Origin of the sequence: Pseudomonas rhizozeae (assembly GCF_031583775.1) — a bacterium.
In the GTDB taxonomy this organism is placed as follows: domain Bacteria; phylum Pseudomonadota; class Gammaproteobacteria; order Pseudomonadales; family Pseudomonadaceae; genus Aquipseudomonas.
Window position 1 is genome coordinate 171,484 of the sequence record NZ_JAVLSB010000069.1, and the last position, 103,413, is coordinate 274,896.

Here is a 103,413-nt window from a genome sequence, read left to right on the forward strand (position 1 = left end):
ATCTATTTCGACGGCCGCGATCACATGGACCTCACCGAAGAACAAGTGCCCAAGCGCTTCAAACATCCTTACGCCGCAACCAAATACCTGGCCGAACAAACGGTGTTCGGCGCCCAGGAATTTGGCCTTGAAGTACTCGCCCTGCGGCCGCGCTTTGTGACCGGCGCTGGCGACACCAGCATCTTCCCGCGCTTGCTGAGGATGCAGCGCAAGGGACGGCTGTCGATCATCGGCAATGGTTTGAACAAAGCCGATTTCACCAGCATGCAGAACCTCAACGAAGCGCTGCTCAGCAGTTTGCTCGCCAGCGGTTCGGCCTTGGGCAAGGCCTACAACATCAGCAACGGCACTCCGGTGCCGATATGGGATGTGGTCAATTACGTGATGCGCCAAATGGACGTCCCACAGGTCACGCGCTACCGTTCCTACGGGCTGGCGTACAGCGTCGCGGCGCTCAACGAAGCAGCGTGCAAAATATGGCCGGGGCAACCGGAGCCGACCCTGTCGCGGCTGGGCATGCAGATCATGAACAAAAATTTCACCCTCGATATCAGCCGTGCGCGGCATTATCTGGACTACGAACCGAAGGTCAGCCTGTGGACGGCCCTCGACGAGTTCTGCGGCTGGTGGAAAGCCCAGGACATTCGCTGACAACAATGCCGGAACTGTCCTACTGAACCGAGTCGCGGGTTCAGGGTCAATCGGGGCGGTGTGGGCGTTATACTTGCCGCATCCTGCCATCACCGCGTTTTTACAAAGGTTGCCTCAATGTCCATGCGTAACGATGCCAACGACGATTTTGACGATGTACCGAGCCTGCGCGCCGACCCGCTCGATGATGACGATGATTTCCCGCCCACCGCCCGCACTGCCGTGCATTCGCGCACCGCGCCCGTAGTCAAGGTCAAGAGTGCCAGCACCGGGCCGCTCTGGGCGTTGGTCGGCGCGCTGTTCTTCGCGTTCGCCGGCCTGGCCTGGTGGAGCTTTCAGCAGATTTCGCTGATGGAGCAGCAGTTGGTAGCGACTCAGGAAAGCTTTGCGCGGATCAGCGAGGAAGCGGCGGGGCGCTTGCAGGATATTTCCGGCAAGGTCGTGGCCAGTCAGAGCAACGTCAGCAGCGACAGCGAGGCGTTGAAAGCACAGATCAAACAACTGCAAGCCGCGTTGCAGGATCAGAGCAAAGAACAGCAAGGCGTGGCCGGCCAGGCCAGCGACCTCGACAAGCGCTTGGCGCAAATGTCGGCGCAGACCAGCGATCTGGATAAGCGCCTGACCCTGGCGACCAGCCACGCCACGGAACTGCAAACCGCCAACACGCAACTGCAGGCGCAGGTGAAAAGCCTCAGCAGCGACCTGGCGGCGTTGAAGAGCGCCCCGACCGACACCAGCAAGGTCGATGCCCAATTAAAAAGCATCGGGGCCGACATTGCCGCGCTGAAGAAGCAGGGCAACCCGAGCGCAGCCATCGAACGGCTGGAGCAAGACATGATCGTGCTCAAAAGCGAGCAGGATAATCGTCCGGCCGGCGCGCAAGGCGCTTCGAGCACTGCTGAGTTTGACGCGTTCCGCGGCCAGATCACCCGCAACATCAACACCCTGCAAGCGCAGATCCAGAACCTGCAACAGCAGCTCAACGCGCGCTGATTGGGCCAGACTCATTCCCGGCGCGGTCGGGAATGATTTCCTTACACACTGCCAATCAGCGAATTCCGACGTCCCCTCCATTGCCGTCTACGCTCTTGAAACACCAATAAGATCGAGGGATGCGCAATGGGGTTTCTGCACAAGTCAGCCTGGCTGAGCGTAATGCTGCTATTGAGTCTGGGGCTGGCTCAAGCCGCCACCACGGAGCAGGAAGACGCCCGCGCCGCCAAGGCGCTGCTGGAAAAAGCCTTGGCTTACTACCATGACAACGGCGACAAAGCGTTCGCCGCGTTCAGCCGTCAGGGCGAGTTCGTCGACAAGGATCGCTATGTGTTCGTGGTCAACACCCAAGGCGTAATGCTTGCCAGCGGCGGACCGTCTTCCGTGCTGATTGGTCGCGACGTGTCCAACGCGCTGGAGCCCGATGTTCGCAAAGGTTTCCAGGAAGTCTTGAAAAAGCCGGAAAGCAACGGCATCCAACAGACCGAATACCACTGGCGCAACTGGGCCGATGGCAAAGTCGAGCGCAAGCATGTGTTCTATCAGCGGGTCGGTGAACGGATTCTTGCGGTCGGTTATTACCAGCCCCGCGCTTCTGCTGAACAGGCCAAGGCTCTGCTCGACAAAGCCGCCGCCGACCTGACCAAGGACGAAAAGGGCACGCTGACTGCGATCAACTCCCTTAAGGGCGGTTACCTGCAGGATGACCTCTATGTATTCGTCGTCGACCTCAACACCCGACGCTACCTCGGCCATGGCACGACGTTGCGATTGATCAACACCGACTTTTCGCGAATCAAGGATCCGGAAGGCAAACCGGTGGGTGAGCCGATCCTGCAAATGATGGCGACCCAGGATCAGGGGGAGTACGAATACCGCTGGAAAAACCCGGTCACCGCCAAGGTCGAGGACAAACACGCCTACCTGAAAAAGGCCGGGCATCTGTTGGTGGCAGTGGGGTATTACAGCCCTTGAACGATGTTGGACCTCGACGGCGACTTCCGTGGAGTGGCGTGGCGAGGGAGCAAGCTCCCTCGCCACAAACCGCGGTCACGCCACAAAAAGCTATCTCTCCACGCTAGCTACCTCGCCAGCAAAGCAGCAGCGCCGAGGCTTAGCGATCTGCATGTTCGCGCCCGCGCAGCACCTTGTTCGGCATCACCAGCGCCGCCGCCAGCCCAAGCAGGGACACGGCGGCGCTGACCATCAGCAAGTGGCGGAAGGTCACCAGCAACTCAGCGCGCAGCGCGTTTTGCGCATCGCCCGGCGCGGCGTTCAGGCCGTCGAGCAGCACGTTGCCGGAATGCCCTTCGGCCATCAGCGAAGAACCGGCCAGGTGCGCAAAGCTTGAGTCCTGCAGCAGGGCCAGCAGCAACGCTGACATCAATGCCACGCCCACCGCGCCGCCCAGCGAGCGGAACAGATTGGTGGTGCTGGTGGCCACGCCGATGTCGCGCTGCTCCACTGAGTTTTGTGTCCCCACCAGCGAAGTCGGGAACTGCATGCCGCTGGCGATCCCGCTGAGCAACATGAACAGGCTGCTCAGCAGCAATGCGTCCGGCGCGCTGAAGGCCATGCCCATGATTGAGATCGGCATCAGCACTGCGCCGGTGAGGATCATCGGTTTGTAATGACCGGTCACCGAGGTGCGGCGCCCAGCAAAGTACGCGCCGATCGGCAGGCCCATGGCCAAGGGCAGCAAGTGCAGGGCGGCGCTGTCGGCACCGGCACCGGTCACGCTCTGAAAGCGCAGCGGCATCAGCACAATCAGGGAAATCGCCTGGAAACTGGTGAAGAAAATCGTGCTCCAGCACAGCACTGCACTGCGGTTGGCGAACAGATGCATCGGCAGCAACGGCTCCCGGGTCCGCCGTTCATGCCAGACGAACAGCCCTAGCACCAGCACGGCACAGGCAAACAATCCCAGTACTTCGGCGCTGCCCCAGGCGTACCCTTGGCCGACCTCGGTGATCGCCAGCAGCAATGCAGTCAGGCCGATGATCATCAACACTGTGCCGAGGTAATCGATGATCGGCTTGCGCTGTGGAATCGGCAGCCCGACCAGGTTGCGGTTGGCCACCCACCAGGCGCCGAGGCCCAGGGGCAGGTTGATCAGAAACACCCAGCGCCATGACAGGTATTCGGTCATGTAGCCACCGAGCACCGGACCGGCCACGCTGGCCACCGCGTACATGCTGCTGAAATAACCTTGATAACGACCGCGCTCCCGGGGCGGCACGATGTCACCAATGATCGCCTGGCTGACCGAGATCATGCCGCCAGCGCCGATGCCCTGGAAAATCCTCGCCAGCACCAGTTGTTCCATGCTCTGCGCCAGGCCGCAGAACAGCGAGGCGAGGGTGAAGAGCCCCATGCCAAACAGCATCAACTTGCGTCGACCATACAAATCGCCGAGCTTGCCGTAGATCGGCACGGCCACGGTCATCGCCACCATGTAGCCGGAAATCACCCAAGCCAGCAGGCTCACATCCTTGAATTGTGCGGAGATGGCCGGCATCGACACGGCAACGATGGTCTGGTCCAGGGCACCGAGGAAGATCGCCATCATCAAGGCGACCAACACGCTGCGGATGGCGGGTTTGGGCGATTCGGGCTGATTGAGATTGGTCACGGGGCGGAACCTGCGGGCAGTGTGGGTCCCGCCGGGAACGAGCGAGCGGGGATGCTCGCCAGTGTAAGTCGATAGCAGCCTATTCGATAGCCTCGCATGGTGTTTTCCCCGTAAGCTGCGGATGCCGTTGGGTCATTTTTATGGATTGAGTGCTTGCATTTTTCACTGGCGAGTCCGTCAATTGAAGGTGAACACTCAGTCGCTAGCGGTACATTCTGCCAATCGGCGCCATTGTCGCCCGCCACCTCGAGGCCTGGATTGAAGTGATGAACACGCCTGACCTGCCTTCGATTCCGCTGTTCAAGCTGTACGGTGAAAGCCTGGACTGGCCGACCCCTGACTTGCTGCACTGCGAGACCATCTCCAACCGCAGCCGCGAACATCAGTGGGAAATCAAACCCCACCGCCACGATGATGTGTGCCAGTTGCTGTTCGTCTTCAAAGGTCAGGCCGAGCTTGAAGTCGATGGCAAACACACGCAGTTGTCCGAATCGGCGATTCAGGTCCTGCCGCCGTCATCGGTGCATGGCTTCCGTTTCTCCGAGGACGTCGAAGGCTTCGTGCTGACCTTGGCGGCGCCGTTGATAGCCCATCTGCAAGGGCAATTGGGCAGCTCCGCCGGCGGTTTCGCGCACCCCGACAGCTACCCGACGGGCGCCGACAGCGACTACCTGAACAGTCTGTTTTCCTCATTGCTGGGCGAGTACACCGGCCATCAACCGGCGCGGGACATGCTCATGCACTCGCTGGTCAGCGTGATCATGGTCTGGCTCAGCCGTCAGGCGATGCAGCGCCGCGCCGCGAGCCAGCGTCCGCAACGGGCGCGCGACTACCTCAACGGCTTTATTCAGCTGGTGGAAGAAACCTATCGGCAACACGTCAAGGTCGAGGACCTGGCCCATCGCCTGGGCATTTCCGTGTCGCACCTGAACGGCACTTGTCGCGAACTGGCGGGGCAACCGGCCTTGCAGATCATGCACGAGCGGCAATTGCTCGAAGCCAAACGGCTGCTGACTTTCACCAGCATGACCATCTACGAAATGTCCGAAGTCCTCGGCTTTTCCGACCCGACCAACTTCACCCGGCTATTTCGCCGGCGCGTCGGAATTTCGCCAAAGGCTTTCCGCGACCGCTTGAAGGCCGATCAGGACAACGGCGAAACCTGAGCCCGTCGATCAGCGAAGGGCGTTGAGCGTCGCGTTATGAGGGATGCAGCGTTCGACGCTGCAGCTCGCGTATTCCCGAGGCAACTGGCGCAGCTGCTCGACGCGCCAGGCCGCCGCGCCGTACAGCGCCATGGTCGCGGCGCAGGTGATGAAAATCGCGAAATATCTTCTTGTTTTGATGTTCATGGCGGTGGACCTCTGAACGAAATACCCGTGGGTACTGCATTGAGCATAGGTCAGCCATAGCCGGTTGCCAGCACCGCCAGTCTTGTCATTATCGCGTCATTCAGATCGCTGATGAGTCAGTGGGCAATGCCCTACAGCCCGACATCCCAAGCCGGTTGTTCGGGAAATCGCAGCACCAGGAAATCCAGCAGACTGCGCAGCGCTGGCGGCATGTGCTTGCGCGAGGTGTAAACCGCGTAAATGCTTTGCGAGCGCGGTTCCGCGTGAGGCAGCAGGCGCACCAGGGCGCCGCTGCGAATCAGATCGCCGGCCTGGAAACTCGGGAGCATCGCCACTCCGGCGCCGGCCATCGCGAATTGCATCAAGGTCCCGGCGTCATTGGCCAGCAGGTTGCCGTCTACCGGTACGCAAACCTGCTCGCCCGCCTGCTCGAAATGCCACAGATTGCGCCCGAAGTACGAGTGCGTCAGGCAGTTGTGCTGGCTCAAATCCTCGACCCGGAGCGGTATCGGATGCTCAAGCAGGTAGGCGGGCGACGCACAGATCACTGAGCGGCACGCGGTCAGGCGCCGGGCGATCAGGTTGGGATCGACTTCGTTGGTCAAGCGAATCGCCAAGTCGATGCGCTCCTCGACCAGGTTCACCGTGCGGTCGAGCATCTGCAAATCGATGCTCACCGCCGGGTAACGCTGCACGTATTCCACCATCGCATCGGCCAATTGCGCCTGGCCGAACGAGGTGCTGACGCTGACCCGCAGCAGGCCCCGTGGCGCGTCTTGCGGTGCGCTGCCGATGGCCTGGATGTCACCGGACAGCTCAAGCATTTGCCGGCAGCGGGGCAGCAACTCGGTACCGGCGGCGGTCAGGCTCAGTTTGCGTGTGGTGCGATGCATCAGGCGCGCGCCGATCCAGTCTTCCAGTTCCGCCAGGTAGCGCGAAACCACCGGCCGTGACAGCTCCAGATGATCCGCGGCGGCGGACTGGCTGCCGAGGTCGACCACGCTGACAAACACTTGCATTGCCTGTAGACGGTCCATGATTTGCCCGATTTGTGAAACAAACTATGGCGCAGCATCGCATTTTTTGTACCGGGATCGGCAACTAAGCTCCGTACCCAACGAACCACAACCTGCAGGAGAACGTCATGAGTTCTATCGCAATCATCGGGGCCACCGGTCGTGCCGGAAGCCAACTGCTGGAAGAAGCCCTGCGTCGCGGTCATCGCGTCACCGCCATCGCCCGTAATACGTCAGGTGTCAACCCCCGGTCCGGCGTCGTGGCGAAGGATGTCGACGCTTTGGATAGCCACGCGCTGCAAGCCGCCGTGCAAGGTCACGATGTGGTGATCAGCGCCGCACACTTCGCCACCGTACCGGCCAGTGCCGTGATCGGGCCAGTGAAGCAGGCCGGGGTGCCGCGCTTGCTGGTGGTCGGCGGTGCCGGTTCGCTGTTGTTGCCGGACGGTAAGCGTGTGATCGACAGCGAGGGCTTTCCTGAGGAGTACCGTGCGGAGGCCAGTGCCGGCGCGCAATTCCTTGCGCAGTTACGCGAGGAAACAGCGCTGGACTGGACCTTTCTGTCGCCCTCGGCCGAGTTTGTCGAAGCCGAGCGCAGGGGGGAGTTCCGTCTCGGCAGCGAGCACTTGCTGGTGAGCGCCGCCGGGCGCAGCTGGATCAGTTTCGCCGACTACGCGGTCGCATTACTTGACGAAGTCGAAGCGCCCAAGCACTCGCGGCAGCGCTTTACCGTAGGCTATTGAGATCAGCGCATCCGAGCCTGCTCGACCAGCCACGCCGTCAGCTCGAGCAATCGGGCTGACGGCGGGTTTTTCTGCGGGAACACCACGTAATACGCCAGGCCGGTTTTCACTTTCAGGTCGAATGGCATCACCAGGCGCCCGGCATTGAGGTCTTCGCCGATCAGCGACCAGTCACCGATGGCCACCCCGGTGCCCTGAGCGGCCATCGACATCGCCAGGTCCAGGGTTTCAAAGTGCTGACCCTGGCTGACGTTACTCAAACGCACGTTGGCGCTGCTTAGCCAGGCGTTCCAGTCCCGTTCATCGAGGGTCGGGTGCAGCAGCAAATGCTGTTGCAGATCCGTTGGCGAGCGCAACGGGTTCGGGCCTTCGAGCAAGGGGCGAGAACAGACTGGCGTCAGTTGCTCATCGAACAAATGCTGCGAGCTCAGCATCGCCTCCGGCGCCGCGCCGTAGATCACCGCCGCATCAAATTGCTCGCGCCGAAAATCGATGCCGTGCTTGACCGTGGTGGTCAGTTGCACCGGCACCTCCGGTCGTTCCTTCTGCCATTGCAGCAACCGTGGCAACAGCCAGCGCATCACGCAGGTCGGGGCCTTGAGTTGCAGGGTCTGGCGTTTTTCGCCGATCTGCTCGACCGCCTCGCCAATCAAACCGAACACCTGCTGTACCCGTGGCAGCCATTCGCGGCCCTCGGCGGTCAGGCTCAAGCCTCGGGCCTGGCGGATGAACAACTCATAACCCAACTGCGCTTCCAGCCCGGCGATCTGCCGGCTCACCGCACCCTGGGTGATGTGCAACTGCTCGGCGGCGCGGGTGAAATTGCAGCACTGCGCGGTGATCAGGAAGGTGTGCAGAGCCGGGAGCGGGGGCAGTCGTTTCATGGCAGTCCAAGGTATGACGTGAAGTCATGGCTAGTATGACTTTTTATCCATTGTTGCGGCCAGCGCTCGCCCGTTCCAATGCGGATATACCTGGGGGCTGTTGCGCGGCATAAACACTGCGCAGGCCCGGCGTCTCAAGCGAACAAGAAGGACAAAGACATGGCGACGTGCGGCGAAGTGTTGGTCAAGTTACTCGAAAACTACGGGGTCGAGCAGGTGTTCGGCATTCCCGGCGTGCATACCGTGGAGCTGTATCGCGGGCTGGCCCGTTCGAGCATCCGCCACGTCACCCCGCGCCACGAACAGGGCGCCGGCTTCATGGCCGACGGCTATGCGCGTACCAGCGGCAAACCCGGTGTGTGCTTCATCATCACCGGCCCCGGCATGACCAACATCACCACTGCCTTGGGCCAGGCCTATGGCGATTCGATCCCGATGCTGGTGATCTCCAGCGTGCAGAGCCGTTCGCAACTGGGCGGCGGGCGCGGCAAGCTGCATGAACTGCCGAACCAGGGCGCGCTGGTCGCGGGCGTGGCGGCGTTCTCCCACACCTTGCTCTCGGCAGCGGAATTGCCCGCGGTACTGGCCCGTGCCTTCGCGCTGTTCCAGGCCGGACGCCCGCGCCCGGTGCACATCGAAATTCCTTTGGATGTGCTGGTGGAAGAGGCCGATGAGTTGCTCGCCAGCCTGCCGATCACTGTCGACCGTGCCGGTGCGTCGCCCAGTGCCGTGCAGCGCATGGGCGCGAGGCTGGCCGAGGCCAAGCGGCCGTTGATCCTGGCCGGTGGCGGCGCGATTGACGCCGCTGCCGAACTGACTGAACTGGCCGAGTTGCTCGACGCTCCGGTGGCGCTGACCATCAACGCCAAAGGCCTGTTGCCGTCGCGCCATCCGTTGCTGATCGGCTCGACCCAGAGCCTGGTGGCCACCCGCGCGTTGGTGGCCGAGGCCGATGTGGTGCTGGCGATCGGCACCGAACTGGCCGAGACCGATTACGATGTGACCTTCGCGGGCGGCTTCGAGATTCCTGGCGATTTGCTGCGGATCGACATCGACCCGGACCAGACCGTGCGCAATTACCCGCCGCACCTCGCGCTGGTGGCCGATTCGCGCCACGCGGCCCAAGCGCTGCTCGACGCCTTGGCCGCGCACACCTTAACTGCGCGCCGCGACGACTGGGGCCATGTGCGAGCCGCCGGTTTGCGAGAAGCCTTGTCGAGCACCTGGGATGCGCCGACCCAGGCCCAGACGCTGTTCCTCGACACTGTGCTGCAGACTTTGCCAAACGCGGTGTTCGTCGGCGATTCGACGCAACCGGTGTACACCGGCAACTTGACGTTCAACCCTGAGCGCCCGCGCCGCTGGTTCAACTCATCGACCGGCTACGGCACCTTGGGGTACGCCTTGCCGGCAGCGATTGGCGCCTGGCTCGGTGGCGCGGTCGAGGGCGGCAAGCGCCCGCCGGTGGTGTGCCTGATCGGCGACGGCGGCTTGCAATTCACCCTGCCGGAACTGGCCAGCGCCGTGGAAGCGCGTACCCCGGTGATCGTGCTGTTATGGAATAACCAAGGCTACGAAGAGATCAAGAAGTACATGGTCAACCGTGCCATCGAACCGGTCGGCGTCGACATCTACACCCCGGATTTCATCGCAGTCGCCAAAGGCCTGGGCTGTGCGGCCGAAGCGGTCAGCGGGGTCGAGGCGCTGCGCCAGGCCTTGCGCGCGGCCAGCGATCGCCAAGGGCCGACGCTGATTGAAATCGATCAGGGGCAATGGATGCGGGCGGTGGCGCGATGAATTTTCCGACGACACTGGAAGGCCTGTACATCGACGGTCAGTGGTCGGCCGGCGGCGAACACCTGCGCGTGATCAACCCGGCTACCGAGGCCCTGCTGACTACCGTGATCGGCGGCGATGCCGAGGCCGTGGATCGCGCGGTCAGTGCGGCGAGTCGGGCGTTCGGCGCCTGGTCGACAACCTCGGGCGCCGAGCGAGGGGCAATCCTGCGCCGGATTGCCGCCGGGGTCAGCGCCGGTCGCCAGCAATTGATGCAGCTGCAAGCCACCAACAACGGCAAGCCGCTGTTTGAGGCGGCGATCGACGTCGATGATGTGATCGCTACGTTCGAGTATTACGCCGGATTGGCTGAAGGTCTGGATGCCGCCCAGGACAGCCCCGTGGCGTTGCCCAGCGATGGATTCAGCGCACGCTTGCGCCGCGAACCCTGTGGTGTGGTCGGGCTGATCGTGCCGTGGAATTTCCCCATGGTCACCACCGCCTGGAAACTCGCCCCGGCTCTGGCCGCCGGCTGCTGCGTGGTGCTCAAGCCGTCGGAAGTCACGCCGCTGCCGGAGCTGGAACTGGCGACTATCATCGCCGAATCCGGGTTGCCAAACGGCGTGTTCAATCTGGTCTGCGGCACCGGGATGGCCGTCGGCGCACCACTCACCGCCGACCCAAGGGTGGCGAAGATTTCCTTCACTGGCAGCAACGCGGTTGGCGTGCAGGTCATGCAAAGCGCGGCGGAAACCGTCAAAGGCGTGAGCCTGGAACTGGGGGGCAAATCATCACTGCTGGTGCTCGCCGACGCCGACCTCGACCTGGCGGTGGAACTGGCCTGTGGCGGAGGTTTCTTCAATGCCGGGCAGATGTGCTCGGCCACCAGTCGGGTGCTGGTGGCGCAGGAGTTGGCGGAGGCTTTTCTCGCGCGCCTCAAGTCCCGCGCCGAGGCCATTCGCGTCGCCGATCCGTTCGATCCCGCAGTGGAAATGGGCGCGTTGGTCAATCAGGCGCAGTACCAGCGAGTGCTGGGCCACATTGATCGTGGATTAAGCGCCGGGGCACGGCTGCTGTGTGGCGGCCAGCGTCCGGCGGAGCTGCCGCGCGGCTATTTCTTGCAACCGACGGTGTTCACCGACGTGCCGCTGGACAGCGAGCTGTGGTGCGATGAGATTTTCGGCCCGGTCATTTGCGTGCGCCGTTTTACGTCGGAAGCTGAGGCGATTGCCTTGGCCAACGACACGCCGTTTGGTCTGGTGGCCAGTGTGGTCAGCCGCGACCTGGTGGCGGCGGAGCGGGTGGCCAGTGCACTGCAAGCGGGGCTGGTGTGGATCAATGCGCCGCAGGTGATCTTCCCGCAGACGGCGTGGGGCGGTTTTAAGCAAAGCAGCATCGGCCGCGAGTTGGGGCCGTGGGGGTTGCAGGCGTTTCAGGAGGTCAAGCACGTGATTCGCGGGCTTTGAGCTCCCGCGACCGCTTCGGGTGGGCGCGAGCTTGCCCTGTGGGAGCTGGCTTGCCAGCGATGGCTTTGTTGCAGGCGCTGGATTGTTTAAGGGTGTACATATCCATTCCTTTGGTGATGGCTGATATAGGTTCCGCTCTTACAGCGGGTTACTTGGAAAAGCGCCAAGTAACCAAGCGCTCTAATCCCCTCCATTCGGTGCCTCGTCTAGGCTCGGCATGCCTTCACTCCGGCCTTGCTCCGTGGGCCCGTCGCCATCGGCCATCCCTGGCCGGGGGCGGCTAACCCGGCGTCCTGCCGGGTTGCCCACTGCGCAAGACCTGCGTTCAGCCTCTGGTTAACGGGGCAGAGCAGATCAAAAGCAGGCGGCCTTATAGCCGACCTGGCTTCGGGTTGTACGCGTCCCCCCTGTGGGAGCGAGCCGGCTCCGGGCGGCGTTCCGACGAAGGCGTCGAGCCTGCTGGCGAATTTCTCGAAAACACCATAGACCCTGTGGGAGCTGGCTTGCCAGCGATGGCGTCAGCCCAGTCGACACTTCATTCCTGACCCACCGCCATCGCGGCCAAGCCCCACACAGGGATCTCCAGTGTTCCTGGCATTCGCATCCACCTCAAAACCTGTGGGAGCTGGCCTGCCAGCGATGACGTCAGCCCTGACGCCACAGCCCCCGGCTCAAACACTCATCCGCAATCGCGCCAGGTCTCTGGACGGCGGTGCGCCGAACAGGCGGCTGTATTCGCGGCTGAATTGCGAGGGGCTTTCGTAGCCCACGCGGTAGCCGGCGGCCGAGGCTTCGATGCCTTCGGCGAGCATCAGCCGTCGGGCTTCTTGCAGGCGCAGTTGCTTCTGGTACTGCAGCGGGCTCATGGCGGTCATGGCTTTGAAGCGGTGGTGCAGGGTCGACACGCTGAGATTCACTTCCTTGGCCAGTTCATCGATGCGCAGCGGCTGTTCGTAGTGGCCGTTGAGCCATTTCACCGCTTGGCTGACCCGATGGCTCTGGCTGCTGGCGACGGCGATTTCATACAGCCGATGCCCCTGCTTGCTGCGCAGCAGGCGATAGAGGATCTCCCGGCGAATCAGCGGCGCGAGCATGGCGATGTCTTTCGGGGTGTCGATCAAGCGGGTCAGGCGCAGGACTGCGTCGAGCATCGGCGCGTCCAGACGTTCGACGTACAAGCCTCGGCCGGTGGGCCGGGTGGGTACGCCAAGCGGGCCGGCGTCGGCGATCAACGCGGAGATTTCCGCCGGATCGATGTCCAGGCGCACCGCGAGGATCGGCTCTTCGGACGTAACGTTCACCACCCGACCGGTCAGCGGCATCGACACCGAAACCACCAGGTAATTGAGCGGGTCGTAGTTGAAGCATTCGTCCGCCAGCCGCACTTCCTTGCGCCCCTGAGCCATGATGCACAGCGCCGGTTGCGCCAGCACCGGGGCGAATTGGTGGGTGCGGCTGTGCCTGGACATGAACAGCGCATCCACGGCGGTGGCGTAGGTGCCATCCTCCGAGGTGCTGCGGTCGATGATGGCCGCCAGTTCCGCCCGCTGCTTCTCCAGTTCGGCGTCCAGCGGGGCTTCAAGGTGTTCGAGCGACGACATGAGCGGGCATCCTCGGTCAGGCTGGGGGATGGACAGAGCTTATGTTTGTGCAAGCGTAAGCGGTAGACACATCCTGTCAGATGCTTGCCTGATTCTGCAGCGGTTTGTTTAAAGGTAAAGCGCGCAGGGACTAAACCGCTTCAAACTTGCTTGAAACACTCAGTAACAGGTGCGAGCGTTAAACAGATCGACGCGCCGAGGTTTCGTCCTACAACCGCAGGATTGTGCAACAGCGTGACAGGAATCGACTAACGGCCCCTGCGTGGCGGCCCGTAACCTTTGATCCTGTCGCAGCCCGTCCCCCGGCTGCCACTCGACTCCCTGGGAGGGTTGAAGATGGTTAAGCAAATCCCCGTCAGCCACATGGCTTTTATCCGCGCTCGCGCCGGTCGCTCCGCAGAGCTCGGCCTTCGTCTGAGCACCTTGATCGAGCCGTCGCGCCAGGCGCCGGGTTGCCTGCAGTTTACCTTGCAGCAGTCGCAATGCGACAGCGACCTGTGGCTGGTGTCCGGCTACTGGGCGCATCAGCAGGCAATGACGGCCTATTTCAGCAGCCCGTCGATGGCGGTGTTCGCCGAGTTGGTGCAAGACTTGGTGGTCAACAGCCTGGACTTCCACACTTTTAAGGATGTCTCGGCGGCGCAAGCCCTGAGCGAATGCCCGGCGCTGGTACACAAAATCGCCAGTTGAGGGTTTAATGCGCGCTTATTGAACTGAGCCGAGATCTGCAACATGGCACGTAAAGAATTCGAGCACTTTGAAGCGGTTTCCGCCGTTGTCCCCGTGGAACTGGGCGGCAACAAGGGCTATCACGCGGCGATCGCGGTCAAAGCCCTGGTCGATGGCGGGGCGCCGCGTTTCCACAAACTGCTGAATGAGCACGTCTTCCCCGGTGCGATTGCCGCCGATGCGGCCGCCACCGAAGAACTGGAACGCCTGCAAGGCGTCAGTGACGACGCCGAACTGGTCTGGTAGCTACTTGACCGCACCCGGTCGAAACATCTTGAACAAGGCCTCTGGGCCCAGCTGGAAATAATCCGCCGGTCCGCCGCCGCGCAGAATCGGTTCGGCGGCGGCGGTGTCGTACACCCCGTCCTTCAACAGCCATTTGGCGATGTGCACCGCGACCACTTCGCCGAGCACCAGCCAGCTCGGCACCACATTGCCGTCGGCGCGCTGCAACTGAATGATCTGCGTGACCTTGCACTCGAAGGTCACCGGGCTTTCGGCAACGCGCGGCACTTGAATCACTTTCGACGCCAGCGGGGTCAGCCCCGCCAGTTCGAATTCATTGACCTCCGGTCCGACCATCGCGCAGCTCTGGTTCATCTGTTCGGCCAGCGGCCGCGTGGCCAGGTTCCAGACGAACTCACCGGTCTGCTCGATGTTGTTCAGGCTGTCTTTGCGCCCGACGCTGGAGAACCCGATGATCGGGGGAATGTAGTTGAAGGCGTTGAAGAAACTGTAGGGCGCCAGATTCAGGCGACCGTTGGCGTCCTGCGAGGAGATCCAGCCGATGGGCCGCGGGCCGACGATGGCGTTGAACGGATCATGGGGCAGGCCATGGCCTTGGGACGGTTCGTAGAAGTGGATGTCGTCGGGCATGTCGAAGGGTGTTCCTGAGCGAATGGGAATGGCCGACATAGTGCTAGGGCTACGCGGTTATTTCCAGTCGGGCATTTGTCATCCCCAGACAAGATTAAGCCCGGCATAAGCCGGGCTGTGGTACTGCGCGAAGGGTGTTAGCTGATGGAGGCCGACTTGGTGTTGTCGTAGCCGTCTTCAGCGAAAGTCGCGGAGTTGGTGCGATCGTAACCATCTTCAGCGACAGTGGCCGAGCCCGTGCGGTCATAGCCGTCGGCGGCAACAGCGGAACCGGTGCGGTCATAGCCGTCGGCGGCGAAGGTGTTGGCAGCCAATACACTCAGGGCCATGGCGAGGAACAATTTGCTTTTCATATTGAGGACTCCAGTTCGTGCACGTTTGCAGGAGGATATGAATCTATCCTATACCTACAAATTTGATTAAAAAGCGCAAAATTACGCTGAATTGAATCGATATTATCGATTCGTTAGCCAAGCGTTTAAACGATGCAACGAGGCAAGCCTGCGTTGACGGGGATAACGTTCGGTTGAGTGTGAGAATGGTCTGTGGGAATTAACTCGGCATTAATGCGGAAAATTCCGAGACGACTGGACGAAAAAAAGGGCAGGCCCGCGCCGGGTCTGCCCTTTTTTATCTAGCGCCGCAGGGATCAGTCAGTGGTGATCCGCGAATGTTTGCGGGTGTCTTTCATGGTGATGTACACCAGCAACGACACTGCGATACACGCGGTCACGTACCAGTAATAACCGGTTTCCATGCCGATGCTCTTGAACCACAGCGCGATGTATTCAGCGGTACCGCCGAAGATCGACACAGTCAGTGCGTAAGGCAGGCCAACGCCGAGGGCGCGGATTTCAGTCGGGAACAGTTCGGCCTTCACCACCGCGTTGATCGAGGTGTAGCCGCTGACGATGATCAGCGCCGCCATGATCAGGAAGAACGCGCCCCACCAGCTCTGGATCGTGTGCAGGGTGGTGAGGATCGGTACCGTGAAGATCGTCCCGAGTACGCCGAAGGCGATCAGGATCGGCCGCCGACCGACTTTATCCGACAAGCCGCCAATGATCGGTTGCAGGCACATGAACAGGAACAGCGTCGCCGCCGAAATCGTGGTGGAGTCGGAAATGCTCATGCCGACGGTGTTCACCAGGTATTTCTGCATGTAGGTGGTGTAGGTATAGAACGCCAGCGTACCGCCCATGGTCAGGCCGACCACGGTCAGCAGTTCCTTGGGATGGCGCATCAAGGTGCGCATGGCGCTTTCCTTGGCCTTTTCTTTCTTGGTGAACGACTCGGTTTCTTCCATGCCGCGACGCAAGTACAGCGCGACGACCGCGCACAACGCGCCGATGGCGAACGGAATACGCCAGCCCCACGCGTACAGCTGTTCGGTGGTCAGGACGTTTTGCAGGACGATCAGCACGCCCAGCGCGATGAGCTGGCCGGAGATCAGGGTCACGTATTGGAAGCTGGAGTAGAAGCCGCGACGTTCCTTGGTGGCCATTTCACTGAGGTAGGTGGCGGAGGTGCCGTATTCGCCCCCGACCGACAGGCCTTGCAGCAAACGGGCGAACACCAGCAGGATCGGCGCGCCGATGCCGATGACTTCGTAACCCGGGCTGAGGGCGATCAGCAGCGAGCCGAAGCACATCAGGTACACCGAGGCCATCAGCGCTTTTTTACGCCCGACCTTGTCAGCGTACAGGCCCATCAGCCAGCCGCCGATCGGGCGCATCAGGAAGCCCACGGCGAAGATCGCGGCGGTGTTGAGCAGTTGGGCGGTGGTGTCGCCTTTCGGGAAAAAGGCTTTGGCGAAGTACAGCGAGAAGGCGGCGTAGACGTACCAGTCGTACCACTCGACCATGTTGCCCACCGAGCCGCTGAAGATCGATTTGATCCGGCTCGCAGTGGTTTTTGCTGGGGCCGGCGCGGCCGCCGACCCAAGGGGCAGGGTATTGGAGTTATCCATTGAAGGATCCTTCGTTTAATTGTTTTTGTGGAGCGCGTTTAAACGCAGCCTGCGCTGGCTATAGCAGGAGCTGTGCCAAGGAAGAGAGGGGCTGTTTAGAGGGGTTTAATGTGTTTAATGAGCGGAAATCCGCTCATTACGTGTTCTGGATGCGCGGAAAGTCGCTTATTTTTGAGGGGGGGGGCTGGGCGATCGTCTTCGCGAGCAGGCCCAGGCGACATAGCCCTCAGTCCTGCACAAACATCTCCCGACTCAACCCATGTCGCTGCAGCTTCTCATTGAAGGTGCGGCGCGGCAGTTGCAGTTCCTCAAGCACCGCTTTCACATCGCCCTTGTGCCGGGTCAATGCCGCGCGCAGGCAATGCGCTTCGAAAGCCTCCTGCTGTGCGGCAAGGGACTGCCCGGGTTCGATGCCGACCGGTTCCGGCTCGCCGAGGCCGAGCACCTGGCGTTCGGCAACGTTCGCCAGTTCGCGTACATTGCCCGGCCAGTCGTGGCTCAGCAGATGGCTCAGGCGTGCTCCGCTCAACGGCATCACGCTGCGGCCCAGGCGTTCGGCGGCGCTGTGGGCGAAGTGTTCGTAGAGTAGCGGGATGTCTTCGCGGCGTTCGCGCAGCGGTGGCAGGCGCAGTTCGGCGACGGTCAGGCGATAGGCGAGGTCTTCGCGAAAGCGCCCGGCGCGGGCTTCGTCGAGCAAGTCGGGTTTGGTCGCGGCAATGATCCGCAGGTCGACATGGATGCTCTGGTTGGAGCCCAGCCGTTCGAGCTTCTGCTCCTGCAACACCCGCAACAGTTTCACCTGTTGGGCCAGCGGCATGCTTTCGATTTCATCGAGAAACAGCGTACCGCCGTCGGCATATTCGAGCTTGCCGATGCGCTTGCCTTGCGCGCCGGTGAAGGCGCCGCTTTCGTGGCCGAACAATTCGGCCTCGAACAGTTGCTCGGGGATCGCCGCGCAATTGAGCGCCACGAACGGCTTCTGCGCCCGCGGCCCGAAATCGTGCAGGCAGCGGGCGACCAATTCCTTGCCGCTGCCGGTTTCCCCGCGAATCAGCACGTTCACTGGCAGCGCGGCGAGGTCCAGCACCTGGCGGCGTAGGGTCTGCAAACTGCGCGAGACCCCGAGCAAGGTGCTGTCGATCTTCGCGCGGTTATCGGCCTGTTCATGCAGCGCACGGTTTTCCAGGACCCACCGGCGTTTGTCCAAAGCGCGGCGCAGGCTGCCGAGCAGGGTTTCCGGGCTGAAGGGTTTTTCCAGGAAGTCATAGGCGCCGTCGCGCATCGCTTCCACGGCCATCGGCACGTCGCCATGGCCGGTCAGCAGGATCACCGGCAAGTCCGGGTCGAGGCTTTGCACTTTGGCCAGCAGCTCCAGGCCGGTCATGCCAGGCATGCGCACGTCGCTGAGGATCACCCCGGGAAAATTCCCCGGCAATTGCGCCAGGCATTCCTCGGCACGGCTGAACAGTTGCACTTCAAAGCCCGAGAGACTCAGCCACTGTTCGACGGCATTGCGAATGCTGCTTTCGTCGTCCACCACCATCACGGAGTTGAGCATCAGGCCGGCACCTCGGTATCGATCGGCAAGGTCAGGGTAAACACCGCGCCCTGGTCATGGTTGTCGGCGCTCAGGCGTCCGCCGAGTTCGTGGACGATGGCAAACGACACCGCCAGCCCCAGGCCGAGACCGTCGCCCACCGGTTTGGTGGTGAAGAACGGGTCGAAGACGCTCGCCAGGTGTTCTTCGGCAATCCCTCCGCCATTGTCCGAGACCGCCAGGCGCCATAAAGCGTCTTGCGCTTCGAGGCGGATTTCCAGGCGTTTGCACGGTTTGTCGTGCACCGCATCAAGGGCGTTGCGCAGCAGGTTGATCAGCACCTGTTCCAGGCGAATCGCATCGCCGCGCACCCACGCCGGGCGAGTCAGGTGCAGCACGGTGCTGACATTGTCGTCACGCAAGCGCGCGTCGAGCAAGTGCAGCGATTGATCCACCACCTGCGCCAGATCCAGACGTTCGCGCAGGCCGCTGGGGCTTTTGCGGGCGAAGGTCTTGAGGTGGCCGGTGAGGGCGGCCATGCGCGTGAGCATTTCATCCAGCGGTTGCAGCGCCTGGTAGGCGTCGTCGACCCGGCCGTGATCGAGCAACAGGCGCAGGGTCGCCAGTTGCATGCGCTGGGCGGTCAACGGCTGGTTGATTTCATGCGCCAGCGCCGCGGACATCTGCCCCAGCGCCGCGAGTTTCGCCGATTGCACCAGACCGTCCTGAGCGGTGCGCAGATCACGGGTGCGGGCGTCGACCAATTGCTCGAGTTCTTCACGGCTGCGCTGGCGCATTTTCGCCAGGCGCCAGCGTTGGTTGAGGAACAACAGCAAAAACACCAGGGTCAGCCACAAACCGGCGGCGGCAAGGGCGGCGTTGCGTTGATCCTCGAATGCCACTTGCGGACGCCGCAGCAGGTGCAGGGTCCAGCCTTCGGCGGCCAGCGGCAAGGACTCCCACAGATAATCCGAGGTGCCGTCCGGGCCGTCGACCCGCGCCAGGTCGCTGTTGTCGTCGAAGCGCCGCAGTGAGGTAAATTGCAGCGGCGTCAGTGGTTGCTTGTCATATTGGCGGGTGGCCTTGAGCTCGGCGTGATCGCTATCAGTCAACGGGCGCAAGTGGCGGTAGCGCCAACCGGGCTGATTGGCGATGAATACGATCCCCCGCGCGTCGCTCACCAGCAAAGTGTCGGTGCCTTGGCGCCATTCGCGTTCCAGTTCGGGAAATTCCAGCTTGACCACCATGGCGCCGAGGAACTCGCCCTGATCGCCGGTCACCGCGCTCGACAGGAAGTAACCGGGAATCCCGCTGGTCACCCCCACCGCATAAAACCGCCCGGTGCCTTGGGTGCGGGTCTGCATGAAATAGGGCCGGAAACCATAGTTGTGGCCAACATAGCTGTTGGGCAAACGCCAATTGCTCGCGGCCACGGCCAGACCGGTGCGGTCGAGCAGTTCGAGGGTCGAAGACTGCGCGGCGCCGTTGATCTGTTCCAGTTTGCGGTTCAACGCGTCCTGCTGTTGCGCGGTCACAGGGCCGGCGAGGCCGGCGCGCAGTTCCGGGTCCAGGGCCAGCACCGAAGGCAGGGCGCGGTATCGTTCGATCAAGGTGTGCAGCGACGTAGCGTAGAGCGCCAGTTGCTGATTGGCCCGCGCGGCGTCTTCGACCAGGGCCAGACGCTCGGTATGACGCAATGCCAGCGTGGCGGCGAGCACGGTGCCGGCGAGGATCAGCAGGGTGTAGAGCGTCAGGCGCAAGGAGCGGAGAGTCGCGGGCATGGCCAGGAGAACAGTCGTCAGTACGGGCGCGCACCATAGCATGGAGTTATTTGGCCACGGCAGTCACTGGCCGATCGGCGTCTGCCTTCCTGTTCAGCGCCGCGCCGGCAAACTTAACCCGCGATATTTTGCCGCTCTTGGCGTTCTCAGGATCCACTGGTTGTCGGTGGTGCCTAAATCCCGGTAATACGCCATGCCTCGTTGGGCTCGATCAATCAGATCCAGGGTCACGTGCGTCTGGTGTGCCAGGGCGGCGCGGTGAATCGGATGACGCATGAAGTCCGGGGAATTGGCATTGACGTTCGGGGCTATTTCCGAGGGCGATACGACGTCACGGCCCAAGGCGTCAAATGCGGACTGAGCGCCCGCCCACCGTTCATTCACGGTGGTTTTCCAATCCTGGAGCATGGTATCGATTTTGTGCATCTTGACCGGGTCGAGACGGTTCTGGATATCCTCGGCCTCCTGGGCCCTAGAACCCATATTGAGTACGCCAGTGACGCCCGGTACGACCGTGCCGATCACCCGGTTAAAGGCGAATGAGATGGTGTCGGACACGGTCCAGTTTGCACGCTCCTCGTTATCAGTGATGCCGGCCTGGTAGTCGATCTGGGCAATCGTCATCGAGGAGGTTTGCGGTAAGAGCGGTCGGATCAAGCGAGCCGTCGGCTTGAATCCTTCTGCAATCGGGCCTGCGATGTCGCCCCCAACATTACCGCCGATCAAACCCGCGAGAAAAGGCGGCGTACTCTGGCGAGTCAGGTTGGCGATGTGGTTGTCCACTGGCAAAAACGAGCTCGTAATTTCACTGCCGACAACCCCGCTTTCGTAACCGACGAGGCCGAGCATTGTTTCTCCGATAAGGTTGAGCAGCATGCCCTCCACCACCGCGCCGGTTTTTGGGTCAGGTCCGTCCAGGATGCCATCGACTTGGGCCAGGGTCGTCGCCGCATGATTGCCCAGCACCGAAATGAACCGTGAATAATTGAACACCGCAAACTGATGTCTGTTTTTACCGTTAACGTCCACATAGCGCAGCGGATTATTCCCCACAAACCCATACAGATTCAGCCCATCCACATCACCCGCCGGATCGGCGCTGACCCAGCGCTGCAACCACGGTGCGTAGTAACGCGCGCCATAGTAATAGAGCCCACTGACGTCCATTTCCTTGCCCGAATAGCGAATCGTCTTGTAGTCGGCCTGCACCTGCGACGTGGCGGCCCACCACGCGGTGCCGCCGAACGGGTAGTAGCGCTCATGGCTGATCACCCGGCCCTGGCGGTCGAGTTCCAGGGTACTGGAGCCGAGGTGGTCGTCGAGGCTGAAACGCAGTTGATCCTGCTCGATCGCCGCCGGCCGGCCCTTGCGCCAGTGCAGGCAACGCACGTTGCCGAGCTGGATCACGTGCAGTTCTTCGCGGTCGTCCAGCGTGCGGATTTCCAGACCGGGCAAGTAGCGCACCTGGCGCACATGGCTGACGGTTGGCGCCTGGGTCACCAGCCGTTTACTGACGCGCTGGCCCTGGCTGTAGAGGTAGGTTTCCTCATCATGGGGCCCGCCGTTGCGCTCGACCAGGCGCGCCACCGTCAATTGGTCGCGGCTGTTCCAGGTCAAGGGCTGGCCGGGTTGCAGCGCGAGCTGGTTGCCGTGGCCATCGAACAGGCGCTCGAAGACCGGCTCGGGGTTGCCCGCCGTCCATTCGACGCCACGGTTACTGCGCGGATCGATGCGCATCTGGCGGGTGAAGTTGTGGCCGTCACGCACGTGCCGCAGGGTAGTCAGGTTGCCGCCGTCGTCGTAGGCATAGTGCTGAACGTAGTTGTACAAGCGGCCGTTATCGATTGGCGTGATCAACGGCGGCAAGCCGGGACGTGACTGCGGTACATCACCTTCGAAACCATTGGCGCTGATCAATCGGTACAGCGAGTCGTAGCTGAACTCACGGTTGGCGTCGACGCGTTGATTGGCAAAGAACACCGGTTGAAACAGCGCGTCGTCGATGGCCACGACGTTGCCGACCCGGTCGTAACGGTAGCGCAGGTCTTGCAGCGCCGGCCTGTTGTCCGGCCCTGCCTGCCACTGCGTCAGGCGTCCGTCGGCCGGATCGTAATGCCAGCGGTTAAGCACGCCGTTGGCCATGCGCTGTTCGAGCAATTGCCCGGCGGCGTCGTAGTGGCTGTCGCTGATGATCGGCAGCGGCTCGCTCTGGGGGTCGAGTTGCAGGCGACTGCCTTGAAACTGCCCGGCGCGGTCATACCGCAGTAATTGCCGATGGCCGCCGGCATCGGTCTGCTCCAGCACTTCACCGAGAGGGTTATAGCGGCGCTGGCAGATGTGGCGTTCCGAGGGGCTGAAGGCGCGGGTTTCGCCCATCACCTGGCCGAGCAGGCTGTAGCTGTCGAGCGCCAATGTGCCGGCCGGGTCGCTGTGCTCGAGCAACTGGCCGCGCAGGTTGTGCCCGGCGTCGGCCGTGGCGTCAGCGTAGCGGTAGCGCTCGACCTCAGCCTGGTCCTCGATGACGCTGATCACCCGCAATTGCTCGTCGAACGTCGTCAGCCACTGGGTTCCGCGCTGGTCCCAGCGCTGCCGCACCTCGCCTCCGGGCCCGGCCAGGCTCAGGCGCCAACCGGCGTCGACACTCTGCACCCGAATGGGCTCGCCGGACAGCCGATGCATGCTCAGCAGGTTCGGCGCCGCGTCCGTGCCCCACAGGCGCGGGTCCCACTGTTCGACCTGCTGGCCGACCGTGTTGTGGGTTTGCCGGGTGATCAATGCGCGACGGGTTCCATCGCTGACTTTCCGCAGGTACTCGACCTGGCGAACCGGCAGCCCACGGCTGTCCTGCACGAGCAAAGTGGGTGTGCGCCAATGTACGGCGGCGTTCATTGCCGTGGCTCCTTCGGCGTTTGGCCTGATGGGGCCCAGGTATCGTTGAAGTCTTCGTTGATCTGATACCAGGGATGCCGGGTTTCCCGGGCCAGGTCGCCCTTGGCATTGATCAGTTCGCTGGGACGGCCCAACGCATCGTAAAACTGTCGGTCGTGAGGCCCGACGGCGCGCAACGAGGCATCGCGCACGTAGGCGTGGCGATTGGCGAAATACGGACGAAACACCCGCACCGCCAGACCTTTGTTGTTGTACTCGACCCGTTCGCTGACGCGCCAGCGCGGGTCGGCGAAGGCTTCCACGGGCTGGCCGTTGTCGATCACCAGTTCGTTGTTGGCATCCACTTGATAAGCCGGCCCGGGTTCGACCTGTTGCCGGGTTTGCAGGACCCGGCCGAAGCCGTCCACCGAGACCAGGCTGATGTGGATCTGCGCGGGGGCGCCGCCGGGGAACTGATCGGCGCTCAGCAGCGCGCTGTGCACCGGTTCCCGGGGCGCTGCGTTGATCAGCTTAAGCAACGGCTGCTGGCCGTCTTCAAATCGAGCAAGACGCGCCAGGCGTCGGCGCGTCGAGGCGCGGATATGGCCGCTGGGCAGCACATCACCGGCGGCGATCCACTGCTGCAAGCGCTCGGCATCACGACCGACCAGCGCGGGCAATTCGCCCATCCAACTGAACAGGTCTTTGCGCAGCACGTGGGCAGCGTCTTGCAGCGCCGCCGCCGGATTGTCCAGCGCCGGTCCGGGCCGAGGGTCAGCCGGCCGCACATGCTCGGCCAAGGGTTTGAAGCCCGCCTCGACACCGTTTTCAGTGCCATAAAAACTCAGGGCGATCGGTTGCCCGGACGGCTCGTACAGCGCTTCCTGCACGTTGTCGTTGGCGTCGATCAAGCGCAGCGGTTGCAACGCGTAATAGTCGTACTCCACGCGCGTGGCGCAGCCGTCGGGCAATTCGACGCGGACCTTACGCAGGTTGACGTCGTCATACTCGGCCAGGGTCTGGCCGTGGCTGACGGTGGGGTGAAACGCCGTCACCTGGTAGAAAGCCTCGAGCCCGCCGTACGTGGCGAAGTTGTAGTCCGCCGACCACAGTTCTGCGTCGCCGAGCTCGAGAAAGGTGGGCATGACCCGGTAACCCATCAGCGCCAATTCTTCGCGCAGGTTGAACGGCGGCGGCAGGTCGGCGTAGGCCGCCAACGCAGTTTCATCCAGTTGGGCGATTTCCAGCGGCCCGCTCAAGGCTTCGAAATCGGCACCGCCCGGTGGCAGCAGCGTGCGGTCGGCGGTGCTCAAGTAGCGTTGCTGCGACTGGCTGCTCAGCACTCGCGCGGCGTTCCAGGCGTCGGAGGCTTGATGCAGCGTCAGACCTTCATGGGAAATGTCCTTGGGTTCGAGACCGACCGGCGCTCGACCCTTGGGCAATACCAAGGCATTGCCGCGTTGTCGATACGCCAGCCCCAGGCGATATTCGTCAGGCTGGGTCGACAAGTGGATGAACTCGCTGCGCGATTCGCTCAGGTAATACGATTGCTGCGCCGGGTCGTGGGCGTCGCGCCACCAGGCTTGCTGGTCCGGATCGTTGAACGGCGGGGCGTCCAGTTCGGTCAGGCGCCGGGCGTAACTGATCGCGAAGTGGTGGGTTGCTTGGCCAAAACCGTCGTGAGTGAGGGTGATGTCGTGGCGGCACAGCGGGTCGTCGCTCAGGCGTTCGTACTGGTAGCTGATGGTTTCCAGCGGCAGTGGCAACCAACTGGCGGAGTAGCCGTCATCGACAGCGGCGGCGTGCAGTTGGCGGACTTTATAGCGATGCTCCTCGACGGCGAACGGCACCGCCAGCGTCGGATCATCGGCTGCGGCGTATTGCTCGATGCGCCGCACGGCACCGGCCAGGGCGCGGGCGACTTCCGCCGCCGTGGTCTCATCGTTGACGCTGATGGTTTCGTCAACGGCGTCACCGGCGTGCCAGCGGCACAGCAGCGTGGGGTTGAGGGCTATGGCGCTGGGGTCATGGAAAAAACCGTCGCGGGGCAAATCAACCAGCCGCCCGGTGTGATACCAGGTGCAGGTGCGCGACGGTTCGCTGAAGGTCTCGTCGTCTTGCGCGCCGAAGGCTTCGCTGTCGATCTGCTGGACCTGGCCGAAGCCTCGGAACTCGCGGTTGCGACCATCGTAATAAGCGTCGGCATAGCGAAAATGCTGGCTCAGGCGATTGCCGGTGATTTCATCCAGCTGCTGTTGCTGGCTGACCAGTTGCACGGCAAACGGCAGATGGCACACCGGGTTTTGCGCAGGTTTTTGGTCCAGCCATTCCTGCGCCGAACTGCGGTAAACCACCTCGGTGCTGAGGCCCATGTTGTTGTTGCTGGCGGTCAGCAGATAGGGCCGCGCCGCGACGAAATCGTAGCGCCAGTGCCGGGGCGTCATGTGCGGCACGCTGAGGATCAGGCTTGCGCAGCCCAGGCCTTGCAGGTCGGCGAGGGTCACCTGGCACAGGTTGTCGTAGCGCACGCCGTCCGGCCAGGGCACGACCAGCGGTGTCGCTTGCAGGCCATTGCCGCCGCGATTGAAATACACCTCGAAGCCCGTCGATTGCAGGTAGATCAGCGCGGGTGCGCCGGAGCCGTCGAGATCGGCGATGCGCACCCGCGCCGCGTCGAACGACGCATAGTCGAACGTCGGGCCGTTCAGCACAAAACCTTCGCCAAACCGCCCGTGGCCGAGGTTCGGCCAACACTTGATTTCATCGCAGCGGATGCGGCACAGCTCCGGCATGTCGCTGCCCAGCAAGTGGCTGAGCAGCACCAGTTCGCTGCGGCTGTTGCTCAACAACGGCAGGCGATCGCCAGCGGGGGCGTGATCAACCTGCTCGGCCGGAGCGAACCCGGCGTCGCGGCGACTGGCGTACAAGCGCACGCTGTTCGGCCCGATCAGCGCGCAGCTCTCCAAACCATCGCCGGACAAATCGCCCAACTGCGCCATGGCGTGGAAAAACGCTGGCGGGAAACCGGCAAACGGCAGGAACCCGGACCAACTGCGATCCGCGTTCAACCGATGAAATCCGCTGTTGCCCGGCTGCGCGATGACCCAGTCGAGGCGGCCGTCACCGGTCATGTCCAGCAACACCTGGCGCGCCGCGCGCGAGGCATCGGCGCTCGGCTGCCGCGCCAGCGCGGTCCAGGGGCCATAGGCAATGGCATTCGCGCCGTTGTCGCCGCGCAGCGGCTCGCGGTAATACCAGCTCTGGTCATGGCGACAGAGGAAACCCGGCACGCCTTCGCCGAATAAGTCGACGCACTGATAGCGCTGGCCGTCATCGACACCAGGCATGGATTCGAAGGCAAAAAATGGCTGGGGTTTTGTCTCGGGCTCGAAGGTCGAATAGTCGAATTCGACAGGCGGCATCGCCTCCATTGCGCCGCTGGCGTCGTAAGCCTGGTAATGCGCGGCCTGCAATTGGCTGTAGCCCAGCGACGTGCTTCGGTACTCCAGGAGCAGCCGCCGTACCAGCGCCGGGTTGGCGCCGGTCTTGCCGGGGAAATGGTGGAACATCAGGACCTGGCGACACAGGCGCCGGGTGCCGATCTCAAATCCGAACGCGTAACTGTGAAACGGGTCGCTGCGCAGCGTCCATTCGCCGAACTCACTGCCGGGCGCATCGTAGGGCGGGCCGTACAGCGGTTTACCGTCCAGGGTTGCGTTGCGTTCGCCATAGTCGAACAGCAGATGAAAGTGCCACAGCGGCGCGGTCGGCGGGTTCCAGCCATGCAGTTGATCGCTGGCCACGGCGTTGCCGTACAACACCCGATGCAGGTAACGCTGGGCCTGGTAATCGTGGGGTTTGCCCGGTTGCGGCAGCGTCGGTTCCGCCTTGTACTCGTAGGCAATATGTTCGCCACGAGGGTTGAGGCTTTCCTGCAAATGCCAGATTGCGACCCGCTCCGGTGCCCGCGGATCGACGCTGCGGGTGGCGTCGTTCATGCCGAACGCATGCAGGCTGCCGTCGCCGCTGTGCACCAGCCAGAAACCCCGGGGGTTTTGCGTCGAGCGCCAGAACTGCATGCGTTCAAAGGTGCGCTGGGTGCGCGGGTAATACTCGACGACCCGGTGCTCACCGATATTAAGTCCGCGATAGCGGCTGATCAGCTGGATGTCGGGCTCGCCCTGGGCGTTGCGCCGTGGCCGCCATTCCTCGCCGTCCGGGCCGAGCATCACGTCATCGCCTTGATAACGCGGCACGCCGGTGCGGGTACGACGGCTTATGGCGCTGGCGCCGACTTGCCAGCCGAGGCCAAACGGGCCGTTGCCGCTCTGGCTGTTGTAAGTGAGGCTCAGGCCCGGATCGAAGCCCCGTCCGGCCGACCACGGCAGCGGCAATTCGAACGACGCCGCGCCCGTCACGCCGACGGCATCCCAACTTTTGCCAATCGTGGCAATCGAGGCGCTCTGGGCGATGGACGGCGGCGTGATGCTCAGGTCTTGTTCAGCCATGGCGCTGACCCTGTGACAGGCGAATCCCGTGATGACGGGGCAGGGTTTAACGCTATCAAGTGCGGGGCGCGCGGTAACCTGTCAGATCTGACAGGTCAGGCGGGTTTTTCAGACCGAGTCATGCTGTGCAGAGGTTTTTTTATCGCGAAAAAAAACCGGCCCGTCACAGGAACGGGCCGGTTGTTTTGTTCGCTGAAGCCTTACTGCACTTCGACGGCCAGGCTTTCGCTGATCTTTTTCTGCCAGATGGCCGGGCCGGTGATGTGCACCGACTCGCCCTTGCTGTCCACCGCGACGGTGACCGGCATGTCCTTGACCTCGAACTCGTAGATCGCTTCCATGCCCAGTTCGGCGAAGGCCAGCACTTTCGACTTCTTGATCGCCTGGGCGACCAGGTAAGCGGCGCCGCCGACGGCCATCAGGTACACGGCTTTGTTGTCCTTGATCGCGTCGATCGCGGTCGGGCCGCGCTCGGATTTGCCGATCATGCCCAACAGGCCGGTTTGCTCGAGGATCTGCCGGGTGAACTTGTCCATCCGCGTAGCGGTGGTCGGGCCGGCCGGGCCGACCACTTCGTCACCGACCGGATCGACCGGGCCGACGTAATAGATGAAGCGACCTTTCAGGTCCACCGGCAGGGTTTCACCCTTGTTCAGCATCTCGACCATGCGTTTGTGCGCGGCGTCGCGACCGGTGAGCATCTTACCGTTGAGCAACACGGTTTCGCCCGGTTTCCAGCTCTGCACGTCTTCCGGGGTCAGGGTGTCGAGGTTGACGCGACGGGCCGACGGGCCGGCTTCCCAGACGATTTCCGGGTAGGCGTCCAGCGGTGGCGCTTCCAGCGAGGCCGGGCCGGAGCCGTCGAGCACGAAGTGCGCGTGACGGGTGGCGGCGCAGTTGGGGATCATGCACACCGGAAGCGAGGCGGCGTGGGTCGGGTAATCCATGATCTTGACGTCGAGCACAGTGGTCAGGCCACCCAGGCCCTGGGCGCCGATGCCCAGTTGGTTGACCTTCTCGAACAGCTCCAGGCGCATCTCTTCGATACGATTGGACGGGCCGCGCTTCTTCAGCTCGTGGATGTCGATGGATTCCATCAACACTTCCTTGGCCATCACCGCGGCTTTCTCGGCCGTGCCGCCGATGCCGATCCCGAGCATGCCCGGCGGGCACCAGCCGGCGCCCATGGTGGGCACGGTTTTCAGCACCCAGTCGACGATCGAGTCGGACGGGTTGAGCATGGCCATCTTCGATTTGTTCTCGGAGCCGCCGCCCTTGGCCGCCACGTCCACTTCCACGGTGTTACCCGGGACGATGGAGTAGTGAATGACTGCGGGGGTGTTGTCCTTGGTGTTTTTGCGCGCGCCTGCCGGGTCGGCGAGGATCGAGGCCCGCAGCACGTTTTCCGGCAGGTTGTAAGCCTGGCGCACGCCCTGGTTGATCATGTCATCCAGGCTCATGGTGGCGCCATCCCAGCGCACGTCCATGCCTACGCGCACGAACACGGTAACGATCCCGGTGTCCTGGCAAATCGGCCGATGGCCGGTGGCGCACATGCGCGAGTTGATCAGGATTTGCGCCATCGAATCACGGGCCGCTGGCGATTCTTCGCGCAGGTAGGCTTCGTGCATCGCCTGGATGAAGTCAACGGGGTGGTAATAGGAAATGAACTGCAGGGCGTCGGCAACGCTCTGAATCAGGTCGTCTTGCTTGATCACGGTCATGAGTCGCGCTCCTCTAAAAGACGGGAACATTCAATAAGGTGCTGGCCGTTTGGGTGTATCGGTCGACGACCAACACCTTTCAAGCCACGCCGGGGCAGCTGGCGCGACGCTAAAAAGGCGCGGCAGTATACCGCGCCTCGATCTTTTGTGGTGGCTCTGGCTTTTGGGGCGGGTCTGCCTTTTGTGATGGCTCTGGCCTTTGTTGTGCCTTTGGTCTTTGTGGTGAGGGGGCTTGCCCCCGTTCGGCTGCGAAGCAGTCGTCTGGACTTGAAGGGCATTTGGGGCGGCTGCGCCACCCAGCGGGAGCAAGCTCCCTCGCCACAGGGCATGCCGCACTCACTCGCCACAATGTGGGTCATCCGTCCAAATTTGAATGGTGATTTTTCCAGCGCGCCACTAAAGTGGCATCCGGCCTGTAGAGTAGGACACTCTTGTCAGCCTTCTTTCGCACGGTGAGTCAACGATTGACCCATAACGCCATTCAACGCCTCTTGCTCAAACGCTTCGCCCTCGCGGCCGGCACTTATGCCCTGGCCTTGCTGTTGCTGTGGCTGGCGTATTTTACCGGGCATTTCCCGGTGAGCTTGCGCAGCGTGACCGTGGGCAGCATGTTGGTGGTGGCCTCGCAGGCGGCGCTGTTCGCGGTGTTCTACAGCGGTGCCAACCTGCGTTTCGGCGATCCCAGCCTGACCGAAGCCCAGGTGCTGCTGGGGGTGTGCTGGCAAACCTGGTTCATCGCCCACCTCGACCACGCGCGGGGCGTGTTCCTGGTCTTTTATATGCTGATCCTGCTGTTCGGCCTGTTCCACCTGTCGCGCAAGGCTTTTGTCCGGTGCGCGGCAATCGTATTTTTCAGTTTCAGCGCCATCACCTTGTGGGACGGTTACCACTTCCAGTTACCCGACCCGACGCTGGCGGCGCTGCAAGTCTGCGTGTTGTTGATCGTCTTGCTCTGGCTGGTGCTCTACGCCCGATACGTCCAGGCCTCGCGCCAGCGCATGCGCCAGCGACGGTTTGCTTTGCAGGCGCACCAGGACACCCTGCGCGGCATGATGCGCCAGCTCGAAGACCTGGTCGCCACCGACGAACTGACCGGGCTGTTCAACCGCCGGCATTTCCTGCGCCTGGCCTCCCGCGAACTGAGCGCCATGCAGCCGGATGTGAAGCATGGACTGGCGCTGATCGACCTCGACCATTTCAAACGCATCAACGATGTGCATGGCCACGCCGCCGGTGATCAGGTGCTGCAAGCCTTTGCCGGGGTCGCCACGGCCTGCCTGCGCGACGGTGACGTTCTCGCCCGTTACGGCGGTGAGGAATTCGTGGTGCTGCTGCCCGATTGCAACGCCGATCGCCTGACCAGTTGCTGCGAACGCCTGCGCCTTGCGTTCACCGACGTGCAATTGATCGGGCTTGATGTCGGCAACCTCAGCCTGTCGGCGGGCATGACCCTGCTGGAGCTGGACGACGACCTGGACAACGCCCTGCACCGCGCTGATCAGGCGTTGTACCGAGCCAAGCGCGACGGTCGCAACCGCTGCGCGGCGGCTTGGGAGAGCGTCGATGCCTGAGTTGCGCGCGGGCGACCGGCAGTGGTCGGTGGCGGCGGGCAGCAACCTGCTCGACGCGCTCAACCAGGCCGGCGTGGCCGTGCCCTACAGCTGCCGTGCCGGCAGTTGCCACGCCTGCCTGGTGCAATGTGTGCAAGGCCTGCCCAGCGACAATCGACCGGACGCCTTGAGTGCCGAACAGCGGCAGCAGGGCTGGCGGCTGGCCTGCCAATGTCAGGTGGTCGAGGATTTGCAACTGCACACCTTCGACCCGCTGCAGGACGGCCGTCCGGCGGAAGTGGCCGCCGTCGACTGGTTGAGCCCCAGCGTGCTGCGCTTGCGCCTAAGACCTCAGCGTTCGTTGCGTTACCAGGCCGGCCAGCACTTGGTGTTATGGGCCGGGCAAGTGGCGCGACCGTACTCGCTGGCGAGCCTGCCGGAAGAAGACCGCTTTCTCGAATTCCATCTCGATTGCCGCCAGCCCGGCGAATTCAGCGACGCCGCCCGGCAGTTGCAGATCGGCGACCACTTGCGCCTCGGCGAGCTGCGCGGCGGCGCCCTGCATTACGATCCCGACTGGCATGACCGGCCGCTGTGGTTGATGGCCGCCGGCACTGGGCTAGGGCCGCTGTTTGGCATCCTGCGCGAAGCCCTGCGCGCCGATCATCAGGGGGCGATCCGGGTCATCCACCTGGCCCGTGATGCCGACGAGCATTACCTGGCCAAACCCCTGCAAGCCTTGGCGGCGCATCGCAACAATTTGTCGGTGGAGTTATGGACGGCGACCGAGTTGCCCGCCGCTTTGGCGCAACTGCGCCTTGTTTCCCGGCAAACCTTGGCTCTACTCTGCGGAAGTCCCGAGAGTGTCGACGCCTTCGCCCGGCGGTTGTACCTGGCGGGACTGCCGCGCAATCAACTGCTGGCCGACGTGTTCCTGCCCCGTGGTTGAGCGCTGATCGTTCCACGACGCGAGACTGCCATGACCGACGCCATCCTGCTGCACCGCGAACGCGGCCTGCTGACCCTGACCCTGAACCGCCCCGACAAGAAAAACGCCCTGACCCGCGCCATGTACGCGCAACTCGCCCATGCCCTGCGCGATGCCGACCAGGACCCGGAAATCAACGCGGTATTGATCTGCGGTTCGGCTGACTGCTTCACCGCCGGCAACGATATCGCCGACTTTCTCCAGGCGCCGCCCAACAGCCTCGACAGCCCGGTGTTCCATTTTATGCTGGCCTTGCTTGATTGCCGTAAACCAGTGATTGCGGCCGTCGCTGGCGCCGCAGTGGGGATTGGCACCACGCTGCTGCTGCATTGTGATCTGGTCTACGTCAGCCGCGATGCACGGTTGCGCATGCCGTTCGTCAATCTTGGTTTATGCCCCGAGTTCGGCTCCAGCCTGATTCTGCCGAGGTTGCTGGGTCATGCCAAAGCCGCGGAGTTGTTATTGCTCGGCGAAGGCTTCAGCGGCGAACAAGCCGCCGCGTGGGGCCTCGCCTCCGAGGCCATGGGCAGCGGCGAAGCGGCGCTGGCCAAGGCGCGCGAAGTCGGCTTGCGCTTCGAAACCCTGTCGGCCGACGCCGTGGCCATCAGCAAACAACTGATGAAAGCGCCGGATCGGGAACAACTGCGGCGCGTGATTGAGGAAGAGGGCGCCTTGTTCGTCCGGCGACTGAAATCGCCGGAAGCGGTCGCGGCGTTGTCCGGGTTTATCAACCGGGGTTGAAGTTTGCGGTGACTGGGCGGGCCTCTTCGCGAGCAGGCTTTGTGGCTGGCGATGGGGTTGTTGAGGGTGTACATATCCGTTGCTGCGGTAACGGCGACTTATGGTTTCGCCCTTACGGCGAGTCACCTTTTTCAGACGCCGGTGTGCCGGCCCAGCAAAAAGGTAACCCAAAAGGCTCGCCCCTGACGTACGGCCCCTCGCTCTGGCTCGGGGTGCCTTCGCTCCGGCATTCATCCGGGGGCATCGCCCTCCGGTTGGCTTCGCTGGCACCTACATGCGATGAGCATGACTACGTCATGCGGCGCTACGCGCCAGTCCCCGGATGAACGCCTCCACTCAGCCTCCCGACGGGGCGGGTGGATCAGAAGCCAGATCAAGATCAAAAGCGCGGCGAGTTGACACTCGACCTGGTGGGGTACGCAATCCTTGAGATATACGCGGACACTGTGGGAGCTGCGGTGCACGATTCGACTTGCCAGTGATGGCAGTCTGACAGCCAACCAACCTCTGTCAGATGTACCCAAATCAAACCTGTGGGAGCGGGCTTGCTCGCGAAGACGGTCTACCGGTCAGCCAATAAAATCCGGATGTACTCAAGTCCAAATGTAGGAGCGAGCCTGCTGGCGAAGGCGTCAGTGCAGGCGACACATCTGCAAGCTCGGAAAACAAAAAGCCCCGCCATTCACATGGCGGGGCTTTTGATTTTCAGCGGTCGGTCACTCAGACCTGCGGGTCGCCCACGTGCAGGATCTTCATGCCGTTGGTGCCGCCGGTGGTGTGGTAGCTGTCGCCCTTGGTCAGGATGACCCAGTCGCCTTTTTCCACCACGCCGCGCTTGACCAGTTCGTCGATCGCTTTCTGGCTGACTTCGTGCGGCTCCAGCGAAGCCGGGTCGAACGGGATGGTGTACACGCCACGGAACATCGCTGCGCGCGCCTGAGTTTCGCGGTGTGGCGAGTAGGCGTAGATCGGCACCGAGGAACGGATGCGCGACATGATCAGCGGGGTGTAGCCACTTTCGGTCAGGGCGATGATCGCTTTGACGCCCGGGAAGTGGTTGGCGGTGTACATGGTCGCCAGCGCGATGCTTTCGTCGCAGCGGGTGAATTCCTTGCCGATGCGGTGGCTGGAGGTCTTGCCGGTGGGGTGCTTTTCCGCGCCGACGCAGATGCGCGCCATGGCTTGCACCGCTTCCAGCGGGTAGAGACCGGCAGCACTTTCGGCCGAGAGCATCACGGCGTCGGTGTAATCGAGCACGGCGTTGGCCACGTCGGACACTTCGGCGCGGGTCGGCATCGGGTTGAGGATCATCGATTCCATCATCTGCGTGGCCACGATCACCGCTTTGTTATGGCGACGTGCGTGCAGGATGATTTTCTTCTGGATGCCCACCAGTTCGGCATCGCCGATTTCCACGCCGAGGTCGCCACGGGCAACCATCACCGCGTCGGAGGCCTTGATCAGACCGTCGAGGGTTTCATCGTCAGCCACGGCTTCGGCGCGTTCGATCTTCGCCACCAGCCAGGCGGTGCCGCCGGCTTCGTCGCGCAATTGGCGGGCGTATTCCATGTCGGCGGCGTCGCGCGGGAAGGACACGGCAAGGTAGTCGACTTCCATTTCGGCGGCGAGCTTGATGTCGGCCTTGTCTTTTTCAGTCAGGGCCGGAGCCGTCAGGCCGCCACCGCGGCGGTTGATGCCCTTGTGGTCAGACAGCGGACCGCCAATGGTCACGGTGCAATTCAGTTCGGTGGCGGTGGCGGTGTCGACGCGCATTACCACACGGCCGTCATCGAGCAGCAGTTCGTCGCCGACGCCGCAATCCTTGACCAGGTCCGGGTAGTCGATGCCGACCACTTGCTGGTTGCCTTCGGTCAACGGATGGCTGGTGGAGAAGGTGAATTGGTCACCGATCTTCAGCTCGATCTTCTTGTTGGCGAATTTGGCGATGCGGATTTTCGGGCCTTGCAGGTCGCCCAGCAGAGCCACGAAGCGACCGTGCTTGGCGGCCAGGTCACGCACCAGCTTGGCGCGAGCCTTGTGCTCGTCCGGGGTGCCGTGGGAAAAGTTCAGGCGGGCGACGTCCAGGCCAGCGAGAATCAGCTGTTCGAGAACTTCCGGCGAGTTACTGGCCGGGCCAAGGGTAGCGACGATTTTGGTACGACGGACGGACATGCAAAGACTCCTGAGTTCAAGCGCTGAGTGAGGCTACTATGGTCCGAAGGTGTAGTCATTGTTCGTTTGCACTACTTATTAGTTTCTTTATTGAACGTTGCAACTTTGCGGTCGACGGTCCTGAAGATTTCGGCTTACGGGTCGATACAGAGCTCAAGACAGGAGAACCCCCATGCGATTCGTGATCATTGCCGTCCTTGCCCTTGCCGCCACGGGCTGCACCCGTTGGTCGATGAACCACCATTTGAACAATGCCTACAGCGCCTATGACCGGGGCAACTGCGAGCAAGTGATGCTCGAATTGTCCAAGGTTGACCGCGCCAGTCGCGCCCGCCCTTACGTGTGGCCGGAGGTCTCGATGATGCGCGGCCAGTGCCTGGAGCGGCAGAAGCTGTTCGTCGATGCCGTGCAGACCTATCAGTACATCATCGCCTCCTACCCGCAGAGCGAATACGCCTACCGCGCCCGCGCCCGTCTGGAGACCCTGCAGAGCCTGGGCCATTACCCAACGCGCAGTGCCGCCGCTGTTGTGCGCCCGACACGTTTCTGACGTTTCGTCGCAAGCAAAGGCTGGCCGAGCGCCGGCCTTGAGCTATATTTTCCATACGTCGCTGTACAAGGTTTGTCCAAGCGGCGGCCACACCTGTGATCGGCAGCAGTCAGCCAAGGCGTCGTGCGGACCTTGGCACCAGGATCGGGGAGAGCGTGCCTGTGAGCCAGGCTCGTTCCGAAGCATGAGTGCGGTCCTGCTGAAGGGCCTTCTATAGCGATGCTCACTATGTTCACCGAGCGAAGGATCGAGCGGCACCAGCTGCCGTATTTTCTGAAAGTGTTCAACAGTGTCACGGACAAGCCGATCGGCTTTATCGGTAACGTGTCCGAGGACGGCCTGATGTTAATCAGCCAGTTGCCGATGATGATCGGCGCTGAATTTGGCTTGCGTCTGAAAATCCCCATTGGCGACGGTTGCCACCAGGTGATCGACCTGATGGCTTGCTGCCTGTGGTGCCATGAAGATGCCACGCCGCATCATTACGATGCCGGTTTCGCCCTGCTGCGCTCGCCGCCGGAATACGGGCAACTGGTCAGTGCGTTGCGCGCCTACTTCAGTTTTCATCCGCTGCCGGCGTCGGCCTAGGCTTCGGCGCTGCCGGACAGGCCAGTCGACCGGAAAAAACAGGCACTGCGGCACACCTGAACATACCGCTGCTCAGCCAGCATCAAGCCGGGAGATAGGGGGGAACCCGTCCTGACGAGGCGTCGCGTACCCGCTTGATTCCGGCCGACGACCTGATCGCTGGTGATCAGCGACGGGTGCCAAAGTAGCTAATCGGCGTCAGCCGGCACAATCGGACACCGGCTCAATGCTTGTAGGCAATGGCGCACAGCGTTGTAGTCAACCCATCTTTAGCTCGCCCACGGTCGCTGACCGTTGGTCGCGACTGTCAGTTATTACAGGTAGACGCTCTCAGCCGTCCGGCCTAAAAAAGGTGACGAAGCAAAGCACCATTCCCTGGTGAGGAGCGAGTCATGGCCGACGAAGAAACGCAGGCGCCTGCCCCAAAGGCCCCCTCGCCCCTGGAGATCATCGGTCCGCCCAATCGGAGTATCCAGGACGAACGTTTTGGGCTGAGATTTCGTATCCCTTGGGATGGCACGCACCAGGTTTGGGCGGATTTTTCCGTAGACGGGGTTCGTATTGATTACCGTGATGGCCAATGGCATGACGCGGGGGTCCCTACATATTTTACTTTCGTGTCGCTTAATCCGGGTCATGGGCAAATCAAAACATGGTGGCGTTTAAGGAATGATTTTTCGCCGGCGAATGAAACGAGTATCTGGATCAGTAACCGCCCCGTCATTCAGAGCCCAGGCAGTGACGAGTTTATCTACGACGACCAGATGCCGCTGATTTCGGGAGTCGGCGGGGGCAATTGTTCGCTCAGGATCCTTCGGGCTGACACCAACGAGGTGTTAAGCCCGACGTTTACCGCAACAGCGAATAGCTGGAGCGTTCGCTTGAATCGACCGCTGGGCTTTGGGCAATGCTCGATCAAAGTTGAGCAAAGTCGGCCAGGCTTCACGACGCGCTATAGCCAGTCAGTTTTTTTCAACGTCACCGGCGCTCTTATTACCTATCCGGCACCCCACCGACTCGTGTCTAGCGATGAGCTGGTTTTCCGAGGCACCGCTCATTCCGAGTGGAATATCGGCGTCGTCAAGGCAAGCAATCATTATGAAGCGGTCAGCAACCCGGTCTCTACCAATTCGCGAAATGAATGGGAAGCCCCGGGCAAGCTGATGCCCAGTGGCACATTGATCGTCGAAGCCCAGTACTCGTTACCAGGCTTTCGCCATGGTTACTCGCCTCCCCTAACCGTGCGTGTTCTGGGTAGGCCCACGATCACAACTCCCCCCAGCACCGTCGACACAACCTTCACTATCAGGGGGGGTAATGGGCTCCATGGCGCCCTGGTCGAGATTCTGAATGACTTTAACACTACCAAAGTCGGGCAAGCGGGGGTGTTTGACCCGCCTGGCTGGAGCGGTTCCATCACGGTTGATCCGGGGCTGGTGACTCTGGTAGCGCGGCAGGGCACGGAAGGCGTTTTTTCGTCGCGCGGTAACACGGTCATTTTCAAGGTGCGCCCACCGCGATTGTCCTCGGTCACGGTTGCGCCGCTGGCCAATGCCGGCCTGAGATTCTCGGGCACAGGTTACAAAGGCGCCACCGTCGACGTGTACAAGGTCAGCGGGCCGGGCTCGCAGACGTTACCATCGGCCACGGTTAGCAGTGCCGGCACCTGGAGCGTGGATTCCGCCAATTGGCCGCCCGGCCAGTACAGTTTCCGCGCCACGCAAAAGGTGTCCGATAAGAGCGGTGGCTGGATTTTTTCCACGGAATACACCTTCGACTACGTCGTGGTGCTGCCGCCACCCACGGTCAGTTATACCGGCGATTACACACCGGTATTCTCTGGCGGTGGCTACACCGGCGCCACGGTGGAGCTGTACAACCCCGGCGGCGGCAGCAAGGTCGCGCCGGATGCACGGGTGAGCGGTGGAAGCTGGTCCAGTACGGCGTCTGAAGTGTGGGGGCCGACCTGGAAGCGCATGGTTCATCTGCGACAGACGCTGGACGGGCAAACCTCCGAGGGCTGGGTGGCGCTGGAAGTGAGCATTGGCCCTCTGGCGCCGGTCATCACCGAGATCAGCACCATCGAGGACGGCCAGCAATCCCCCACTTTCAAGGGTACGTGCTGGGCCGGCGCGCTGGTCACGCTGTGGTTCAGTGACAGTGCCCAGACCCATCAGGCGACCGTCAACGGCGACCAATGGACGTTCCGGCGCGATACACCGTTTGCAGTGGATATCACCCACCACGTGACGGCCATCCAGCGCGCGGCCGGGCAGGATTCGCCCGAGGACAGGCGCGCGTTCTCGCTCGAACGGTTCTTGCCCCAACCGCTATTCACGGCGCCCGCTCCGGGTGAGGAGGTGGGCCGCAACCTGCTCGTCAAAGGTAAAGGAGGGATCGCCGGCGGGCAAATCGAGATTCACGATGCACAGTTCGGCGGGCTGGTAGGTACCAGCGCCAGCCTGGTCGTGGATGGCGACTGGGAAGCGCAACTCGACGGCCTGGCGTTTCGTGCCTACACCGTAACCGCGGTGCAGGTGATGGGGGAGAGACAGTCCGAACCCAGCGCCGAGCTGACGTTCAGGGTGGTGGTGTTGCCACCGGTCATTGAGGTGCCCGCCCCGGACGGCACACAACCGCGCATCGGGACCGTTTCCGGAACCGGCCTGCCCGGCGCCATGGTTACCGTGTGGCTGCTGGGCGTCGAAGCGCCGTTATTCGCCGACGTCCGGGTTCAAAACGACGGACGCTGGGAGCGCCGGGACGTGACGCTGGAGATCGGCCGGCACAGCTTGCGGGCTCGCCAGACCTTCGCGGGCCGCGAATCGCAAGACAGCCTTGCGCAGGCTTTTCGCGTGGTGCCGCTGGCGCCGACCATCGAAAGCCCGGTAATCGCCGCGCCAGTCGGGCGTCAGGTGGTGGTGTCGGGGTTCGGCTATCCCGCAGACACGGTGGCGGTGGCGCTGGGCAGCGCACCGCAAACGGTGCTGGGGCGTGCGCCGGTACTGGCTGATCGCACCTGGTCGGTGGCGGTCGAACTGGTGGGTTCCGCGGGCAACCATGACCTGATCGCGACGGCGTCGAGCGGTGAATTTCACTCCAGCCCGTCATTGCCACGGCCGGTGCGATTAGGGCCGTACGTGCCGAGTATCGAGGTACCGGCGCCGGGACGCTGGGTCACCGATCCGGTGGTTTTTGCCGGCCAGGGTCAACCGGGCGTAGGCGAGCTGGTGAGCTGGTTCAACCCCGAGCGCCAACTGGTCCAGGACATTGTGGTGACCGCCAACGGTTGGCGAAGCCAGTCCACGTTAAGGCTGCCCCAGGGCGGCTATTGGGTGCGATTCCGCCAGGTCATTGGCACTGGAGGCGATTCCATTCAGTCCGACTGGGCCGACAGCCGCCGTTTCGAGGTGGTGCCGGCGCTGCCCGGGATCACCCGAACGGCTACAGAGGCCGACGGAAGGTAGCGTCTACTGTCAGTTCTGACAGTAGACGCTAGCCGGCCCAAGCGGCCAAATAACCCTGACTCGCTGACGGTCCGACCCAGCCGGGTTGTTCGACGCTTACCGCTGTCCGCATAAGGAGTTTGAGCATGGCTACCTCCCAGAGTCGTCCGGCGCTGCAATTGTTCGAGCAGGCGTTCAGCCAGCCGTCGCAGCGCCAGCGTTACGCCGGCCTGGCGACCTACCTGAGCGACGGGTCGATTTTTCCGCTGGTGGAGCAAGGGGTTCGCGGGTTGGTGCGGACCTATGCGCTGACCGAGGACGATGCCAAGGCTTTCCTGGAGCAGGCCAATGCCTTGGCGATCTACGTGCGCCGCCAGTTTATCGAGCACACGTTGTTCAGCGATCCGGCAACCGCGCCGGGGCCGCAGAGCGGGTTGTTGTCGATGGTGGAAGGGCCGAGCTTCCAGCGCTTGTTCAACGTCAACTTCGCGGAGTTGAGCCCGCCGGATGCCCTGGAATCGTGCTACTCACCGGTGGCTTACCTGATCGATTTGCTGGTTTGGATCAGAGACAAAATCGAGCCGCAAGGCAAAGCGGACAAACTGACGCTGGCCAGTCGGCGTACCGACCTCAGCCAGTTGTCCATCGACTTCAATGCCGTGCACCAGCCGGTGTCCGCCGTGGACATCATCGTAGAGGTGCTTGAAACCTTTATCACTGCCCATAGTGCGGCCACCCTAAACCTGGAAGAGGCCCTGTCGACGGCCCGCTACCCCAGCGGACTGCCGTACTTCCAGCCTGGGGTCAGCCTGGACTATGTGGCGCGGCACAACGGCCTGACGATCGGTGACTTTGTGCAGCGAGTGGACCTTGGGTTTCCGTATTTCCTCAGTCCTGCCACCGTGGACATCGATGCGGCCCGCGCCCGATTACTGGCTTCGCGATTGGGGCCTTATCAGCGCTTGATACTGACCGAATCGCCTGCCACTGAAGAGCTGACGTTTTACCAGCGGCATTTCGGCGTGATCGATACAGCGGGAACGGAGGGCTACCGGGAAGTCCCGATTTTTTGCGAGCGCACCCAGCTCGATGCCCAACAACTCGAAGCACTGCTATCGATCCGCGGATTCGCCCCGGTGCGGTCGGTCAACGGACCGCCCAGCAGCGAGGCGGCGGACATCCGCGCGGGCTCGGTTTACATCAATGCCGGCGCCAGTGCCGCCGCGTGGGTGGATATCGAATTTGCGACACCAGTACATCGTCTGACAAACGCCCTGATCGGTCCGATTGATCGCATGAACCGCAAGCTGCGTCTCGACCAATGGCTGGGATTGCCTCCCGAGCAGACCGATGCACTGCTGGCTGCGGCGATCAAGGCCGAGCTGCCGGCCAATACGACTTACGCCATTACCGAGGGCGGGGTGCAGGCCCTGGGACTGTTTCAAACCCTGCGCGAACGTTACGGCTGCAGCGCCGAGGACTTTGCCGCGTTTATCCAAGAAATGTCGTATTACGGGCGGGGCGATCATCCTTCGCTGTTCGACCGGGTGTTCAATGCGCAGGGTGATTATCGCGATGCGCTCACGCTCGATAACGCGCTGTTCGACATCTTGCCGGTGCCGGGTACATCGGAGCTGACGGTCAGCCGGTTGTGCAGTGGCCTGGGGATCGACCTGCTGACCTACAGCTTCGTGGCGCAAGCGGTGTCCATGGCCACCAGCTCTGGCGCCGGCAAACTGGCGCGGTCTCTGCCGGTGGTCTCGGGTTTCTATCGCCTGGTGCGGTTGTCCCGGCTGTTGGGCATCACCCCGATCGAAGGGGTGCTGCTGTTGACCGTGCTGGGCGGCGAGAGCTGGGTCAAGGCGCTGGCCGGCGTGCCGAAGATTCAGGCGCACACGGCGAATAACGCCAATGTGCTGGTGGTCATTGAAGGCTTGTACACCTGCGTGAGCTGGTGCCGCGAACACGACATCGAGGTGCGCTGGCTGGTGCAGCAAGTGAGCGAGCCGGCCGACTCACAAAAAGAAACCGCCGCCGAATGGCAGTTGTTCGAGCAGGTTCGCAATTTGCTGTCCGGCGCGCTGCTCAGTAACGCCGAGTTGCTGATGGCGGGGGTGCCGGCGCTGCCTGCCGGTGCCGACTGGCTGGAATTGCTCAGCGCCTTGGTCGACGCCGACGGGTTGGTGATTACCGAACTGTCGCAGGAGGAAAATTATCCGGGCTTTGCTCGTGAAGAATTGCTAAGAGCAGTCAGGGATGGTTTGGGCGAACGCTACGAAGCCGAGAGCGCCGCCATCGTCGAGGTCATGCTCGGCGTCTTGTTGCGGGCCGAGGCTGCGCAACGGTCGGTGGTCAAGGAATGCCTGGCGGTACACACCGGCCTGGCCTCGGAACAGGTGATTCCGGTGTTGACCTGGGCCGGTGGCAGGGTGTCGAGCTTTTTGCGGCAAGTGTTGACGCGACCGCGCCCGGAGCTCGAGATCCCGGGCCGTACCGCGCGGGTCTACGACGGCGATGCGTTTCTGTTGCAGCTGGCGCAGGTGCGCCGGCGCAGTGAAATCGTCTTGAAGCTGGCGTTGAGCGAGGAGGTGCTGCAGGACTATCTCGACTACGGCAATCGCGAGTGGATCACCCAGTCCGATCCGCTGGCGGTGTCCTTCAATACCTTCTATTACCTGGCCACCCTGGCCCACGCCTTCACGTTGAGCGAACAGCCGCAGGCTGCGTTGCTGGACTACCTGCGCGACGCGTTTCGGTTGCCCAAGGACATCGTTGCTGGCGCGCCTCCGAGGCTGTCAGCTCATGCCTGGGCACTCGCCAGGCAGGCCGCTGCTGCCCGGCTGGCGGTGTTATTCGGCTGGAGCAGCGAGGACGTGCTGGAGTGTGCCCACTCGATCGGCCAGCCCTTGATCAGGACCTTGCAACAGCTCGATATGCTGGTGCGTATGCGCACCCTGGCGGCGCGCAGCGGCATGGATGCGCGCACGCTGCTGTTGATCGGCCAGCTACCGGCTAGCGCCGCCACTGCGGTCGAAAAAGAAGCCTATGAGGTGGCCGCCGAGAAGGCCGTGTTGAGCCTGTCCGACATTTCGCGGCCGGAACTGGCGCTGGCCGGCGACGAGCCCGCCCAGACCGTCCAGATTACCTGTGAGTTGGCCAGTCCAAGCAACTCGGTGATTGCCGGCAAGCCGGGAGAAAAAGTCATCTACAAGGTGACGGTCACAAACATGCAGGGCACACCGATGATCGGGGTCTTCGTGCATTGGCAAGCCACCTTGGGCACGATCGAGGAGGACGCGACTTCCACGGCAGGAGAGGTGCTGGCGCACTTTATTCCCGGCAAGATTCAGGGCGAAGAGACACCGCTGTTCTGGCTGGACATGGGCGAAAAACTGCCCGCGCCGGCGGTGGCCGTGATTGCCGAAAGTAGTACCTATGACTTCCCTCCTGCACTCGCTTCCGGGGTGCCGGAGTATGACGTTCCGCCGGGTATTGAAGTCGAGTTGTACGGGGTGATGGAGGATGACTATCACAACCGTGGCATAAATTCACCGGTCAACTGGAGCTACGAGCCCGTTTCACCTACGAGCGGCGAGGCGCTGATCCGTGCGAGCGCCGTCACCAATCAAGAGGGCCTGGCGCGTGCCTTCGTCTCCAGCCCGACGGGCGGGTCCTTCAGATTCAAGGTGCGCAGCGGCAGCAGTGACACGGGGCTGGATTTCGAACCCATCACATTCTTGCCGGGCAGCCCGGCCGCCTGACCTGCCAGGCGACGGCTGCGGTCGCTCGCCGCGCCGTACGCCATCGACTCACGACTGAGGACAGCATCATGGATCGCATTAGCATCGCCGGTTTGCTCGAACAGCGTCGCTCAGCCCTGGTCGACTACAGCATTGGCCAAGTCAAAAAGGCTGCTGCCCCCAACGACACCTATACATTCGTCAGGACCCCGGCGGATCTGTTCGAGCTGCTGCGCCTCGACCCGCTGGACAGCTACGCGGTGCAGAACTCCTGGGCTGCCGAGGCCATCAGTTGCGCCCAGCAATACATCCACGCGGTGTACCGCAAGCTGGAGCCGGGTTACAGCGAGGTCGAGTTCGATCAGGATGAGCTGAACCTATGGCAGCTCTACAGCAACTACCCGGACTGGGCGGCATTGCAAATGATCGCCGCCTACCCGGAAAACTACATCAACCCGTTCGTGCGTCAGCGCAAGACCAGCCTGTTCAAGGCCCTGGAAAGCAACCTCAACCAATCGCGCCTGACCACCGACTCGGTACAACTGGCCCTGCAGGATTACCTGCAAACGTTCGAGCAGACCTGCAACCTCGATGTGACCAGCGGCTATATCGACGGTGCCTCTGCCACTCGCGCGGATTACTACTTTATAGGCCGGCAGCGGGTGCAGCCGTTCCAGTATTTCTGGCGCAAGGCCGATATCGCCCTTGAGTCGTCGTCGACGTCCGTCAACCCGGCCGCCTGGGGCGAATGGCAGCCGGTGGACATTCCCGCCACCGAGCAGGTGCTCGACATCCGGCCGGTGTACTGGAGCGGACGCCTGTGCGTGGTCTGGGCCGATTGGCGGGAGAAGCGCGGAACCAAGGGCGAGGATGATTATGCGCCGCACCGGCTGGACATCAACGTCGCGTTCATGACCCAGAACTGCCAATGGTCGGGGCCGCTGACCTTGCACAGCAGCGAAGGCGACGAAACCATGCCCAACGGCGCGCGGCTGATAGCCACTGCGGTCGTGGACGAGGTTCATCCCAAAGGCAAGTTGTGCGTGATGCTGCGCTGGCCAGAGGCCGCCGGCCGGAAGGTGTACGCCGCCCGGGACGTGTTGTTTAGCCCGATCGCCAGTGATGAAAAGTTCATGGACCTGCTGGCCGGTTACCGGTTTGTCAGCCGTGACACGGTGCAGCATTCGATCCTGTCGGTGAACCGGCCGACCATTAAGGATACCGTCGATCCTCCAGGCAAACTGACCGCGTTTTACCAATTGCACGCGGTGCTGTTACGCAGCAAAAAAACGTCCGGCACCGGGGAAGAGGACGTGTTGCTGGTGTGTGGTGAATGTCTGGAGAATCAAGTTGGTAAGGACGCCAGTAAGAGCTTCGAATTGAAACTGCTGAATCCTGCTGGCGGCGACCCTGCTCCCTGCACCGGATCATTCCCCGAGAAGGGCGGATGGCGCACCCCCTGGATGGAGGTGCGCCGGAACAGTTTTACCTCGGAGGTAACCTTCGAGTTCGGCGGTCTCACTGCGGCCGACGGGCTGGGCCGCAAAAGGTACGTGCTGACCCTCGCCCAGACTCCGGGTTTTGTCACCTCGACGCTGAGCCGCAGTGACCCTTCGGGCGCGCAATTTCTGAACTTCAATCAGCAGGCGCCGTGGCTCACGTATGTTCGCCTCAACTCCCTGCACGGTCCCGAACTGGTGCAGGCCTCGGCCATTTCAGTTGATGCGGTGCTGGACTGGTCGATGCAGCACCGGGCCGAACCACCGCCCGCTGACGGGACAATCAGCGAGCGCAACGGGCCGTTCGACGGTGCCAACGGCTTGTTTTTCTGGGAGCTGCATTGCCACTTGCCGTTGCTGGTGACGGCGCGGCTGCGGGCCGAAGATTGCTACGCCGAAGCGCAAGGCTGGTTGCATCACCTGTTTGACCCGCAGGCCCCGGCTGACGCGAAGACACAACCGGCAAAACCGCGTTACTGGCGCTGCCGGCCGCTGGCCAATCCCACGACAGGCAACCCTGGATACGAAGCAGAGGGGCCGACCGACCCGGATGCCATCGGTTATTCAAACCCCAGGCACTTCCAGATTGTGGCCTTCACCGAGTACGTGAAAAACCTGATGGCCTGGGGCGATTGGTACTACCGCCAGCTCAGCCGCGACAGCCTGGTGGCGGCCAAGTTGTGTTACGTCCAGGCGCAATTCCTGATGGGCAATCCGCCCACGGCGCGCACGGTCAACCGCTGGACACCGACGACCGTGGCCGACTTGTTGAGCACGGCAACCTCGCGAACGGCGCTGGAGGTTTTCGAGCAATCCCTTGCCCTCGATGTCGGCGAGCTGGCCGCGCGAGCCAAGTCCGCCCCGTTGCTCGGCCGGCTGGCCAGCGAACCGTTCAAGCTGCCGATTAACGAGCAATTGCAGGACCTGTTCGAACAGCCTGCCCGGCGCCTGTACAACCTGCGCAACAACCTGACCCTGGATGGTCAGCCGTTGCAAATCCCGTTGTTCAGCCCACCCACTGACCCGAATCAATTGCTGCGCGACCTGGCGGCCGGCGGGATCGGTTCGCCGCGGCCCATGGGCGGGCGTCTGGTGGTGGTGGCATTTCGTTGGCGGATCATGTTCGAGACCGCATTGCGAGCGGTGCAAACCCTTCAAGACCATGGCAGCCAGTTACTGCGCTTACTGGAACAGCACGACCGCGCTGAGATGGAGCAATTGCAACAAGGCCAGTTGGTGGATCTGGGGACTTACGCGCAAAGCGTACAGGAACACAACATCTTGCAACTGGAGGCCAGTGTCAGCGCCCTGGAGCAGAGCCGAGCGATGGCTCAAGCGCGCGCGGACGCCTACAACCTGCGTTATGAGCAGAACATTACCGAGGTCGAATACAGTGTCATGAATGCCCTGCATCAAGCCAAAGGCCTGAGCTTTGCCACCAAGGCCATTAAGTTCTCCGGCGCGGTGGCGGCGGTGGCGCCGAACATCTTTGGTGTGGCCAGTGGCGGGTTTCGCCTGGAAAAACTGCCCGATGCGGTGGTGCATGGCCTGGACCTGGCCGCGACGCTGCTGCAACTGGACGCGGAAAAAAGCGCCACCACTGAAGCGTACCGTCGGCGTCGCGACGACTGGCAATTGCAGCGCGATCAAGCGCTCGCCGAGGTCAATGCGATCACCCAGCAGATCACTGCGCAGACCCATGCCGTCGCCTCCGCCAAGGCCACCCTGGAGCAAACCCAGCGCGCCAACAGCCAGGCGCTGGTGCTCTACAACTTTCTGCAAAAGCGCGCGACCAATGCTGAATTGTTCGGCTGGCTGGTGGGGCAATTCAAGGCGCTGCATTACCAGGCTTACGATGCGGTGGTGGGTTTGTGCATCAATGCCCAGGCCTCGCTGAGTGCCGAGACCGGTGACTATGACACGCAGATTCCCTTGCCCCAGGTCTGGCTCGATAACCGCCATGGCTTGACCGCGGGCGAGCATTTGCGCGGGTATCTGCTGCGCATGGAGCGTGAATACCTGCAACGCTACGAACGGCGTCTGGAATTGATCAAAACCGTGTCGCTGCGGCAGTTGTTCGATGATCCCCTTGACCCGCAAACAGGCCCGGCCAGTTGGGAGCTGGCGCTCGAGGAACTGCAGAACACCGGCCGGCTGGAATTCAAACTCGGCCAACTGTTGTTCGACCGCGATCACCCCGGGCATTACTGCCGTCAGATCAGTTCGGTGGAAGTCGACCTGCCGGTGCTGGCCGGGCCTTACGAAAATGTCCAGGCCACCTTGCTGCAAATCAGTAGCCTGACGGCAACCAAAGCCTCGACGCGTTCGGTGGAATACCTGTATGCACCGACGGCGGCAGTCGCGCCGGTGGATATCCAGATCAATTTGCGCAGCGGGCAGCAGATCGCCTTGTCGACCGGCTTCGCCGACAGCGGTATGACCGCAACCAAACCCGACGAAGGCTTGCTCAACCCCTTCGAATGCACCGGTGCGATTTCGACCTGGCAATTGAACTGGCCCTGGCCGCAAAAGGCGCCGCAACAGGCGATGCTCGCCTCATTGACTGACGTCATTCTACGAGTGCGCTATACCGCGCGGGCGGGTGACGCTTCGTTCACCCTCAAAGTGCGCAATCTGGTGACCGCCGCCGAATCACCTGCTGCGCAGCGAGCCGATGTGGGAGCAATCGATCATGAGTGAGCCGATCATTCAGGCCGACGAAAACCTGATCCTCAATGGCGAGTTCGGCGAAGGCACGCAGCACTGGGTGAAAGGGCCGACCAACCCGAGCAACATCGCCACGGGCAGCACTGAATATAATGACCCGGAGGAGGATGCCTTTGAAATCCGCTACCTGATCGCCAGTGACGGCGCATCGGTCAGCCAAGTGATCACGGCATCGAAGACCGCCAGCGCCGATACCCGTTATGTCCTCAGCTTTCTGCATGAAACCTACAACACGGCGCCGGGCAGGCTGCTGCTGGAAATACTGCGCAGCGAAGAAACATTCGAGTTACCCCTCGAGCCCACACACCCGCAACGGCATGATGCGCAACAGTCCGAGGCGGATGACGCCGAGCCCTTGGCGTTTCGGCCGATCAAGACGGAGCGCGAGTTGCCATTGGCCGTCGTCGCCGGCGATCAGATTCGCGTCAGCATCTTCAGCCCGGCGGATCCGGGCAGCGGCATCCGTTCGAGAATCCACGTTGCCCGGCTCAGGTTGCGTCTGCACCTGCCACCCTTGCAATTGCAGCAGGTGATGCTCGACGGCGAACCCCGCGCGGTGGATCGTCCGTTGTATGTGTGCCTGGGGGCTGTCGGTTCTCTGCAACATCAGCTGGTTTTTCTGCCGCAAGCGGGTTCTCCGTGGGCCGGCACTGGGGGGGCCCTGAGCCTGAAGGACAATCCTCAAGAGGCGATTGTCGCCACCCCGCCGTGGGGCACGAACCAGCCCCTGAGTGCCGGGTGGCACATCGATTGTCCATGGCTGGACGATCAGCCATGGACGTCGTCATCGCTGACACTGCGTAATCAGTACAGCGCCGACGCCTATTCGATGAATGTTTCCCTGGGGCACCATCGGCTGGCCGTGCGCGAGGTACTGGAGGCGGCGTATTACCCGGTGGTGGAATATGAGGAGCAGGTCCGTCTCGGGGTGCAGATCGTTTCGTTCTACACCGGTCAGGCGCTGCGCGAGTGTAAGGTCGCTTGGCGCATTGACGGCGTGCCGCTCGATGACCCGGTCGACACCAATGACGACGGCTGGGCCTTCATCAATGTTCAGCCGACAACGGCGGGGCTGCACCTTATCGAGGCGACGGTGGAAAGTTTGTATTACGCCAGCGGTGTCGTGACTCATCAATTGCCCGTGCAGGCATTGGCGACAGACCCTTGGCGGGACGTGCGGGTGGTGACCGATGGGCTGGAAACACCCTGGGCGGAAAAGACCGGTTACCCCAATCGCGGTTCGACTTATCTGCTGACCTTGCAACTGCCGGCGGACAGCCCCTTGCTTGGCAGCGAGCTGGCGTTGCACTGGGACGGTGCCGGTGCCGAAGAGTTGGGTGTGCACGTGCAGCCTGCGCTTGAAGCGCCGGTGCCGGTCACCGGTGCGCAACCGCAATGGCGCCTGGCCTGCGATGACCGGCTCGATGGTCGGTTTGAGCTGTCCCTGAGCTGCTCGCGGCTGCTTCGGCGGTCGCCGGCCAAGCGTATGTCCCTGGCCCGCAACCTGGTCGACATCGGCGAAATACGCGCCAGTAACAGGTCGCCGGTGGTCGACGAACAGGAGTCGGTGCTGCTGCGGGTACAAGTGCTGCACAGGATCGCGAGCGGCAACGGCGAACCGGTGGTCAATGCGCTGGTGGACTGGGAGGGACCCAACGGCATCGTGTCCACGATTACCGGTGCGGGTGGCTGGGCCAGTGTGCGGGATACGCCGACCGAGGCTCGGGATTACACCTTGAACGCCAACGTCAGGGCCCATGCGGAAATGGTGCCAATCGTGCGCGGGTTCGAGGTGACGCCCGTGGCGAGCAGCCCATGGAGAGGCCTGGTCGAGTTCTATCTGGATGAACAACCGGTCGAACTGGCCAAGGTGGGGCTGGTGTGTCGGCGGGGCGGGGCGCATCGCTTCAAAGTGATGCCAACGCCCGGCAGCCCGGTGGAGGGTCAGCCACTGGGGTTGACCGTCGATCCCGTCAACAACCCGGGGCTGAGCATCGGCCCACCCACGGCGGTGGGCACTGGCTGGGGATGGCCAGTCAGTTCATTGGTGGGCAGCAGCCAGAGCGCACTGTTTTATCTGAGCCTTACCGGTGCCGGACTGGAACCTCGTTCGCTGTTCGGGCGTTTGCTCTCGCTGGACCTGGCGGATGAGCTGAGTGCCGCACTCGATCAGATTCACGCCGTCCCGGGCGGCGACACGCTGTACCCATGCCTGGGGGCCTCGCACCGATTCAGCGTTTTGCCCAACGCGTTGAGCCCGTTGGTGGGATTGCATGCGCGGCTGATCTGGTCAGGCACCACCAGCGAACAGTTGAATGCCACGGTGACTCCGGCGTTGGACCAACTGCTGGTGTTCAGCGATGGCGGTGTGCAATGGCAACTGGATTTCACCCGCAGCCCTCAACAGGGTGAGTTCGCCCTGGCGCTGGAGGTGCCGCCATTGGCGCAGGCGTCGGCGGCCACGACGATGCGTCTGGACCATAACAAATTGCGGATTGAGACCCTCAATACACCCTTGGTCGATCCGATCGTCGGCCAAGACCCCACCTGGATCTGGGCGCAGGTGATTTCTTTCTTCACCCGCCAACCCGTCGCCCAGGTGCCGGTGGGCTGGACGGTGCAAGGGCAGCCCCGGGCGATCGAAACCGATGCGGATGGCTGGTCCGGTTTTGCCTTTGAACCCCAAAGTGCTCAGCACTATGACGTAGAGATTTCGGTGCACAGCCGTTACGACGGCCAAGTCGCCCGTCAGTCCACAGCTGTCACGGCATTGGCGAGCGACCCCTGGGAGGATTTGCAGATCAGTTTTGATGAGACGCCGCCCGTGACGTGGGGAGAGAAAACCTGCTTTCCCCGGCGCAGGGGCCGGCACACCTTCGAACTGAGTGCGCCGAACCACAGCCCGCTGTTCGGTCGCGACTTGAGCCTCGGCATGACGGGCACCGGACCTGGGGAGTTGGGGATCACGTTCAATCAGGGAGCCCTCGGTGAGCCCCGGCACTTTACCGAGGCGGGACTGCGTTACCAATTTGCGGTGGGTGATGAACGGGACGGCGGCTTCGCCCTGTGCTTTGCGGCATCGAGGCTGGCCAAGTTATCGCCGGCCAATGCCATGTCCCAGGGACCTGGCTCACAAACCGTGAGTTTTCAGGTCAGCAGCCATGCCGAACAGCAACTGGACTGGGGCCAGGTCCTGGAGGAGCAGGTGACGGTGGTCTCGTCCATCAGTGGCAGGCCGATGGCCGGTGTCGAGGTGATCTGGCGCAGCACCGAGTTGGGAGAAGTCACTACGGTGACGGATTTCTATGGCGTTGCGCGGATACGTTTCAAACCGAGGGTTCCCGGTATCACGTCGCTGACGGCGACGGCGGGGGATGCGTTGCACTCGGAGTCGGTGTCGCGAGACTTTACCCTGAACGAGCCGCGCAAAATCGTGGAGTTGATGGAAGTGAGCGGCACGGGCCATGAGTCGGCACGGGTGCGGGTCAACGTGGCATCCAGTCGAACGGGTGAACCCCTGCAAGGCGTGAGCGTTATGTGGGAGTTCAACGGCAGCCGATTGCCGTCCAGTGCCACCGATGCACAGGGATATGCATGGCTGGCCTTCAATGGGGTCGCCGAATCGGACAATGTGGTAGTGGCCATGGTGGAAGGCGGGCTGGCCGGTTGGGATATGGCGTCGCTGGGCCTGGGTCAAGTCATACCGGTTCTTGACTCGCTTGTCTGCGACAGAGCTCACAGCTTCACGGGCTATCAAGTGCACGCCCGGTTGTGGGTGCTTGACTCGGCCAGTGGCAAGCCGTTCCCGGGCATCAGCATCAATTGGCGTTTTGCCGGGCAGGCGCTGCCGGTGTCCATCACCGATGCCAGCGGCATTGCTTCGTTGACCTTCACGACCGCAACGGTCGGTGAGTTCGAACTGGTGGCTTCGCTGGCATCGGGCCTGCCGGGAGTCAAGATACAGCCCATCCGTGTGGCGCGTTTGCCTGCGGTCTTGTTGCGTGGGATCTACCCATTGCCCGCGATCATCCAGCCTGGGCAGTCATCGGCGATCCGGGTTCAAGTGGTCAAAGGGCTGACGACGCCGGTGGCAGGCATCCTGGTGAAATGGATGGCCAACGGCGCCGTGCTGGGTCAGTCATACAGCAATGAACAGGGATGGGCAGCCATTGAATACCCGGCAACGCAAAGCGGCAATGTGGTGGTTGAGTCAGCCGTGGACAACCCGGTGGGCAGCGTGACCCTGTCGACGACCTTGAAGGTGGTCTAGCGTCAAGACACCCCGGCTTTTTTCCAGTTCAAGTATCGCGTGACCAACCCGGCCCCCAACTCATCGGGCCGGGCTTCGAGCACGGGCACGCCGAGCGCTTTCAGGCGCTCATGGCGGTCGGCGCGGCTGTTCAGATACTCCACGGTGCCGCAGTAGGCCAAGGCGTCGGCGAGCGTTTGCACCGGGGTCTGGCGTAACTCATCGAGTACCGCTTCGTGCAGGCTGGTCACCAGCACGCGGTGCTGACGGCTCAGGCGCTGGACGGCACTGAGCAAGTCTTCATCGTCTTCGTCCCGCAGGTTGGTCACCAACACCACCAGCGCGCGGCGTTTTTGCCGCGCGAGCAATTGATTGGCAGCGGCCTGGTAATCGGCCGGGCGTTGGGGATTGCGCAGGTCGTAGACGCCATTGAGCAAGGCATTGAGTTGCCCGTTGCCCTTGGCCGGCGCGAGAAAGTACGGCCGATCGCTGGCGAAGGTGCACAAGCCGACGGCATCGCCCTGGCGCAACGCCACGTAGCTGAGCAGCAGGCAGGCATTGAGGGCGTGATCGAAGTGCGCCAGCTCATCGTCCTGGCTGCGCAGGTTGCGGCCGCAGTCGAGCAGGAAGACGATCTGCTGATCGCGCTCGTCCTGGTATTCCCGGGTGATCGGCGTGCGTTGCCGGGCCGTGGCTTTCCAGTCGATCTGGCGCAGGCTGTCGCCCTCGCGGTATTCGCGCAGTTGATGAAATTCCATCCCCAAGCCACGGCGCGGACGCTGGCGCACACCCAATTGATTGAGCCAGTTGTCCACCGCCAGCAACTCACCGCCGTAGAGCCGCGCGAAGTCCGGGTACACCCGGGTGCTGTCAGCCACGTTCAGCAGGCGTTTGTCGGACCACAAACCCAAGGGGCTCGGCAGATTGACTTCGCACTGATCGAAGGCGAAGTGCCCGCGCCGCAACGGCCGCAGACGATAGCCGAGCTGTGCATGCTGGCCCGGTTGCAGTTCCACCGACAGTGGCAGGTGTTCGAAGTCCAGGCCGTGCGCGACGTGGTCGAACAGTTGCAAGTTGATGGACTGGGTAAACTCGTGTTTGACCTGCAGCCGCACCTCGCTCCAGCGACCGAGCGCCAGGCTGCCGGGCATCTCCCGATTTACTCGGGGCGACGGCAGGCGTTTAAGGCGAATACCGTCGACGACACTGAGGATCAGCAGCGCCAGCAGCAATGCCCAACTGATCGCCGACAGATTTTCTGGCGCTGCGATGCCCAGTGCGCGCAACGCACCCAAGAGAACGCCCACGCCGAGCAATACCAGCAGCCAGGCCAATAACAGCCGCGACGGTTTCATAGCGGCGCCACCAGAATCATGCCCATCACAAGCGTGGCGCCGGGATTTGGTCGAGCAGTTGTTGCAGCACCTGATCGACGCTCATGCCTTCGATGTCCAGGTCGGGGGCAATCCGCACGCGGTGGCGCAATACCGCCAGCGCGCAGCCCTTGATGTCATCCGGAATCACGAACTCGCCGCCCCGCAGCAGGGCCCGGGCCCGGGCACAGCGCACCAGCGCGATCGACGCTCGCGGGCCGGCGCCGAGGGTCAGGCCTGGCCAGGTGCGGGTGGCGCGGGCCAGTCGAATGGCGTAGTCGAGCACTTGCTCGTCCAGCGGCAGCTCGCTGGCGATGCGCTGCAACACGATGACGTCCTTGGCCTGCAACACCGTGCGCAACGGTTGCACGTCGAGCATGTCGGCGCGGCTGGAACGGCTGACCTGGCGCACCATGTCGAGTTCTTGCTCGGCGTCGGGATAGTCCATGCGCACCTTGAGCATGAAGCGATCCAGTTCGGCTTCCGGCAACGGATAAGTGCCTTCCTGCTCGATCGGGTTTTGCGTGGCCAGCACCATGAACGGTTGCGCGATCGGCAGTGCCCGGCCTTCGAGCGTCACCTGGCGTTCCTGCATGGCTTCGAGCAGCGCCGCCTGGGTTTTCGCCGGGGCGCGGTTGATCTCGTCGGCCAGCAGAAGGTGGGTGAACAACGGACCTTTGCGCAGTTTGAACTGCTCGGTTTGCAGGTCGTACACCGCGTGTCCGGTGACGTCGCTGGGCATCAGGTCCGGGGTGAACTGAATGCGCGCGTACTCCCCGGCGAAACAGCGTGCCAGTGCTCGCACCAGCAGGGTTTTCCCCAGGCCTGGTAAGCCTTCGAGCAACACATGGCCGCCGGCAATCAACGCGGTGAGCACGTCATCGATCACGCGCTGTTGGCCGATCACCGCTTTCTGCAACTCGTTGCGCACGGCCTGCGCCAGTTGAATGGCGCGCTGGCGCTGCTGGGCGGCGTGCTGTTGGGCGTCGGGTTCGATCTCAGTCATAACGCGTTCCTCAAGGTTTGCAGATGGGCGACCTGACGGCTGAACTCAAGGCTGGACAAGCGTTGTTTCGGTCGTGGGCTCAGGGCCTGGCTGATGGCGCGGGTGGGCTGACGGGTCAGGCGCGCGAGCACCAGCCATTGTTCGGCGACCGTCAACTGTTCAAAACCGGGATGACGGCGACGGGCGCGGCGCAGGATGTCTTGCTGCAGGGCGTGCAGCAGGTGATGTTGGGCACGGCGGCGCAGCATGAAATCGGCACTGGCGCGCAGGTGTTCCTGGAGTTGCCGGCGTGCTTTCGGTGCCGGTTGCAGCAGCGGCCCGTGACGCACGCCGAGGTGCCAGGCGCCGAGGCCGAGCAGAGCGGCGAGGGCGACCAGGGCTTGCGGGAAGTAGCGCAGCAACAACGTGAGCAGCGAATCGTGGTCGGTGTTGTAGATCAACGTGACGTCAGTGTCGGCGCTCAAATACCAAAGCAGCCAGGCGTTGTCGTACTGCCCGATGGACGGCGTTTTCCACAGGTCGGCGTCGGTGACCACGGTGATCGAACCGCGCCCGTGGTTCAGCTGCATCATGTGCGTGGCCTTGCCACTGTTGGCCCAGGCCTGGGCCAGATTGTGCGGGTCTTCGAGATGGAATGCGGTGTCGAAACTGGCGTAGGCCGGGGCGTTTTCGTCTTCCAGATACAGCTGGGTCAAGTTCGGAAACGCCGGGGCAGGGGGCGCAGGCCTTGGTTCCTTGAGCGTCTTACTGAGCACTTGATGCACTTGCACCCGGTCCAACAGCAGGTCGTCGCTCTGGCCGGTTTTGTCATCCCACAAGGCTTCGGCGACGAACACCAGGCGGCCGCCAGCGCGGGTCCAGTTCAGAACTTGATCGACCTGTCGCGGCGTCATGTTCGAGCGTTCGCCGAACAGCAACAGCGTGTGCTGGCGCGGATCGATGCCGGGCAGCACCTCAAGGCCGTTGGCGTGAGTAACGGTGGTCCCCTGTCTGCGAAGGAACTGTTCCGCCGCCAAGTACGGATTGGCCTGGGCTTGCGGCGACGGACCGTGATCGATCACTTCTTGATAGGGCGTGGCGTTCAAGTACAGAAACACGCACAGCGCCCCCAGCAACAGCGCCAATAGCCCGCCGAGCGCCTGCCATCCGCGCCGGCTCAACGGGCGCTGTCCGAATTGAACAGGGCGCGCCAGCCATCGCACAGTTCCTGTTGCAGCGGCGCCGAAGGTGCACGGTGCCCATAAGCCATGTTCAGCCAATGCCGGGTGAGGTGTTGACTGAAGGCCAGCAATGCCGGACGTTGTAATTGTTCGACGCGCTCCAGCACCTGGCCTTCGGTGTCGGCGTCCTTGAGCGGCAGGTCGAAGTCATGCAGCAGTCGACTGAGCAGGCCGCGATACAGCAGGCTGAGTGCGCCGCGAGGGTCGGACTGCCAAAGTCGTTCGGCGCTGCCGGCAATGTCCACCGGCAGGCTGTCGTGCTGGACATCCAGCCCGAACAGTTGCCGGGGCGTGGGCCGATCCATGACGCGCCGTTGTGTCGGTCGACGGCTCACCCATGCGCGTAACGTATCGCGGTAACGCCAAATCAACAGACCGATGCCAGCCAGCAACAGGCCCCAGAGCAGTACTTCCAAGAGCCCGGCCAGTGCATTGAAGCGTTGACTGTCCAGCCAGCGCAGCCACGTTTTCAACCATTCCGGCGCGCTACCGTGATCGGTGGTTGTCGGATCGCGTTTGTCCTCGCCAAAACGGTAGCGGGTGACGGTTTCCTTGTTCTTGAACGGCGCCTGCTCGAGGATCGCCTTGATGTCGTTGCGCGCCGCCTCGCTGGTCAGCGGCTGATCGAGCAGGCGCGGGGCGTCCGGCGGCACAACGGGGTCGGCGGCTTGGGCGTATGGCGCGCCCGGCAGCATGACCATCAGCGCCAGCAACAGGACGCCGGCCGCGCTGGCCAGGCGCTGGCGCAGACGGCGGAACACCAGTTCGATGTCCCAGGCTTCCAGCACCGTTCGCCGGTTCAGGTACAAACTGAAACCGCAGGCGACATAGATCGGTTCCCACACCACCAGCACCAAGGCATACAGCAGATTGGTCAGGTGCTCGAGCCAGCGCCAGTCATGATCGGCCGCAGCAATCAGGGTCTGCCAGTCCCAGTCCAGCTCCACCTGTTGCGGCAACAGCAGGTAAAACAGCGCCATCAAGCCAATCCACAACGCGGTTTCCAGGTGCACGCCAATGATGGTCAGCCACTGGCCGGCAGCGGCATGCCGTTGCAGCAGCACGCGCAAACGCTCCTGTCGCACTGCACCGTCAAGGCCTTCGAGTTGCATCACCGGCATCACAAAGCTGCGGCTTAGACTCAAGCGCCGCCAAGTCAGGCTGGCGAGCAGTTGCGGCTTGAGCAGCCGCGGCCATGCGCGCAGGGCGTGTTTAAGGGTAGGGGTTTCTGCGAACAAAGCTTTCGAGAGGATGTACAACGGCAAGCGCTCGAATGCCGGTTTCAACCACCAGAAAATGAACAGCGCGAGGCTCGGTGAATCCCACAGCAGCAGACTCAGCAGGCAGAACACCGGCAAGGTGATAAGGGCCCAACTGGTCATCAGCAGCCGTCGGTGCCGTTGGCTCAGCAGCACGCCCAGGTCCATGGCTTCCCAGGTGGTGCGCGGACGAATCACCACGGTGGCGTCACTCAGGCGCATGGCGACTCCGCCCGGCCAGCAGTAGATACGCGGCCACTAGCAACCACAATCCAGCGCCCACCAGGTATTTGGTCAGCGGCGAAGTTGTGGTCATGGACGACCAGTAGGCTTCGATAAACGCCGCGAGCAACAGGAACAGCATGACCCCGCAAATCAGCGCCACGCTGTCGCGCGCCGCCAGCCTCAACGCTTCACCCCGGGGCAGGCGCCCCGGTGCAACCAGTGCCCAGCCCAATTGCAGACCGGCGGCACCGGACAGGGTGATGGCGCTCAGCTCGAAGGCACCGTGGCCGATCACGAAAGACCAGAAGGTCTGACCGTAGCCAATCTGCGTCAGATGCCCGGCGATCGCGCCGATGCTCAAGCCATTGAACAGCAGGAAAAACACGCTGCCCAGGCCAAACAGAAATCCGCTGGCGAAGGTCTGAAAGGCGATCCCGATGTTGTGCAGGATGTAATAGCCGAACATCACCCAGTCTTCACTGGCGGCCCGATCCGCGGTGCGCCCGAGGTGCCCGGCGACCGGGTCATACATGCTTTGCAAGTCATTGACCTGAGGCGCCGGGATCAGCGTGTAGATCAGGTCCGGGAACAGGTACACCAGCAGGCCCACGCCGATCAGGCTGCCAAAAAACATCAGCCCGGACGCCAGCACGAAGCGCCACTGCTGGCGCACCCGGCGCGGGAAATCCGCCAGGATGAACTGCAACGCCTGGTCGCCCAGCTGACTGCGATGGCGATAGAACTGTTGGTGCCCGCGTAGCACCTGATGCTGCAACGAGTCCACCAGAAAACTGCTGTAGCCGCGTTCGCGCGCGAGCGCCAAGTGGTGGCACAGCCGTCGATAATCCTGCGGGAAGCGCGCGACCCGTGAGGCTTCCTTGCCGCGCTCCAGACGATCGAGGAGCAAGGCGAACTGCTCCCATTCTGCCTTGTGGCGACTTTCGAACAGGCTCTGTTTCATGTCGGGCCCAACAAGCCGCGGGCGATGCCGTTGAGTTCAGCCACCGCTTTAGCCGCCGGGACTTGCAGTGGCTGGGCGAGAATCGCCGCCAGCTCGTCGACCCGCGCGTTGGAGAGTTCGGCCTGGCGTTCGGCGAAACCGAGGATGGCGCGCTGTTCGGCCAGCGTCAGGACGAATGCCGGGCGCCGGGGTTCGGCGGCGGGCAGTTGCGGGCGATTGAACGCTTGCTCGCTGTGAATAACCAGTGTGCCGGCCGCCAGGTCGCCGAGCCGTTTGAAGGTGGGGTGTTGCAGGCAACTGAGGGCGCCGAGGAAATAGCCGAAGGGCAGCATGTCCACCACCCGCAACAGGTTGCGCAACAAGGACGCCGACCAGCCGACGGGCGTGCCGTCGTCGTGCACCACCCGCAACCCCATCCACTGCTTGCCTGGCGTGCGTCCCTGGTGGAGCACTTCAAACAACACCATGTACCACCAACTGATGACGAACAGCAGGATCGAACCCAGCCCGGCACCGAGCTGGCCGAGAAATGCCAGCACGATGAACAACAGGCTGAGTATCGCGCCGCGCAGACCAAGGTCGATCGCGAACGCCATTGCACGCACCATCAACCCGGCCGGGCGCAGGGGCAAGTCGATGCCTTCCGGGGTTTCGACTTGATACCGCGTGTCCAGGGGCGGGGACAGCGTCGCTGTCCTTGGCAGTGCTGTGGTTTCGAGCATGGGCTACCTGAATGATGGGGCCGGATCGGGCGTCAATCTGCGTTCGATGCTAGCAGCCTCTCGGGGAAAAACGACATAACTATGTATTGCACGATGCGCCGCCAGAAGTGATTGAATGGCGAGATGTCTGGCCGCGGCGACGGGTCTGCGCCTAGACTTCGCCCGTCCTTTGTTCAGGAACACACCGTGACTTCCATCTTCTGGTACGACTACGAAACCACTGGCATCAACCCACGGTGCGACCGCCCGTTGCAAGTGGCCGGGGTGCGCACCGATTTCGACCTCAACGAGATCGACGAACCGGTCAATCTCTTTTGCCAGCCCAGCGAAGACATCCTGCCCCACCCGGCGGCGTGTGCGATCACCGGCATCACCCCCGGGCAGCTCGCCGATAAGGGCTTGAGCGAAGCGGATTTCATGACTCGGGTGCATGCGCAGTTGGCGGCACCCGGCACCTGTGGCGCTGGGTACAACACCTTGCGCTTCGACGATGAGATGACCCGTTACAGCCTGTACCGCAACTTTTTCGACCCCTATGCCCGGGAATGGCAGGGTGGCAACAGTCGCTGGGACCTGATCGATGTGGTGCGCGCCGCCTACGCGCTGCGCCCCGATGGCGTGGTCTGGCCGCAGGACGATGAGGGGCGGGTGACGCTCAAGCTCGAACGACTCTCGGCGGCCAATGGCCTGGCGCACGGCCATGCACATGAAGCGTTGTCCGATGTGCGCGCCACCATTGCCCTGGCACGATTGATTCGCGAGAAGCAGCCGAAACTCTATGACTGGCTGTTTCAACTGCGCAGCAAGCAGCGGGTGATGGACCAGGTACGCCTGCTGCAACCGATGGTACATATTTCCGGGCGTTTCTCTGCGGCGCGTCATTACTTGGGCGTGGTGCTGCCGCTGGCCTGGCACCCGCGCAACAAGAACGCTTTGATCGTCGCCGATCTGCATCTCGATCCACAGGGCCTGCTGGACACCGATGCCGACACCCTGCGGCAGCGCCTGTACACCCGCCGTGACGATCTGGCCGAGGGTGAACTGCCGGTGCCGCTCAAGCTGATCCACGTCAACCGCTGTCCGGTGGTGGCGCCGCTCTCGGTGTTGCGCGAGGCCGATCAGCAACGTCTGCAACTGGACATGGCGCTTTATCAGGCCCGGGCGCTGCGACTTAGTGACGCACAACAAGTTTGGCAAGATAAAGTCCAGGCGATTTATGCGAGCGAAGATTTCGCCCCGAGCCTCGACCCGGAACAACAGTTATACGATGGCTTTGTCGGCGATCGGGATCGGCGTTTATGTGAGCAGGTCAGAAGCGCAGATCCGCTGCAACTAGCGCAAGGCCATTGGCCGTTCGATGATGAACGTCTGCCGGAATTATTATTTCGATATCGAGCGCGCAACTTCCCGGATACGTTGAATTCCGAAGAACAACAGCGCTGGCGTTTATTCTGTCAGCAGCGATTGTCAGACGCGCAGTGGGGTGCTCCGAATACGCTGCATACTTTCGTTGAAACCGCTGCTCAATTGTCGCTAACCGCGACATCCGAGCAGCAAGTGGTGTTGGCGCAGTGGCAAGAATATGCAGAAACACTGCGCAAACGTTTGACGCTGTGAGTTCGAAACATTAAGCCTTTATTACTTGCATAAAAAAACGCCAGCGAATGCTGGCGTTTTTTCTTGATCGCGGATCCGTCTGCGACAGGCGTTGCGGCTTAGCCCAGCAGGGTAGCCCAGCCTTCAACCACATCACCGCCCCACTTGGCTTTCCACTCTTTCAGCGTCTTGTGGTTGCCACCTTTGGTTTCGATGACTTCGCCGTTGTGCGGGTTTTTGTATTGTTTAACCTTGCGAGCGCGTTTGGTGCCGGTAGTTTTTACAGCGGCGGCGCCACGGGGTGCTTTAACTTTCGATTCCGGATCCAGCAGGGCGATGATATCGCGCAGGGATTTGGAGTATTCGCCCATCAGGGTGCGCAGTTTGCCTTCGAATTCCAGCTCGGTCTGCAGTTTGTCGTCTTGGGACAGATTCTTCAAACGTGCTTGCAGCTCTTTGATAGCTTCTTCGGTGGCGCGGTATTCGTTGATCAAGGACATGAGGACTACCTTATGTTGGCGCAGGGTGGCAGGGTGACAGTGGCGCAATAATAGTCAGACGGTTTCATCAAGTAAACATTTAACCGGGGTTTATTTTAATTAGTTAATGCATTCAGGCGAAAAACTCGAGGCACTGTTAAATACTGTGATGAAGTCATCACGGATATTTACAAAGGTGCGCTTGCCTGTGTTCACACGCGCTCTTGAATGCCTTGGCACCAACCGCGTCAGGTGGTCACGTAACGCTGGCGCATCATCAATACTGCAGTTTTGCCAAGCAATGGCTAGAATGGCGGCCTTTGCGAAGTTCTGGAGTTTCCCCCCATGCGCACTTTTCGGCTGGTGATTGCTTGCCCGGACCGCGTCGGTATCGTTGCTAAAGTCAGTAACTTTCTGGCGTCCCATAACGGCTGGATCACTGAAGCGAGCCATCACTCGGACAATCTCAGTGGCTGGTTTTTCATGCGTCACGAGATTCGCGCCGATTCATTGCCGTTCGGCATCGAAGCATTCCGTGAAGCGTTCGCGCCTATTGCCGAAGAATTCTCGATGACCTGGCGCATCACCGACACCGAACAAAAGAAACGCGTGGTGTTGATGGCCAGCAAGGAGTCCCACTGCCTGGCCGACTTGCTGCACCGCTGGCACAGCGATGAACTGGACTGCGAGATTTCCTGCGTGATTTCCAATCACGACGATTTGCGCAGCATGGTCGAATGGCACGGCATTCCTTATTACCATGTGCCGGTCAACCCGCAAGATAAGGAACCGGCGTTCGCGGAAGTGTCGCGCCTGGTCAAACAGCATGACGCCGAAGTGGTGGTGCTGGCCCGCTACATGCAGATTCTGCCGCCGGCCCTGTGCAGTGAATATGCACACCAAGTCATCAACATTCACCACAGCTTCCTGCCGTCGTTCGTGGGCGCCAAGCCATATCACCAGGCGTCGTTGCGCGGTGTGAAGCTGATCGGCGCCACCTGCCACTATGTCACCGAAGAGCTGGACGCGGGCCCGATCATCGAGCAGGACGTGGTGCGGGTCAGCCATAGCGACAGCATCGAGGACATGGTGCGTTTCGGTCGCGACGTCGAGAAAATGGTCCTGGCTCGTGGCCTGCGTTACCACCTCGAAGACCGCGTGCTGGTGCACGGCAACAAGACCGTCGTGTTCTAATTCGGCCTACACTGAGCGTTCCCTCGCGACGCGGGGGAGCGAACTCAATCAAATGAGGACTTAGTCATGGCCGGCCCCCTGGACAAAGCAACATCCAAAGCACCTGCCACCCTCGGTGAAGGATGCCTGAGCCGTTATGATCCGGACGACATGACGCCCGAGGACGGCACTGAATTTCCCGGCGCTGCCGAGCTCTGGGAGCAGTTGCAGCAGGATCCCGATTTGCCGCCTAAGCCTGCCTGATCTTCATCAGCTTCTTGAGCAGTGGTCGCCCGAGCATCAGCACGAATATCGGTCCGCCCACCAGCAAATAGAAGTAATAGGTCACCGCGCGCCAGATCAGGATCGCCGCTGCCGCAGTGGATTTGCCCACCATCGGCGCCAGTAACGCCGCCGAGGTCAACTCCGCCGCGCCCGCGCCCCCCGGCAACAAGCTGAATTGCCCGGCGCTCAGCGAGAGCATCTGGATCAGAAAACTCCACGCCCATTGCAAATCCGCGCCCAGCCCACGCAGAGCCAGGTACAGCACGCTGTAGCGCAGCAGCCAATGCACGCAGGTGAGTGCGAAGACTTTCAGCAGAGTCAACCGAGGCAGCTTCAAGGTGTCGGTGAACGCCGCGAGGAAGTGCAACAGTTTGCGTGCCCACCGCATCCGCGTGGTGGGCTGGACGTTGAGCCGCGCCAGCAACCGGCCGCCCACGCGGATCAAGCTGCGGTGATAGCGGGCGACCGCGACACAGGTCAACAACCCGCCGAACATCGAAACTGCGCTCACGGTCAGCAGCCATTCCATGCGTTGGCTCAGGTGCTGAAACAGCGCGTAAATCAGAATGCCGCTCAGGGCACATAGGAAAAACACCAGATCGCTCAGTTGGTCCATGGCAAACACCGCGCTGCCCCGGGCCGGGCGCACGCCATTGCGTGCCAGTAACGCCATGATGGTCAACGGACCGCCACTGCCGCCGGGCGTGGCGCAGTAGGCGAACTCCGCGGCCATCACCACCCCCAGGCTTTGCAGCCGCCCAACCTTCGGCCGTTGATCACCGAGCAACAGGCGCAGACGCAGGGTGTTCAGCACCCAGCACAGCAGGATCATGCCAAACATGATCAGCAGCCAGGTCAGCGGGAAATTGCCCAGCCGCGACCACGCCTCGCCACCGCCCAGCACTGATGGAATCAGCACTGCCGCCAGCAGGGCGATCAGCAGCAACAACCCTCGACTCATGCTACGCGCTCGATAAGCGCGCTCTGTTGCGCCAGCCATTGGATCTTAGTCATCGGCACTCGGCCTTGTTCCAGTAAACGGGTCAGGGTTTTCAGCCAGTAGGCTCGCGAATATTCATGGCGCATGTCCACCGGATGCAAGCCCAGACGGATCACCGGAGCCTGCCGCCAGCGCTGTTCACGTTGATCGCTGAGCCACTTCGACAGGCCACGCCGCCATGGGCTGCGGGCACTCCAGACCAGGCCGGGGGCATCGATCGGGGCGAAATCCGGCAAGCGGTACAGGTGCTGCGAATCACTGGTATAACGCAACGGCAAGTGGCGAAGGGCCTCGCGTGTGCCTTCGCTCATCAACCAGGCGGGTGCGACGAAGCCGTGCAGGGGCCAGCGATAACGGTGAAACAGTTCCATCCCTTCGCGTAGTCGCGCCAATGCCGCGGCTTCGGACAGTCCATAGAACTCGCCTTCATGAGTGTAGATGCGGCGCATGAACCAGTCGTGGGGCGTTCTCGCCGCCGGGCTGTCGTCGCAATGGTAATAACCGTGCAGGACCAGTTCATCGCCGCGTTCCACACGGCCGCTGAGCATGCGGCGAAACCCTGGATGGGCTTCCAGACTATGTTGCTTATGGAAGTCCGGGACCACCAGCCAAGTGATCGGCACTTGGCCCAAGGCATCGACTTGATCGACGAAGCGCTGGTAGTCGGCCCAGGTGTTCGGCGCGACGTCATGCAATACCAGCAGCAAACTCGGCGGGTTCATCCGAGGGCTCGCAGCGGCAGGGTGTTGCCGAGTACCGCGTAGTAATGCCCGAGCAGACTGTCGACTACCGTGTCCCAAGCGTAATGCCGTTCGACATGGCTGCGCGCATTCTCGCCCAGAGTCACGCTGCCCTGGCTGAACAGCTCGCGTACCGCATTGGCCATGGCCTGGGCATTGTTCGGCGTGCACAGCAAACCGCAGGAATTGCTAACGATTTCCGTGAACGCGCCGGCGGCCACGGCCACCACCGGAATGCCGCTGGCCATGGCTTCGAGGATCACCAGGCCGAAGGTTTCCTGGTCGCCGGCATGCAGCAAGGCATCGGCGCTGGCCATCAACCGCGCGACTTGCTGCGCTGGCCGAAACTCATCGATCACCGTGACATTGTCCGGCACCAGTGCTGGCATCGACGGCCCCACCAGCAACAAGTGGTAACGCTTGCCCAGGCGCTTCATGCAGTGCAGCAACACCGGCAGGTTCTTTTCTTTTGAACCGCGCCCGGCGTAGATCAGCAGTCGAGTGTCTTCGGCAATCCCCAGCTCCGCGCGCAACCCTGGGTCGCGGGCGCTGGGGTGAAAGGTCTGCAAGTCCACGCCCAGCGGCTGCACGAAGACATTCTTGACCCCGAGGCCGATCAGTTTGTCGGCCATCACCTGGCTTGGCGCCAGCACCCTATCGAAATTGCCGTACAGCTTGCTGACATAGGCCTCGACATTGGGCGTGACCCAGCTGCCCATCCGGTTGCTCACCAGCAGCGGCAGGTCCGAATGGTAGAAGCCGATCACCGGCACATCCAATTGGCGCCGCGCATCGAGCGCGGCCCAGGCCGTGAGGTAGGGATCGCCGACTTCGATCAGGTCAGGCTGTAAATCGTGCAAGACATTACGCCAAGGGGCCAGCCGCAGCGGAAAACGGTAGCCCTTGCCGAAGGGCAGGGCCGGGGCGGGGACCGTGAACACCCCGTCCCGCTCGCTCAAATGCGCGCCGGGGATCAACAGGCTGTGGCGTATACCCGGTTTGCTTCCCAGGCGTCGATGCTTGGCGTCCAGATAGGTGCGCACACCGCCGCTGGCCGGTGCGTAAAACATGGTTATGTCAGCGATATGCACGATGTACATCCCTCCGGTCCAATGTCTCCCTTGGTTGACCTTTATCAAGGATAGGCGTTCGGTTGGCCTGCGCTGAGGCCCGACGGGGATCTTGTGTGTGATCGTGTTGCTATAAATAGAGGGAAAGCAGCGAATAGTTTGGCGAGCTGTCCTCAGATGAACTTTCCTACTGTTCAAGGCGAATTGCAGAACTTGCTTCGTCGGGTGCTCTCGCTTATTTCTATTGCCAATGCCGACCTCATTAACCTTTGGTGACTTCATGCCTGATTCATCGCAACTCGTTATCGGCGCCGACATCGCGGGGCAGCCGATCGCCCAGGCCATGCGCCTGGCCAACCGTCATGGGCTGGTCGCGGGCGCCACTGGCACCGGCAAGACCGTGACCTTGCAGCGTCTGGCCGAAGCGTTCAGCGACGCCGGCGTGGCGGTGTTCGCGGCGGACATCAAGGGCGACCTGTGCGGCCTCGGCGCGGCGGGTAATCCCCAGGGCAAAGTGGCCGAGCGAATTGCTGGCATGCCCTGGCTGAACCATGTACCCAAGGCTTATCCGGTGACGCTTTGGGACATCCACGGGCAGTCCGGCCATCCGTTGCGTACGACCTTGAGTGAAATGGGCCCATTGTTGCTGGGCAGTCTGCTGGAACTGAGCGACAGTCAGCAGTCGGCGCTGTACGCGGCGTTTAAGGTGGCGGATCGCGAAGGCCTGTTGTTGCTCGATCTCAAGGACCTCAAGGCATTGCTCAACCACCTCAAGGACAATCCGACCCTGCTGGGGGATGACGCGGCGCTGATGACCACTGGCTCCAGCCAAGCGTTGTTGCGGCGTCTGGCGACCCTGGAACAGCAGGGCGCCGAAGCCTTGTTCGGCGAACCGGCGCTGCAGCTCGAGGATATTCTGCAACCGGCCAGTGACGGGCGCGGGCGTATTCACCTGCTCGATGCCAGTCGCCTGGTACACGAGGCACCCAAGGTCTATGCAACCTTTCTGCTGTGGCTGCTGGCGGAGTTGTTCGAACAACTGCCGGAACGCGGCGATGCCGACAAACCTCTGCTGGCGCTGTTTTTCGACGAAGCGCACTTGCTGTTTGCCGGCACCCCGAAGGCCTTGCAGGATCGTTTGGAGCAAGTGGTGCGGTTGATTCGTTCGAAGGGCGTCGGGGTGTATTTCGTGACTCAGTCGCCGGGTGATCTGCCGGACGACGTGCTGGCGCAACTGGGCCTGCGCATCCAGCACGGCCTGCGGGCGTTCACCACCAAAGAGCAGAAATCCCTGAAAGCCGTGGCCGATGGCTTCCGTCCGAATCCGGCCTTCAATGCACTGGACGTGTTGACCGAACTGGGGATTGGCGAGGCGCTGGTGGGCACGTTGCAAGAGAAGGGCACGCCAGAGATGGTCCAGCGCGTGCTGGTGGCGCCACCGCAATCGCGGATCGGGCCGTTGACCGAGGCTGAGCGCCAGGGCTTGATTGCCGGCTCGCCCTTGCAGGGTCGTTATGACAAACCGATCGACCGCGAGTCAGCGTATGAAGTGTTAATGGGACGCAAGGGTCTGGCGCCAGAAGCGGCGCCGGACAAACCGACGGTCGCCGAGCCTAGCCTGGCGGACAAGGCCGGGGAGTTCCTCGGCACGGCGGCAGGTCAGGCATTGAAATCGGCCATGCGTCAGGCAGCCAATCAGTTGGGCCGGCAGTTGGTGCGTGGCTTGATGGGCTCTTTATTGGGGGGAAGCAAGCGTCGCTGAACCCTCCTCAGTCCTTAGGCTTGGCATGGGCGGCCAGGCGTTCCAGTGCCGCGCGCAAGTTGGGATCGCTGATGCCATCGGCGGTGGCCTGGATGGTCGCGGCGGCATCGGTAGACAAATCCATAGTGTGGCCGACCACCGCACGGTGCACTGTTGGGGGTTGAACCTTGAACAGGATGCGCGTCAGGCTGGTGAATTCGTCGAACAATTGCAGTTGCCGTTGCAGGCGTTTTTGCTGGTAACGCAGACGAGTGGCCCAATGGCCATCGGTGACAATCAACAACAAATTGCCTTCGCGCCAAGAGGCGACATGGCAATGCGCGCGGGCGGCCGGTTGCAATTGGCTTTCGAGCAGCCGTTGCAGATGGCTCAGGCGTTGCGCGTGGCCCAGAATGGCTTTCAGCGGTTTGGCTTCGCGGAGCAAAACGGCGGGGACTTTGGCCGTAAGAGGGCGAAATGCCATGATTGAGCGCCTGAAGTGACAGAAGCGCCATGTTAGCAGAAAGGGCCGAATGCACCCGACCCATTGCTTTGCGCGCGTTTTAACCATTAAATCAATGAGTAACTTCTACCCAGCATGGGTTGAAGTTCAGCAAAAAGCCCCTATTTTAAGTGAGCCCCGTTATAGCGCAGTGCATGCATCGTGGAATAACGCCACTTTCCTCACCATCGTTTCCGGGTAGAATGCTCGTTCGCATGCGGCCATGAGGGCTGCACGGGCGACTCACGGGGCCGCCCTCCATCCCTTTAGTGTGGAAGATCCTGCCGATATGTTTGCGCCTTTGTTAAAGAAACTTTTTGGAAGCAAGAACGAGCGTGAAGTCAAACGCATGCTCAAGACGGTGCAATTCGTCAATGCCTTCGAAGAGCAAATGGTAGCCCTTTCGGACGATCAATTGCGTGCCAAGACCGACGAGTTCAAGGCCCGCATCGCCAAAGGGGAAACCCTCGATAAATTGCTGCCAGAAGCCTTTGCGGTCGCCCGCGAAGCCGGTAAGCGTGTCATGGGTATGCGCCACTTCGATGTCCAGCTGATCGGCGGCATGACCTTGCATGAAGGCATGATCGCGGAAATGCGTACGGGTGAAGGCAAGACTCTGGTGGCAACGTTGGGTGTTTACCTCAACGCACTGTCCGGCAAGGGCGTGCACGTTGTGACCGTGAACGACTACCTGGCCCGCCGTGACGCCAACTGGATGCGCCCGCTGTATGAATTTCTCGGCCTGACGGTCGGCGTTGTCACGCCGTTCCAGCCGCCGGAAGAAAAGCGCGCGGCCTACGCTGCCGACATCACCTACGGCACCAACAACGAATTCGGGTTCGACTACCTGCGCGACAACATGGCGTTCAGCATGGAAGAAAAATTCCAGCGCGAACTCAATTTTGCCGTGATCGACGAAGTCGACTCCATCCTCATCGACGAAGCCCGTACCCCGCTGATCATTTCCGGTCAGGCCGAAGACAGCTCCAAGATGTATGTCGAGATCAACAAACTGATCCCGCAGCTTGAGTTGCATGTCGAGGAAGTCGAAGGCGTAGTCACCAAGGCTGGCCACTACACCGTTGACGAGAAGACCCGTCAGGTCGAGCTGAACGAAGCCGGTCACCAGTTCATCGAAGAAATGCTCACCCGCGTCGGCCTGCTGGCTGAAGGCGAGAGCCTGTATTCGGCGCATAACCTGGGCCTGCTGACCCACGTCTATGCCGGTCTGCGTGCGCACAAGCTGTTCCATCGCAACATCGAGTACATCGTCCAGGACGGTCAGGTTGTACTGGTCGACGAACACACCGGCCGTACCATGCCGGGTCGTCGTTTGTCCGAAGGCTTGCACCAGGCCATCGAAGCCAAGGAAAACCTGAACATCCAGGCCGAAAGCCAGACCCTGGCCTCGACCACGTTCCAGAACTACTTCCGTCTGTACAACAAGCTGTCCGGCATGACCGGTACCGCTGACACCGAAGCGTTCGAATTCCATCAGATCTACGGTCTGTCGGTGATGGTCATCCCGCCGAACAAGCCGCTGGCCCGTAAGGACTACAACGATCTGGTTTTCCTCACCGCCGACGAGAAATACGCGGCGATCGTGGCGGACATCAAGGAGTGCATGACTCACGGCCGTCCGGTGCTGGTGGGTACGGCAACCATCGAGACCTCTGAGCACATGTCCAACTTGCTGGTCAAGGAAGGCATCGAGCACAAGGTTCTGAACGCCAAGTTCCACGAAAAAGAAGCGGAAATCATTGCCCAGGCCGGTCGTCCGGGTGCGCTGACCATCGCCACCAACATGGCCGGTCGCGGTACTGACATTCTGTTGGGCGGTAACTGGGAAGTGGAAGTCGCCTCCCTGGAGAACCCGACCCCTGAACAGATCGCTCAGATCAAAGCCGACTGGCAGAAGCGTCACCAGCAAGTGCTGGAGTCCGGCGGCTTGCAGGTGATTGCCTCCGAGCGTCACGAATCGCGCCGTATCGACAACCAGCTGCGTGGCCGTGCCGGCCGTCAGGGTGACGCCGGTTCCAGTCGTTTCTACCTGTCCCTGGAAGACAGCCTGATGCGCATCTTCGCCTCTGACCGGGTGAAGAACTTCATGAAAGCCCTGGGCATGCAGTCCGGTGAAGCGATCGAGCACCGCATGGTGACCAACGCCATCGAGAAGGCCCAGCGCAAGGTTGAAGGCCGCAACTTCGACATTCGTAAACAACTGCTCGAGTTCGACGACGTCAACAACGAACAACGTAAAGTGATCTATCACATGCGTAACAGTTTGTTGGCCGCTGACAACATCGGCGAAACCATCGCCGACTTCCGTCAGGACGTGCTCAACGCTACCGTCAGCGCACACATTCCGCCGCAGTCACTGCCTGAGCAGTGGGACGTCGCCGGTCTGGAAGCTGCCCTGCAGAGCGACTTCGGTGTGGCCCTGCCGATCCAGAAATGGCTCGACGAAGACGATCACCTGTACGAAGAAACCCTGCGCGAGAAACTCATGACCGAGCTGCTCGCCGCGTACAACGAAAAAGAAGAGCAAGCGAGCGCCGAAGCGCTGCGCACTTTCGAGAAGCAAATTGTCCTGCGCGTACTCGACGACCTGTGGAAAGACCACCTGTCGACCATGGATCACCTGCGTCACGGCATCCACTTGCGTGGCTATGCGCAGAAGAATCCGAAGCAGGAATACAAGCGCGAGTCGTACACCCTGTTCTCCGAACTGCTGGACTCGATCAAGCGCGACTCGATCCGTGTGCTCTCGCACGTTCAGGTTCGCCGCGAAGATCCGGTGGAAGAAGAAGCGCGCCTGCGCCAGGAAGCCGAAGCACTGGCCGCGCGCATGCAGTTCGAACATGCCGAAGCGCCGGGCCTGGAAGCCGTCGAAGCGGAGGGCGTCGATGTTGACGTCGCGCTGGCTGCCGCGCCGGTTCGTAACGAGCCGAAGCTGGGCCGCAACGAGCTGTGCTTCTGCGGTTCGGGCAAGAAATACAAGCATTGCCACGGGCAGATTCAGTAAAACCCGTTTCAGACGCTGATCTACCCGCGCCGCGACCGGCTTCTGCCGTCGCGGCGTTTTGCCATTTAACCATCGCCGTCCCTTGCACAGCGGTGCACACACCATCTTTTAAGGAGCGCTTTCATGGCTGTTGGTCTTGGTCCTTTGCCAACGTTGCACCCGGTTGCCGGTTTTGAACTCGGTATCGCCTCGGCCGGCATCAAGCGCCCGGGGCGCAAGGATGTCGTGGTGATGCGTTGCGCAGAAGGTTCGACGGTAGCGGGCGTGTTCACCTTGAATGCCTTTTGCGCAGCGCCGGTGATTCTGGCGAAGCAACGCGTGCAAAACCCTGTGCGTTACCTGCTGACCAACACCGGCAATGCCAACGCCGGCACCGGTGAGCCGGGCCTGGCCGCCGCCGAGCGCACCACCGCCAAACTGGCCGAGTTGACCGGTGTGGACGCCAGTCTGGTGCTGCCTTACTCCACCGGTGTAATCGGTGAGCCGCTGCCAGTCGAGAAGATCGAAGGCGCGTTGCAAGCTGCGCTCGACGACCTGTCGGTCAATAACTGGGAAGCCGCCGCCACCGGCATCATGACCACCGACACCTTGCCCAAAGGCGCGAGCCGCCAGTTCCAGCATGACGGCGTGACCATCACCGTCACCGGCATCAGCAAAGGCGCCGGCATGATCCGCCCGAACATGGCGACCATGCTCGGCTACATTGCCACCGATGCCAAAGTCTCCCGCGAGGTGTTGCAGAACCTGTTGCTGGACGGTGCCAACAAATCGTTCAACCGCATCACCATCGATGGCGACACCTCGACCAACGACTGCTGCATGCTGATCGCCACCGGTCAGGCCAAGTTGCCGGAAATCACTGCCGCCAGCGGCGAGCTGTTCAGCAAGCTCAAGCAAGCCGTGTTTGAAGTGTGCATGGACGTGGCCCAAGCCATCGTGCGCGATGGTGAAGGTGCCACCAAGTTCGTGACGGTCGAAGTCAACGGCGGCGGCAATCACCAGGAATGCCTGGACGTGGGTTACACCGTGGCCCACTCGCCACTGATCAAGACCGCGTTGTTTGCGTCCGACCCGAACTGGGGCCGCATCCTCGCCGCTGTGGGTCGTGCCGGCGTGCCGAACCTGGACGTGAGCAAGATTGACGTATTCCTCGGCGAGGTCTGCATTGCCAGCCATGGCGCCCGCGCGGCGACCTACACCGAGGCGCAGGGCGCGGCGGTGATGCAACAGGAAGAAATCACCATCCGCATCGAACTGGGGCGCGGCGACTGCAGCGAAACGATCTGGACTACTGACCTGTCCCACGAGTACGTGAAGATCAACGCCGAGTACCGCACGTAACTCGTAGCGTGTTGCTTCATTCGCGAGCAGGCTCGCTCCCACAGGGTTTCGATTCATTCGCAAAGCCAGTGTGGAAGTGAGCCTCCTAGCGAAAGCGGATCGCCAGTCGCTGCAACGGCTGGCTTGCTCCCCTCATTAAAAGGCGCCCCATCATGAGCCTGCACCTGATCATCGGCGACAAATTGCATTCATCTTGGTCGTTGCGCGCCGCCCTGGCCCTGGAGTTGGCAGGGGCGAGCTACAGCGAGGAGCTGGTCTGGCTGGGCCAACCGGACAGCCGCGCCAATCTGCTCAAGCATTCGCCCACAGGCAAGGTGCCGCTGCTGAAAACCGAGCACGGCACCATCGCCGACTCCTTGGCGATTTGCGAATACCTGGCCGAGCGTTTCCCCGCGACGGCCCTCTGGCCTGAAGACATCGCCGCCCGTGCCCAGGCGCGCTCTGCCTGTGCGCAGATGCACAGCGGCTTCTTCGGCATGCGCACGCACATGCCGTTCGACCTGAGCCGCGACGCGCCATTGCCCTCGGTCCCGGCCGAGGTGCAAGCGGACATCGAGCGCATGCTGGCGTTGTGGGCCGAATGCCGCGCCGCCGCCACTGAAAGCGGTGCGTTTCTGTTCGGCCACATCAGCCTGGCGGATGCCTTCTTCGCACCGATTGCCGTGCGGCTACGGACGTATCAAGTGCCGTTGCCGGCAGCCGATGAGGCCTACGTCGACACCGTGTACCAATGGCCAGCGTTCCAGGCTTGGCAGAAAGCCGGGCTGGAGGAGCTGGATCTGCAGGAGAAAGCGCAGTGAAACGAATCCATGTCGCCGCAGCGGTCATCCGTGACGGCAGCGGCAAGATCCTGATCGCCCGCCGTGCCGACACCCAGCATCAGGGCGGCCTCTGGGAATTTCCCGGTGGCAAGGTCGAGGCTGACGAAAGCGTGCAAGCGGCCCTGGGCCGTGAGCTGGCGGAAGAACTGGGGATTACTGTTACCGCGACCCGCCCTTTGATCAAGGTCCGTCACGATTACCCGGACAAGCAAGTGCTGCTGGATGTCTGGGAGGTCTCGGCGTTCAGCGGTGAACCTCATGGCGCCGAAGGCCAGCCGTTGGCCTGGGTCAGTGCACGCGAGCTGGTCGATTACGAGTTCCCGGCGGCCAACCAGCCAATCGTCGCCGCTGCCCGTTTGCCGGCCGATTACTTGATCACTCCGGACAACCTCGAAGCTCCGGCGCTGTTGCGCGGTATCCAGAAAGCCATTGCTGGCGGGATCAAGCTGATCCAGCTGCGTGCGCCGAACGGCTACGATCCCAAGTACCGCGACCTGGCCGTCGATGCTGCGGGGCTGTGTGCCGGCAAGGCACAATTGATGATCAAGGGTCCGTTCGAGTGGCTAGGGGATTTTCCGTCCGCCGGCTGGCACATCACCTCAGCGCAGTTGCGCAAATATGCCAGTGCCGGGCGACCACTGCCGGCCAATCGCTGGCTGGCGGCGTCCTGCCACAACGCTGAAGAACTGGCACTGGCGGAGCAGATGGGCGTGGATTTCGTCACCCTGTCGCCGGTGCAGCCGACCCAGACTCACCCGGACGCCTTGCCCCTCGGTTGGGAGCAGGCGTCGAGTTTGATCGATGGTTTCAGCAAACCGGTGTTTCTGCTCGGCGGTGTCGGGCCGGCGGAGCGCGACAAGGCTTGGGCGGTTGGCGCTCAAGGTGTGGCGGGGATTCGGGCGTTCTGGCCTGAGGCTTGAGGATCAGTCGGCCAATGGTCCCGGCTTCGGCGCCGCCTGCCACAAAATCTCCGCGACCCCTTGGCGCTTGGCAATCAACCGCGCGGCGACGAACAACAGGTCCGACAGTCGATTGATGTACGCCAGGCCCACACCGGCCAAAGGCTCCACGGCGTTAAGGTGCTGGCAACGGCGCTCGGCGCTGCGGGCCAGGCTGCGGCAGACGTGGGCCTGGGCGATCAACGTCGACCCGCCCGGCAGGATGAAATTCTCCAGCGGCCCCAGCTCTTCGTTCCACAGGTCGATCGCCGCTTCCAGCCGCTCGATCTCCGCCGCATCCAGCGCCTGATAGATCGGCATCGCCAGTTCACCGCCAAGGTCGAACAAGCGGTGCTGGCATGGCGCCAACACCTCGATCAATTCAATCAGGCCCGGATACGTTGTAGCTTCGACCGCGAGCCCGGCCAGCAGCACGCCGACCTGACTGTTCAGCGTATCGACCTCGCCAATGGCTTCGACCCTCGGGTGATCCTTGGGCACGCGGCGGCCGTCGCCGAGGCCGGTTTCGCCTTTGTCGCCGGTGCGTGTGTAAATTTTCGACAGGCGAAAGCCCATGGTTACCTCGGTAATTGATGGAGTTCTGGGGTGGGCAGTACGGAACCGGCCAAGGGCAGGCGCAGGGTGAAGCAGGTGCCTTGGCCCGGGGTCGATTGGACTTCCATCTGACCCTTGTGGTTGTTAGTGATGATGAAGTACGACACCGACAGCCCGAGCCCGGTGCCCTGGCCGATTTCCTTGGTGGTGAAAAACGGCTCGAAGGTGCGCTTGCGAACGTTCTCGCTCATGCCGATGCCGTTGTCCTCGACCTGGATTTCCGCCCATGGCGGGTTGAGCCGGGTGCGCAAGATAATGCGGCCCGGCTCGGAATCGTCTTCGCGCTGATGGATGGCTTGCGCGGCGTTTTTCAGCAAGTTGAGCAACACCTGTTCCAGTTCGTTGGCGGTGCCCGGAACGGGTCCGAGGTGAGGGTCGAACTGGCGCACAATGGCTTGGCCCTTGAAGTCGAAACCGATAGCCAGGTCGAAGTCGTTACCGGCAATTTCCACCGCTTGGTCGATCAGCGCGGGCAGGTCGCACGGTGCCATCTGTCGATTGCTGCGGCGGCTGAAGCTGAGCATGTGGGTGACGATTTTCGCCGCGCGCGCTCCGGCCTGCTGGATGCCGTCGAGCAATTGCGGGACCTCTCGGCTTTGCAGGTAACGATTGACCACCTCGAGCTCGATGCCCAGTTGTTGCGCTTGCTCGAGGTTTTTTGGCAGCTCCGAGGACAACCGTCGACGAATGTTCTGCACGTTATGCAGGATCGCCCCCAGCGGGTTGTTGATCTCGTGTGCCATGCCGGCCGCCAGGCCTCCCACGGACAGCATCTTCTCCGATTGCACCATCATTTCTTCCAGCGACAGGCGCTGGGTGATGTCGTCGATGCGGATCACTACGCCGCGCCCGGCGCCGCCCATCAAGGGGTAAAAAGTCAGGGCGTAATGCTTGGGCTCGTCATCCTTGAACCAGGTCACCCGCTCAACCTTCGCCACGGTGTGCTGTTCGACGGTTTGTTTGAGCTGTGGCAAAAACGGCTTGAGCGGTTCGAAGGCGAGGAAGATCGGCTGGTTCAGTGCTTCGTCCAGACGCGTGCCGGACAGGGCGCTGGCCTCCTGATTCCATTGGGTGACGTAGAGCTGTTCGTCAAGGGCGATCAGCGCCGACGGCATGGAGTCGATGATGCTGTTGAGGTAGTTCTGGAACCCGGTGAGTTTCTTCTCGATCTTGCTGCGTACCTGGACTTCCAGCTCCAGCTTACGGTTGGTGTGACGGGTTTCTTCCGCCAGGCCCTGCGCCTGATCGTAGGCCGCTTGCGAGTCGTCGCGGGCGCGCTTGAGTTGCTGCTCCCGGGCTTCGATTCGCGACAGCATGGTATTGAATGCTTCGGCCAGGCTGCCGATTTCGTCATGGTTGCCGCGTGAGGCACGCAGGGCGTAGTTCTCTTCGCGGGTCACCTGGCGCGACAACTCTTCCAGTTGATGGATCGGCCGGGTAATCAGGCGCTTGATCTGCCGCGCAATCATCAGCCACAGCAACACGCTGAAAATCAGAATGCCGAGGCTGGCGGTCAGGGTACCGGTGTAAAACGCCACTGGCAGTTCACTGCTGGCGACCAGCAGTAAGTGGCCGGGCGCGGTGCCGGGGCGGGGCAGGGTGATCAGTTGATTGCTGCGAAATTCCGTGGCTTGCCAGGCTTCGATGTGCCGATAGTTGTCCGGCAGCTTGAGTTTTTCGCCGTGCTGCAACTGCGCCAGGCGTTCGCCGGTGCCGTCGTACAGCGCGGCGGCGCGTAACGGGGAGTAACTGTTGAGTTCCTTGAGCAAGCGCTCGGCGCTTTGCGGTGACTTCAACGCTTCAGCCACCAGGCTCGGGTTGGAGATCAACCGGCCAATGGTCTGCAAGGCTTGTGGCGCCATGCTTTCCTGGGAAATGTAATAGGCGGCGCTGATAAAGGTCAGGTTGGCAACTAGCAGAACCGTGGTCAACAGCACCAGCAGGGCGGCCAACAGTTTCTGGCCGACCGGCAGGTTTTCAAGGCGCTGGCGCAATGGCATCGGGGACGTCGCTAAAGAAGAACACGAGGCCAGCGTAGCCGCTGCTCAGTCGCTGGGCAATCCAAGCGTGCGCAGGTGTGCGATCAAGCGTTGTTCCAGTTGCGCAAGGTGCGGCAGATTCAGTTGATGACGGGCCGCGACTTTGCACGCATGGCCGAGCAGATAGCTGATCTCCGTGCGCCGCTGATGATGCACATCCTGGTACATCGACGAAAAATTTGCCGCCGTGGCCTGGATCACTCGCTCGACTTCCTGCTGCAAATCTTCGGCGGCGGCAGGCTGGCCGCAACGTTCAAGCAGCTCAGCCAGTTCCGCGCACAAGGTGGCCACTTCGCACTGATGCTGCTGCAATCCGCCGTTGCGGCAGTCGTGCAGCACGGTCAGCGGGTTGATCGCGCAATTGAGCGCCAGTTTGCGCCACAACCGGGTGAGGATGTCCGGGGTCCAGGCGTGCGGGATGCCCGCGGCGCTGAGCTCGTCGAGCCAGATCGGCGCCACCGGATGGGCGGCATCGCCAAGCCAAGTGTAACCATGGCCGGCGAAGACCACGCGCCAGTCGCTGTCGCGAAATGCGCCTTCAGTGCTGGAGGCAGAAATGCAGCGGGTCTGGGGCACTCGGGCAGCCACGGCATCCTGACTGCCGAGGCCATTTTGCAGGAGGATCAGTTCCGCGTCCGCCGTCAGTCGGTGCGCAAGCTGTGCGACCGCAGGCTCGGCATCGTAGGCTTTACACGCCACCAGCAGTCGGCGAATCGGCTCCTCGCTGTCGGACGTTTCACCAGGTATAGGGTACAACTGCGCTTCGCCGTGCTCTACCAGGGTCAGACCGCCCGCCGCTTGATAGGCGGCGTGCCGCGCGGTGTCGCGCAGGATCAGCCGCACTGGCAGGCCGGCCCGGGCCAGACGCGACGCCCACAGGCTGCCGAGGCTGCCGGCACCTACGATGTGCCAGGTGGTCGACATCAGTGGCTCACTCGATTGTTGGCAGGCATATGCGGCTCGCAGTGTCGGCAGGAAAAGACCCGTTATAATGAGCCCGATTTTAACCGCAAGCCAAGCGCGCTCCATCCTGATCGAGCGCGCCTTTTTATTGGAGAGACTACATGCCGTCGTTCGACGTGGTATCCGAACTGGACAAACACGAACTCACCAACGCGGTCGAGAACGCCGTCAAGGAGCTCGACCGTCGTTATGACCTGAAAGGCAAGGGCAGCTTCGAGTTCAAGGAAAAAGACCTGACCGTCAACCTGACCGCTGAAGCCGATTTCCAGCTGGAAGCGATGATCGAAATCCTCAAGCTGGCCTTGGTCAAGCGCAAGATCGATGTGCAATGCCTCGAGGTCAAGGATGCTTACGCGTCCGGCAAGCTGATGAAGCAGGAAGCCGTGCTCAAGGAAGGCATCGACAAGGAACTGGCGAAGAAAATCGTTGCCCACGTCAAGGAAGCCAAGCTCAAGGTGCAGGCCGCCATCCAGGGCGAACAAGTGCGCATCACCGGCAAGAAGCGTGATGATTTGCAGGAAGCCATCGCTGCGCTGCGGGCCAAGGAATTCGGCATGCCGCTGCAGTTCAATAACTTCCGCGACTGACCTGCGAGGCGGGAATCTGTGGGAGCAGGCTCGCCCGCTCCCACCTGGATTGAGTTAACTCAGGAGAAACTAGATGGATTTGAATGCTGAAGTGGACCACTTGGTCAAGGCCTCCCAGGCGTGGATTCCGATGATCATGGAATACGGAAGCCGCGTGCTGTTGGCGATCATCACCCTGGCCATCGGCTGGTGGTTGATCAACAAGGTGACGCAAAAGCTTGGCGGTCTGCTGGCATTGCGCAATGCCGACCTGGCCCTGCAGGGGTTCATCAGCAGCCTGGCGAATATCATCCTGAAGGTGCTGCTGATCGTCAGCGTAGCCTCGATGATCGGCGTCGAAACCACTTCGTTCGTTGCAGCGATCGGTGCTGCCGGCCTGGCCATTGGCCTGGCGTTGCAAGGTAGCCTGGCGAATTTCGCTGGTGGTGTGCTGATTCTGTTGTTCCGTCCGTTCCGCATCGGTGACTGGATCGAAGCGCAGGGCGTGGCTGGCACCGTTGACAGCATCCAGATCTTCCACACCGTGCTGCGCACCGGCGACAACAAAACCATCATCGTGCCGAACGGTAATCTGTCGAACGGCATCATCACCAACACCAACCGCCAGCCGACCCGCAAAGTGGTGTTCGACGTCGGTGTCGACTACGAAGCGGACCTGCAAAAGGCTCGTCAAGTGTTGCTGGACCTGGCCAAGGACGAGCGTGTATTGGCCGATCCTGCGCCGCAGGCGGTGATTTCCACCTTGGGTGACAGTTCGATTACTGTTTCCCTGCGAGTGTGGGTGAAGACTGCAGATTATTGGGACCTGATGTTTATGTTTAATGAACAGTCCAGAGATCGTCTGAAAGCCGCCGGTATTGATATACCGTTCCCGCAACGTGTCATCCGCGTTGTTCAGGATGCGCCTGCCTAATCATTGATTTGAACTTGAACCCTTGGTCAAGTAGTTACAGCCCAGGAAATATTAAGTTTTCTGGGCTTTTTTATGACTGATGTCTGCATGGATCGAAGAATTGTTAGGCAGCGTATAGTTAATATTGTTTGTTGTTAGCTTGCTAACAGAAGCGGTAAGTTAATTCTTGGCCAATAAAAAACCGCCCACCTGAAACCAGGTGGGCGGTAGTTTTAGAGCAGGGCTCTACAGTACGGGCGTGTTACATCCGGATTAGAGGATGTTCAGCGGGTACTCAACGATCAGACGCACATCGTTGTTGTCAGACGAGTAGCCGCTGTAAGCGCCGTTGGAGCGGTACATGGCGTAACGCAGACGCATCGACAGGTCTTTAACCGGACCGTCCTGGAAGACGTACTTGGACTCGGCGTTCCACTCGTTTTCCTTACCTTCACCCAGACCGTTGGTGGAGATGTTGTCACCCTTCACGTAACGGGTCATGAAGCTCAGACCTGGAACGCCGTAGGTTTTCATGTTCAGGTCGTAACGAGCCTGCCACGAACGCTCGTCCTTGCCCACGAAGTCGGAGATCTGGATGGAGTTGGATACGAAGATGGTGCTGTTGCCGTCAACGCCATAGTAGTAACCGTTGTCACCGCTGGAGCGCTGGTGAGCGACGGTGAACTTGTGGGCGCCGATGCTGTAGGCAGCTGCCAGGGACCACAGTTTGTTGTCTACGCCGGTGGTGCCGTCGCCGATGGCGTCGATGGTGTCGCCGCGTTTTTCGCCTTCGGTTTTGTAACCGTTGAAGTCGAAGTTAACCGACTGATCATCATTGATCGGCAGGGTGTAGTTCAGGTTGATGTACTGCTTCTTGAAGTAGTCATCAGCGTCGGATGCAGCTACAGCACCGGTGAAGTTATCGGTGAAGGCGTAGCTGGCGCCGAAGATGTTGATGTTGGTCAGGCCTTTGCCGCCGAAGCCGTTTTCATCAGCGATACCGCCGATGCTGTCACGACCCATGCCGGTTTGCTTGCTCAGGGAGGTGAAGCGACCTGCGCTCAGTTCCAGGCCTTTGATTTCCTTGGAGGTAAGCAGGGTACCAGTGGCGACTTCTGGCAGCAGACGGCTGTCATCGGTAGCGAAAACCGGGCTGGCAACAAATTGCTGACCGTATTTCAGAGTGGTGTCGGAGAGACGGAATTTAACCGCGCCACCGATTTTGCCTTGGCTCTTTTCTGGGTTGCCGTCGCTGTCGTTAGCGAACAGGCCGTTGCCGCGGTGACCCGAGCCACCGTCCAGTTTGGCCGAGCCCATTGCCATGGCGTCAACGCCGAAGCCAATGGTGCCTTGAGTGAAGCCGGACTCGTAGGTCAGCAGTTCGCTGATACCGGTGTCCTGACGATAGCCGGCGGTGCCGGAGGTGCCGTTGCCAGCACCGTTTTTGAAATCACGGTTCATGTACTGGAGACGGGTTTTGGCTTTCAGACTCTGGTCGCCGAAAAAGCCTTTGGACTCGTCCTGGGAGGACGCGATTGCGAACTGCGAGGTGCCTGCTGAAACAGCCAGTGCGATCATGCTCCACTTCATCACGCGCATCGTGATTTGCTCCTTTGGTTTTTAGAAGAGTTACTGCCGTCCCACCTGTTTTTTTATCTGGGCGGCTCTTTCTTTTTGTGTCGGCGCAAACTTATATCACGACGACAATGTTGGCGATACTTGCGTATCTAACCTTTCAGCATCTTTACGACGCTGTCGCTAATTGCTCGGTCGATGTCGCAAATCCACAGTCCTGACGCAGTCGGACTGGCAACTTCGGGGCGGTTTTTCCAAGGCTTTCGCACTGGTAAAAAGTGTCCCTTCTCCGAGCGTTTGTAACTCCTTCGGGCAACCCTGCCACTGTTTTTATAGGCCTACCGGTTCTCCGCTCAGCGGGAGCCTTATAGACGATATGAGAGTGAATGCAACAAGCGTGCACAAATCTTGAAGTCGCTCACATTTTTTTCACACACATGCGTTCGTCCCTGTAAAAGCCTCATAAAACCGGGGGTTTCCCCCAGGCTTTCCGGGCGCATGACCGTGGGTATCGTTAACCGCCGTCACGCCAAAAAAATTTCGCGACAACGAAAAACGTTACCGGTTCACCCTCAAAGTGAGTAAACGGCGGATGCTCGACCTTGGGAGGGTAGCCCCGATGTGCGGTTTTGGTGCAAAAAAATTACTTCGCTGTATGAATTCCGCACAGTCGGACACAGCGGGGGAAAACAGCAGAGTCTTGTTTTCTGGTGATTTTCGGATGACTGCCAAAGTCTTCGGTCTGCGTTGGTGCGTCGGGCGCAAAAATGAGCCATCACAGGGCGCTGGCTTCAGGATTTCTCTGTGGTCATGGGCGCGTGCGCAGTGAAGCCCCGGGCATTCGAAGGTATGCTGCGTGCCTGTCGCTTGGCGGCGCATCCATGCGGATGAGCGCTAAGCTGAAATTGATACCAGGCGGGAGTGCATCCGTGTTCGCTTTAGACCCACGACTTCACCAAGACACCGTGCCGATCGGGGATTTCCCGCTGTGTCGGCTACTGCTGTCCAACGATTCCAATTACCCGTGGTTCATTCTGGTGCCGCGCCGCGACGATATCAGTGAGTTGTTCCAACTGGATGTAGCTGACCAGCAGCAACTGTGGAAAGAAACCACGCTGTTGGCGGAGTTGCTCAAGGATGCGTTCGAGGCCGACAAATTGAATGTTGCGACATTGGGTAACGTGGTCAGCCAACTTCACATGCATGTGATCGTGCGCAAGCGTGGTGACGTGGCCTGGCCCGCGCCAGTGTGGGGCAAACACCCGGCCACGCCTTACCAGGCGAGCGAGGTGGCGGCAGTTCGCGAGCGGCTGCGCTTGTTGTTGACTGAAGACTTTACGTTTCTGGAGGGCTGAACATGGACCTTGAAGAGCGTGTCACCGATCTGGAGAGTCGCCTGGCGTTTCAGGACGACACCATCCAGGCCTTGAACGATGTGCTGGTCGCTCAACAGCGGGTGGTGGAGCGTTTGCAATTGCAAATGGCCGCGCTGCTCAAGCGTCAAGAGGAAATGGTCGGCCAGTTCGGGTCTTTCGAAGAGGAAGCGCCGCCGCCGCACTACTGAATTAATGCAGGCCAACCGGCGGGCAAAAAAAACCGCGAGTCGCCTGAGGTGCTCGCGGTTTTTTTATGAGGCGGTGATCAGCGGCGCGGCAGGGCGGCGATCACGTCCTCGGCTTGCAGGCCTTTGTCACGGTTCATCACCGAAAATTCCACGCGCTGGCCTTCGACCAGGACGCGATGGCCTTCACCACGAATGGCCCGGAAGTGCACGAAAATATCGTCGCCGGAGTCACGGGAAATAAAGCCAAAGCCTTTGGAGGTGTTGAACCACTTGACGGTGCCGGTATCGCGGTTGGTCATGTCATAGCTTTGCGAGGCAGCGGCCGGTGCGGTTTTGTAGAAGCTGACGGCCAGGTGCAGAAGAACGGCAATCAGTGCGACGGACAGGCTGTAGAGTACCGCAGGCTGACCACCGATCACCGGCATTGGCGCCAGCAAGGTCAGGGTCTGCAGGACAACGGCCAGGACCAGCAAGGCGCTGACCAGGTTTTGCAGTTGATGACGAGGGCCTTTGTTCCAGTAAGGAATAACCGGAGCAAGGATCAGGTTGAGCAGGCCGAAAAGGGCCAGGTACAACGCTTCAGGTTGTTGCAGGTAAGGAACAGCTTCGGATCGCAAGCTAGGAATGAAGGACAGCAGCAAAGCGGCTGCGCCCAATAGCAGGTGGACGATTTTCAACATTTTGATTGACTCACGTTAAGACGGATCACAAGGAAGAGCTGAGTGAGTACGGTTCGCTTCTGAACAATGGGAGGCGTTGGACACGTACACAGTTTCAGCCTATGCGCCGGGCCCGGGAAAATAGGCGTCGACGACACCGGCCTATTTAACAGCAAAGCCCTGGGGTTCTCAAATCAAGGAGACCCATGGCGTGCTCGCGGCGATTTATCGCAGCGGCCAGCGGTTTTGTGGGCTGCGCTGCATCGGCACTCTTGCTAAAGTGGCCCGGCATCTGTCGGATGAATTGCATCACCTTTAGGGGAAAAACATGGCAATCGATATTGGTATCAGCGAAGAAGATCGTAAATCCATTGTTGAAGGGTTGTCCCGTCTGATGGCGGACACCTACGTATTGTATTTGAAGACCCACAACTTCCACTGGAACGTTACCGGGCCGATGTTTCGTACCCTGCACTTGATGTTCGAAGAGCAATATACCGAGTTGGCCCTGGCGGTGGACTTGATTGCCGAGCGGATTCGCGCCTTGGGTTCGCCGGCGCCGGGCGCCTATTCCATTTATGCGAAGTTGTCTTCCATTAAGGAAGAAGTCGGCGTGCCTAAAGCCGAGGACATGATCAAGCAACTGGTCGAAGGCCAGGAAGCGGTGACCCGTACCGCGCGCGGCATTTTCCCGCTGCTGGACAAGGTCAGCGATGAACCCACCGCCGACCTGCTAACCCAGCGTATGCAGGTGCACGAGAAAACCGCGTGGATGCTGCGCGCGCTCCTCGAAGAGTAATCGGCACGAGGCGCGGATAACGCACAAGCGTTGTTCGCGTCGCTGCGCGCCCGGTTTCACCCGCCGGCCTGCTTTCTGCCAGTGCCGCCTCGAAGTTGCCACACGCTCTGAAATCACGCCTCGCCGCTGATACTTGGCGCAAGCTTATTTCCTACAGCTATGCGTGTAGTACACAGATACAGTTCGCCATTTTTCTGCTGGCTTCTCCTACAACGATGGTCATCAAGTCGTCTAGATATTGCCGGTCGCATCAGCTTTTATAAGGCCACGGATTGTTGCTCTTAATAAAAGGATGTGATGGCAAAGGAGTGTCAATGCAATGGTGTACGAGGTTAAACAGCAAGAGGAGAAATTAGCGCGCAATTACAGCCACCCGATGGACCCGTTTGTCAGGGAATTTGACATGGCGCTGGCCCGGCCTTTGTCGCGGTCGATTCGATTGAATGGCTTTGCCACCTGCTTGCGCCTTGAGCAGGTGTATTGGGACATCCTGACCGAAATGGCCAGGCTCAACTGCTGCACCATCAGTGCGCTGCTGTCGTACGTAGACCGCGAGGTGCACTTGCGGCATGGCGGTGTAAAGAATTTCAGCGGGCTGATACGCGTGGTCTGTGTCGTGCATAGCCTGAAGGACCCCGCGTGCGGTGCTGAAGGCCCGTAGTGCGGAGTTTCATGAGCCCGTCGGCCTGTGCAGTCTTACGGCTGCACAGGCTGCATTTAATGGATATAATCCCGCTCTTTGCCGCAAAAGCCGAGCATCTGCGGTAGCAACCTGATCGCCGAGACAACCCCATGCCGATGTACGACTATCAATGCGCCTCCTGTGGTCATCAGTTGGAAGCCATTCAAAAGATCAGCGCAGCACCTTTGGTTGACTGCCCAGCCTGTCAGGCTCCGGAGCTGAAGAAGATGCTGTCGATGCCCGGTTTTCGCCTGAGCGGCACCGGCTGGTACGAAACCGATTTCAAGACCGGCTCCAAGAAAAACCTGGCCGGCGGTGACAAGGCCGACTAAGCCTTGAACCTGATTGCGAGTTGAACTCTACGCGCGAGCTCTTGCATCATCCGCCCTCCCTATATAGAACGGCGCTGTTTCAAGACCTCCAACCGAATGTCGAATTACGAGAAGTGAAACCACGACCATGATGCGCAGCCATTATTGCGGCCAACTGAACGAAAGCCTGGAAGGCCAGGAAATTACCCTTTGCGGATGGGTTCACCGTCGCCGTGACCACGGCGGGGTGATTTTCCTCGATATCCGTGATCGTGACGGTCTGGCCCAAGTGGTGTTCGACCCGGATCGCGCTGAGTCCTTCGCCGCCGCCGATCGCGTGCGCAGTGAGTACGTGGTCAAGATCACCGGTAAGGTGCGTCTGCGTCCGGCCGGTGCCACCAACGCCAACATGGCGTCGGGCATGATCGAAGTGCTGGGCTACGAGCTGGAAGTGCTGAACGAGGCGGAAACTCCGCCGTTCCCGCTCAATGAATACTCCGACGTGGGCGAAGAAACCCGCCTGCGTTATCGCTTCCTGGACCTGCGTCGCCCGGAAATGGCCGAGAAGCTGCGTCTGCGTTCGCGCATGACCACCAGCATCCGTCGCTACCTGGACGAAAACGGCTTCCTTGACGTCGAGACGCCGATCCTGACTCGCGCCACCCCGGAAGGCGCCCGCGACTATCTGGTGCCAAGCCGTACTCACGCCGGCTCCTTCTTCGCCTTGCCGCAATCGCCACAGCTGTTCAAGCAACTGCTGATGGTCGCTGGCTTCGACCGTTACTATCAGATTGCCAAATGCTTCCGTGACGAAGACCTGCGTGCCGACCGCCAGCCGGAATTCACCCAGATCGACATCGAGACCAGTTTTCTCGATGAGAAAGACATCATGGGCCTGACCGAAGGCATGATCCGCAACCTGTTCAAGGAAGTGCTGGATCTGGAATTCGGCGAATTCCCGCACATGACCTTCGAAGAAGCCATGCGTCGTTACGGTTCCGACAAGCCGGATCTGCGGAACCCGCTGGAACTGGTGGACGTTGCCGATCAGCTCAAAGAAGTCGACTTCAAGGTGTTCAGCGGCCCGGCCAACGACCCGAAATGCCGCATCGCCGCGCTGCGCGTCCCTGCTGGCGCCAGCATGCCGCGTAAACAAATCGACGATTACACCAAGTTTGTCGGCATCTACGGTGCCAAGGGCCTGGCGTACATCAAGGTCAACGAGCGCGCCAACGGTGTTGATGGCCTGCAATCGCCTATCGTCAAGAACATCCCTGAAGCCAACCTCAACGTGATCCTCGATCGCGTCGGTGCGGTTGACGGCGACATCGTGTTCTTCGGTGCCGACAAAGCGAAGATCGTCAGCGAGGCCCTGGGCGCGCTGCGGATCAAGCTCGGTCACGACCTGGACCTACTGACCTGCAAATGGGCGCCGATGTGGGTCGTCGACTTCCCAATGTTCGAAGAGAACGACGACGGCAGCTTCACTGCCTTGCACCACCCGTTCACCGCGCCGAAGTGCACCCCGGAAGAGCTTGAAGCCAACCCGGCTACCGCGCTGTCCCGTGCCTACGACATGGTGCTCAACGGCACCGAGCTGGGTGGCGGTTCTATCCGTATCCACCGCAAAGAGATGCAGCAAACGGTCTTCCGCCTGTTGGGCATCAACGAAGCGGAACAGGAAGAGAAGTTTGGCTTCCTGCTTGACGCCCTGAAATACGGCGCGCCGCCCCACGGTGGCTTGGCCTTCGGCCTGGACCGTCTGGTGATGCTGATGACCGGCGCCCAGTCGATTCGTGAAGTGATCGCCTTCCCGAAAACCCAGAGCGCGGCCGACGTCATGACTCAGGCACCGGGCCAGGTGGATGCCAAGGCACTGCGCGAGCTGCACATTCGTTTGCGCGAAACGCCTAAGGCTGAGTAAGGCTGACCTCAAAGGGCGCCTCTTCGGAAGCGCCCTTTCTTTATAGACGGTCGAAAATTGTAGTTGCCGGCTGGCGCGTCATGGCGTGGCGGGCAATGTGTGAAAGAGCATTCGGAGCGAGTTATGGCTGGTCATTCCAAGTGGGCGAACATCAAGCACCGCAAAGAACGTCAGGATGCCAAGAAGGGCAAGATCTTCACCAAGTGGATTCGTGAGCTGACCGTCGCTGCCCGACAGGGTGGTGGTGACCCGGGTTCAAACCCGCGTTTGCGCCTGGCGCTGGACAAGGCCTTGGGCGCGAACATGAGCCGCGACATCATTGATCGCGCCGTGGCACGAGGTGCCGGCGCGGCCGATACCGACGACATGGTCGAGCTCAGCTACGAAGGCTACGGGCCCGGCGGCGTGGCGGTGATGGTCGAGTGCATGACCGACAACCGCAATCGCACTGCCGCAGCCGTGCGTCACGCTTTCAGCAAGTGCGGCGGCAACCTCGGTACCGATGGTTCGGTGGCCTATCTGTTTGAGCGCAAGGGGCAGATTTCCTTCGCTCCGGGTGTCGACGAAGACGCGCTGATGGAAGCGGCGATGGAAGCCGATGCCGATGACGTGGTCACCCACGAAGACGGCGCGATCGACGTATTCACCTCGTTCGCCGGTTTTTACGCGGTGCGCACGGCCCTGGAAGCGGCTGGCTTCAAGGGTGCTGATGCGGAAATCGTGATGCTGCCGACCACCAGTGCCGAACTGGACTTGGAAGGCGCGGAAAAGGTGCTCAAGCTGCTCGACATGCTCGAAGACCTGGACGACGTGCAGAACGTCTACTCCAACGCGGATATTCCAGAGTCGGTGGCCGCTCAACTCGGTTAAGGTGGAGTAGGCAAAGTGGGAGCGAGCCTGCTCGCGAAGGCGGTTTTTCAGGCGGCAATCCTGCTGTCGTTGAAACCGTTTTGCGAGCGGGTTCGCTCCCACATTTATTATTCGTGTATTGAATACCGTGCTTTTACTTAACCCGCAGGCGTTATGACTCTAATTTTAGGTATCGACCCCGGTTCGCGCATCACCGGTTACGGCATCGTCCGCGATACCGGGCGCGGTTGCGTGTATGTCGCGTCGGGCTGCATTCGCACCGGTGCCGGCGAGTTGCATGAGCGGCTGCAAATCGTCTACCGCGGAGTGCGCGAGGTTATTCAGACTTACGGGCCGGTGACGATGGGCATTGAGAAGGTGTTTATGGCACGCAATGCCGACTCGGCGCTCAAGCTCGGTCAAGCTCGTGGCGCGGCGATTGTTGCCGGTGCCGAAGAGAGCCTGGAAATTGCCGAATACACCGCGACCCAAGTCAAACAGGCGGTAGTCGGCACCGGCGCGGCGAATAAAGAGCAGGTGCAGATGATGGTCATGCACTTGCTCAAGCTCACCAGCAAACCGCAAATCGACGCCTCCGACGCCCTGGCCATCGCCATTTGCCATGCGCATACCCGTTCCAGTCTGCTGCCCCACGGCTTGGGAACTGCACGCAGTCGTGGCGGGCGCCTGCGTCTCTGATAGCATCAGCCCATTCTTTGCGGGGGGATGAGCCGGGTACGCCTGAACGGCTCGGCATCCGCGCTCGCTGTGTGACTCGCCAGCCCGTTGCTGGCCAACGCTCAAGGATCTGAAACGTGATTGGACGCTTGCGCGGTACCTTGGCTGAGAAACAGCCGCCGCACCTGATTCTGGATGTAAACGGTCTGGGCTATGAGTTGGAAGTCCCCATGACCACGCTGTATCGCCTGCCGTCGGTCGGTGAGCCGCTGACGTTGCACACCCATCTAGTCGTTCGCGAAGACGCGCAGTTACTCTATGGCTTCTTCGGCAAGCGGGAGCGAGACTTTTTTCGCGAGTTGATCCGTCTCAATGGTGTGGGGCCAAAATTGGCCCTGGCGTTGATGTCGAGTCTGGAAGTCGATGAGTTGGTGCGTTGCGTGCAATCCCAGGACACCTCGGCCTTGACCAAGGTGCCGGGCGTCGGCAAGAAAACCGCCGAGCGCCTACTGGTGGAACTCAAGGACCGCTTTAAAGCTTGGGAAACCGTGCCGGCGATGTTCGCCCTGGTGCCCAATCAGCCCGGCGGGCCGGATGCGGCGCCTGTGGCCACGGCGGAAAATGATGCGGTCAGCGCGCTGATTTCCCTCGGCTACAAACCTCAGGAAGCCAGCAAGGCGATTTCCGCGATCAAGGAGAAAGGCTTGAGCAGTGAAGACATGATTCGGCGTGCCCTGAAGGGAATGATTTAAGTGATTGAAGCTGATCGTCTGATCGCCGCCACGGGCGCGCCCCGTGACCGCGAAGAAGTCCAGGACCGGGCCATTCGCCCCGTCAGCCTGGCCGAGTACATTGGCCAGCCCACCGTTCGCGAGCAGATGGAACTGTTTATCCAGGCCGCGCGAGGGCGTAACGAGTCCCTGGACCACACGCTGATTTTCGGCCCGCCGGGCCTGGGTAAAACCACACTGGCCAACATCATTGCCCAGGAAATGGGCGTGTCGATCAAAAGCACCTCGGGCCCGGTGCTGGAACGGCCCGGCGATCTGGCGGCGCTGCTGACCAACCTTGAACCACACGACGTGTTGTTCATCGACGAGATCCACCGGCTGTCACCGATCGTCGAGGAAGTGCTGTACCCGGCCATGGAAGATTTCCAGCTCGACATCATGATCGGCGAAGGGCCGGCGGCGCGTTCGATCAAGCTCGATCTGCCGCCCTTTACCCTGGTGGGGGCAACCACGCGGGCTGGGATGCTGACCAACCCGTTGCGGGATCGCTTCGGTATTGTCCAGCGCCTGGAGTTCTACAGCACTGCTGACCTGGCGACCATTGTCGAGCGTTCGGCGACGATTCTTGGCTTGCCGCTGGATCCGGAAGGTGCGTTCGAGATTGCCCGGCGTGCGCGCGGCACACCGCGTATCGCCAATCGGCTGTTGCGGCGGGTACGGGATTTCGCCGAGGTGCGCGCCAAGGGCCACATCACCAAGCCGATCGCCGATCTGGCGTTGAACCTGCTGGACGTCGACGAACGTGGCTTCGATCATCAGGACCGGCGCTTGCTGCTGACCATGATCGAGAAGTTCGACGGCGGCCCGGTGGGGGTCGACAGCCTCGCAGCGGCGATCAGCGAAGAGCGTCACACCATTGAAGATGTGCTTGAACCCTATCTGATCCAGCAGGGCTACATCATGCGCACCCCCCGTGGGCGCGTGGTGACCCGGCACGCGTACCTGCATTTTGGCTTAAACATTCCGTCACGATTGGGCGAGATGCCTGTGGTAGACGAATTCCTTGATGCAGTGGACGATTAAAAGCCTTCCACGGGCTGATTTATTCGAGGTTTGTGCTGTCCTAGGACCGTGCTTCCCCCGTAAACGTACAGAACCATGAAAAACAGTTGCCTGGCCGGATTGGCAACCTGAGGAGTAAGCACTAGAGTATGCGCGCGCAAAACGGGCTTGAGCCATTCGCATTTCGCTGTCGCGTTTATTACGAGGACACCGATGCGGGCGGCATCGTGTATTACGTTAATTACCTCAAGTTTATGGAACGGGCTCGAACCGAACAGCTTCGTGGACTGGGCTTTGTCCAGTCTCAGCTAGTGGGTGAGGACCTGTTGTTCGTCGTGCATTCCAGCGAAGCGCGATATCACGCGCCGGCGCGACTGGATGACGAACTGCTGGTAAGTGCGGATGTAATCGAATTGAACCGGGCCAGCCTGCGTTACAAGCAGCAAGTCAGGCGGGCAACGGATAATGTGCTGCTCTGCGAAGGGCAGTTCCTGGTGGCTTGTGTGCGCACCGACAGTTTGAAACCCCGGGCCATTCCCGAAGCTCTACGTACGGCCCTCGCCGACGTGAGCGGCGCGGGTAAACACTCTAAGCAGGAGATAAAGCGTGGAAGCTAACGTCGTCGACCATTCCTCCATGTGGAGCCTGGTCAGCAATGCCAGCATCGTGGTGCAACTGGTAATGCTGATCCTGGTAGCCGCATCGGTGACCTCGTGGATCATGATCTTTCAGCGCAGCAACCTGCTGCGCGCCGGTCGCCGTGCCCTGGAGAGCTTTGAAGAGCGCTTCTGGTCGGGTATCGACTTGTCCAAGCTGTACCGTCAGGCCGGCAGCAACCCGGACCCGGATTCGGGCGTCGAGCAAATCTTCCGCGCCGGTTTCAAGGAATTCTCCCGTCTGCGCCAGCAGCCAGGTGTTGATCCGGAAGCGGTCATGGAAGGCGTGGCGCGTGCGATGCGCGTGGCCATCTCCCGCGAAGAAGAAAAGCTTGAACAGAGCCTGCCGTTCCTCGCCACCGTCGGCTCCGTCAGCCCCTACATCGGTCTGTTCGGTACCGTATGGGGGATCATGAACTCGTTCCGCGGTCTGGCCACTGCCCAGCAAGCAACCCTGGCCACCGTGGCGCCGGGTATTGCCGAGGCACTGATTGCCACTGCGATCGGCCTGTTTGCCGCGATCCCGGCCGTTATCGCCTACAACCGTTTTGCCGCTCGCAGCGAAACCCTGCTGGGCCGTTACTACACCTTCGCCGATGAATTCCAGGCGATCCTGCACCGCAAAGTGCACACCAGCGAAGAATAAGCAGGTATTTCCCAATGGCGTTAATCGCTCGAGCTCGTAAAAAGCGCAAGCCGGTTGCCGAGATGAACGTGGTGCCCTACATCGACGTGATGTTGGTGCTGCTGGTCATCTTCATGGTGACCGCGCCGATGCTCAACCAGGGCGTGAAGGTTGATCTGCCCAAGGTTTCCAGCGAAGCCCTGCCGCAGGACAACAACACCCAGGTCTTGACCATTTCGATCAAGGCTGACAAGACCTACTACTGGAATCTTGGCAGCGAAGTCGACACCGAGAAGCAGCAGGACAAGGCCATGACCTTGCCGCAGATGACCGACGCGGTGACCAAGATCATCAACGCCGGCAACGGCAACGGCAAACGCACCCAGGTGTTCATTCGTGGCGACAAGACCGTCGACTATGGCGCGGTCATGGGGGCCATGGGCGGGTTGCAGAAAGCCGGGGTCGGTAATGTTGGCTTGATTACCGAGGCGCCCTGATGCAGCAACAGCGAGAGCCAACTGCCTCGGAAAGCTACTTCTGGCCCAGTGTCTGGGCGATTGGCTTGCACGTGCTGGTGTTCGGCATGCTGTTTGTCAGTTTTGCCTTCACACCTGAGCTGCCGCCGGCCAAACCGATCGTCCAGGCGACCCTCTACCAGTTGAAATCGAAAAGTCAGGCGACCACCCAGACCAATCAGAAGATTGCGGGTGAGGCGAAGAAATCCGCCGCGCGCCAGACCGAAGTCGAGCAGATGGAGCAGAAGAAGGTCGAGCAGGAAGCGGTAAAGGCTGCGGAACAAAAGAAAGAAGAAGCGGCTCAAAAGGCCGAGGAAGCCAAGAAGGCCGACGAGTCGAAGAAAGCGGACGAGGCGAAAAAGGCTGATGAAGCCAAAAAAGCCGATGAAGCCAAGAAGACTGCGGAAGCCAAAAAGGCCGAAGAGAAACAATTGGCTGATATAGCCAAGAAGAAGGCCGAGGAAGACGCCAAGAAAGCCGCGGAAGAAGAGGCCAAGAAAGCGGCCGCTGAAGAAGCGAAGAAGAAAATCGTCGAAGACGCGAAAAAGAAAGCCGCGGAAGACGCCAAGAAGAAAGCTGAAGCGGACGAGGCGAAAAAGAAAGTCGCCGAGGATGCGAAGAAGAAAGCTGCCGCCGATGCTGCGAAGAAGAAAGCGCAGGACGCGGCGCGGAAATCTACCGAAGACAAAAAGGCCCAGGCCTTGGCAGATTTGCTTTCCGACACGCCGCAGCGCCAGCAGGCCTTGGCAGATGAGCAGGGCGATGAAGTCGCCGGCAGCTTCGATGATCTGATTCGGGCACGTGCTGCAGAAGGCTGGGCTCGTCCACCTTCGGCACGCAAAGGCATGACGGTCGTATTGCAAATTGGCATGTTGCCGGACGGTACGGTGACCTCGGTTAGCGTGGCCAAGTCCAGCGGCGATGGTCCGTTCGATGCCTCGGCGGTAGCAGCGGTCAAGAATATTGGTCGGTTGACAGAAATGCAGGGAATGAAGCCGAGTGATTTCGCTCCGTATCGTTCGTTCAAGATGACATTCACACCTGAGGATCTAGCCTTGTGAGAAACCTTCTTCGAGGAATGCTGGTCGTTATCTGCTGCATGGCAGGGATCGCGGCGGCAGACGAAAAAAACATTCTGGTTACCAGCGGTAGCGATCGGGCCACCCCGATCGCCGTTGTACCGTTCGGCTTCCAGGGCGGCAGCGTGCTGCCGGACGACATGGCGGAAATTATCGGCAACGACCTGCGTAACTCGGGTTATTACGCGCCGATTCCCAAGCAGAACATGATCAGTCAGCCAACCCAGCCGAGCGAAATCATCTTCCGTGACTTCAAGGCACTGGGTGCTCAGTACGTCATGGTCGGTAATATTGTTCCTGCCGGTGGCCCGCTGAAAGTGCAGTGGGCACTGTTCAACGTCGCTACCGAGCAGAAAGTCGCGGACGGAAGTGTTTCAGGGAATGTCGATCAGCTGCGCGACATGGCTCACTATATTTCCGACCAAGGCTTCGAGAAACTCACCGGCATCAAGGGCGCGTTCTCCACTCGCTTGCTGTATGTGACGGCTGAACGTTTCTCCGAAAAGAACACGCGCTACACCTTGCAGCGTTCGGACTATGACGGCGCCCGCGCCGTGACTTTGCTGCAATCGCGCGAGCCGATCCTGTCGCCGCGTTTTGCCCCGGACGGCAAGCGTATCGCTTACGTGTCGTTCGAACAGAAGCGTCCACGGATCTTCATGCAGAACATCGACACCGGTCGCCGTGAGCAACTGACCAACTTCGAAGGCCTCAACGGCGCCCCTGCCTGGTCGCCGGATGGTCAGCGCCTGGCGCTGGTGCTGTCGAAAGACGGTAACCCGGACATCTACGTGATGAACCTCGGTTCGCGTCAACTGACCCGCGTCACCAACGGTCCTGGTATCAACACCGAACCGTTCTGGGGCAAGGATGGCAACACTCTGTACTTCACGTCCGACCGTGGCGGCAAGCCGCAAATCTACAAAACCAGCGCCGGCGGCGGCGGTGCGGAACGCGTCACGTTCATCGGTAACTACAACGCCAACCCTAAATTGTCGGCGGATGAAAAGACCCTGGTGATGATTCACCGCCAGGACGGCTTCACTAATTTCAAGGTGGCAGCCCAGGATTTGCAGCGCGGCAGCGTAAAAATCCTCACTGATAGCACTCTGGACGAGTCACCTACTGTTGCGCCCAACGGCACCATGGTAATCTACGCCACCCGCCAGCAGGGCCGGGGAGTCTTGATGCTCGTGTCCATTAATGGACGCGTAAGGCTCCCGCTTCCTACCGCACAAGGCGAAGTCAGAGAACCTTCCTGGTCCCCTTACCTGAACTGACGCGGCGCTACACGTTTTACTTAACACACTGGGGTTCATTAGGAGTTTCACGATGGAAATGCTGAAGTTTGGTAAATTTGCTGCGCTGGCTCTGGCCATGGCTGTAGCTGTAGGTTGCTCGTCCAAAGGCGGCGATAATGCCGGTGAAGGCGCTGTTGATCCAAACGCTGGTTACGGCGCAAACACTGGTGCCGTTGACGGCTCCCTGAGCGAAGAAGCTGCTCTGCGCGCAATCACCACCTTCTACTTCGAATACGACAGCTCGGACCTGAAGCCAGAAGCCATGCGCGCTCTGGACGTTCACGCCAAAGACCTGAAAGCAAACGGCGCTCGCGTTGTTCTGGAAGGCAACACCGACGAACGTGGTACTCGTGAGTACAACCTGGCACTGGGCGAGCGTCGTGCGAAAGCCGTTCAGCGCTACCTGGTACTGCAAGGTGTTTCCCCAGCTCAGCTGGAACTGGTTTCCTACGGCGAAGAGCGTCCAGTTGCTACCGGCAACGACGAGCAGTCCTGGGCTCAAAACCGTCGCGTCGAACTGCGTAAGTAATTCGTCATGCGAACGTGCCGTCGTGCTGTAACTATTCTGGCTCTCAGCCTCGCACCGCTTGCGGTGTGGGCTGCGGTTCCTGTGGTCGATGACAACTCCGGTTATAACAATAGCGGGAGCAGTTATCCGCCTGCGGGTTACGGTACGAACGGCGCCTATGCCGGGGGAGGGGTTTCGGCCCCTGTCTCGGCACAGGGCGAGCTGTTCAACCAATTGCAACAGATGCAGGAACAAATTGCGCGCCAACAGGGCGTGATCGAAGTTCTGCAAAATGATGTAGCGCGCATGAAGCAAGAAAGCCTGGAGCGATACCAGGATCTTGATCGGCGCATAGGAAGCGGTGCTGCACCTGCCGCGACTCCTGATAATTCTTCTGCCGGTGGCGATGCCGCCGGTGCCGCCGCAGGCGCGGGTGCTGGGGCGGCTGCCGCTCAACAGCCTGCCGCCAGCAGCGAGCCGGGTGATCCGGCCAAGGAAAAGCTGTATTACGACGCAGCTTTCGACCTGATCAAAGCCAAGGATTTCGACAAGGCCAGCCAGGCGTTCTCGGCATTCCTGCGCAAGTACCCGAACAGCCAATACGCGGGTAACGCCCAGTATTGGCTGGGTGAAGTGAACCTGGCCAAAGGCGACCTGCAAGGTGCCGGTCAAGCGTTCGCCAAGGTGTCTCAGCTGTACCCGAAGCACGCCAAGGTGCCTGATTCGCTGTACAAACTGGCCGATGTAGAGCGCCGTCTCGGTCATGCCGACCGGGTCAAGGGCATTCTGCAGCAGGTAGTGGCTCAATATCCGGGCACCTCCGCCGCTCAGTTGGCCCAGCGCGATTTGCAGCGTATGTAAGCCTGCTTTGTCGTTATGGAAGAAACCCGCGCTTGTCGCGGGTTTTTTCGTTAGAATTCACGCCCTTTTTATGACACACGCTTTTTGGGACTTGCGCGTTGGCGGGGTTCCTTGAAGTGCCTGACGGAGGCGGACAGCCTGTTTAGCTGTTACGCCCGTGGCGACTATGCAAGACACATTGAGAATCACCGAAGTTTTCTACTCGTTGCAGGGGGAAACGCGGACTGCCGGGCTGCCCACGGTTTTTGTGCGCCTGACCGGTTGCCCGTTGCGTTGCCAATATTGCGACAGCGCCTACGCCTTCAGTGGCGGTACGGTTCGTCCGCTGGACGATATCCTCGAACAGGTTGCCGGTTTCCGCCCGCGCTACGTTTGCGTGACCGGTGGCGAGCCATTGGCGCAACCTAACGCCATTCCATTGCTCAAGCAGCTGTGCGACGCCGGTTACGAAGTGTCACTGGAAACCAGTGGTGCGTTGGATATCTCGGCGGTAGATTCCCGGGTCAGTCGCGTGGTCGACCTGAAAACGCCGGGGTCCAAAGAAGCGCATCGCAATCGCTATGAAAATATCGAGCTGCTGACCCCTAATGACCAAGTGAAATTCGTCATCTGCTCCCGCGAAGACTATGACTGGGCAGTGTCGAAGCTCATTCAGTACGGCCTGGATCGGCGTGCTGGTGAAGTGCTGTTTTCACCGAGCTACCATGACCTGAATGCGCGGGATCTGGCGGACTGGGTAGTAGCGGACAATCTGCCGGTACGCCTGCAATTGCAGTTGCACAAATATCTATGGAATGACGAGCCGGGGCGCTGAAAATGACCGAATCACTGAACACTGCCGAAAAACGTGCAGTCATCCTGCTGTCCGGCGGCCTGGACTCCGCAACCGTCGTGGCCATGGCGCGCGCGAAAGGCTATAGCTGCTACACCATGAGCTTTGATTACGGTCAGCGGCATCGGGCGGAATTGCACGCCGCCGAGCGGGTGGCCCGGGATTTGGGCGTGGTAGAGCATAAGGTGATCGGTCTGAATCTCAACGGCATCGGCGGCTCGGCATTGACCGACAGCTCGATTGACGTTCCTGAGGCGCCGAGCGAAGGCATCCCGGTGACCTATGTGCCAGCTCGCAACACCGTATTTCTGTCGCTGGCCCTGGGCTGGGCCGAAGTGCTGGGCGCGCGAGACATCTTCATCGGCGTGAATGCCGTGGATTATTCAGGCTACCCAGATTGCCGGCCGGAGTTCGTCGAAGCGTTCGAAGTGATGGCCAACCTGGCCACGAAGGCCGGTGTAGAGGGCAATGGCTTCCGTATCCAGGCACCGCTGCAGAACCTGAGCAAGGCGCAAATCGTCGAGGCGGGGATCAAGCTCGGTGTCGATTACGGGCTGACGGTTTCCTGCTATCAGGCCGATGATCAGGGCCGTGCTTGCGGCAAATGCGACAGCTGCCGCCTGCGTGCAGAGGGCTTCTCAGCGGCTGGTGTAAGCGACCCAACGCCTTATTTCTGATTTATTTCAAATAAGGTGTTGAATAAGCGTTAAAAATCAGTATTATACGCGCCACCACACAGCGGGTCGTTAGCTCAGTTGGTAGAGCAGTTGGCTTTTAACCAATTGGTCGTAGGTTCGAATCCCACACGACCCACCATTTTTGTAGCAGTTTTAAAAGTCTGGAAGGACCACGCAAGTGAGGATTTCCGGATTTTTTTTTGCCCGCGATTTCTCCCTCTCGACCTTTCCCGGTCTCGCGCCGTGCCGCACAACAGAATCATCTTTTGCATCTGCGGGATATTCTGTAGCCTTGCCGGCTCCAACGCTGTGCCTGATGAATACTCACTCTCCCGGCGGTGCCCTTCAGTGGTCCAGAGCCAGGTGTATACTCGACTTTCGCGCGAAAGCGCCTGCAGGTCTTGCGAACATGACGCAGATTTCCGAACGCCTTTTGGTTCAAGCCCACCTCGACGCCAAACAGCCCAAACCGCTGACCGTCGATGAAGAAGCTCACTACCGCGCTGCCATCGCTGCCGAGCTCAAGGCTCAGGACGCGGTACTGGTAGCGCACTTTTATTGCGACCCGATTATCCAGGCCCTGGCTGAAGAAACCGGCGGCTGCGTGTCCGATTCTCTGGAAATGGCGCGCTTCGGTAGCGCGAGCCCGGCCAAGACTGTGGTTGTCGCCGGGGTGAAATTTATGGGCGAGACGGCGAAAATCCTCAACCCTGAAAAACGCATTCTGATGCCGACCCTGGAAGCTACCTGTTCCCTGGACCTCGGTTGCCCGGTGGATGAGTTCTCCGCGTTCTGCGACCAACACCCGGAACGCACCGTGGTGGTCTATGCCAACACCTCTGCTGCGGTGAAGGCACGGGCCGACTGGGTGGTAACGTCCAGCTGCGCCCTGGAGATCGTCGAAAGTCTGATGGATAACGGCGAGACCATCATCTGGGGGCCGGACAAGCACTTGGGCACCTATATCCAGCGCCAGACCGGTGCGGACATGCTGTTGTGGGACGGTGCCTGCATCGTCCACGAGGAATTCAAATCCAAGCAACTGGAAGACATGAAGGCGCTGTACCCGGACGCGGCCATTCTGGTACATCCGGAATCGCCGACTTCGGTGATTGAGTTGGCGGATGCGGTGGGTTCTACCAGTCAACTGATCGCGGCGGCGCAAAGCCTGCCCAACAAAACCCTGATCGTCGCCACTGATCGCGGCATCTTCTACAAGATGCAACAGCTGTGCCCGGACAAGGTCTTCATCGAGGCGCCCACTGCCGGTAATGGCGCCGCGTGCCGCAGTTGCGCGCATTGCCCATGGATGGCCATGAACACCCTTGAGCGCACGCTCAAGAGCTTGAAGGAAGGCACGAACGAGATCTTCGTGGATCCGGCCTTGATCCCTCAGGCCATTCGCCCGCTCAAGCGCATGCTGGATTTCACCCAGGCAGCGCGGATGAAATTGGCCGGTAACGCCTGATTCTGGCTAGAAAAACTGTGGGAGCGAGCCTGCTCGCGAAGAGGGCGTATCAGTCGCCGCGTATGACGACTGACGCACCGCATTCGCGAGCAGGCTCGCTCCCACAATGGTTATATTGATCCGGGTTACTTGCTCTTCTTCGGAATCCGCACCAGTTGGGTGTTGGAATACATGTCGTGCCAGCTGCGCTTCTGCTTGTCGAACAATGACCAGAAGAAGCCCAGTCCCACGCACAGCCACGAAGCGATCGACACCACGAAGCGCAGCAGCGCCTGCCACAGACTGATCGAAGAACCGTCGGCGTTTTGCACGCGAATGCACCAGACCTGCATGCCCAGGGTCTGTCCGGACCAGGTCCAGAACTGCGCGAAGAAGCCGAACAACACGAATAGCAGGATCGTCGATTGCAAAGGATCACCGTCCAGCGCTCCAGATTCGGTGAGGCTGCGCATTCGCTCTTCGCCGATGATTGCCATTTGAATCATCTTGTAAATGCCGCTGGTGACGATCAGCAGGGCAGTGCACAGCAAGAAATCATAAAACATCGCTGCCAGGCGACGGCCCAGAGTGGCGGCGGGAAAGTCGCCCTGGGGTGTGAGCAAATGTTTCGACATGGCAGGCTCTCGGCGGAAAAAGGCCATTTTACGGATTTACGCGCACAAAAAAGCCCCTGATGTCAGCATCAGGGGCTTTTTCGTTACAGAAGATTAGGCTTCTGCTTGTACTTCGTCAGCCTGCATGCCTTTCTGGCCTTGCACAGCAACGAACGTCACTTTCTGGCCTTCTTTCAGGCTCTTGAAGCCGTTGCCCTGAATAGCGCGGAAATGCACGAACAGATCCGGACCGCTTTCTGGAGTGATAAAACCAAAACCTTTCTCGTCGTTAAACCACTTGACGGTACCGCTCTGACGTTGGGACATTTCTTATTTCCTTTGACGCAAAAAATTAATGACAGCCTCCTTCTCATGAAAGAGTACTGGGGCTGGTTGCAGGAGAGTAAGAAGACGTCGAACGGGATGTAGCTAACTTGTAGGCTACTGCCCAGGTCACGATTCCAAGCGACCCATGCAAACACAGTGAACAAACTCTACGCCAACTACGGCAGAAAAAACAAGCCCCGATAATGCCCGGTTTTGCTCGATCAGATGGCAGTTAGGATGCTAACTAGTTCAGGCTTATTCGATAGGCTTATTCAATTGTTTCGCCGCGTTATAAGCCAACTTGATAATCGAAGTTAATGCACTGTTTTATGGCAGTTGCGTTACACATTAGTGCACTGTTAACGCAACTGCGTTACTTATAGGAACAGTCAATCAACCGCGATAGTAGCGTTGTGGAACAAATGGCATTTTGCTAACAAGCAAAGGAACCTTTTTGCCGCGGACAATCGCCCATACCTGAGTGTCGAGCGCGAGGTAAGCGCTGTCGAGGTAACCCATCGCCAGCGGACCGCCCAACGTCGGGCCAAACCCACCGCTGCATACCGTGCCGATGGTCTCGCCAGCTTCGTTGACGATTTCCGCGCCTTCACGCACTGGTGTGCGCTCTTGCGGCAAAAGGCCTACGCGTTTGCGGCTGACCCCGGCTTGCTGCTGGGCGAACACCTGCTCGGCGCCAGGGAAACCGCCAGCGCGCGCGCCATCGGCACGGCGGGGCTTGGAGATGGCCCACAGCAGGCCGGCTTCGATCGGCGTGGTGTCGGTGTTCATGTCGTGGCCGTAAAGGCACAGGCCCGCTTCCAGGCGCAGGGAGTCCCGAGCACCGAGGCCGATAGCGGCCACCTCCGGTTCGGCCAGCAGCGCGCGGGCCAGGGCTTCGGCGTTGGCGGCCGGCACGGAAATCTCGTAACCGTCTTCACCGGTGTAACCGGAACGGCTGACGAAGCAGTCCACACCCAGCAACTTCACGCGGGTGAACTGCATAAAGGTCATGCTGGCTACTTCCGGGGCCAGGCGTGCGAGTACGGTGACGGCCGACGGACCTTGCAAGGCCAGCAGGGCGCGCTCTTCGAACAACGGTTCGATAGTGCACTGTTCGCCAATGTGTTGTTGCAGGTGCGCCAGGTCCTGATCCTTGCAGGCGGCGTTGACCACCAGGATCAATTCGTCGTGGCCCAGGTTGGCGACCATCAAGTCGTCGAGGATGCCGCCGGTTTCGTTGGTGAACATCGCGTAACGCTGCATGCCCACCGGTAAATCGATGATGTCGACTGGTACCAAGGTTTCCAGGGCCTTGGCGGCATTGGCGCCGGTCAGGCGGATCTGGCCCATATGCGACACATCGAACAGCCCGGCCTGATCACGGGTGTGTTGGTGTTCTTTCATCACGCCGAGCGGGTACTGCACTGGCATGTCATAACCGGCGAACGGCACCATGCGCGCGCCCAGTTCGAGGTGCAGGGCGTGCAGTGGGGTTTTCAATAGTTGATCGGTGGACATGTGAAATTCCTGAGTCTTTAGCGGACTGCGGTCCTGAAGGAGCGGGCAAGCGCGCTCCTTCAGGTGCTCGGATGGCTTAAGCGTAGCTTTCGATCGACGGGCAGGCGCAGACCAGGTTGCGGTCGCCGAACACGTTGTCGACGCGACCGACCGGCGGCCAGTATTTGCCTTCGATCAACGACGCCACCGGGTACACCGCTTGTTCACGGCTGTACGGGTGAGTCCACTCGCCGACGATTTCCGCGGCAGTGTGCGGGGCGTTTTTCAGCGGGTTGTCTTCTTTGTCGAGGGTGCCGTTTTCCACCGCGCGGATTTCTTCGCGGATGCGGATCATGGCGTCGCAGAAGCGATCCAGTTCTTCCTTGGATTCGCTTTCGGTCGGCTCGATCATCAGCGTGCCGGCGACCGGGAACGACATGGTCGGCGCGTGGAAGCCGAAGTCGATCAGGCGCTTGGCAACGTCATCGACGCTGATGCCGCTGCTGTCCTTCAACGGACGCAGGTCGAGGATGCACTCGTGCGCCACCAGGCCGTTGCTGCCGGTGTAGAGCACTGGGTAATGCTCTTCGAGGCGACGGGAGATGTAATTGGCGTTGAGGATCGCCAGTTGCGAAGCGCGCTTCAGGCCGGCGCCGCCCATCATGCGGATGTACATCCAGGTGATCGGCAGAATGCTCGCGCTGCCGAACGGTGCGGCGCAGACCGCGCCTTCCTTGCGTTCCATGGCCGCGTGCCCTGGCAGGAATGGCGTCAGGTGCGATTTCACGCCAATCGGGCCAACGCCCGGGCCGCCACCGCCGTGAGGAATGCAGAAGGTCTTGTGCAGGTTCAGGTGCGACACGTCGCCGCCGAACTTGCCCGGTGCGCAGAGGCCGACCATCGCGTTCATGTTGGCGCCGTCGATGTACACCTGGCCGCCGTTGTCATGAATGATGTCGCAGATTTCGCGGATGCCTTCTTCGAACACGCCGTGGGTCGATGGGTAGGTGATCATCAGCGCAGCGAGGTGCTCGCGGTGCTCGATGGCCTTGGCGCGCAGGTCTTCGATGTCGACGTTGCCACGGGCATCGCACGCGGTCACGACCACGCGCATACCGGCCATGTTGGCGGTCGCCGGGTTGGTGCCGTGGGCCGAGGACGGGATCAGGCAGATGTCGCGGCGCTCGTCGCCACGGCTCTGGTGATAGGCACGGATGGCCAACAGACCGGCGTATTCACCTTGCGAACCGGCGTTCGGTTGCAGGGAAATCGAATCGTAACCAGTGGCGGCGCAGAGCATCGCTTCCAGTTCGTCGGTCAGTTGCTGATAGCCGGCGCTCTGCTCGGCCGGGGCGAACGGGTGCAGGCCACCGAACTCGGCCCAGGTGACCGGGATCATTTCGCTGGCGGCGTTGAGTTTCATGGTGCACGAGCCCAGCGGGATCATGCTGCGATCCAGCGCCAGGTCCTTGTCGGCCAGCTTGCGCAGGTAGCGCATCAGCTCGGTTTCCGAGTGATAACGGTTGAACACCGGATGCTCGAGGATCGCCGATTGGCGCAGCAGCGCGGCCGGGATGCGGCTTTCAACGCTGGCGGCCAGCGCGGCGAAGTCTGGCAGCGCTTTGCCGCCGGCCAGCAGGGCCCACAGGGTTTCGATGTCGGCTTGCGAAGTGGTTTCGTCGAGGGACAGGCCCAGGCGCTCGCCATCGACCACGCGCAGGTTGATGCGCTGGGCGCGTGCCTGGTCGTGCAGGGCGGCGGTGTTGGCGCCGGTGTTCAGGGTCAGGGTGTCGAAGAAGCTGGCTTGCTCAACGTTCAGACCCAGCGCGCTCAAGCCTTTGGCCAGGATCGCGGTCAGGCGATGAATGCGGCTGGCGATCTGCACCAGGCCTTTCGGGCCGTGGTACACGGCGTACATGCTGGCGATGTTGGCCAGCAGCACTTGCGCGGTGCAGATGTTGCTGGTGGCCTTCTCGCGACGGATGTGTTGCTCGCGGGTCTGCATGGCCAGGCGCAGGGCCGGCTTGCCGAAACGGTCCACCGAGACACCGACCAGACGGCCTGGCATGTCGCGCTTGAACGCATCTTTCGTCGAGAAGTAAGCCGCGTGCGGACCACCGAAGCCCAGCGGCACGCCGAAGCGTTGTGCGCTGCCGATGGCCACGTCGGCACCGAACTCTCCCGGCGGGGCCAGCAGGGTCAGGGCCAGCAGGTCGGCGGCGACGGCCACGAGGGCATTGGCGGCGTGGAAACGCTCGGTCAGTTCGCGGTAATCGAACAGGTCACCGTTGCTTGCCGGGTATTGCAGCAGGGCGCCGAAGAAGGCGCTGACGTCGGTCAGTTCACGCTCGTCGCCGACCACAACGTCGATGCCCAATGGCTCGGCGCGTGTGCGCAGGACGTCGAGGGTTTGCGGGTGGCAATGCACCGAGGCGAAGAACTGGTGGCTGCCCTTGTTCTTGCTCAGGCGTTTGCAGAAGGTCATGGCTTCAGCAGCGGCGGTGGCTTCGTCGAGCAGCGAGGCGTTGGCGATCGGCAGGCCGGTCAGGTCGCTGATCAAGGTCTGGAAGTTCAGCAGCGCTTCGAGACGGCCCTGGGAAATTTCTGGCTGGTACGGGGTGTAAGCGGTGTACCAGGCCGGGTTTTCCAGCAGGTTGCGCAGGATCGGCGACGGCGTGTGAGTGCCGTAGTAGCCCTGGCCGATGTAAGTCTTGAACAGCTGATTCTTGGCGGCAATGGCTTTGATCGACGCCAGTGCGTCGGCTTCGCTGAGGCCGTCATCCATGTCGAGCACGCTGGTGCCCTTGATGCTTTCCGGGATCACGCTGGCGCTCAAGGCTTCCAGGGAGTCGAAGCCCAAGCTGTTGAGCATGGCTTGCTCGTCATCGGCGCGTGGACCGATGTGACGGGCAATGAATTCGTTGGCGGTGCTGAGATTGATGGTCATGGCGTTTCCTCAGGCTTCGGCGTTGGCTTTGATCAGACGATCGTAAGCGTCCTGATCGAGCAATTTGGCGACTGCCGAAGCGTCGCTTGGCTGGAAGCGAAAGAACCAGCCTTCGCCCATCGGGTCTTCGTTGACCAGTTCCGGGCTGCTGTCGAGCGCCGGGTTGACTTCCAATACCTCGCCGTCGAGTGGCATGTACACGCCGCTGGCGGCTTTGACCGATTCCACGGTGGAGGCTTCGGCGCCCTTGGCGTAAGCCTGCAACTCCGGCAGTTGTACGAAAACCACGTCGCCCAGGGCGTTCTGCGCGAATGCGGTGATGCCGACAGTAACGCTGCCGTCAGCCTCGGTGCGCAGCCATTCGTGATCTTCAGTAAAACGCAACTCGCTCATGGAAACTCCTAAAGGGGCCAGATTCGTCTGGTGGACGCTTTGAATGCTCGGGCGGTTGCCCTTATTAATGAGGGCTTATTAGCAAGATCACTGCCAAGGTTGTTTTTCGCTTTTAATACAGAGAGTTACAGGGCTGGATCGAATTACATTCTGCGAGTCCTGTAGCGAATTCGATACAGGAAGAGGCGGATAAGAAAGCTGAGGTGGATCAAAGCCTTGCATGGCAGTGATCACAGAGGACTGTATCGATATCGTTCCGCTGTAGCGCTTTCAGTACAGGTGGAGGTCGTTTTTGAACTCATGCTAGAGAGTGACGCGAGCCCTGTGGGAGCGGGCTTGCCCGCGAATGCGGAATGTCATTCGACACCAAT

83 protein-coding genes and 1 tRNA gene (1 of these 84 only partly in view) are annotated in these 103,413 nt (G+C 61.2%); 49 read left to right on the top strand and 35 right to left on the bottom strand.

Annotated elements, in window-relative coordinates; genetic code table 11:
• The 3 genes from RG836_RS24365 to RG836_RS24375 form a co-directional block, all read left to right on the top strand.
• Nucleotides 1-651 carry the 3' portion of an NAD-dependent epimerase/dehydratase family protein gene (locus RG836_RS24365; protein WP_310850251.1) on the top strand. 342 nt of this gene lie to the left of the window's left edge, so only the last 651 of its 993 coding nucleotides appear in the window; the start codon falls outside the window, past its left edge; its stop codon occupies nucleotides 649-651.
• 117 nt (nucleotides 652-768) lie between these two features.
• Nucleotides 769-1,644 carry an ATPase gene (locus RG836_RS24370; RefSeq protein ID WP_310850252.1) on the top strand — a complete coding sequence of 292 codons (876 nt, stop codon included), beginning with the start codon at nucleotides 769-771 and terminating at the stop codon, nucleotides 1,642-1,644.
• Between the two features lie 126 nt (nucleotides 1,645-1,770).
• Nucleotides 1,771-2,619 (top strand): cache domain-containing protein, encoded by an 849-nt coding sequence (locus RG836_RS24375; protein ID WP_310850253.1) that lies wholly within the window; start codon nucleotides 1,771-1,773, stop codon nucleotides 2,617-2,619.
• A gap of 139 nt (nucleotides 2,620-2,758) precedes the next feature.
• Here the strand turns inward: RG836_RS24375 and RG836_RS24380 are convergent, their stop codons facing one another.
• Nucleotides 2,759-4,276 carry an MDR family MFS transporter gene (locus RG836_RS24380; protein WP_310850254.1) on the bottom strand — a complete coding sequence of 506 codons (1,518 nt, stop codon included), beginning with the start codon at nucleotides 4,274-4,276 and terminating at the stop codon, nucleotides 2,759-2,761.
• A 266-nt stretch (nucleotides 4,277-4,542) separates the two neighbouring features.
• Between RG836_RS24380 and RG836_RS24385 the strand changes: the two genes are divergently transcribed.
• Complete coding sequence (locus RG836_RS24385; RefSeq protein ID WP_310850255.1) at nucleotides 4,543-5,442, top strand: helix-turn-helix domain-containing protein; 900 nt, start codon at nucleotides 4,543-4,545, stop codon at nucleotides 5,440-5,442.
• A 9-nt stretch (nucleotides 5,443-5,451) separates the two neighbouring features.
• On the opposite strand, the gene RG836_RS24390 is transcribed toward RG836_RS24385, so the two are convergent.
• Complete coding sequence (locus tag RG836_RS24390; RefSeq protein ID WP_310850256.1) at nucleotides 5,452-5,628, bottom strand: hypothetical protein; 177 nt, start codon at nucleotides 5,626-5,628, stop codon at nucleotides 5,452-5,454.
• Between the two features lie 131 nt (nucleotides 5,629-5,759).
• Entirely contained in the window at nucleotides 5,760-6,665 is a 906-nt protein-coding gene (locus RG836_RS24395; RefSeq protein WP_310850257.1) for a LysR family transcriptional regulator, read from the bottom strand.
• A gap of 107 nt (nucleotides 6,666-6,772) precedes the next feature.
• Here RG836_RS24395 and RG836_RS24400 point away from each other — a divergent pair, with 107 nt between their 5' ends.
• Nucleotides 6,773-7,387, top strand: coding sequence for an NAD(P)-dependent oxidoreductase (locus tag RG836_RS24400; RefSeq protein ID WP_310850258.1), 615 nt, complete (start codon nucleotides 6,773-6,775; stop codon nucleotides 7,385-7,387).
• Between the two features lie 2 nt (nucleotides 7,388-7,389).
• Here the strand turns inward: RG836_RS24400 and RG836_RS24405 are convergent, their stop codons facing one another.
• Nucleotides 7,390-8,271, bottom strand: coding sequence for a LysR substrate-binding domain-containing protein (locus RG836_RS24405; RefSeq protein WP_310850259.1), 882 nt, complete (start codon nucleotides 8,269-8,271; stop codon nucleotides 7,390-7,392).
• 159 nt (nucleotides 8,272-8,430) lie between these two features.
• On the opposite strand from RG836_RS24405, the gene RG836_RS24410 reads away from it, so the two are divergent.
• Together RG836_RS24410 and RG836_RS24415 are read left to right on the top strand one after the other, a co-directional pair.
• Nucleotides 8,431-10,068, top strand: a complete 1,638-nt coding sequence (locus RG836_RS24410; RefSeq protein ID WP_310850260.1) for a 5-guanidino-2-oxopentanoate decarboxylase — start codon at nucleotides 8,431-8,433, stop codon at nucleotides 10,066-10,068.
• Nucleotides 10,065-11,513, top strand: a complete 1,449-nt coding sequence (locus tag RG836_RS24415) for an aldehyde dehydrogenase family protein (RefSeq protein ID WP_310850261.1) — start codon at nucleotides 10,065-10,067, stop codon at nucleotides 11,511-11,513. The genes RG836_RS24410 and RG836_RS24415 overlap by 4 nt, the downstream gene beginning before the upstream one ends.
• A 671-nt stretch (nucleotides 11,514-12,184) precedes the next feature.
• On the opposite strand, the gene RG836_RS24420 is transcribed toward RG836_RS24415, so the two are convergent.
• Complete coding sequence (locus tag RG836_RS24420) at nucleotides 12,185-13,114, bottom strand: AraC family transcriptional regulator (RefSeq protein WP_310850262.1); 930 nt, start codon at nucleotides 13,112-13,114, stop codon at nucleotides 12,185-12,187.
• Between the two features lie 336 nt (nucleotides 13,115-13,450).
• Here RG836_RS24420 and RG836_RS24425 point away from each other — a divergent pair, with 336 nt between their 5' ends.
• Entirely contained in the window at nucleotides 13,451-13,804 is a 354-nt protein-coding gene (locus RG836_RS24425) for an antibiotic biosynthesis monooxygenase family protein (protein WP_310850263.1), read from the top strand.
• Nucleotides 13,805-13,846: 42 nt separating this feature from the next.
• Complete coding sequence (locus RG836_RS24430; protein ID WP_310850264.1) at nucleotides 13,847-14,089, top strand: hypothetical protein; 243 nt, start codon at nucleotides 13,847-13,849, stop codon at nucleotides 14,087-14,089.
• Here RG836_RS24430 and RG836_RS24435 read toward each other — a convergent pair whose 3' ends face one another.
• The 8 genes from RG836_RS24435 to RG836_RS24470 all read right to left on the bottom strand — a co-directional run bounded on the left by RG836_RS24435 (nucleotide 14,090) and on the right by RG836_RS24470 (nucleotide 29,106).
• Entirely contained in the window at nucleotides 14,090-14,719 is a 630-nt protein-coding gene (locus RG836_RS24435) for a flavin reductase family protein (RefSeq protein WP_310850265.1), read from the bottom strand.
• A gap of 137 nt (nucleotides 14,720-14,856) precedes the next feature.
• Nucleotides 14,857-15,072 (bottom strand): hypothetical protein, encoded by a 216-nt coding sequence (locus RG836_RS24440; protein WP_310850266.1) that lies wholly within the window; start codon nucleotides 15,070-15,072, stop codon nucleotides 14,857-14,859.
• Between the two features lie 296 nt (nucleotides 15,073-15,368).
• Nucleotides 15,369-16,688 (bottom strand): MFS transporter, encoded by a 1,320-nt coding sequence (locus RG836_RS24445; protein ID WP_310850267.1) that lies wholly within the window; start codon nucleotides 16,686-16,688, stop codon nucleotides 15,369-15,371.
• A 226-nt stretch (nucleotides 16,689-16,914) separates the two neighbouring features.
• Nucleotides 16,915-18,246: a sigma-54-dependent transcriptional regulator gene (locus tag RG836_RS24450; protein WP_310850268.1), complete on the bottom strand. Its 1,332-nt coding sequence runs from the start codon at nucleotides 18,244-18,246 to the stop codon at nucleotides 16,915-16,917.
• Nucleotides 18,246-20,006, bottom strand: coding sequence for a sensor histidine kinase (locus RG836_RS24455; RefSeq protein WP_310850269.1), 1,761 nt, complete (start codon nucleotides 20,004-20,006; stop codon nucleotides 18,246-18,248). Before RG836_RS24455 ends, RG836_RS24450 begins: the two co-directional genes overlap by 1 nt.
• Before the next feature lie 93 nt (nucleotides 20,007-20,099).
• Complete coding sequence (locus RG836_RS24460; RefSeq protein WP_310850270.1) at nucleotides 20,100-22,895, bottom strand: RHS repeat-associated core domain-containing protein; 2,796 nt, start codon at nucleotides 22,893-22,895, stop codon at nucleotides 20,100-20,102.
• Nucleotides 22,892-27,382: a SpvB/TcaC N-terminal domain-containing protein gene (locus RG836_RS24465; RefSeq protein ID WP_310850271.1), complete on the bottom strand. Its 4,491-nt coding sequence runs from the start codon at nucleotides 27,380-27,382 to the stop codon at nucleotides 22,892-22,894. Before RG836_RS24465 ends, RG836_RS24460 begins: the two co-directional genes overlap by 4 nt.
• Nucleotides 27,383-27,582: 200 nt before the next feature.
• Nucleotides 27,583-29,106, bottom strand: a complete 1,524-nt coding sequence (locus tag RG836_RS24470) for a fumarate hydratase (RefSeq protein ID WP_310850272.1) — start codon at nucleotides 29,104-29,106, stop codon at nucleotides 27,583-27,585.
• A 464-nt stretch (nucleotides 29,107-29,570) separates the two neighbouring features.
• Between RG836_RS24470 and RG836_RS24475 the strand changes: the two genes are divergently transcribed.
• The 3 genes from RG836_RS24475 to RG836_RS24485 are packed head-to-tail and all read left to right on the top strand — an operon-like array spanning nucleotide 29,571 to nucleotide 32,385.
• Nucleotides 29,571-30,677: a GGDEF domain-containing protein gene (locus RG836_RS24475; protein ID WP_310850273.1), complete on the top strand. Its 1,107-nt coding sequence runs from the start codon at nucleotides 29,571-29,573 to the stop codon at nucleotides 30,675-30,677.
• Nucleotides 30,670-31,605, top strand: a complete 936-nt coding sequence (locus tag RG836_RS24480; protein WP_310850274.1) for an iron-sulfur-binding ferredoxin reductase — start codon at nucleotides 30,670-30,672, stop codon at nucleotides 31,603-31,605. The genes RG836_RS24475 and RG836_RS24480 overlap by 8 nt, the downstream gene beginning before the upstream one ends.
• 30 nt (nucleotides 31,606-31,635) lie before the next feature.
• Nucleotides 31,636-32,385 carry an enoyl-CoA hydratase-related protein gene (locus RG836_RS24485; protein WP_310850275.1) on the top strand — a complete coding sequence of 250 codons (750 nt, stop codon included), beginning with the start codon at nucleotides 31,636-31,638 and terminating at the stop codon, nucleotides 32,383-32,385.
• 720 nt (nucleotides 32,386-33,105) lie between these two features.
• On the opposite strand, the gene pyk is transcribed toward RG836_RS24485, so the two are convergent.
• Nucleotides 33,106-34,557: a pyruvate kinase gene (gene pyk / locus RG836_RS24490; RefSeq protein WP_310850276.1), complete on the bottom strand. Its 1,452-nt coding sequence runs from the start codon at nucleotides 34,555-34,557 to the stop codon at nucleotides 33,106-33,108.
• Between the two features lie 172 nt (nucleotides 34,558-34,729).
• Between pyk and RG836_RS24495 the strand changes: the two genes are divergently transcribed.
• The 6 genes from RG836_RS24495 (at nucleotide 34,730) to RG836_RS24520 (ending at nucleotide 51,377) form a co-directional block, all read left to right on the top strand.
• Nucleotides 34,730-35,107, top strand: coding sequence for a tetratricopeptide repeat protein (locus RG836_RS24495; RefSeq protein WP_310850277.1), 378 nt, complete (start codon nucleotides 34,730-34,732; stop codon nucleotides 35,105-35,107).
• Between the two features lie 228 nt (nucleotides 35,108-35,335).
• Nucleotides 35,336-35,695, top strand: a complete 360-nt coding sequence (locus RG836_RS24500) for a PilZ domain-containing protein (protein ID WP_310850328.1) — start codon at nucleotides 35,336-35,338, stop codon at nucleotides 35,693-35,695.
• Nucleotides 35,696-36,087: 392 nt separating this feature from the next.
• Nucleotides 36,088-39,162 carry a hypothetical protein gene (locus RG836_RS24505; RefSeq protein WP_310850278.1) on the top strand — a complete coding sequence of 1,025 codons (3,075 nt, stop codon included), beginning with the start codon at nucleotides 36,088-36,090 and terminating at the stop codon, nucleotides 39,160-39,162.
• Nucleotides 39,163-39,287: 125 nt separating this feature from the next.
• Nucleotides 39,288-42,902: a Tc toxin subunit A gene (locus RG836_RS24510; RefSeq protein ID WP_310850279.1), complete on the top strand. Its 3,615-nt coding sequence runs from the start codon at nucleotides 39,288-39,290 to the stop codon at nucleotides 42,900-42,902.
• A 68-nt stretch (nucleotides 42,903-42,970) separates the two neighbouring features.
• Nucleotides 42,971-47,080 carry a Tc toxin subunit A-related protein gene (locus tag RG836_RS24515; protein ID WP_310850280.1) on the top strand — a complete coding sequence of 1,370 codons (4,110 nt, stop codon included), beginning with the start codon at nucleotides 42,971-42,973 and terminating at the stop codon, nucleotides 47,078-47,080.
• Nucleotides 47,073-51,377 carry an Ig-like domain-containing protein gene (locus tag RG836_RS24520; RefSeq protein WP_310850281.1) on the top strand — a complete coding sequence of 1,435 codons (4,305 nt, stop codon included), beginning with the start codon at nucleotides 47,073-47,075 and terminating at the stop codon, nucleotides 51,375-51,377. Before RG836_RS24515 ends, RG836_RS24520 begins: the two co-directional genes overlap by 8 nt.
• A gap of 2 nt (nucleotides 51,378-51,379) precedes the next feature.
• On the opposite strand, the gene RG836_RS24525 is transcribed toward RG836_RS24520, so the two are convergent.
• The 6 genes from RG836_RS24525 to RG836_RS24550 are packed head-to-tail and all read right to left on the bottom strand — an operon-like array spanning nucleotide 51,380 to nucleotide 58,122.
• Nucleotides 51,380-52,711, bottom strand: coding sequence for a DUF58 domain-containing protein (locus RG836_RS24525; RefSeq protein WP_310850282.1), 1,332 nt, complete (start codon nucleotides 52,709-52,711; stop codon nucleotides 51,380-51,382).
• A 25-nt stretch (nucleotides 52,712-52,736) separates the two neighbouring features.
• The gene (locus tag RG836_RS24530) at nucleotides 52,737-53,735 is read right to left on the bottom strand and encodes an AAA family ATPase (protein ID WP_310850283.1); all 999 of its coding nucleotides are present in this window, start codon (nucleotides 53,733-53,735) and stop codon (nucleotides 52,737-52,739) included.
• Nucleotides 53,732-54,895: a DUF4350 domain-containing protein gene (locus tag RG836_RS24535; RefSeq protein ID WP_310850284.1), complete on the bottom strand. Its 1,164-nt coding sequence runs from the start codon at nucleotides 54,893-54,895 to the stop codon at nucleotides 53,732-53,734. The genes RG836_RS24530 and RG836_RS24535 overlap by 4 nt, the downstream gene beginning before the upstream one ends.
• Complete coding sequence (locus tag RG836_RS24540) at nucleotides 54,892-56,436, bottom strand: DUF4129 domain-containing protein (protein WP_310850285.1); 1,545 nt, start codon at nucleotides 56,434-56,436, stop codon at nucleotides 54,892-54,894. The genes RG836_RS24535 and RG836_RS24540 overlap by 4 nt, the downstream gene beginning before the upstream one ends.
• On the bottom strand, nucleotides 56,423-57,400 hold the full coding sequence (locus RG836_RS24545; protein ID WP_310850286.1) for a stage II sporulation protein M: 978 nt from the start codon (nucleotides 57,398-57,400) through the stop codon (nucleotides 56,423-56,425). Before RG836_RS24545 ends, RG836_RS24540 begins: the two co-directional genes overlap by 14 nt.
• On the bottom strand, nucleotides 57,397-58,122 hold the full coding sequence (locus RG836_RS24550) for an RDD family protein (RefSeq protein ID WP_310850287.1): 726 nt from the start codon (nucleotides 58,120-58,122) through the stop codon (nucleotides 57,397-57,399). Before RG836_RS24550 ends, RG836_RS24545 begins: the two co-directional genes overlap by 4 nt.
• A gap of 186 nt (nucleotides 58,123-58,308) precedes the next feature.
• On the opposite strand from RG836_RS24550, the gene sbcB reads away from it, so the two are divergent.
• Nucleotides 58,309-59,739, top strand: coding sequence for an exodeoxyribonuclease I (gene sbcB, locus RG836_RS24555; RefSeq protein WP_310850288.1), 1,431 nt, complete (start codon nucleotides 58,309-58,311; stop codon nucleotides 59,737-59,739).
• Between the two features lie 98 nt (nucleotides 59,740-59,837).
• On the opposite strand, the gene mvaT is transcribed toward sbcB, so the two are convergent.
• Nucleotides 59,838-60,218, bottom strand: a complete 381-nt coding sequence (mvaT, locus tag RG836_RS24560; RefSeq protein WP_310850289.1) for a histone-like nucleoid-structuring protein MvaT — start codon at nucleotides 60,216-60,218, stop codon at nucleotides 59,838-59,840.
• Nucleotides 60,219-60,542: 324 nt separating this feature from the next.
• Between mvaT and purU the strand changes: the two genes are divergently transcribed.
• Nucleotides 60,543-61,391 carry a formyltetrahydrofolate deformylase gene (purU, locus tag RG836_RS24565; RefSeq protein ID WP_310850290.1) on the top strand — a complete coding sequence of 283 codons (849 nt, stop codon included), beginning with the start codon at nucleotides 60,543-60,545 and terminating at the stop codon, nucleotides 61,389-61,391.
• A 66-nt stretch (nucleotides 61,392-61,457) separates the two neighbouring features.
• Entirely contained in the window at nucleotides 61,458-61,634 is a 177-nt protein-coding gene (locus RG836_RS24570) for a hypothetical protein (protein WP_310850291.1), read from the top strand.
• Here RG836_RS24570 and RG836_RS24575 read toward each other — a convergent pair.
• From RG836_RS24575 to RG836_RS24585, 3 genes are read right to left on the bottom strand one after another with little or no spacing between them, the layout of a single operon-like run.
• A complete protein-coding gene (locus RG836_RS24575) occupies nucleotides 61,621-62,616 on the bottom strand; it encodes a lysylphosphatidylglycerol synthase transmembrane domain-containing protein (protein ID WP_310850292.1) in 996 nt (331 codons plus the stop codon). The genes RG836_RS24570 and RG836_RS24575 overlap by 14 nt on opposite strands.
• A complete protein-coding gene (locus tag RG836_RS24580) occupies nucleotides 62,613-63,377 on the bottom strand; it encodes a polysaccharide deacetylase family protein (protein WP_310850293.1) in 765 nt (254 codons plus the stop codon). The genes RG836_RS24575 and RG836_RS24580 overlap by 4 nt, the downstream gene beginning before the upstream one ends.
• Nucleotides 63,374-64,495, bottom strand: coding sequence for a glycosyltransferase family 4 protein (locus tag RG836_RS24585; protein WP_310850294.1), 1,122 nt, complete (start codon nucleotides 64,493-64,495; stop codon nucleotides 63,374-63,376). Before RG836_RS24585 ends, RG836_RS24580 begins: the two co-directional genes overlap by 4 nt.
• Nucleotides 64,496-64,745: 250 nt before the next feature.
• On the opposite strand from RG836_RS24585, the gene RG836_RS24590 reads away from it, so the two are divergent.
• Entirely contained in the window at nucleotides 64,746-66,227 is a 1,482-nt protein-coding gene (locus tag RG836_RS24590; protein WP_310850295.1) for a helicase HerA-like domain-containing protein, read from the top strand.
• A gap of 7 nt (nucleotides 66,228-66,234) precedes the next feature.
• Here the strand turns inward: RG836_RS24590 and RG836_RS24595 are convergent, their stop codons facing one another.
• Nucleotides 66,235-66,690 carry a DUF721 domain-containing protein gene (locus tag RG836_RS24595; protein ID WP_310850296.1) on the bottom strand — a complete coding sequence of 152 codons (456 nt, stop codon included), beginning with the start codon at nucleotides 66,688-66,690 and terminating at the stop codon, nucleotides 66,235-66,237.
• A 307-nt stretch (nucleotides 66,691-66,997) separates the two neighbouring features.
• Here RG836_RS24595 and secA point away from each other — a divergent pair, with 307 nt between their 5' ends.
• The 4 genes from secA (at nucleotide 66,998) to RG836_RS24615 (ending at nucleotide 72,815) form a co-directional block, all read left to right on the top strand.
• On the top strand, nucleotides 66,998-69,733 hold the full coding sequence (gene secA / locus RG836_RS24600; RefSeq protein ID WP_310850297.1) for a preprotein translocase subunit SecA: 2,736 nt from the start codon (nucleotides 66,998-67,000) through the stop codon (nucleotides 69,731-69,733).
• A 123-nt stretch (nucleotides 69,734-69,856) separates the two neighbouring features.
• Nucleotides 69,857-71,074 carry a bifunctional glutamate N-acetyltransferase/amino-acid acetyltransferase ArgJ gene (gene argJ, locus RG836_RS24605; RefSeq protein ID WP_310850298.1) on the top strand — a complete coding sequence of 406 codons (1,218 nt, stop codon included), beginning with the start codon at nucleotides 69,857-69,859 and terminating at the stop codon, nucleotides 71,072-71,074.
• 152 nt (nucleotides 71,075-71,226) lie between these two features.
• On the top strand, nucleotides 71,227-71,874 hold the full coding sequence (locus RG836_RS24610; protein WP_310850299.1) for a glutathione S-transferase: 648 nt from the start codon (nucleotides 71,227-71,229) through the stop codon (nucleotides 71,872-71,874).
• Nucleotides 71,871-72,815: a Nudix family hydrolase gene (locus tag RG836_RS24615; protein ID WP_310850300.1), complete on the top strand. Its 945-nt coding sequence runs from the start codon at nucleotides 71,871-71,873 to the stop codon at nucleotides 72,813-72,815. The genes RG836_RS24610 and RG836_RS24615 overlap by 4 nt, the downstream gene beginning before the upstream one ends.
• A gap of 3 nt (nucleotides 72,816-72,818) precedes the next feature.
• Here RG836_RS24615 and RG836_RS24620 read toward each other — a convergent pair whose 3' ends face one another.
• The 3 genes from RG836_RS24620 to RG836_RS24630 are packed head-to-tail and all read right to left on the bottom strand — an operon-like array spanning nucleotide 72,819 to nucleotide 76,411.
• Nucleotides 72,819-73,409 (bottom strand): cob(I)yrinic acid a,c-diamide adenosyltransferase, encoded by a 591-nt coding sequence (locus RG836_RS24620; RefSeq protein ID WP_310850301.1) that lies wholly within the window; start codon nucleotides 73,407-73,409, stop codon nucleotides 72,819-72,821.
• A 2-nt stretch (nucleotides 73,410-73,411) separates the two neighbouring features.
• Nucleotides 73,412-75,448: a sensor histidine kinase gene (locus RG836_RS24625; protein ID WP_310850302.1), complete on the bottom strand. Its 2,037-nt coding sequence runs from the start codon at nucleotides 75,446-75,448 to the stop codon at nucleotides 73,412-73,414.
• A 45-nt stretch (nucleotides 75,449-75,493) separates the two neighbouring features.
• On the bottom strand, nucleotides 75,494-76,411 hold the full coding sequence (locus RG836_RS24630) for a putative 2-dehydropantoate 2-reductase (protein ID WP_310850303.1): 918 nt from the start codon (nucleotides 76,409-76,411) through the stop codon (nucleotides 75,494-75,496).
• A 140-nt stretch (nucleotides 76,412-76,551) separates the two neighbouring features.
• On the opposite strand from RG836_RS24630, the gene RG836_RS24635 reads away from it, so the two are divergent.
• Complete coding sequence (locus tag RG836_RS24635; protein WP_310850304.1) at nucleotides 76,552-77,037, top strand: YajQ family cyclic di-GMP-binding protein; 486 nt, start codon at nucleotides 76,552-76,554, stop codon at nucleotides 77,035-77,037.
• A gap of 73 nt (nucleotides 77,038-77,110) precedes the next feature.
• Nucleotides 77,111-77,950, top strand: coding sequence for a mechanosensitive ion channel family protein (locus RG836_RS24640; protein ID WP_310850306.1), 840 nt, complete (start codon nucleotides 77,111-77,113; stop codon nucleotides 77,948-77,950).
• 252 nt (nucleotides 77,951-78,202) lie between these two features.
• Here the strand turns inward: RG836_RS24640 and RG836_RS24645 are convergent, their stop codons facing one another.
• The gene (locus RG836_RS24645; protein WP_310850307.1) at nucleotides 78,203-79,528 is read right to left on the bottom strand and encodes an OprD family porin; all 1,326 of its coding nucleotides are present in this window, start codon (nucleotides 79,526-79,528) and stop codon (nucleotides 78,203-78,205) included.
• 905 nt (nucleotides 79,529-80,433) lie between these two features.
• Here RG836_RS24645 and RG836_RS24650 point away from each other — a divergent pair.
• The gene (locus RG836_RS24650; protein ID WP_310850308.1) at nucleotides 80,434-80,859 is read left to right on the top strand and encodes an HIT domain-containing protein; all 426 of its coding nucleotides are present in this window, start codon (nucleotides 80,434-80,436) and stop codon (nucleotides 80,857-80,859) included.
• 2 nt (nucleotides 80,860-80,861) lie between these two features.
• Nucleotides 80,862-81,068 (top strand): SlyX family protein, encoded by a 207-nt coding sequence (locus RG836_RS24655; RefSeq protein WP_310850309.1) that lies wholly within the window; start codon nucleotides 80,862-80,864, stop codon nucleotides 81,066-81,068.
• Nucleotides 81,069-81,145: 77 nt separating this feature from the next.
• Here the strand turns inward: RG836_RS24655 and RG836_RS24660 are convergent, their stop codons facing one another.
• Entirely contained in the window at nucleotides 81,146-81,748 is a 603-nt protein-coding gene (locus RG836_RS24660) for a cold-shock protein (RefSeq protein ID WP_310850310.1), read from the bottom strand.
• Nucleotides 81,749-82,055: 307 nt separating this feature from the next.
• Between RG836_RS24660 and RG836_RS24665 the strand changes: the two genes are divergently transcribed.
• The 19 genes from RG836_RS24665 to nadA all read left to right on the top strand — a co-directional run bounded on the left by RG836_RS24665 (nucleotide 82,056) and on the right by nadA (nucleotide 97,285).
• On the top strand, nucleotides 82,056-82,526 hold the full coding sequence (locus RG836_RS24665) for a Dps family protein (protein ID WP_310850311.1): 471 nt from the start codon (nucleotides 82,056-82,058) through the stop codon (nucleotides 82,524-82,526).
• A 319-nt stretch (nucleotides 82,527-82,845) separates the two neighbouring features.
• Nucleotides 82,846-83,187, top strand: a complete 342-nt coding sequence (locus tag RG836_RS24670; RefSeq protein ID WP_310850312.1) for a ribbon-helix-helix domain-containing protein — start codon at nucleotides 82,846-82,848, stop codon at nucleotides 83,185-83,187.
• A 131-nt stretch (nucleotides 83,188-83,318) separates the two neighbouring features.
• Nucleotides 83,319-83,540 (top strand): FmdB family zinc ribbon protein, encoded by a 222-nt coding sequence (locus tag RG836_RS24675; RefSeq protein ID WP_010457489.1) that lies wholly within the window; start codon nucleotides 83,319-83,321, stop codon nucleotides 83,538-83,540.
• A 127-nt stretch (nucleotides 83,541-83,667) separates the two neighbouring features.
• Nucleotides 83,668-85,443: an aspartate--tRNA ligase gene (gene aspS, locus RG836_RS24680; protein ID WP_310850313.1), complete on the top strand. Its 1,776-nt coding sequence runs from the start codon at nucleotides 83,668-83,670 to the stop codon at nucleotides 85,441-85,443.
• 123 nt (nucleotides 85,444-85,566) lie between these two features.
• Complete coding sequence (locus tag RG836_RS24685) at nucleotides 85,567-86,313, top strand: YebC/PmpR family DNA-binding transcriptional regulator (RefSeq protein ID WP_310850314.1); 747 nt, start codon at nucleotides 85,567-85,569, stop codon at nucleotides 86,311-86,313.
• A gap of 153 nt (nucleotides 86,314-86,466) precedes the next feature.
• Nucleotides 86,467-86,991 (top strand): crossover junction endodeoxyribonuclease RuvC, encoded by a 525-nt coding sequence (gene ruvC, locus RG836_RS24690; protein WP_310850315.1) that lies wholly within the window; start codon nucleotides 86,467-86,469, stop codon nucleotides 86,989-86,991.
• A 116-nt stretch (nucleotides 86,992-87,107) separates the two neighbouring features.
• Nucleotides 87,108-87,722 (top strand): Holliday junction branch migration protein RuvA, encoded by a 615-nt coding sequence (gene ruvA, locus RG836_RS24695; RefSeq protein WP_064679388.1) that lies wholly within the window; start codon nucleotides 87,108-87,110, stop codon nucleotides 87,720-87,722.
• Complete coding sequence (gene ruvB / locus RG836_RS24700; protein WP_310850316.1) at nucleotides 87,723-88,784, top strand: Holliday junction branch migration DNA helicase RuvB; 1,062 nt, start codon at nucleotides 87,723-87,725, stop codon at nucleotides 88,782-88,784.
• A gap of 128 nt (nucleotides 88,785-88,912) precedes the next feature.
• A complete protein-coding gene (gene ybgC, locus RG836_RS24705; protein WP_310850317.1) occupies nucleotides 88,913-89,380 on the top strand; it encodes a tol-pal system-associated acyl-CoA thioesterase in 468 nt (155 codons plus the stop codon).
• Entirely contained in the window at nucleotides 89,370-90,065 is a 696-nt protein-coding gene (gene tolQ, locus RG836_RS24710) for a protein TolQ (protein ID WP_008147369.1), read from the top strand. The genes ybgC and tolQ overlap by 11 nt, the downstream gene beginning before the upstream one ends.
• Nucleotides 90,066-90,088: 23 nt before the next feature.
• Nucleotides 90,089-90,541, top strand: a complete 453-nt coding sequence (gene tolR / locus RG836_RS24715; RefSeq protein WP_310850329.1) for a protein TolR — start codon at nucleotides 90,089-90,091, stop codon at nucleotides 90,539-90,541.
• Entirely contained in the window at nucleotides 90,541-91,620 is a 1,080-nt protein-coding gene (gene tolA / locus RG836_RS24720; protein WP_310850318.1) for a cell envelope integrity protein TolA, read from the top strand. The genes tolR and tolA overlap by 1 nt, the downstream gene beginning before the upstream one ends.
• Nucleotides 91,621-91,637: 17 nt before the next feature.
• Nucleotides 91,638-92,918, top strand: coding sequence for a Tol-Pal system beta propeller repeat protein TolB (tolB, locus tag RG836_RS24725; protein ID WP_310850330.1), 1,281 nt, complete (start codon nucleotides 91,638-91,640; stop codon nucleotides 92,916-92,918).
• Nucleotides 92,919-92,970: 52 nt separating this feature from the next.
• Nucleotides 92,971-93,468 carry a peptidoglycan-associated lipoprotein Pal gene (gene pal, locus RG836_RS24730; protein ID WP_008027793.1) on the top strand — a complete coding sequence of 166 codons (498 nt, stop codon included), beginning with the start codon at nucleotides 92,971-92,973 and terminating at the stop codon, nucleotides 93,466-93,468.
• A gap of 6 nt (nucleotides 93,469-93,474) precedes the next feature.
• Complete coding sequence (gene ybgF / locus RG836_RS24735; protein ID WP_310850319.1) at nucleotides 93,475-94,308, top strand: tol-pal system protein YbgF; 834 nt, start codon at nucleotides 93,475-93,477, stop codon at nucleotides 94,306-94,308.
• A 166-nt stretch (nucleotides 94,309-94,474) separates the two neighbouring features.
• Nucleotides 94,475-95,122, top strand: coding sequence for a 7-carboxy-7-deazaguanine synthase QueE (gene queE, locus RG836_RS24740; RefSeq protein ID WP_310850320.1), 648 nt, complete (start codon nucleotides 94,475-94,477; stop codon nucleotides 95,120-95,122).
• A gap of 2 nt (nucleotides 95,123-95,124) precedes the next feature.
• Nucleotides 95,125-95,817, top strand: a complete 693-nt coding sequence (gene queC, locus RG836_RS24745; RefSeq protein ID WP_310850321.1) for a 7-cyano-7-deazaguanine synthase QueC — start codon at nucleotides 95,125-95,127, stop codon at nucleotides 95,815-95,817.
• Nucleotides 95,818-95,880: 63 nt separating this feature from the next.
• Nucleotides 95,881-95,956 (top strand) — tRNA-Lys (locus RG836_RS24750).
• 270 nt (nucleotides 95,957-96,226) lie between these two features.
• Nucleotides 96,227-97,285, top strand: a complete 1,059-nt coding sequence (gene nadA, locus RG836_RS24755) for a quinolinate synthase NadA (protein ID WP_310850322.1) — start codon at nucleotides 96,227-96,229, stop codon at nucleotides 97,283-97,285.
• A 125-nt stretch (nucleotides 97,286-97,410) separates the two neighbouring features.
• Here the strand turns inward: nadA and RG836_RS24760 are convergent, their stop codons facing one another.
• The 5 genes from RG836_RS24760 to gcvH all read right to left on the bottom strand — a co-directional run bounded on the left by RG836_RS24760 (nucleotide 97,411) and on the right by gcvH (nucleotide 103,042).
• Entirely contained in the window at nucleotides 97,411-97,899 is a 489-nt protein-coding gene (locus RG836_RS24760) for an RDD family protein (protein ID WP_310850323.1), read from the bottom strand.
• A gap of 93 nt (nucleotides 97,900-97,992) precedes the next feature.
• A complete protein-coding gene (locus tag RG836_RS24765; RefSeq protein WP_003175786.1) occupies nucleotides 97,993-98,205 on the bottom strand; it encodes a cold-shock protein in 213 nt (70 codons plus the stop codon).
• Nucleotides 98,206-98,598: 393 nt separating this feature from the next.
• Nucleotides 98,599-99,723: a glycine cleavage system aminomethyltransferase GcvT gene (gene gcvT / locus RG836_RS24770; protein ID WP_310850324.1), complete on the bottom strand. Its 1,125-nt coding sequence runs from the start codon at nucleotides 99,721-99,723 to the stop codon at nucleotides 98,599-98,601.
• A gap of 76 nt (nucleotides 99,724-99,799) precedes the next feature.
• Nucleotides 99,800-102,649: an aminomethyl-transferring glycine dehydrogenase gene (gcvP, locus tag RG836_RS24775; RefSeq protein WP_310850325.1), complete on the bottom strand. Its 2,850-nt coding sequence runs from the start codon at nucleotides 102,647-102,649 to the stop codon at nucleotides 99,800-99,802.
• Between the two features lie 9 nt (nucleotides 102,650-102,658).
• Nucleotides 102,659-103,042, bottom strand: coding sequence for a glycine cleavage system protein GcvH (gcvH, locus tag RG836_RS24780; RefSeq protein ID WP_310850326.1), 384 nt, complete (start codon nucleotides 103,040-103,042; stop codon nucleotides 102,659-102,661).
• Between the last annotated feature and the right edge of the window lie 371 nt (nucleotides 103,043-103,413).

Coding starts and splice junctions, on each gene's coding strand:
- RG836_RS24370 (WP_310850252.1), top strand. CDS start 769: ATGTCCATGCGTAACGATGCCAACGACGATTTTGACGATGTACCGAGC.
- RG836_RS24375 (WP_310850253.1), top strand. CDS start 1,771: ATGGGGTTTCTGCACAAGTCAGCCTGGCTGAGCGTAATGCTGCTATTG.
- RG836_RS24385 (WP_310850255.1), top strand. CDS start 4,543: ATGAACACGCCTGACCTGCCTTCGATTCCGCTGTTCAAGCTGTACGGT.
- RG836_RS24390 (WP_310850256.1), bottom strand. CDS start 5,628: ATGAACATCAAAACAAGAAGATATTTCGCGATTTTCATCACCTGCGCC.
- RG836_RS24395 (WP_310850257.1), bottom strand. CDS start 6,665: ATGGACCGTCTACAGGCAATGCAAGTGTTTGTCAGCGTGGTCGACCTC.
- RG836_RS24400 (WP_310850258.1), top strand. CDS start 6,773: ATGAGTTCTATCGCAATCATCGGGGCCACCGGTCGTGCCGGAAGCCAA.
- RG836_RS24405 (WP_310850259.1), bottom strand. CDS start 8,271: ATGAAACGACTGCCCCCGCTCCCGGCTCTGCACACCTTCCTGATCACC.
- RG836_RS24410 (WP_310850260.1), top strand. CDS start 8,431: ATGGCGACGTGCGGCGAAGTGTTGGTCAAGTTACTCGAAAACTACGGG.
- RG836_RS24415 (WP_310850261.1), top strand. CDS start 10,065: ATGAATTTTCCGACGACACTGGAAGGCCTGTACATCGACGGTCAGTGG.
- RG836_RS24420 (WP_310850262.1), bottom strand. CDS start 13,114: ATGTCGTCGCTCGAACACCTTGAAGCCCCGCTGGACGCCGAACTGGAG.
- RG836_RS24425 (WP_310850263.1), top strand. CDS start 13,451: ATGGTTAAGCAAATCCCCGTCAGCCACATGGCTTTTATCCGCGCTCGC.
- RG836_RS24430 (WP_310850264.1), top strand. CDS start 13,847: ATGGCACGTAAAGAATTCGAGCACTTTGAAGCGGTTTCCGCCGTTGTC.
- RG836_RS24435 (WP_310850265.1), bottom strand. CDS start 14,719: ATGCCCGACGACATCCACTTCTACGAACCGTCCCAAGGCCATGGCCTG.
- RG836_RS24440 (WP_310850266.1), bottom strand. CDS start 15,072: ATGAAAAGCAAATTGTTCCTCGCCATGGCCCTGAGTGTATTGGCTGCC.
- RG836_RS24445 (WP_310850267.1), bottom strand. CDS start 16,688: ATGGATAACTCCAATACCCTGCCCCTTGGGTCGGCGGCCGCGCCGGCC.
- RG836_RS24450 (WP_310850268.1), bottom strand. CDS start 18,246: ATGCTCAACTCCGTGATGGTGGTGGACGACGAAAGCAGCATTCGCAAT.
- RG836_RS24455 (WP_310850269.1), bottom strand. CDS start 20,006: ATGCCCGCGACTCTCCGCTCCTTGCGCCTGACGCTCTACACCCTGCTG.
- RG836_RS24460 (WP_310850270.1), bottom strand. CDS start 22,895: ATGAACGCCGCCGTACATTGGCGCACACCCACTTTGCTCGTGCAGGAC.
- RG836_RS24465 (WP_310850271.1), bottom strand. CDS start 27,382: ATGGCTGAACAAGACCTGAGCATCACGCCGCCGTCCATCGCCCAGAGC.
- RG836_RS24470 (WP_310850272.1), bottom strand. CDS start 29,106: ATGACCGTGATCAAGCAAGACGACCTGATTCAGAGCGTTGCCGACGCC.
- RG836_RS24480 (WP_310850274.1), top strand. CDS start 30,670: ATGCCTGAGTTGCGCGCGGGCGACCGGCAGTGGTCGGTGGCGGCGGGC.
- RG836_RS24485 (WP_310850275.1), top strand. CDS start 31,636: ATGACCGACGCCATCCTGCTGCACCGCGAACGCGGCCTGCTGACCCTG.
- pyk (WP_310850276.1), bottom strand. CDS start 34,557: ATGTCCGTCCGTCGTACCAAAATCGTCGCTACCCTTGGCCCGGCCAGT.
- RG836_RS24495 (WP_310850277.1), top strand. CDS start 34,730: ATGCGATTCGTGATCATTGCCGTCCTTGCCCTTGCCGCCACGGGCTGC.
- RG836_RS24500 (WP_310850328.1), top strand. CDS start 35,336: ATGTTCACCGAGCGAAGGATCGAGCGGCACCAGCTGCCGTATTTTCTG.
- RG836_RS24505 (WP_310850278.1), top strand. CDS start 36,088: ATGGCCGACGAAGAAACGCAGGCGCCTGCCCCAAAGGCCCCCTCGCCC.
- RG836_RS24510 (WP_310850279.1), top strand. CDS start 39,288: ATGGCTACCTCCCAGAGTCGTCCGGCGCTGCAATTGTTCGAGCAGGCG.
- RG836_RS24515 (WP_310850280.1), top strand. CDS start 42,971: ATGGATCGCATTAGCATCGCCGGTTTGCTCGAACAGCGTCGCTCAGCC.
- RG836_RS24520 (WP_310850281.1), top strand. CDS start 47,073: ATGAGTGAGCCGATCATTCAGGCCGACGAAAACCTGATCCTCAATGGC.
- RG836_RS24525 (WP_310850282.1), bottom strand. CDS start 52,711: ATGAAACCGTCGCGGCTGTTATTGGCCTGGCTGCTGGTATTGCTCGGC.
- RG836_RS24530 (WP_310850283.1), bottom strand. CDS start 53,735: ATGACTGAGATCGAACCCGACGCCCAACAGCACGCCGCCCAGCAGCGC.
- RG836_RS24540 (WP_310850285.1), bottom strand. CDS start 56,436: ATGCGCCTGAGTGACGCCACCGTGGTGATTCGTCCGCGCACCACCTGG.
- RG836_RS24545 (WP_310850286.1), bottom strand. CDS start 57,400: ATGAAACAGAGCCTGTTCGAAAGTCGCCACAAGGCAGAATGGGAGCAG.
- RG836_RS24550 (WP_310850287.1), bottom strand. CDS start 58,122: ATGCTCGAAACCACAGCACTGCCAAGGACAGCGACGCTGTCCCCGCCC.
- mvaT (WP_310850289.1), bottom strand. CDS start 60,218: ATGTCCTTGATCAACGAATACCGCGCCACCGAAGAAGCTATCAAAGAG.
- purU (WP_310850290.1), top strand. CDS start 60,543: ATGCGCACTTTTCGGCTGGTGATTGCTTGCCCGGACCGCGTCGGTATC.
- RG836_RS24570 (WP_310850291.1), top strand. CDS start 61,458: ATGGCCGGCCCCCTGGACAAAGCAACATCCAAAGCACCTGCCACCCTC.
- RG836_RS24575 (WP_310850292.1), bottom strand. CDS start 62,616: ATGAGTCGAGGGTTGTTGCTGCTGATCGCCCTGCTGGCGGCAGTGCTG.
- RG836_RS24580 (WP_310850293.1), bottom strand. CDS start 63,377: ATGAACCCGCCGAGTTTGCTGCTGGTATTGCATGACGTCGCGCCGAAC.
- RG836_RS24585 (WP_310850294.1), bottom strand. CDS start 64,495: ATGTACATCGTGCATATCGCTGACATAACCATGTTTTACGCACCGGCC.
- RG836_RS24590 (WP_310850295.1), top strand. CDS start 64,746: ATGCCTGATTCATCGCAACTCGTTATCGGCGCCGACATCGCGGGGCAG.
- RG836_RS24595 (WP_310850296.1), bottom strand. CDS start 66,690: ATGGCATTTCGCCCTCTTACGGCCAAAGTCCCCGCCGTTTTGCTCCGC.
- secA (WP_310850297.1), top strand. CDS start 66,998: ATGTTTGCGCCTTTGTTAAAGAAACTTTTTGGAAGCAAGAACGAGCGT.
- argJ (WP_310850298.1), top strand. CDS start 69,857: ATGGCTGTTGGTCTTGGTCCTTTGCCAACGTTGCACCCGGTTGCCGGT.
- RG836_RS24610 (WP_310850299.1), top strand. CDS start 71,227: ATGAGCCTGCACCTGATCATCGGCGACAAATTGCATTCATCTTGGTCG.
- RG836_RS24620 (WP_310850301.1), bottom strand. CDS start 73,409: ATGGGCTTTCGCCTGTCGAAAATTTACACACGCACCGGCGACAAAGGC.
- RG836_RS24625 (WP_310850302.1), bottom strand. CDS start 75,448: ATGCCATTGCGCCAGCGCCTTGAAAACCTGCCGGTCGGCCAGAAACTG.
- RG836_RS24630 (WP_310850303.1), bottom strand. CDS start 76,411: ATGTCGACCACCTGGCACATCGTAGGTGCCGGCAGCCTCGGCAGCCTG.
- RG836_RS24635 (WP_310850304.1), top strand. CDS start 76,552: ATGCCGTCGTTCGACGTGGTATCCGAACTGGACAAACACGAACTCACC.
- RG836_RS24640 (WP_310850306.1), top strand. CDS start 77,111: ATGGATTTGAATGCTGAAGTGGACCACTTGGTCAAGGCCTCCCAGGCG.
- RG836_RS24645 (WP_310850307.1), bottom strand. CDS start 79,528: ATGCGCGTGATGAAGTGGAGCATGATCGCACTGGCTGTTTCAGCAGGC.
- RG836_RS24655 (WP_310850309.1), top strand. CDS start 80,862: ATGGACCTTGAAGAGCGTGTCACCGATCTGGAGAGTCGCCTGGCGTTT.
- RG836_RS24660 (WP_310850310.1), bottom strand. CDS start 81,748: ATGTTGAAAATCGTCCACCTGCTATTGGGCGCAGCCGCTTTGCTGCTG.
- RG836_RS24665 (WP_310850311.1), top strand. CDS start 82,056: ATGGCAATCGATATTGGTATCAGCGAAGAAGATCGTAAATCCATTGTT.
- RG836_RS24670 (WP_310850312.1), top strand. CDS start 82,846: ATGGTGTACGAGGTTAAACAGCAAGAGGAGAAATTAGCGCGCAATTAC.
- RG836_RS24675 (WP_010457489.1), top strand. CDS start 83,319: ATGCCGATGTACGACTATCAATGCGCCTCCTGTGGTCATCAGTTGGAA.
- aspS (WP_310850313.1), top strand. CDS start 83,668: ATGATGCGCAGCCATTATTGCGGCCAACTGAACGAAAGCCTGGAAGGC.
- RG836_RS24685 (WP_310850314.1), top strand. CDS start 85,567: ATGGCTGGTCATTCCAAGTGGGCGAACATCAAGCACCGCAAAGAACGT.
- ruvC (WP_310850315.1), top strand. CDS start 86,467: ATGACTCTAATTTTAGGTATCGACCCCGGTTCGCGCATCACCGGTTAC.
- ybgC (WP_310850317.1), top strand. CDS start 88,913: ATGCGCGCGCAAAACGGGCTTGAGCCATTCGCATTTCGCTGTCGCGTT.
- tolA (WP_310850318.1), top strand. CDS start 90,541: ATGCAGCAACAGCGAGAGCCAACTGCCTCGGAAAGCTACTTCTGGCCC.
- tolB (WP_310850330.1), top strand. CDS start 91,638: ATGCTGGTCGTTATCTGCTGCATGGCAGGGATCGCGGCGGCAGACGAA.
- pal (WP_008027793.1), top strand. CDS start 92,971: ATGGAAATGCTGAAGTTTGGTAAATTTGCTGCGCTGGCTCTGGCCATG.
- ybgF (WP_310850319.1), top strand. CDS start 93,475: ATGCGAACGTGCCGTCGTGCTGTAACTATTCTGGCTCTCAGCCTCGCA.
- queE (WP_310850320.1), top strand. CDS start 94,475: ATGCAAGACACATTGAGAATCACCGAAGTTTTCTACTCGTTGCAGGGG.
- queC (WP_310850321.1), top strand. CDS start 95,125: ATGACCGAATCACTGAACACTGCCGAAAAACGTGCAGTCATCCTGCTG.
- nadA (WP_310850322.1), top strand. CDS start 96,227: ATGACGCAGATTTCCGAACGCCTTTTGGTTCAAGCCCACCTCGACGCC.
- RG836_RS24760 (WP_310850323.1), bottom strand. CDS start 97,899: ATGTCGAAACATTTGCTCACACCCCAGGGCGACTTTCCCGCCGCCACT.
- RG836_RS24765 (WP_003175786.1), bottom strand. CDS start 98,205: ATGTCCCAACGTCAGAGCGGTACCGTCAAGTGGTTTAACGACGAGAAA.
- gcvT (WP_310850324.1), bottom strand. CDS start 99,723: ATGTCCACCGATCAACTATTGAAAACCCCACTGCACGCCCTGCACCTC.
- gcvP (WP_310850325.1), bottom strand. CDS start 102,649: ATGACCATCAATCTCAGCACCGCCAACGAATTCATTGCCCGTCACATC.
- gcvH (WP_310850326.1), bottom strand. CDS start 103,042: ATGAGCGAGTTGCGTTTTACTGAAGATCACGAATGGCTGCGCACCGAG.